Genomic DNA, 115,343 nt, shown 5'->3' on the forward strand with positions numbered 1-115,343 from the left:
GAAGTCCTGGGCGCCGAGGCGGTTGGCGAGGAGGGCTGAGGCGAGGTCCTTGTCGATGACCGCCTCCACGCCGGTGAGCCGGCCGTCGTCGCGCCGCACGGGGATGCCCCCGCCGCCGCAGGCGATGACGATGCTGCCGGCGTCGGCGAGGGCCTTGATGGTCCCCGCCTCGACGATCTCCAGCGGCTGGGGCGAGGCGACGACGCGGCGGTAGCCGCGGCCGGAGTCCTCGCGCAGCACCCATCCCTCCTCGCGCTCGTGGCGCTGGGCCTCCTGGGCGCTCATGAATGAGCCGATGGGCTTGGTGGGGTCGTCGAAGGCGGGGTCGGAGGGATCGACGACGGTCTGGGTGACGATCGCGGCCACGTCCTTGGTGATGCCGCGCTCGGCCAGGGAATTGCGCAGGCTGCGGGAGAACATGTAGCCGGTGGCGCCCTGGGTGTCGGCGCCGAGCACGTCCAGGGGGAGCGGCGGCAGCTCGCCGAGGGCCAGTTCCGCGCGCCGAAGCAGGAAGCCGACCTGCGGCCCGTTTCCGTGCGTGACCACGGGGGTGAATCCGGCCTCCACCAGGGAGGCGATGCTCGCGGCCGACTCGGCCACGGCGGCGGCCTGGTGGGCCACGGAGATCTCATCGCTGTTCTTGACCAGGGCGTTGCCGCCGACGGCGACGACGACTGCTCGAGTACTCATGGCGCGTCCTTTCAGGGATGGAGCGTCTTCGCTCGTGTGCTTGCGGGTGGTGTCAGATGACGGGGAGAGGCCAGCCGCGCACCTCCTTGGGGCGCGGCGCGGCGTAGGTGCGTGATTTGGAGGTGCTCAGTCCCAGGGTGAGCAGGCCCTCGGCGAGCTTGACGGCGGCGGCGACGCCCTCGACGACGGGGACACCCAACTCGCGTCCGAGCTCGGCGTCGAGACCGGCCATCCCGCCGCAGCCGAGCACGATGACCTCGGCGCGGTCCTCGTCCACGGCGAGGCGCGCCTGGGCGGTGATGGCGCGCCGGGCGGCGTCGGCGTCCTCGAGCTCGAGGACCCCCAGGCCGGTGGAGCGCACCGAGGCGCAGTGGGCGGACAGCCCGAAGGCCGCCAGACGCTCCTCGATGAGGGGCACGGTGCGGTCCAGGGTGGTGACGGCGCTGAAGGAGCGGCCCAGGAGCATGGCCAGGTGGGCGGCCGCCTCGGTCATGTCGACGACGGGGACGTCCAGGAGCTCCATGAGCCCCTCCTTGCCGTGCTCCCCGAACCCGGCCTGGATGACCGCGTCGAAGGGCTCGGGATAGGTGGTCACCGCGCTCATGACGGCGGCAGCGGCCAGGTGGGACTCGAAGTTCCCCTCGACAGAGTCAGCCCCGATGGCCGGGGTGAGCCCGATGATCTCGGTGCCCGGGGCGGCGACGGCGCGCGCTGCCCCGGCGATCGACCGGGTCATCGACTCGGTGGTGTTCACATTGACGACAAGGATTCTCATGGCTCTCGCTCCGCCCCGTGGTCACTGGCCGGTTCTGCATCATTGCTCACCACACTCCTCAGAGGTCTGTGCTCTAAGTTGTGTGGGTCAAGCGTAAGCCCTGTCACATGTGAGCGCAAGACCCTATCGCGATCAGATTGGCCGGGGCGCGAGTCGGCCGCCGCGAGCGCGCGAGCGCCCCGCGGCACGGGGCGGCGGGGCGCTGGTTGGGGGAAGGGGCCGGGGACTGGTGGTCCACCGGCGCCCGGGGGTGCGGCGGGGTCAGAGCCCGGCGCGGTGGAGCTGGGTGAAAGCGGTGGCCACGGACAGGACGACGGAGATGAGCGAGCCGATGACGACCACCGGCATGGAGCCGGCGATGGCGGCGAAAGCGGTGAGCATCCCCAGGATCGCCAGGATCGCCAGGGCAACGGTGCTGATCGTGATGTCGGCGGAACCCGCTTCCCCCTGCTCCTGGGCCTGCGCGGGGGCGATGACGCCGGCCGCCCCGGGGAGGGGAGACTCGCTCATGGGCGCGGATACAACGGACATTCTCTCCTGCTTTCCTTCATTGAGGGCTGCGGCGGGAGCGGTCGCGCTCCCGCACGACTCTGTGCGCCCCGACTCGGGGGCGGCATGACGAGTTTACGGCACGTCAGGAACGTTCTCAGACCTCTGGGGAATCAGTTTGCTCACACGAATGCGTCACAGTCGAGCGACCGGTCAGAGGTTCTCATCGAGCTCACTACCCTCGCGCTCCCGCGCCGAGAGGATGTCGGCGCGCGTGGTGCCCATGTGCTCGATCATGAGGGAGATAGCGCGCTGCTCGTCACGGGCCTCGATGGCCTCCAGCAGGGCCCTGTGCTGCTCACTCGTGCGCCGCCTGGCCTCGGGGGACTCGAAAGCCCGGAAGCGGACGCCGAGCAGGGCGTCACGCAGGGGGTGCAGGGTGGAGGCGACGAACTGGTTGCCGGTGGTGGCCACGATGGCGTCGTGGAAGGCGTAGTCGAGGCCGACGAGGGCCTGCACGTTCTCGGTCTTCTGCGCCAGGTCGAACTCCTCCAGGCAGCGGCGCATCTCCGCGAGGTGCTCCTCGGTGCGCTGCTGGACGGCGAGGCGGACGGCGCCGATCTCAAGCATCTCCTCCACGCCGAGCACGTCCACCTCGACCTCGGAGACCCGGCCCTCGTGGGCGGCCACGTACATGAGGTAGGGGAGCTCGCGCCAGCGGAAGCGAGGAAGGAGGAAGGTGCCCCGCCCGTGAACGACGTTGAGGACGCCCCCCATGGAGAGGTTGCGCACGGCCTCGCGCATCGTGGGCCGTGAGACATGGAGGAATCGGGCGAGCTCGGACTCGCCGGGGAGGGGGACGTCCTCCACGAAGGTCTTGTCGACGACCGCATCGAGGATCTTCTCGACGGCGTTGGCAACCATGTCGTGAGCCATCTTGCGCCTTCTCATCGCGGGCGCGAAGGCGCCCGGCCCTTGGCCGGCCCGATGCGGGCCGCGCCATGAATATGCAGATCACGCTCGGGCATCAGGTGTCCGGGCGGTGCCACGATAGGCAGTATCGCGCACGCGCGCCCTGATCCCCTAATACGGGCGGGGGCGGCCTCCCAGGCGGCTCATGCCCGCTCGGTACCCGGCGACGACCACGAGCACCATGATCACGAGGCCGATCTGCGCGGGGCGCGACCATCCGCCGGCGGGGAGGATGAGCACGGCTGCGCCGGCCGCGAGGCACTCGGCGGTGTTGAACAGGACGTCGTAGAGGGAGAAGGCACGGCCGCGGAAGGCATCGGCCGTGTCCGACTGGACGATGGTGTCCACGGCGATCTTGGCCCCCTGCACGCCGATGCCGAACAGGAGGAGCCCCGTCATGAAGGGGATCCGCGCGTGGGAGGCGGCGATAAGCGCCTGCCCGGCCGCCCCGCCGAGCAGGCAGATGACCACCCAGGTGGCGGGCGGGACGCTCTCGTGGGCGATGGGGGTGAGGATGACGGCGAGGAAGTGGCCGGCGAGCATCGCCCCCATGAGGGCGCCGAAGTTGGCGATGCCCGCGTCGGCGTCGCCGCCCGCGGCCAGGAGGTTGCGGCTGGCCAGGATGATCGTGATGAGCTCCAGGCCGTAGACGAAGCGGTGGAGGGCCATCGCGGCCAGGGCGAGCGCGGGGGTCCCTCGGCGCGCGAGGTAGCGGATCGCGGCGATGAGATCGGATGCCGTCGAGGCGATCGCTGCGCCGAGCCCGTCGTCGCCCCGCGGGCCGACGACGGGCGCGCCGGGGCGGGCGGAACCAGCGGGGCCGGCGGGACCAGCGGGGCCGGGCCCCCGCGCGGGGCCGAGCTCGCCCGGGGCCAGGCGGGTGACCAGGAGCGCGGCGAGGACGTACAGCGCGACGGCGCTCAGCAGGCTGGCGATGTCCTGGGCGGCCCCGGCGGGGAGCACGAGGCGCAGGGCGATACCGAGGGCGGCGCCGAGGGCGCTGGCGGCCCCGCCGAGGGTCGGCACGATGGAGTTGGCGGTGAGCAGCCGCGCGGGGCTGATGATCTGGGGCAGCCCGGCGGCCAGCACGGCGAGCAGGAAGCGATTGACGCCCATGGTCACGAGCACGAGGGCGTAGATGGGCGGGCTGATCCCGACCAGCCAGAGCACGATGGACGCGCCCCCGATGAGGCCGGCGCGCGCCAGGTTGCCGTGCAGGATGATCTGCCGGCGTCGCCAGCGGTCGATGAACGGCCCGGTGAAGGGGCCGACGATGCTGAAGGGCAGGAGCATGACCACCAGGGCGAGGGCGACGCCGGAGGCGGTGGTCATGTTCTGCGGCGCGAAGAAGAACAGCGTGGCCAGGCCTGCCTGGACCAGGCCGTCTCCGGTCTGGGAGATGAGCCGCACGCCCAGCAGGATGCGGAAGGCTCGGGTGGCCCCCAGGTCCTTCAGATCGCCGATGAGCCGCATGTCGCCCATCCTGCCATCCGCGGGGGCGGCCGCCCGGGGGTCAGACGCAGCGGGCTGAGAGCACGCCGTCGATCGCGAGGAGCTCGGCCAGGACCCCGGGGGCGGGGTCGCCCTCGACGTCGACGAGGGTGACGGCGAGGTCACCCCGGGACTTGTTGAGCAGGTTGGCGATGTTCTGGCCGTGCCCGGCGACGAGGGTGGAGACCTGGCCGACCATGTTGGGCACGTTCCGGTTGACGATGACGAGGCGGTGGGTCCCCTCGGCGCGGGCCATGACGGCCTCGGGGAGGTTGACGGAGTTGTGGATCTGGCCGTCCTCCAGGTAGCCGCGCAGGGAGTCGGCGGCCATGATGGCGCAGTTGCGCTCGGCTTCCTTCGTGGAGGCACCCAGGTGCGGCAGCGAGATGCAGCGGGGGTGCTTGTGGACGGCCGGGGAGGGGAAGTCGCAGACGTAGCCGCCCAGGGTCTCCTCGTCGAGGGCGGCGACGACGGCGGCCTCGTCGACGATCTCGGCGCGGGAGAAGTTGAGGATGACGGCGGTCTCCTTCATGAGGCCGACGCGCTGGGTGGACACCAGGCCGCGCGTGGAGTCGAGGAGGGGCACGTGGACGGTGAGGATGTCGGCGCGCTTGAAGACGTCCTCGATGCTCTCGGCGCGCTCGACTTCGGCGCTCAGGTGCCAGGCGGACTCCACGCTGATGGCGGGGTCGTAGCCGATGACGCGCAGGCCGAGGCCCAGCGCCGCGTTGGCGACCTGCACGCCGATCGCGCCCAGCCCGATGACGCCGAGGGTGCGGCCGGGCAGTTCGAAGCCGACGAACTGCTTCTTGCCGGCCTCGACGGCCTTGGCCATCTCAGCGGCGTCGCCGGTGAGGGTGTGGGCGAAGCGGGCAGCGGGGATGAGGTTGCGCGAGGCGATGAACAGGCCGGCCAGGACGAGCTCCTTGACGGCGTTGGCGTTGGCGCCGGGGGTGTTGAACACGGGGACGCCGCGCTCGGTGAACTCGGCGATGGGGATGTTGTTGGTGCCGGCGCCGGCGCGGGCCACGGCCAGGACGGAGTCGGGGATGGGGGTGCCGTGCAGCTTGGCCGAGCGCAGGAGGAGCGCGTGGGGCTCGGCGATGCCGCCGCCGACCTCGTAGCGCTCGTCGGGCAGGCGGGACAGGCCCGCCCCGGAGATGGCGTTGAGGGTCTTGATGCGGAAGCGCTCGGGCTTGGGGGGCACGGGGGCGTTCATGGTTCTCCTGTGTGGGTGCTGGTGGAAGGCGTTGCTGATGAGCGCGGCGAGGAGGGGCGGGCCCGGCCGGGCTCAGGCGTGGGCGCGCTCGAACTCGGCCATGTAGTCGATGAGGGCGGCGACGCCGTCGGCCCCCATGGCGTTGTAGATGGAGGCGCGCATGCCGCCGACGGACCGGTGCCCCTTGAGGTTGGCCAGGCCCGCGCGGGCCGCGCCGGCGAGGAAGTCGGCGTCGAGGGCGGGGTCGGCCAGCGTGAAGGGGATGTTCATCCAGGAGCGCGAGCGCGGCTCAACGGGGTTGGCGTAGAAGTCGGAGGCGTCGATGGCCTCGTAGAGGGAGCGGGCCTTGGCCTCGTTGGCGGCGCCGATGGCCGCCAGGCCGCCTTGCTCCTCCATCCACTCCAGGATGAGGCCGAGGAGGTAGACGGAGAAGGTGGGCGGGGTGTTGAGCATGGAGTCCTTGTCCGCCATGGTCTTCCAGTCCCAGATGGCGGGCACGTCCGGGCGGGCGCGGTCGAGAAGGTCGTCGCGCACGAGCACGACGGCCAGGCCGGCGGGGCCGAGGTTCTTCTGGGCTCCGCCGTAGACGACGCCGAAGCGGGAGAAGTCGATCGGCCGGGAGAGGTAGGTGGAGGAGAAGTCAGCGACGAGAGGGGTGTCACCGGCGTCGGGGATGTAGGGGAACTCGACGCCGCCGATGGTCTCGTTGGGCGTGTAGTGCAGGTACGCGGCGTCGGCGGGGATGATCAGGGACGCCGGGTCAGGGGTGGTGGTGTAGCGGGAGGCGGACTCGTCGGCGATGGTGACGACGTTGAGGCCCTGGCGTCCTGCCTCCTTGGCGGCCTTGGCCGACCACTGCCCGGTGTTGATGAAGGCGGCGGTGGCGCCCCTGGCGGCGAGGTTGGCGGGGATGGCGGAGAACTGGCCTGTGGCGCCACCGGCGAGGAAGAGGACGCGGTAGTTGTCCGGCAGCCCGGCGACGCGGCGGAAGGCGGCCTCGGTCTGAGCGGCGCAGGCGACGAAGTCCTTGCCACGGTGGGAGTCCTCGAGGACGGACATGCCTATGCCGCGCCAGTCGGTGAGCTCGGCGGCGGCCCGCTCAAGCACGGGCAGGGGGAGCTGGGCGGGGCCTGCGGAGAAGTTGTGGACGCGCATGGGGCCAGTATGCCCATGGGCGCGCCATCGGAGTGTCATGAGTCCGTGTTCGGGAGCGGGCGAGGCGGCAGGGGCACGAGCAGGACGGTAGCGGGACGGCATGGCACGCTCAGGCTGGCGACGTTTGAACAGGTTTCGCATGATTCCAACGTTTCGCATTCCCCGTCACGTCGCGACGAACTCTCCCGCGTGCATCGCGGCCCGACCATGCACATGGGAGACTCAGCCGCCCACACACCCGATCCCAGAAACGTTGGAATGACAAGGATTCTGATCCATCCATCGTTGGCCGAGCGTGCCGAGCCCTCGCCCAGCGGGCCCTTCTCCATGCGCAGGTCCATGAGGAAGCGGTAGGCCTCGCCCACCACAGGCCCCGGCGTCAGTTAGGACGACGTTGGCCACGCCGGTGTGCACCATGAGTTCCAGGCCGCGCCGGGGGGCCGGGGAGAGCAGCAGGCGCTCCAACTCGGCGCGCACGCGCTCGGCGGCAACCTCGGCTACGCACCTCGCACACTGGCCGAACGGCTCACTGGTGCGAGCTACGCCGAGCTCGAGGAGTTCGCCTTGGACGTCCGACGCCGAGCGATTCTTGAGATGCCCGGCGCCGACATGCGCCGGATCGCGAAGGAGCGTCTGGAGCACTGGCAGGGCTCGGTGCGGTCGTGACCGCCCAGTCGCGGCCGCTCCTGGCCTTCAACCCACCACAGGTACCTGAGATCCTCGACCTCGCTAACTCGGTTCGTGACTTTCACAAGGTCGTCACGAAGGTTGAGAGTCTTCCCTCCGTTCAAGAGTCACCTTGCGTTTCAGAGCGTTGCCCCACGCGTAGTCGCCAGTTCGACGCTGCGCCTGCCCCAGCACAACACTTGGCGCAACTCCGATCTCGTCAGCAAGCTTTCGGATGGCACTGATGTTCCTACCCCTGGGAAGCCGGTCCTCCCACTCCGGAGGAACGAGTAGATGTGAGGCGAACTCATTGGCCTCCTGCTCCATCTCATCCTCGTCGTCGCTGAGGTAGAGACCCGTCATGTCATGGAGCAGGACGTGCCCGATCTCGTGGAAGAGCGTGAACCAGAGCTGGTCATCGCTCTTCCACAGTCCAGACAGTTGGATGAGGGGATGGCCGCCGAACCACCGAGTCGCACCATGGACCCCAAGACCGGGAACCGCCGGGATCAAGACAAGGATGACACCACACTCACGCAGGAGATCCTGCGCCCTACGAAAGCCCGCGGCCGGCTCCTCGACAGTCAGTGCTCGGAGATCCTCAAGCACCTCTTCAAGTCGGTTCCGATCGTATGGGGGAAGGTCCTGATCAATGACGCCCAGCTCAGCTGCGCGCAGCCATGCTGCCAGTGACGGTGAGTCATGACGCCCTAGGGCGGAGCGTCGGTAGGCAACCGCTCCCTCCCGCCAGGTCGCGTGAAATGCGTCGAAGGAGGACACGCCGAGGAACTTCAGCAGGTCACGCACCGTACCCACCCTGTCCCTTGCTCCGGCGGTGATGAAGCCGTTGTCACGCAGGTACTTCAGCGGGAACTCCTTGGCCTGGTCATACTGATTCGCGAGGTCTTCATCGACCTTGCGGCGGGCGATGGCCTCGCGATAGCCGACCTCGTGAAGGTTCCAGATACGCGCAGGCACGCCGGTGACGCTCTCGAGCCCGAGTGCCATGCCATGGCTCAGTGGCGCCTTACCGCGAAGGAGCTCGCTCACATGCTTACGACTGACGTCGAGCCGACGCGCAAGCTCGGCAGCTTTAATACCCTCACCCTCCATCCACTCCGCGATGAAGTCGCCGGTGGGCACCATGTAGTCGGGGTACTGAGTCATGACTGCCCTCCTTGAGGACATGCGTGGGGACATGGTTGGGCTAGTGGTAATCGACAATTTCCACGACGCAGGCGACGACAGGTGACCCACCCTCTCTCACACCTCCGCGTCGAGGACCTCCAAGGGACCCAAGTCTCCCACGATCTGCTGGGTGCGGACGGAGACCGTGGTGACGCGGGCGATGAGGTCGAGAAGGTAGAGCGGCTGGGCGGGGGCTCCCGGCTCGGCGCCGGCGCCCTCGTCCATCCAGTCGTTGGGGTCGTTGACGATGCCGGAGGCCTTGTCGACCTTGACCTGGTAGCGGTCAAGGAGCCAGTCCAGGGCGCTGCGTGAGCCGAGCAGGTAGTCCTGTGCCTGCTCCGGGATACCCGAGACGGTCACGTGCTCGTTGTAGACGATCGACGTCTTGTCGTCGACCCTCGTGCCGTCGACGCGGGTCTTGGCGTAGCGCATCTTCGTCACGCGCAGTCGCGCCGGGTCGAGGTCGGTCCGCCGCGCCCACGGCAGGGACGCCCCGTCCACGGTGAGCGTCAGCGGCCAGGGCTCGACCTCCTCGTAGTCGAGGTGCAGGTCCGCCAGGGCGCGCCCGGCCGTGGCCAGGGCGGTGAAGTCCTCACGCGTGGCCACCAGCGGGATGCGAGGCAGCGACTTCTTGAGGTCGGCACCGTAGCGGCTGCGGTACTCCGGGTGGTGGAGCAGGCCGTAGACGTAGTAGAAGACGTCGGCCTTGTCCACCTCAGGCCCGTAGGCGGCGCGGTAGGCGTTGAGGGTCGCGTCCGTCACGTTGTCGACGCGCCGGTAGTCGCCGATGACCTCGCCCTCATATCCGACGGCGGCGCCCGCCTCGCCCTGCGGCTCACTGAGCGCGTCGAGGTCAAAGCCGTCGCCCTCGGCGGCGTGACGACCCGAGACCTTCTCCCACGTCCACCGCGGGAAGAACTGGCCTCCGCTGCCCGCGCCCGTCACATGCAGATTCGGAACCACATCTGTCACGAGCGAGGAGAAAGGAACATCGGAACCGGAACCAACGACGTAGAACCCCAGGTTGTCGTGCGCCGGCGTGGGGAAGTAGCGTCGCAGGATGGCGGGCAGGTAGATGATGCCGTCGCTGGCGTTGAGCCACTGCTTGCAGAAGGGACGGTACAAGGCCAAGTGGGTGGCACCCGCGTCATAGCGAATCAGCCTGTTCTTGGCGGCAGAGCCGTAGAGGTCTCGCGTCCACTTGATCTGGGTCTCGTCAGTCGTGACGAGGTCGCGCACACTCTTGTCGGTGAGTTGGGCGCCCCTGTGCTGGCGGTGCACGCGCTCACGCTCGGCGTTGTAGGTGTCGATGAGGCGCTCGCATGAGTCTCGCAGGGTGTCCAACGAGAAGTTGTAGACCCAGACATCACGATTAGTGGTCACACCTAGGGTCGTACTAGAGAAAACCGGATCACCACCTTTCATGCTCCCCAACACCCGCCAGGACTGGTAACGCGGATCGCGCTGGTTGATCCAGTCGCCGACCTCGTTGGGGACCAGCCGGTCCCAGTCCATCTCTTCCACGCGCGAGTCCGCGACAATGGCGAGCTTGTCCTCGCGGCTGAGGTAGTCGCCGATGTCCCGGTAGTGGATGACGGCCGGGCCGGTGTGGGCGGGGTTCTTGACGAGGAAGGTGACAGCGACGGTCGCCCGCGACCCAGCACCGAAGACCTTGCCACCCTCCTGACGGGACAACTCACCGGCTGTGCGCTGGTTGCCCCTGAGGTTGAACACATAGATGTGGGCGAACTCCTCGGCCAGGCTCAGCCGCACGCCGTCGGCCGTGTTGGCGTCGATGAAGCCGCCGTTGGTGACGAAGCCGATGACCCCGGCGTCGCCCAGGCGGTCGCTCGCCCAACGGATAGCACGCAGGTAGGAGTCGTAGAGGTTTCTCATATTCTTGCCAACTGCGCGCTCGGCATACGTGGCGGCGATGCGCAGGTCCAGGCAGGGGTAGGGCTGGTTGGCGTTGTTGTCGTTCGCCGACTTCTGCCCCACCGAGTAGGGCGGGTTACCCACGATGAGACGGATGTCCAGCCCCCGCTGGGCCTCGGCGCGGTCGTTGTTCGCCACGAAGACACTGCGGTCCAGGACGTCGTCGTCCTCACCCATCTGGAAGGTATCGGTGAGGACGATCCCGTTGAAGGGTGCGTACCCGCCGCCAGAGCCGGACGCGCAGTCGCGGTAGGCCACCTCAATATTCGCCGTCGCTATGTAGTAGGCCAGCAGGAGGATCTCGTTGGCGTGCAGCTCACTGGCGTACTTGCGTGCCAGGTCCTCGGGCCGGATGAGCCCGGACTGCAGGAGGCGGACGATGAAGGTACCCGTCCCGGTGAAGGGGTCGAGCACATGCACCCCCTCATCACTCACGCCGCGCCCGAAGTGCTCACGCGAGAGCCAGTCCACGCTGCGCAGGATGAAGTCGACGATCTCCACCGGCGTGTAGACGATGCCCAGGGACTTCGCCGTCGCGGGGAAGGCCAGGGAGAAGAACTTCTCGTACAGCTCAGTGATGACCCGCTGCTTGCCCTCAGCGTTGTCAATGCCGGCGCAGCGCTCACGCACCGAGGCGTAGAAGCCCTCGAGCTGCTGCGTCTCCGCCTCCAGGCTGTCGCCGTCGAGCACGGTGAGCATCCGGCTCATCACCTGGGCCACAGGGTTCTCGGCGCCGAAGTCGTACCCGTCGAACACGGCGTCGAAGACCGGCTTGGTCACGAGGTGCTGGGAGAGCATGTCGATGGCCGAGTCCTCGGTGATCGAGTCATTGAGGTTGGCCCGCAGCGCCGCCAGGAACGTCTCGAACTCGCCGGCGACAGCAGGGTCGGCCACCCGGCGCTCAAGACGGGTGCGGTGGCGCGCCGCGATCTGGGCGACGTCCTTGGCCCACTGCTCCCAGTAGCGGCGCGAGCCCACCTTCTGCACGAGCCGCGCGTAGATCGCGTCCTTCCAGCGCCCCAAGGAGTCCAGGTCGAAGCCCGTCTGAAGGCCCTGCGCCGTCCGGGATGCGCCCGGCTCACCGTCGCCGTCGTCACCGCCCGGCGCGAAGGGGTCGATGATGGCCACCTTGTCCGGCTTGGACCGGTTGAGGTCGATCTTGTTGACCATGGCGTCGAAGCGCTCGTCATGGGCGCGCAGCGCCTGAAGCACCTCCCACACGACCCTAAAGACGTCGTTGTCCGCCAGGACTTCCTCAGGTGCCTTGCCCGCCGGAATCGCCACCGGCAGGATGATGTAGCCGTACTTCTTGCCCGGGGCCAGACGCATCACTCGCCCCACGGACTGCACGATGTCCACCTGAGACTTGCGCGGGGACAGGAACATCACCGCATCCAGTGCCGGGACGTCCACCCCTTCGCTCAGGCAGCGCGCATTGGTGAGGACCCGGCACGACGACGCGCCGTCCACCGCCGTCGCCTCCTCCGCCCCACCGGCGAGCCAGGACAGCCGCTCCGTGCGCTCGAGGATGTTCATCGACCCGTCCACGTGACGCACCTCGACCGAGGCGAGCCCGGACGCACCGCCGTCGGGCTCAGCCAGGGTGCGCCGGTAGTCCTCGGCCACCCCGTTGAAGGAGGAGGCGAAGCGCTTGGAGGTCGCGATGTCCCGCGCGAAGGCGACGGCCGTGCGCATGGGACGGTCGTCCGCCCCGAAGTCCCCCGCCTGCGCGCTGCGCTTGGCCAGGGCGTTCCAGCAGCCGACGATGCGGGCGGCGTCGTCGAGCTTGAGCTGGCCGTCCTGAGCCAAAGAGGACTGGAGCTGCGCGGCCACCTGGTCCTCGGAGACCGTTAGAACCAGCACCTTGTAGTCGGTGAGCAGACTGCGCGAGACCGCCTCGCCGAAGCCCAGGCGGAACAGCTCGGCCCCGTACGTCGTCTCGTCATCCATGGAGGCGAGCACCGCGTTCTTCTCGCCTGCGCGCGCCTTCGTGGAGTCGTCGTAGATGCGGGGCGTGGCCGTCATGTACAGGCGCTTGGCCCCGCGAAGGTAGGCGCTGTCGTGGACGCGGACGAAGGCGGAATCCTCGTCGCCCGCGGCAGTCGCGCCGGTGGTGCGGTGCGCCTCGTCGCAGATGATGAGGTCGAAGGCGGGAGCGCCCGCCTCCTGGGCGCGCGCCACCACGTCAATCGACTGGTAGGTCGCGAACACGACCGTCATGGGGGCGACGCCGTCGACGCTCACCGCCGGCCGCGCCAGGCGCTGCGCGAGGGCGTGCGCATCGGTGGTGGCCGGGATGGCCAGATCCACCACCGAGATGTCCTCGCTCAGTGAGTCCTTGCTGCGTCCCTTGCCGACCTTCGCGTCCGAGCAGACCGCGAAGGAGCGCAGCGGAACCTCAGCCTCGGCGCTCCACTCACGCAGCGTCTGCGACAGCAGCGCGATCGAGGGGACAAGGAACAGCACCCCCCCCGCCGGCTCCGACGCCTGCCATCGCCTCAGCGATGCGCAGGGAGGTGAACGTCTTTCCGGTGCCGCAGGCCATGATGAGCTTGCCACGGTCCGCCGTCCGCAACCCCTCAGTCACCGCGGCCAGGGCCCGCCGCTGGTGCTCGCGCAGGCTCTTGCGCCCGACGCGAACCATGACCTCCGGCGTCTGGAGGCTGAAGGAGTCCCAGTCGATCGTCGAGCTGAACAGATCCTGCAGACCGATGCGAGAGACCGGGACAGCCTGGTGGGCGACGGTCTGCTCCGCCGCCCGGTTCCAGTGCTCCGTCGTCGAGACGAACAGGCGCGAGGAGAACTCACCGGTGCCGGACTCCGCGAGGAAGGTGTCGACGTCCTTCTTCGACACCGAGTGCTCAGGGTCGTAGAACTTGCACTGGACGGCACACAGCTCGCCCGTCTGACGCTCACGGGCCACCAGGTCGATACCGCGGTCCGGCCGGCCATCGCGGCCCGGCCAGTCGGACCACATCCACACCTCGTCGAAGCGCTCGGCATAGCGCGGATCCGTCAGGAGGAACTGGCGCACCAGCCGCTCGAAGCTCGTGCCCTTACCGCGCTCGGTCCTGGCCTCGAAGTACAGGGCGTCCAGGATCGCCGCGATGCTCTGCGTGCTCACGGTGAGAGCATACGGGTGCGGCTACATGCGCGCGCCGCAGCCGGAGCAGAAGGTCGCGTCCTCGGTCTCCAGGTACCCGCAGGCCCGGCAGCGCACGCGGATCTGCGGTTCAGCCCCGGCGCCACGGCCGGCACCCAGCCCGCCCAGTGCGGGCACCTCCTCAAGGCGCTGCTGGTCCTGAGCGCCCTTCGCACGGTTCCAGGGCTCGGCGTCCCGCACCTCTGCCTGGGGAGACAGGATGACGCCCGAGCCGGCCAGGCCCTTGCGTCCGATCTTCCGCAACGTCTGGCCGCAGATCGCGAGGAGGAGGCCGACGAAGGCCAAGGGGAACACCGTGAACATCCGGCCCACGCGCGTGCCGATCGCGTCGGGGTTGCCGGCGATCGAGCTGAAGCTCGTGAAGAAGAAGGCGAAGACGGACAGGAAGGCGAGGAGGCCCACGGCCTGCAACGCGATACCACCGTAGTAGGCCCACTTGCGCCAGGGCTCGACGTCGTACTGACGCGGGCGACCCCCGTTGTCGCGGTAGGGGGACTGTGGGTCGTTGGTGCTCATGAGGCTCCGTTCGCCAGTGCGCACGCCAGGTTCCCCGGCCTGCGCGTAAAGGACGTCGTGATACTAGATGCAGCCCTCTCCGCGCGTCGACGCTCCCCGGTGGGCGGACGCGCCGCGCGCCCGCCGCCCCCCGACGATAGAATCTGGGTCCGGTATCGACACTGTGTCGGCGAGGAGGCGTCATGCCCGCGTGGTTGATGGAGGTGCTTGATCTCGTCAGCCTCCTGCCTGTGGCGGCCATCGCGCTCGCGTTGCGGCACCGCTCGGCTGACGGGCGCACGAGAGAGGCCCTCGTCATCAGCCAGGTCCTTGCCCTCACGTACCCGGTTCTCGGCTACCTCGGGGTCCTCGGCGGTGCCTTTAGCTGCGTCATCGCGGCCGTCGCCGTTGTCCTCGCAGTCCCTCATTGGCGGGTCGCCGCCATTGAGGTCGTCGCCCTGGCGCTCACCCTGGCACTCATCAGTCCCCCGGTTGAGAGCCTCATCGTCATGGCAACGGCGGTCCTCGCCACCGCGTGGGTCCGGGTCCTCACTGACCTCGACCACCGGGCGGCGGATCGCTCCGCCCGGGCCGTCGTCCTCGCTCAGGACCGCGAGCGCGCCCGCATCACCCGCGACCTGCACGACTCGATCGGCCAGGAGCTGTCGGCCCTGCGCCTGACGCTCGGCATGGTCGAGGACCATCCGGCCCTCGCTGGGCACGACGACGCGGCGGCACTGCTCGCCCGAGCCCAGGACCTTGTGACACAGGCGTACGCGGACCTGCGCACGGTCATCCGCGGCAACGTCTCCTCGTGCCTGGCCGTGGAGGCGGAGGTCCTGCGGTCCACCGGCGCCCTGGCCGGTATCGAGGTACGCACCCAGGTGCCCGAGCCGGGAACGCTGCCAGCCACGGTGGAGACGGCTCTCGCCCGGGCGCTGCGCGAGCTGGGCACGAACGCCGTGCGCCACTCACGCGCCACGACGGTCACCGCGACAGTCCTGAGGGACGACGGCGCCACCCGCCTCACGGTCGCCGACAACGGGCACGGCATGAGCACCTCACGCCTGCGCCCCGACCACGGCCTGGCCATGCTGCGCCGCGCGATCGAGGGGCAGGGGGGCGGCCTGCGTATCAGCTCCTCGGGCAGCGGCACCACCGTCGAGGTCACCCTGCCGTCTCTCACCGTCCGTCCCGACGTCGTCGGCGACGTTCACGACCCGCAGGAGGTCACAGCATGAGCATCCGGGTGGCGGTCGTCGACGACCAGGTCCTCTTCGCCGAGACGCTCAGGACGCTCCTGGGGACCGATCCGGCGATCGAGGTTGTCGGCGTGGCTTCCTGTGGGCCTGAGCTGCTTGAGCTCGTGCGGTCTCAGCCGGTCGACGTCGTCCTCGTCGACGTCGACATGCCCGGCATGAGCGGCCTGGAGACGGTACGCGCGCTGGCGGACATCCCGCAGGCCGCCGGAACTCGCGTCATCATGCTCACGGTCGTCACGTCCCCCGGGGTCGTGCGGGCGGCCCTTGACGCCCGGGTCTCGGGCTTCCTCAGCAAGGACGTCCACGCCCGTGACCTGCTCCAGGCGATTCGCACGGTCGCCGACGGCGGGCGGGTCGTGAGCCCCGAGCTGGCAGCCTCGGCGGCCCTGCTGGGGCCCAACCCCCTGACGGAGGCTGAGCAGCGGGTCCTGCGCTGCGTGCGCGAGGGGGCGGACACAGCGGCGGCGGCCGCGCGCCTGTTCCTGTCGACCGGCACCGTGAAGAACCACCTGTCCCACGCGATCCAGAAGCTCGGCGTGCACAACCGCGCTGAGGCGGTGCGTCTGGCTCAGGGCAACGGCTGGATCTAAGCGTTCGGCGAGGCCGCCGTTCGCCGTCGGCCGCCCGGCAAGCCCTGCGCACCCATGACCGAAGTCATGCCCAGATCATGACCAGGCCGATCGCGCCCCTGCTCTCAGCCGGCGAAAACTGGAGGCACCGGCAGGGCGCAGACCCGCCGAAACTCATCCCTTACACGACAGGAGTCACTCATGAGCACCTTCGAGATCACTTCGCTGCAGACCGAGGAGGCCGCAGTCTCCGGCTGGACCGTCGCGGGCGCCGTCGCCGGCGTCGGCCTCGTCGCCCTCGCCTGCGACTGACCCCCGGTTCGCACTGCATCTCCTACGACATCGTCTGGGCGAAGGGAGGTGCATTCCCATGTCCTATTCGATCTCGACGGTCGACGACGCTGTCGCCTGTGACGCAGGCGATGACTTAATCGTCGGCGTCACCCTCGGCATCGCGGTCGGCAGCCTGTTCTTCTGCTGACACGCGCTCCGGTTGCGGGGGTGGGTCGCCTCCACCCCCGCAACCGTCCCCCACCCACTGCCCACACCAGGAGTTGTCATGACCCCCGCACCAGTTACCGGACGTCGCACGATCCTCTCCCGCACTCCCAGACTGTGGCCTCTCATCATCTGGGTACTCGTCACCGCCGTGTGCTACAGCTTCCTCCCCGGCGCCGTCTGGGCAGCGGTCCGCTGGCTGCTCGGCGCCGCTCTTCTTATCGAGGTGATCTTCCTTGTCAGCCGCAAGTTCCGTCCTCAGGCCTGAGCGGATCGCCATCGTCCCGCATGGCACGCAGAGCGTGGTCCGGTGCCGCAGGACCCGCCAGACCCTCATCCTGGGTCCGAAGGAGTCCCGCCTGGTCGCCACGTGCTCCGCACCGCTGCACATCGACGACCTCAAGAGCGCTGTCCGCGAGGACTTCTCCGGACGTGACGTCGAGAAGATCGTCGTCATTCTGCGGGACCTGGGTGTCCTGCGCAGCGACGAGGCGCGCCCCGCCCGGCAGCGCCCCTGGTCCTTGCGCATCATCACCATCCCGTTATCGGGCGCCGTGCACCACCCTCGGGTCCTGCGGTTGCTCGCCGACGTGATCAGCATCGGGGGCATCCTGTCGACCGCGCTCAACGCCTGGCTCATCGCCCGGCACGCGCCGCAGGTGGTTACCTCGCTGCTCAACCAGAGTTACCTATCGGGGTCCTCTCTCCTGACCTACCTGCTGTCTATCCTCATCATCGGCTTCCTCCACGAATCCAGCCACGCGGTCACGATCCAGGCCCGGGGCGGGCACGTCTTCGAGACCGGTTTCTTCCTCATGTTCCTCATCCCGGCGTTCTACGTCGACGCCACCGGTATTTCCATGATCCGCACACGGATCGGCAGAATCCAGGCCTGGTGCGCCGGCCTGAGTATGCAGGCGATCCTGCTGCTCGTCTCCCTCCTCGTGCTCATCGCAGCACCCGCCGCACCACACTGGCTACACAGCTTCGTCCTGCTAGCCTCCTGCGTAAACATCGCCATGGTGCTGGCGAACCTCATCCCCATAATCAGGCTCGACGGCTACCGAGTCTTCTGCGAGATCGTCGGCGTGGACGACCTCCTCAGCCTGGGCCTGCCCGTCCTCATGAATCGCCCGGTGCCTGCCAGCACCAGCACCGTACAGCGAGTCCTGGCAGGGTACTTCACCGCGGTGACGGTCCTTCTCCTCCCGTGCCTCATCATCACGGCCGCGTCCATCGCCCTGCCCCAGTGGACGGGGTTGCCAGTGGAAATCCTCGGACAAGTCATGACCGGGCTCATGGCGACAGCAGTCGTGGTGTCCCTGCTCGTCCAACTGGTGCTCCGTATCCGACGGGCGGTGCGTCATGGCTGAGTTGTACTACTTCAACCCCTTCCGGCCGCTCGTGGAACGAGGGGGAGAGCCCGGTCTCCTTCTGGGGTCCTCGCGGGTGCTGCCCCTACCGGACAGCGCCTCGCAATGCCGTGGCGCCATTGTGCACGGCACCCCAGTGACGATGAAGGACGTCGTGAACGAGCTCGGTAACCACACAACCCGGGTGCTCCTCGACAACCACGCGCTGCTCGACTATCGTCCCAGTGACGATGGGCTCCTGTCCCGGACACGCGGGCTGCTATCCCTCACCGGAGCCGAGTCCCAACTCGTGACGCTCGCGCACTCGACGGTCCTCATCCTCGGGGCGGGGGCCATCGGCTCCCACGTCGCGTGGATCCTCGCAGCGCACGGTGTCGGACATCTCATCGTCCTCGACGACGACGTCGTCGAGGAGTCCAACCTCAACCGGCAGTTGCTGTACAGCCGTGACGACATCGGTCGACCGAAGGTCGAGGCGCTGGTCGATCAGCTCATGCGGCTACGCGACGACCTGAGGGTTACGGGCCTGCGCCAGCACCTCACTAGCATGGGCCAACTGCGCGCCCTCATCCGCGAGTACCGACCGACTGGGGTCGTCAAGGCACTCGACACGCCGCACGACGTGACCCACTGGATCAACACGGCCTGCGTCGAGGCGCGCATCCCCTACTCCACGGGAGGGTTCGTCCAGCTCGACGCCATCGTCGGGCCGACCTACGTCCCGGGGAGGACCCCCTGCCTGAGTTGCTACGAGACCCCGGTGGAGGAGACGCGACTTATCGCCGGACGGGGAGGGACCAACTCCTCTGTCACCGAGTTCACTGCCGCACTGGTGGCTGACGAGATCATCCGTTCGCTGACCGGCGCGACGCCCGTGGAGAACGGGCGCATGACCGTCCGTCACGGCGCCACCGGACACATCGAGCACCGTCAACTCAACCGCGTCACGCTCTGTCCCGTCTGCGGGTCCCGCGCAAGCACCGTCGAGGACGGGTGGTGGCGGACCCTCGTGGTGCCACTGTGGGCCACCGTCATGTGCACGCTGCCGTTCCTCATCACTCTGCCGACGTGGTCGGTAAGTCTGACGCTGGCGTACTGGAGCGTGTGTACCCTCCTGACCACGTTGCTGCCGCGCGGGAACCGCGCTGCCATCGTCGCCATCGTCGCCATCGTCTACGCCGCGATCAACTTCGCCATCACACTGCGCTTCAACCCGTCGCTGCTGGGTGTCTCCCACCTCCCTCTGATCATTGCTATAGCGCGCGTCATCGTCGACTTCATCATCATGTCGTGCCTGGCGGCGATGGTCTTCGTCGTCCTCACCGCCATCATCCAGAGCATCGAGCAAGCCGCCGGAAGACGCCTGCACTCGGTGTCGGTCCTTCAGGCGGTGCGGTCATGAACAGGCACATCACTGTGGAGGGGGTACAGGCCTGCTACGGCAGCGTCGTTGCCCTCGATGATGTCAGCCTGAGCATTGAGCGCGGCCGCCCGCTCGCGCTCCTGGGCCGCAACGGAGCAGGTAAGACAACTCTTCTATCCACGCTCGCCGGTCTTGTCACGCCCACACGTGGACACCTTCACGTCCCCCGGGGCGTAAGCGTCTCCTACCTTCCTGAAGAGCGCGGCGTGTACCCGTCCATGACAGTCACCGAGCACCTGAGGTACTTCTCCCAGATCTCTGGTGCAGGCGAGGCAGCAGCCCGCCGCTGGTGCGAAACCTTCGACCTGGTCCGGTACTCCGACTTCCGGGTGCGTGAGCTCTCCAAGGGCAACCAGCAGCGCGTCCAGCTTGCCTGCGCCCTCATCGACGACCCTGACTGCGTCCTTCTCGACGAGCCGTTCTCCGGACTCGATCCCATCGGCGAGACCCTCGTCAGCGAGATTCTCGCGGACTACGCCCGCGACCACTGGGTCGTTCTGTCGGCGCACGACGTGCACGCGATCGCGCGGATGGTCACCGACATCGCCTTCGTCCGCGACGGGCGGATCATCTGCACCGGGCCTGTGGAAGACCTGTGCTCCTCCTACGGGGGCCACCGGCTGACGGTCGAGCGTCCGGAGGCCGTCGAGGATGCCGTGGCGGGTGCGCCCGGCCTGTCCTGCTCCCGGACGGAACAGGGCTGGCTCCAGGTCCACGGCCTCAAGAACTACACAAGCGCCATCGCTCTTCTCGCACAGGGCTCGGACCCGGGGAACTTCACGTGGGCTGCTCTCAACCTGTCAGAACTCTACGTCCTCGTTCTCGGTCACCAGAAGGACCAGTCATGACTACCACCAGTCACCGCTCCTCACGTCAGTTCCTCACCGTCGCTCGTGCCGCACTCGTCGACATGCTCCGGTCCCAGACGCTCAGGATCGCCTCAGTTCTCATCCTGCTCGTGCTACCAGGCCTCACGTGCTGGCTTCGTACCAGCGATGCCGCGGCCGAGGTCCTCGCATCCACGCAGAACCAGACCGAGGGCGTTCAGCTTGAGGCGTCTCAGCGCGGGCTCGTCGTCTCCCTGCTGCTGCTGCTCACCGTCTATATCTTCATCCTCGCCTGTGGGTCGATCATCACGACCTCCGTCGCCTTGGAGCGTACATCCCATGTGTCTGTCATGGTGTTTCGCCACGTCAACCCGCTGACCGTGGTCATGGCTCGGCTGGCAGCGCTCATGGTGGCGGTCACCAGCCTGCTCCTCGGTGTCGCCGCGGAGGCCGGTGCGCTTGCGGCACTGCACCAACTGCCGCTCGTCAGCCTGGCCCGCATGCTGGGCCTTACCTCACTGTCGGCTGCACAGTGGGGCGTGGCCGTCGTGTGCGCCTGCGGCGGCGTCGTCCTCTTCGCGGTCCTCTACGCGGCTGTCGGACTGTTCGTGCGTGAGCCGAGTCAGTTGCAGTACGCGCAGTTCCCGGTCTCCTTCGTGCTCATACTCGTCTTCGTGCTGTCCTACGTCGCCGTCTTCAACCCGGGCTCGCCGACGGCTGTGGTGGCCGCCCTGCTGCCACTGTCGGCGCCGATGGTCGAGCCAGGCAGGATCATAGCCGGCCAGGCCGCCCCCCTCGAGCCCTGGGGGGCAGCACTGGGCGTACTTGTCCTACTCAGCCTCGTCACTGTGGTCATCACACGTATCGTCGTGCCCAGGACCGTGGGTCGCTACAGCACAACGACCGTCTCCCGAAGTCATCAACCTCGCCATCGTCACTAAGTCATTACTGATCCGTCAATGCTCACTGCTGAGCCAGCACCCACCCAGGAGAACAGCCATGACCCCCAGCGACACCACTCATCGCGCCACTATCGACGAGCTCAGGCACACGATCCACCACCTACAGACGCGTGCCAACGCGACCCGTGTCGTCGCGGCGGTGGTCATCGTCGTGGTCGGTCTCGCGGCGTCCCGGGACTTCCACGTGTTCCTCGTCTCGGGGGCGTGCCTCATGGTCCTGGTCGGCGTTTTCGCCGTCGGCATCCCCACGCAGGTCAGGCTCCTGCGCGCGCGCCGTCAACTCACGGCCCTCCTGCGCTGAGCTGGCGCCGCTCAGTGGCTCTCAGGTGAGCGGCGGGCACTCCACCAGGACCGCAGGGCCTCGCGGGCCAGATCCTCGCCCAGCGGGCCCTTCTCCATGCGCAGGTCCATGAGGAAGCGGTAGGCCTGGCCCACCACAGGCCCCGGCTCAAGCCCCAACTCGGCCATGATCTGCCCGCCGTCCAGATCCGGGCGGATCGCGGCGAGCTCCTCGGCCTGGGCGAGTTCGTCGATGCGCCGCTCCAGGTCGTCGTAGGCGTGGGAGAGCATGGCGGCCTTGCGGCGGTTTCCGGTGGTGACGTCGGCGCGGGTGAGGCGGTGCAGGCGCGTGAGCAAGGGCCCGGCGTCAGTGACGTAGCGGCGCACGGCGGAGTCGGACCAGGTGGCGTCGGCGTAGCCGTGGAAGCGCAGGTGCAACTCGACGAGGCGGGCGACGTCCTTGATGGTCTGCTTGTCAAAGCGCAGGGCGGTCAGCCGCTTCTTGGCGATGCGCGCGCCGATGATGTCGTGGGCGTGGAAGGTGACGGTGCCGTCGGGCAGGAAGCGACGGGTGGCGGGCTTGCCGATATCGTGCATGATCGCAGCCAGGCGCAGCACGAGGTCCGGGGCGGGCACGGGCCCGTCAGCCCCGGTCTCCAGGTCCATGGCCTGCTGGAGGACCACGAGGGTGTGCTCGTAGACGTCCTTGTGCCGCTTGTGCTCGTCAACGGTATCGCGCAGCGCGGCGAGCTCCGGCAGGACGACGTCGGCCACGCCGGTATGCACCATGAGTTCCAGGCCGCGACGGGGGGCCGGGGAAAGCAGCAGGCGCTCCAACTCGGCGCGCACGCGCTCGGCGGAGACGATCTCCAGGCGGTGGGCCATCCCCTCCATGGCGCTCATGACGTCGGGCTCGACGTCGAATCCGAGCTGGGCGGCGAAGCGCGCGGCCCGCATGATGCGCAGGGGGTCGTCGTCGAAGGACTGGGTGGCGGTGACGGGGGTGCGCAGGATCCCGGCCTCCAGGTCCGCCAGGCCCCCGTGGGGATCGACGAGCTCCAGATCGGGCAGGCGCAGGGCCATGGCGTTGACGGTGAAGTCGCGGCGCGTGAGGTCACCTTCCAGCGTGTCCCCGTAGGAGACGGCGGGCTTGCGCGAACCCACCTCGTAGGCCTCGGTGCGGTAGGTGGTGACCTCGACGACGACGTCCCCCTTGCGCGCCCCGATGGTGCCGAACTCGCGGCCGACGTCCCAGCAGTGATCCCCCCAGGCCTTGAGGAGCTCCTCGGTCTGCTCGGGGCGGGCCGAGGTGGTCAGGTCCAGGTCATGGGGGGCCACGCCCAGGAAGGCGTCGCGCACAGGGCCTCCCACCAGCGCGATCTCGTGGCCGGCTCGCGCGAAGGCATGCCCGAGCGCGGCCAACGACGGCGGCAGTCCCGCCAGGGCGTCGCGCGCGGTGGGCGTCAGGGAGGGGGTCGGGTGGGCCGTGCGGGAGGCGCTGGTTGGAAAGGTAGTCATCGGGGCAAGCCTGCCATGAGCCCGCCCCGCCGGCTCCCGCGGGCGTCCCGGGCCGGGCAGGGCCGGGCAGGGCCGGGCAGGGCCGGGCAGGGCCGGGCAGGGCCGTCCCCAGGCTGATCGCGGAAGTCCATGTGAGATCCATGTGAGGAGCACCTGGCCCGCTTCGGCACGCACTGCGCCGACCCAGGGGCCCGGACAGCCTAGAGTGTCCCCATGCCCTCTCACCGCGTTCGCAAGCCCCGCGCTGGCTCGTCGCCGCGGCACTCGAGCGCGCGCGGCCTGCCCGTTGTCGATGAGACGAGCGCCGGCGGGCTCGTCGTCGACGTCCAGGGCGGGCGCGCCTTCGCCGCCGTCATCGCGCGCCGCAACCGCGGCGGGCGCTTAGAGTGGTGCCTGCCCAAGGGGCATTTGGAGGGCGAGGAGACCGCCGAGGAGGCGGCCGTTCGCGAGATCGCCGAGGAGACGGGCATCACGGGCCGCGTGCTGCGCCACTTGGCGACGATCGACTACTGGTTCGCGGGCGACGCCCACCGGGTCCACAAGGTCGTCCACCACTTCCTGCTCGAGGCCGTCGGCGGGGAGCTGACCACGGAGAACGATCCCGATCATGAAGCCGAGGACGTCGCCTGGGTGTCGCTCGACGACGTCGGCAAGCGCCTGGCCTATCCCAATGAGCGCAGGATCGTTGCCGCCGCCCGCGACATCCTCGTGGGGGATGGATGAGCTCGCGTCGCACGCGGCGCCTGCTGGCCTCAGCGGCGGCCGTCCTGTCCAGCGCGGCCATGATGATCGCCGGGCCGGCGATCGCCGCGCCCGTAGCGCCGGCGGGGGCGCCGGTGCGGGGAGGCGCCCCGGCGGTCAAGGTCCTGCCCGCCGATAACGCGCCCAGCGCCCCCGGCCCAACCGCCCCCAGCGTCACCGCCGGCGCCGTGACTCTCACGGTGGACGCCATGGCCCCTGAGATCCTGCACTCGGGAGAGGACCTGCGCATCTCCGGGACCATCACCAACGGCACGACGACGAACCTCTCCGGCGCCTCGATCCTCGTCCAGGCGCAGCAGACCACGGAGGTCTCCACCGGAAATCTCAGCTCCTGGCTCGCCAACGAGCGCAACACGTCGCTCGTCACCGCGATGGATGAGGCCCTCGGCACCGACGTCGCCCCCGGCACCTCGCAGCGCTTCTCCCTGACCGTCAAGAGCTCCGACCTCCCCCTGGCGGACACCGATCAATGGGGCCCGCGCGGCATCCAGGTGACCCTGCTGCAGAGCGGCAACACGCTCGCCCAGGACCGGGCCATCTCACTGTGGGACAGCGGCGCGTCCGTGGATCCCAGCCGCGTCGCCGTCGTCATCCCTGTGACCGCGAGCCCCGCCGAGCTCGCGCTCCTGGCGAACCTGGGAACCACCGAGCAGCGTCAGGCGGAGCAGGCCGCTGAGGACGCCGCCAGGGAGACGAGCAACCCGACGGCCGGCCCCACCGCCACCCACAGCGCCTCACCGAGCCCTGGGGCGAGCCCCTCCGCGGCGCCGACCGCGAGCGCGACCCCCGCCCCCTCCGCGACCTCCTCGCCGAGCCCCTCCGCGGGGCCGGACTCCGTCCCCCCGGTCGCCTCACCGGGCTCAGGGGCCTCCATCCACGCCCTGCGCCAGCGCGTGAAGGGGTTGCTCGACCTCGCCGGCGACGGCGTCATCCTGGCCATCGACCCGGCCCTCATCGACGCCCTCGGCATGACTCCTGAGCGCCTCCAGGCCGCCGCCGCGGCGGGCTCCGGAGGATCGGCGCCCCAGCCCGCCCCCGCGCCCAGCGCGTCGGCCGACCCCAGCGGCTCGCCGAGCCCCACGGCCTCACCAGCTCCGGCCCCACGGGATGTGGCGGAGGAGGACCTCACCGAGCTCGCCGGCTCCCTGTACCGGGCTCTGACAGGATCGGGCGCGAAGGGCAAGGGCGATGTCGTCGCCCTTCCCTGGGGCGATGCCGATGCGTCCGCCCTGACCCATCTGGGCGCCACGGAGCTCATGACCACCGCCACGGCCCGGACGAGCGGCTCACTGCTGGTCGGCGCGAGCGCGAGCGCCTCCCTGGCCTGGCCCGCGGGGCCCCTGGATGCCCAGACGCTGTCGGCCCTGCCGGACTCGACGCGCGTCGTCGTCGCCTCCCCGGGGGATATGAGCGTCACGGAGCCGCTGACCTACACGCCCTCGGGCATCGCCTCGCGGGAGGGTCGCGCGGTTCTCCTGCCGGATACCGCGCTGAGTTCCGGGATCGCGGGGAGCCTGGAGACGCAGGCCTCCACGCAGTCGTTGAGCGAGATCGACACCCGCCAGTACCTGCGCGCCCAGACGGCGATCCTCACTCGCCAGGCCCCGAACCTGGGCCGGGACGTGGTGGTCGCCATCGATCGCCGGACCGCCTCGATGACCTCGCCCACGGTCCTGGGGGCCCGGGTCGACGCGCTGAGGCAGACCAGTTGGACGGCCCCCACCGGTCTGGCCGATCTCAGCACCAACGCCAGCCAGCAGGCCTCCCAGGACGATGAGCCCGGCCGCGCCGCGCTGCCGGACATCAAGGTCATCGACACCGAGCTGAGCGATCCCGAGCTCTCCCAGGCCCGCGCCGCCGCGCAGCGCGTGAGCGCCACGAGCTCGGTCCTCCACGACCCCGCGGCGATCATGGGCACGCGCGCCCAAGTGGTCTCCTCCGTGTCCGCCTCGGCCTGGAGGTCGGACACCGCCGGGCGCGCGGCGCTCATCGCTGGCGCCGACGCCGCCGCGAACTCCGTGGTCAACGCCCTGCAGGTCACCCCGAGCTCAACGATCAACCTCATCAGCGACAAGGCGCAACTGCCGATCCGCGTCTCCTCGTCCCTCACGCAGGACTCCACCGTGGTGGTCGAGGTCATATCCGGCTCGCCGCGACTCCAGACCAAGGAGACGGTCTCAGTTGTGGTCCCTGCCGGGGGCCAGGCCGTCGCCTCCGTGCCCGTGACCGCCGTCGGCTCGGGTAACGCGAGCCTCACGGCGAGGATCCTGTCCTCGGACGGCACCGAGGTCGGCACCCCGGCGAAACTGCGCATACGGGTGCGCGCCGACTGGGAGGGCCGGGGCACCCGGATCGTCACCGGCGTCCTCGTGGTCCTACTGGCCGCCGGCATCTACCGAACCGTCCGGCGCGGCAGGCGCGCAGTGCCCGACGCCCCGCTCGCGGGCGCCCCCGAGCTGGAGGGAGACGCATGACCCCCGCCCACGCCCAGAACGCCCCGATGGCGCCCCGGCCAGGCCAGGCAGGCCGGCCGGTCGCGCCGGATCGGCCCGACGGGTGGGCCCCCCAGGCCGCCCCTGAGCCGAGCCGGAGGCGCAAGGCGCCCAAGCCAGCGTCGATCATGCGCTCCTCGGTGGTCATGATGGTCGGGACCATGGCCTCCCGCCTCCTGGGGCTCGTGCGCAACGCCCTGCTCATCGCCGCCCTGGGGGCCACGGCCTCCGGCGCCGCCGACGCCTTCAACATCGCCAACACCCTGCCCAACCAGCTCTACAACATGCTGGTAGGCGGCATCCTCAACGCCGTCCTCGTCCCGCAGATCGTGCGGGCGCTACGGCGCGAGAACGGCGAGGAGGTCGTCAACCGGCTGCTCACCGCCGCCGGCACCCTCATCCTGGCCATCACGGCGCTGCTCACCCTCGCCGCTCCCTTCATCATCTACCTCTACGGCGGTGGTCTGGGGCGGTGGCTCCCAGTGGGCTACGCCTTCGCGTTCTGGTGTATGCCGCAGGTCTTCTTCTACGGGCTCTACGCCCTGTGGGGGCAGGTACTCAACGCCCGCCACGTCTTCGGGCCCTACATGTGGGCGCCCGTGGTCAACAACATCATCTCCATCGCCTCGCTCATCGCCTACATCGCGATCTACGGCCGCTACGCGGGAGCAGACGGCGGCCCCGCCGAGTGGGACGCCATGCGCATCACGCTCATCGCGGGAACGACGACGCTGGGCATCGTCATCCAGGCACTCGTCCTCTACTTCCCACTGCGCCACTCGGGTTTCACCCCGCGCATCATCTTCGGGGTGCGGGGCCTGGGCCTGGGCGACACCTCCAAGATCGCCGGGTGGGCGCTTATCGGGATCATCGTCGCCGCCCTGGGCGACTGGGCCGTCATGAACCTGGGCTCACGGGCCGTGTCGGCGGCGGAGAAGGTCGCCGACCAGGGCATCATCATCCCCTCGACGACGATGTACAACAACGCCCTCCTCATCTACATCCTCCCGCAGTCCCTGGTGACCACCTCCGTGGTCACGGCGCTGTTCACCCGCATGAGCGAGAAGGCCGCGGCGAACGACGGCGCTGGCGTGCGCGATGACCTCTCGCTGGGGCTGCGCTCGGTGGCCGTGTTCACGGTGCTGGCCAGCGCCGGGATCGCGGTCCTGGCCACGCCCGCGCTCCAGGCCTTCGTGCCCTCGGTGTCCCTGGCGCAGGCCCGCGCGGCCGCGCCGATCCTCGTGGCCCTGGCGATGGGCATCGTGGTCCAGGGGATCTGGTTCACCACGCAGCGGGTGCTGCTCGCCTACGGGGACACCCGCCGCCTCGTGCGGGCGGACATCACCGTAGGCGTCATCCCGGTGGTCGTCTGCCTCCTCACCTACTTCCTGGCCGAGCCCCAGCACTGGATGCTCTGGGCGGCGATCTCGTCACCGATCGCCCAGGCCGGGGCGGTGGCCGTCGTGGTGCCGCTCATGCGCCGCCACCTGCCCGACCTCGACAGCCGGCGAGTCATCTCGACGCACCTACGACTCATCGGCGCGGTCATCCCCGCGGTCGTCGCGGGCATCGGGGTGCGCGAGCTCCTGGGCGACGCCGACGGGCACCTCATGGGGGCCGCCGCCCTCGACGCCATCTTCGTCGTCCTCACCGTCGGGGCGATCATGACTCTGGTCTACCTCGCCGCGGCCCGCGCCCTGCGGATCGATGAGCTCGCGATCCTCATGAACCCGGTGTCCGGCATCGTGACCAAGGCCGGGCGCGCGCTGCCCGGTGGCGCCGGCCGCGCCCTCACCCGCCTGGGCGGGTCACTGAGGATGGCCCCGGCGCGCCCCGCGCCCGCCACGGCAGCACCGGCGCCCGCGGCCCCCGCGCCCGACCGAGCACCCGCACCGGCCGCCCCACCAGCGGAGGCGATGCCCAGCACCGCGCCTGCCCATGCGCTCCCTGAATCAGTACCTCCCGCGGCGCGCACCGCCGTCTGGCCCACGGCCGCGCAGGAGCCGTCGCATGGGCTAACCGAAGCCCAGCCCCACGCCCAACCGACCACCATCCCCGTGGCGGGCGCGCCCGCCACGGGCGAGCCCCCCACCGCCCTCCCACCGTCCATCACCCCGGCGGGGAGCACCGGCGCGTTCGCCACCGGACCGGCACTCGCCTTCCCAGGCCCGCTAGCGCCCGCGGCGATCCCGCGATCCGAGGCCCCAGCAGGGAAGGTCTCCCCATCCAGTCCCGATTCTTTCGCTGTAAGAGCCCCGGGGGCGGCTACGATAAGTCCAAACGCACAGATAGCCGACAGCACGGGAGGCAGTGTCCGCATGGACGGCATGGATCAGGCGAAGCCCATCGGGTCGGGGCGCTACGCGCTCACGGCCGCGATGCCCGCCACCCTGCCCCGTATCGTGCGGCATCTCGGCCGCGACGCGATCCTGGGGCGCGAGGTCGTAGTCCTGACCCTCAGCGGTGCCACACCGCATCGCGACGAGATCCTTGATGCCGCCTCCCGCGCGGCCCTCATCGATGATGCCCGCCTTCAGAGGATCTACGACGTCGAGCACGGCAACCCGGCCTTCATCGTCTCCGAGTCCGTGGCGGGCCGCTCCTTCGGCTCGCTCGTGCGCGAGGGCCTGAGCCCCGCCCAGGTCCGCGCCATCGTGGGGGAGGCGGCCCAGGCGCTGGAAGCGGCCTCCCGCAGGGGACTGCACCACCTCAACCTCGCCCCCGAGTCCGTGCGGGTGATGCCCGATGGCACTGTGCGGATCTCCGGCGTCGGCATCGAGGCCGCGGCACTCGACCTGGAGAAGTCCAGCGGCGATCCGCTCGACCCCGATCGCGCCGACGCCCGCTCGCTCGTCGAGCTCCTCTACTTCGGGCTGACGCGCCGCTGGCCAGGCAAGCGCGCCGGCATCGCGCCCGCGCCTACCTCCGAGGGCATGCCCGCCCGCCCCTCGTCCTTCGTGCCCGCGCTCGCCTCGGAGAAGGAGCTCGACGATCTCGCCGCCAGGTCCTTCTCAGACCAGGCGCCGATCTCCGCCTCCGAGGTCGCCCACCAGCTCGGCCGTTGGGACACGGCCGATCTCCGGGGCCTCGTGCCGCAGGCGCCCACGACTCCGGGGCGGGCTCCCGCGCGGCCCTCCTCCGCCGCTCCCGCGCCATCGCCCCGGCCCGCGGCATCTCCCGTGCCGGCCGAGGCGGCCAAGACCGTCCTCGGGCGCCTGCGCGGCCTGTCGGCCAGTCGCGCCGGGGCCCTGGGCACGAGGCCCGGGGCGAGCGCGGCCTCCACCGAGGCCGCCTCCAGCGCCTCAGAACCCGCCACATCCACGGCGGCGGCGCCGCTCCCGCCGGCCACCGCGAGCGCGGCCCCGCTCCCACTGGAGGTCCCGGCAGCGCCGGCCAGCGCGGCGGCCGCCCCGCCGCCCCCCGTGGAGGCGCCCACCCAGGCGCTCCCGCCCGCCCGGCCCGCGCCGACGCTCCTCGAGCCCCTCGACACCTCCGGCTCACTGCCCCGCATCGACGACGAATCGGAGGATGACGACGCCGAGACGAACAGCCGCGTCTCGACGGGCATCATCGTCGGCCTGCTCGCCATCGTGCTCGTCGTCGCCTACTTCGCGATCACCAACATCCTCCAGCTCCTGGGCGTGCCCCTCGTGGAGAAGGAGGTGCCCGCCGCGCGCACGGTGCCATCCACCGCCGCCGCCCCCAGCAGTGACGGCCGGGGCGGGGACGCGCCCGGCTCCCAGGCGCCGATCACCATCACCGGCGCGAAGAGCCTGAGTGGCCAGCATCCCGAGCTCGAGGGTCGCCTCGTCGATGGGGACACCTCCAAGGACTGGCACACCCAGTGGGCGAACCAGCCCACGGGACTGGGCAATGTGAGCATCGCCGTCACCCTGAAGCAGGCCGCCCCCGTCTCCGGGATCAGCCTCCAGGGGACCGGCCAGGGCGGTCACGTCCAGATCCGCGCCACCAGCGCGCAGGACCCCCAGGGGGGCACCCTGCTGGCGGAGGGCCCCTTCACCTCGGGGGCCACGTCCTTCTCCTTCGGTGCCACCACGACGGACACGATCGTGATCGTCATCACCGAGTTGCCGGTGGCCCCCGACGACGGCAAGAACAAGGCCACTATCACCGAGATCACCCTTCGATAGGCGAGAGGTCGGGAACAAGCGGTTTTCATCGTTGGTTGCAACAACTACCGCTACTCGATTTCTCGCACACAGGAGAGTCATGATCCACGACGTCGTCATCGTCGGCTCCGGACCTGCCGGTTACACGGCCGCCATCTACACCGCGCGCGCGCAGCTGAGCCCCATCGTGCTCGCAGGCTCCGTGACGGCCGGGGGCGCCCTCATGAACACCACGGAGGTAGAGAACTACCCCGGGTACGACGAGGGCATCATGGGCCCCGAACTCATGAGCCACATGCAGGAGCAGGCTGAGCGCTTCGGCGCGGACATCCGCTACGAGGACGTCACCGCGCTGGACCTGACCGGTGACATCAAGCGCATCACCACGGACGACGCCGTCTACGAGGCTCGCACCGTCATCATCTCCACGGGCTCGGAGTACCGCAAGCTCGGGATCGATGACGAGGACCGGCTCTCCGGCCACGGCGTCTCCTACTGCGCCACCTGCGACGGTTTCTTCTTCAAGGACAAGCCGATCGTCGTCGTCGGGGGAGGCGACTCCGCGATGGAGGAGGCCACGTTCCTCACCCGCTTCGGCTCCTCCGTCACCGTTGTCCACCGCCGCGACCAGCTGCGGGCGAGCGCCGCCATGGCCGCTCGCGCCGAGGCGGACCCGAAGATCTCCTTCGCCTGGAACTCCAAGGTCGTCGCGCTGGGCGGGCAGGATTCCCTCCAGTCCGTCACCCTGGAGGACACCGTCACCGGCGAGCGCCGCGAGATCCCCGCTGAGGGCCTGTTCGTCGCCATCGGCCAGATCCCGCGCTCCGAGCTCGTCAAGGACGTCCTCGAGCTCGACGACGCCGGCTACATCGTCGTTGACGCGCCCAGCCAGCGCACGGCCATCCCCGGGGTCTTCGCCTGTGGCGACGTCGCCGACGCCACCTACCAGCAGGCCATCACCGCCGCCGGCTCGGGCTGTCGTGCCGCGCTGGACGCTGAGCACTACATCGCCTCGCTCACCGCCTGACCACCTGTTTCCACTCCACTCTCATCGACCATTCATTAGGAGATCTCATGTCCAACGCACTCACCGTCACCGACGCCACCTACGAGGCCGAGGTCGCCTCCTCCGAGCTTCCCGTCCTCATTGACTTCTGGGCGCCCTGGTGCGGCCCTTGCCGCCAGATGGCCCCGGTGGTGGACAAGGTTGCCGATGAGCTCGGAGAGAAGGTCAAGGTCGTCAAGGTCGACATCGACGAGAACCCGTCAATCGCCCAGTCCTTCGGCATCACCTCCATCCCGACGTTCGTCGTCGTCAAGGGCGGTCAGACCGTCCACCAGTTCTCCGGCTCCCGTCCCAAGCCGGCGTTCCTCAAGGAGATCGAGAAGGCCCTCGGCTGACGACTGGCCGCGTAGGAGCGTTCGCCGCTCCGCCCGCGCTGCCTGAGCATCGCGTGATCCCCGTGCCCTCCGCCCCTCGTGGGGTGGGGGGCACGATTCTGCTATCTATACGGAATATCTTTCATCCGCCCAATATTAATCGGCGCCGCCTACTATTTTTAAAGCGTCCTCCTTTTATCGCGGCATGATGTTTCACGTGAAACAGCTTGTGCGCGATGGGCGCTGATACCTCGACGACCACCATCGTCCTACGATGGGAGCGACTCTCATCCCACTTCGACCAGCGAGGCGCAGCATGCAGTTCATCTCCACCCGTGGCCAGGCACCATCGGTCAGTTTCACCGAAGCGCTCCTCATGGGACTTGAACCCGATGGGGGGCTTGCTGTTCCCGCCACGATTCCCACGATCACCGTGGACGTCCTCGAGGACTGGCGCTCTCTTGACTACGCCGCACTGGCAGCGGCCGTCATCGGCCTCTTCGCGACCGACATCCCGAAAGCCGATCTGCGCGCGATCGTCTCGGCAGCCTATGGAGCCGACCGATTCCCGACTCCCGTGGTTCCACTGAAACCGCTCGACGGCGTCGTTCCTGGCCTCACGCTGGTCGGGCTGTCCGAGGGGCCCACGATGGCGTTCAAGGACCTCGCGATGCAGTTCCTGGGTCAGGCGATCCCATACGTGCTCGCGCGCGATGGGAAGGTCCTCAACATCCTCGGTGCGACCAGCGGCGACACCGGCTCGGCCGCCGAGCACGCCTTCCGCGGGCAGGAAGGGGTCTCGGTGTTCATGCTCTCGCCGATTGGGAGGATGAGCGACGTGCAACGCGCGCAGATGTACTCCCTGGCCGATTCGAATATCCACAATATCGCGGTTGACGGAGTGTTCGATGACTGTCAGGCGCTCGTCAAGGCCCTCAGCAACGATGCCGCCTTCAAGGGTGAGCACAGCCTCGGCGCTGTCAACTCCATTAACATCGGCCGCATCGTCGCCCAGGCGGTCTACTACGTTTGGGCATGGTTGCGAGCCTCCGACGGCGTTGCGGCAGAGGAGCGGGCGCTGTTCCACGTGGACGTAGTAGTTCCGTCTGGAAACTTCGGCAATATCTACGCCGGTCACCTCGCCAAGAGCATGGGCCTCCCAATCCGCCGGCTCATCCTGGCGACGAACGAGAACAACGTCCTCGATGACCTCTTCACCTCCGGCGTCTACCGCCCGCGCTCAGCGGCCGAGACCCTAGCGACCTCAAGCCCCTCGATGGACATCTCACGCGCCTCCAACCTGGAGCGCTTCGTGTGGCAACTCCTCGGACCGGAAGAGTTCGTCTCCCGCTGGGCCTCGCTGGAGGAGACCGGCTCTCTCGATCTCACCGACCGCCTCCGGGACATGCATGAGGAATTCGGCTTCGTCTCCGGAACGTCAACACACAAGGATCGTCTTGCCTCGATCGCGCGCGTCCATGCGGAGGCCGGTGCGCTCATCGATCCTCATACCGCTGACGGCATCACCGTGGCCCTGCGCCACATGGAACAGGGATACCCAACACTCGTCATGGAGACGGCCCTGGCCGCCAAGTTCGCCGAGACCGTGGAGGAGGCTCTCGGTGATGTACCCGAACCACCGATGTTTGTGCGGGAGCTCCTCGGCAAGGAGCAGCACGTCATCGAGATCCCGAACAGCGAGGATGAGCTGCGCGCGCTGATCAGGCGCTCAGCCCTGCATCGGGGCTGAGCCAGGAGACCCCAACTCCAAGGGGCCGTGTTTCACGTGAAACAGCCCGAGGGTGTTTCACGTGAAACACAGCGATTCCGCCGAGTCGATTCGCTATCGAGTACTCAATCCATTGCTCTCTCACTCCGGGGCCGTGTTTCACGTGAAACACGGCCCCGCTGCTCACCCGGAGGAGAGGGGACGAGGCCAACACCGGACGTGGCAGACTTGGAACACAGCAGGGCTGCCCGCCCGGAAAGGACGATGACGTGACTGATCCGCAGCATGTGAAAGGGAACCGGCTCGATCCCTGGCTCGATAACTACGCAGCGCGCGCCCATGGTCTGCGCGCCTCAGAGACACGCTCCTTGTTCGCCGTGGCTGCCCGCCCCGAGGTCGTCTCACTCGCCGGCGGCATGCCCAATCTCAAAGACCTGCCTCTGGAACGACTCGCTGAGGCCACCGCGACCATGCTGCGCAAAGATGGCGGGAAGGCACTGCAATACGGCAACGGGCAGGGACTGCCCCGTCTTCGGGAGCAGATCCCTGAGGTGATGGCGCTGGAGGGGATCGACGCTGATCCTGAAGACGTCATCATCACCACCGGCTCACAACAGGCCGTCGATATCATCACCGAGCTGTTCATCGATCCGGGAGATGTGGTGCTCGCGGAAGCGCCCACCTATGTCGGCTCCCTGTCCATCTTCTCCACCTACCAGGCGGACGTGCAACAGGTCCCCATCGATGCTGAGGGCGTCATCCCGGAGGCCCTGGAGGAGCGGATTGAGTCACTCAAGCGTCAGGGGCGGACCGTGAAGTTCTTCTACTGCCTCCCCAACTTCCACAACCCCGCGGGAGTCACGCTCTCAGAGGAGAGGCGTCCACAGATCATCGAGATCTGCCGCCGCCACCATGTGCTCATCGTCGAGGACAATCCTTATGGGCTTCTCGGCTTCGAGGGCCAGACCTATCCGGCCTTGAAGACGCTCGCCCCGGATGATGTCGTCTACCTTGGCTCTTTCTCGAAGATCTTCGCCCCGGGCTACCGCGTCGGATGGGCGGTGGCCCCGCCAGCGGTCCGGGACAAGATGAAACTCGCCTCAGAGGCAGCGATCCTCTGCCCCTCTTCCATGGGGCAGTACTCGATCTCCACCTATCTCGAGCAGTTCGACTGGCGCGCGCAGATCTCCGAGTTCCGCGGCATGTATCGCCGCCGCAGGGACGCGATGATCTCCGCCCTGGAGGAGTACCTTCCCGGTTGCACGTGGAACACTCCCGACGGCGGCTTCTACGTCTGGCTTGGTCTGCCCGAGGGCCTGGATGCGAAGGAGATGCTTCCCAGGGCCGTCACGAATCTCGTCGCCTATGTCTCCGGTACCGCGTTTTTCGCGGGAGGCCGAGCCGGCGAGGATCATCTCAGGCTCTCCTTCTGCTATCCCGAGCCGGAGGAGATCAGAGAGGGGGTCCGCAGGCTCTCGGAAGTCGTGGCCCGCGATCTTGAGCTTGTCCAGTTGTTCGGCCCGGCGCGCTCTGAGCCGCGCCCCGGCGTATCCGCTCCCGCCCCCGACCAGATCTGAGGTAGTTCCATGACAATCGCGACATCGCCCGAGCCCCTGCGCATCGCCGTCCTCGCTGGCGGCCTCAGCCATGAGAGGGACGTATCCCAGCGCTCAGGGAACCGCGTGGCACAAGTCCTCCGTCACCTCGGCCACAGCGTCATCGTCCTCGACGTGGATGCCCGAATGATCTCCTCACTCCGCGCCTTCAGCCCTGATGTTGTGTGGCCGCTGGTTCACGGTGGACACGGGGAGGACGGCGGCCTCCAAAACGTGCTCATCGGCCTTGAACTTCCCTATGTCGGCACCCACTCCGACGGATGCCAGCGTGCCTCATTCAAACCGACAGCAAAGGCCACTGTCCGCACCGGGGGTGTTCTCACCCCTGACTCGCTCACCCTCCCCAAGGACTACTTCGCCCAGATGGGCGCCCAGGAGGTCCTTGGCATGGTCACCGATCACCTCGGGCTGCCGGTGGTGGTGAAGCCGAATCAGGGCGGCTCGGGGCTCGGCGTCTCCCTGGCCTCGAACGCGGATGATCTCCGCTCAGCGATGGTGGGGTGCTTCGCCTACGACGAGCGGGCGCTTATCGAGAAGTACGTCGCCGGTACGGAGGTCGCGGTATCCGTCGTCGACACCGGTTCAGGTCCACGTGCGCTCCCACCGGTGGAAGTTTTCTCCGAAGGGGCTTACGACTTCGACGCCCGCTACAACCCCGGTAGGTCGGAGTACTTCGTCCCCGCCCGTCTCTCAGAGGCCGCCATTGAGCGGCTCAAGGAGACCGCCATTATCGTCCACACGACGTTGGGGCTCGGTCACGTCTCCAGGACCGACCTCATCCTCGATGAGACAGGAACTCCCTGGTTCATCGATGTCAATGTCACTCCGGGAATGACCGAGACGAGCCTTTTCCCACTCGCCGCCGAAGCGGATGGCGACCTCCCGAGCCTCTACGACGCACTCGTGCACGCACCGCTGCTCTGACGGCACCCATCTGACACCTGATCGCCCCGACGCGCTTCGACGCGCGTCGGGGCGATCATTTTGCTTCTGTCATCTCAACTCTTCCCGGACCGTTTCACGTGAAACACGTCAACGGCCGCCGCGGCGGCATGGGGCGAAGTGCTCGTGGATCGAGCGGTTTCACGTGAAACCGCCCCTTCTGCTCGTGAAATAGCGGTGTTTCACGTGAAACACCGCTGCTCGGATTCCGGGGTAATACACATTATTGCCCGCCTCGTCCGCGGTTTCACGTGAAACAGTCGCGCCGCCAATCGAGAGGATTGGCGGCGCGATGATTGGGTAGGTGAGGCGGGCGGCCCTTAGACCTCGTCCAGCGAGGTACCCGGCGCGAGGGCCTCGACCAGCCGGGCAAGATCATCCTCACCCGCGAACTCGATAGTGATCTTTCCCTTCTTGGCGCCTCGAACCACCTTCACCCGGGTGTCGAAGGCATCCGAGAGGCGGGTGGAGAGCGCGGGGAGGGGAAGTGAGCGACTACGCTCGGAACTCGGCTTCGCAGTGGTGCCGGGTTCATCGTGAAGCGCGACGAGCTCCTCCGTGGCTCGCACGGAAAGCCCTTCGGAAACGATCCGCTCGGCAAGGGTCTCCATCGCATCATGGTCCGGCAGCCCAAGGAGGGAGCGGGCATGCCCCGCGCTGAGCACTCCGGCGGCGAGTCGACGCTGCACGGTGCCGGGAAGCTTCATGAGGCGCAGGGTGTTGGAGATCTGAGAGCGTGAGCGCGCGATCCTCCGGGAGAGCTCAGCATGAGTGCAGCCAAAGTCCTCCAGGAGTGCCTGATACGCCGCGGCTTCTTCCAGGGGATTCAGTTGAACGCGGTGGAGGTTCTCCAGCAGGGCGTCACGGAGGAGGTCCTGATCGTCGGTGTAGCGGACGATCGCGGGAATCGTCTCGATGCCGGCATGCTTGGAGGCGCGCAGACGGCGCTCACCCATGATGAGTTCGTAGCGCGTGCCGTCCTCATCATCGATGCGTCGAACGACGATGGGCTGGAGGAGTCCGACCTCTTTGATGGAGGAGGCGAGTTCCTCGATATCCTCCTCATCGAAGACCTGTCGTGGCTGCCTCGGGTTGGGTGAGATGAGCTCCACGGGAAGCTCCGCGAAGGTCGCCCCTGGGACCGGGACGAGTCCGCTGGGGTCCTCTCCCTGCCCATCGCCGTTCTCACCTGGCGTCGCCACCGAGCCACCATTCTCGACGGCGACCTCCTCGGTCACCACGTCCTGTGCAGCGCCATCGACATCGCTGGGCTGGGCGGCCGCCACATCAGGGGCCTCGACGGTGGGAGCGCCGGTTTCACGTGAAACCGACTTCTTCCCAGGATCAGAGTCCTTCTGAGCGGTTTCACGTGAAACACCCTCGACGGCTTTCTCCGCCTTCTTCTCGATCTCGCTCGCCGGCCTCTTCGCCGCGACGCTCGCGATCCCCCTCGTGGTCTCCACGGGCTGCCGACTCCGATTACCAGAGCCCTTCCGCCCGTTCTTCGAAGCCCTCTTCGACGGAGCGAGAAGAGTGGCGGCGATATCCGCCGAGGTGTGTGCCGCCTGCCCGGATGCCGTGGCTTCCTCCGCCGCGCCGGGCTGCTTCTCCTCGTTGCCGATCTCCGCCTTCACGCCGTCGTCCGCCTTGGCGGCGCGAGCGGCGCGCCCCTCGGGGAAGAAGACGTCCGTGGGACGCCTGACGGGGGCCTCCGCCTGGGCCTCCGGGATGAGGGCCTGCAGCCCACGACCGAGTCCGCGCTTCTTCTGCGCCATCTGTGCTCAGGCCTCCTTGGAGTTGTTGTCCGCCGTGCCGGCGTCGTTGCTGTTGACGTTTCCCGTGATCCCCGCGTCCTCGACCTGGGGGTTGTGGGAGCCCTCGGTGGCCTCACGAACCACGCGCCGCGTCTGCCATCCCGCGATGCCGCGGTCGGCGATCTCCCAAGCGAGTCTCTTGTAGGCGATGGCGCCTGAGGCGCGTGGATCCCAGAACACCACGGGCGAGCCGAAGGAGGGGGCCTCCGCCACTCGGATCGAGCGCGGGATCTTCGTGTCGAGTGTGGCGTCGGGGAAGTATGTCCGCACCTCCGCCTCCACGTCCCTGGCAAGGGTAGTGCGCCCATCGAACATGGTCAGGACGATCATGGAGACGGCGAGTGCGGGGTTGTGGATCTTCGCGATTCGCTCGATAGAACGGCTGAGCAGCGCCAGGCCCTCCAGGGCGTAGTACTCGGCCTGCATCGGGATGAGCACCTCATTGGCGGCCACGAAGGCATTGATCGTCATGATGCCCAGGCTCGGGGGGCAGTCGATGATGATGTAGTCCATTCGGGGCTGCCCGTCCTCATACCGGGAGCGCAGGTAGTCTTCAAGGGCGAGGCGAAGCTTGGATTCACGTGACGAGGTGTTGATGAGCTCGATCTCGACGGCGGCCACGTCAATCGTGGCGGGCAGGCAGTAGAGGGTCGGGGCGAAGCGCGTCTGGACAACGACGTCGTTGAACGGCATGCCATCCACGAGCACGTCGTAGATCGAAGCGTGCTCCTCATCGTGGGGCACGCCGAGGGCGGTGGAGGCATTGCCCTGGGAATCGGCGTCAATGAGCAGCACGTGAAGCCCCGCCTCCGCGAGGGCTGCGGCCACGTTGACGGCGGTCGAGGTCTTTCCCACCCCGCCCTTCTGGTTGGCCACCGCGATCACCCGGGTCTGCTCGGGTGGCTGAAACCCGCCCTCGGCCAACTCGCTCAGTGTCGAGTGATCAGCTCGGACCTGATCGAAGATGGATCCCGGCACGCTGCCCTCCTCCAACGACGGCGCACGGCACCTCAAGGGGCACCGTCTGTCCCGTCAGTCTACGGCAGGAGTACCGCGAGCCACTGGTGGGCGCGAGGCGAACTCAGCGACGTGGGCGCTGAACCTGGACGACTTTCGTCACGTCGTCGCCAGCAGTGACGACTTCATGGACGACAGCGGGCAGGAGCTTCGCCTTCTTAATGACGTACTTGGCGTCGCGGACCTCATCGTCCGCCTTGGCGCCCTTGAGGGCGAGGAGGCTCGCCCCGGGGCGGAGCATCGGCGCCGTGAGCCGGACGAGCTTGGAGAGATTGGCGACGGCGCGCGCGGTCACAGCGTCGTACTTCTCCTTCATCTCCTCGGCCCGGGCGCGGTGAATCGTCACGTTGTCGAGGCCGAGCTCCTCGACGACATCTGATAGCCAGACTACGCGGCGCTCCATAGTTTCAATAAGCGAAACTTCTAGATCTGGTCGGATGATCGCGATGATGATCCCCGGAAAACCCGCCCCGGATCCGACGTCGGCCACGGTCCCCCGGGAGGGTAGGAAGGGGCCGACAGCGGCAGAGTTGACGAGGTGGCGGGACCAGAGCCTGGGGAGCTCGCGAGGGCCCAGAAGGCCCCGCAACTCGCCCTCGGCGACCAGCATCTGGGCGAAGCGCTCCGCCGCCGGGAAGCCGAGTCCGAAGATCTCGCGCATCTCCTCGCTCGGCCGCTCAACCTCGGCGGACTGATCCTCCAGGGCGCTCCCGGCGTCCTCCTGATCCTGCCCCATCCTCAGTCCTGGGCCTGCTCGGCGCTCTCAGCGCTGTCGGCACTGTCAGCGCTGCCGGCGTCTTCGATGCCAGGCTCGTCATCCTCCTCGGGCAGCATGATGACGACGTGGCGGTGCGGCTCGGCGCCCTCGGACTCGGAGACCAGCCCTGCCGCGGCGACGACGTCGTGGCAGACCTTCCGCTCGAAGGGGTTCATCGGCGCCAAGGACACGGTCTCGCCCGAGGCGTGGACCCGGGCGACGGCCTCGGCGGCGATCTTGGTGAGCTCCTCGCGCCGGCCCGCGCGATAGCCGTTGATGTCGAGCATGAGGCGCGAGCGGTTACCGGTGCGCGCCTGAACGGCGAGCCTGGTGAGCTCCTGAACGGCCTCAAGGACCTCGCCGTCGCGGCCAACGAGGTCGGCGAGCTCGCGCTCATCGCCCTCCTCCGAGGCGACGATGGCGATCGAGGCGCGACCGTGATCGACGTCGATGTCGATGTCCCCGCCGAGGTCGGCGATGTCGAGGAGCTCCTCGAGGTAGTCGGCGCCGATCTCACCCTCCTCCTCCAGGCGCTTGACGGTGTTGGAAACGGCCGGGGCCGCTACCGCGTTGTCAGTGTTGTCCGTCACGATCTGTCCGTTCCTTTGCTTCTGAGGGTTCAATGCTGGGTGGGCCGAGGCCTCGCTCAGCGGTTCTTGCGCTGATTCTTCGCCTGGGCCTTGCGCTTGGCGGCCGCCTGCTGGCGGGCGCGGGCCTTGCGCTCGTAACGGCGCCGGGCGATCTCCTGCTCGGTGAGCCCGCCGTGCCTGGCCGAGCCCGACGTCGTCGAAGCCCGCGAGTCATCATCCGACGCGCCTTCGTCGGAGCCCTGCGCGGCATAGGCCTCCTCGACGGTGGCCGGCAGGGACCTCTTCTGGCGGTTCTTACGCACGGGCTGGACGCGCTGCCCCCCGGTCCTGCCGGCGGCCTCGGCCTCGGCGACGCGCTTGGCAGCCTCCTCCTCTTCAAGGGAGGGCAGGCCCTTGGCGGCCCGCTTGGCGTTCTGCTTGGCCCGGTAGTTGCGCTCCGCCTCCGACCCGGGCGCCGGCATCCGGTGGATCGTGTAGAACTGCTGGCCCATGGTCCACAGGTTGGAGACCAGCCAATAAATGAGCACGCCGATCTGGAAGTTGATGCCCGTGATCGCGAACACGATGGGCATCACCGTCGTCATGATCTTCTGGGTCCGCATCATCGGGTTGTCGTCCGTCTTGGACGAGTCCGGCATGTTCTTGATGCTGATCTGCGCCATCGTGTACCACTGGCTCACGGACATGGCGACGATGAGGATCACGGAGACGATCTGGACCGTCAGGTTGCCGTTGGCCTGCATAAAGGACGAGGACAGCGGCGCCCCGAGGAGGGTAGAGTTCTGCACCTGCTCGGCCAGGTCAGCGGTCAGGGGGCCGATCGATCCGCGGGAGTAGGAGCCATCGGCCACCTTCTGCAGGGACGCGAGCACCCGTAACAGGGCAAAGAAGATCGGCATCTGCACGATGATGGGCAGGCAGGAGGCCATGGGGTTGGTCCCGTGCTTGCGGTAGAGGGCCGTCATCTCCTCCTGGAGCCGCTGACGGGAGGCCGGGTCCTTCTTGCCTTTGTACTTCTCCTGGAGGGCCTTGAGCTCGGGCTGCATGAGTTGCATGCCCCGTTGGGCGCGGATCTGCCGCACGAACAGCGGCATCATGAGCAGGCGGACCACGATCGTCAGGCCGACAATCGACAGCACCCAGGCGATGCCCGCCCCGTCGGGCAGGCCGATGGCGACCAGGGCCTTGTGGATGTAGACCATGACCCAGGCGATAGCCACCTTGATCGGCCACAGTATCGTGTCCATCTGCACTCCTTGTATGCGTCTGGCGGGAGGGAACCGCCTGCCGGATAATCCGGCGCTTCCCGCTCAGCCCTTCTCGAGCTCGAAGCGGGGGATGTCGTGTGGGTAGTGGTAGCGCCATCGACCCCGGTCAGGCACATGGTCGACGCCGCCCCTGCTCCAGGGATTGCACCTCAGGACCCGCCAGGCCGCCAGCGCGAGGCCCTTGAGAGCGCCATGCGCGCCCAGCGCCTCGACGGCGTAGGACGAGCAAGTCGGGTAGTAGCGGCACCTGGCGGGGATCGCCGGGGAGATCCAGTGCTGATAGGCGTGCACGCAGGCCGCCATGGCCCGCGCCGGGGGTGAGGGACGGGCACCGGGTGAGTCGATCATCGACGTCGTCCCCTCCCCGCCAGGTCACGGCAGCGGGCCAGCGCGCGATCGAGATCGACGCCGAGCTCAGCGCTCGTGGCGCCGTCGGCCTCGGCGAGCCCTCGGATGACGATCCGCGAGCCGGGCTCGACCCCCCCGATCCGCGCCCGCATGAGGGCCCGGATGCGACGCTTGATGCGATTGCGGTGCGTGGCCCTGGCCACCTGCTTCTTCGGCACCACGACGCCGACGAGTCCGGGAGTGGTGTCCCCGGCCCCGCCGGCGCGGTAGTGAACGACGAGCCTGCGGCTCCCGCTGCGCGCACCGGACTTCACCGCGATCGAGAAATCATCCGATCGCAGCATCCGATGCGCGGCCGGGATCACCTCAGGCGGCGAGACGCGCGCGGCCCTTGCGGCGGCGCGAGGCGAGAACGGCGCGGCCAGCGCGGGTGCTCATGCGCTTGCGGAAACCGTGCACCTTGGCGCGACGGCGGTTGTTCGGCTGGAAGGTCCGCTTGCTCACGGGGATACTCCTGGTCGGAAACTGTGGAACAGCGCGACGCGGATCGCGGCGCTGTCGCTCGCGGTGGCTGCCCCAGGATGGGGGGCGTGACTCCACGCGAACGTCCGCACCACAATACGTTTCGGCGCTCTGACGGGTCAAACCCCGGTGGCGCTCGAGGGTGAGAAACGGGCCACGTCGGCGGAAGGCGCCCCCGCGCGCTAGGCTCGTCGTCCAGATACGTTCATCATCACTCAGGAGAACCACGTGCTCGAGGACGCGGTCACCAAGTGGCACTCGGCTCTTGAGGTCCTCGCGGCCTCGGGCGAGCTCGGCCAGGGCAAGGTGTCCATCATCCGCATGACCGGGGTCATCGACGTCGATGGCACCCTGGTCCTCGTCGCAGGCTCCTCATTCGCCAAGGACATCATCGACAAGTCCCGCGGCCCCATCGGCCGCGCCCTCATGACGGCCTGGGGCAGGGAGGTCCCCTTCGAGGTCATGATCGATACCTCCGGGGACTCCGTGCCCCCGCCCCCGCCGTCGGCCCCGAGCGCCGAGCAGAGTCTTCCCGGCAGCCCCTTCATGCCCCCAGTCCCGCCAGCGCCCATCACGCCATCGGCGGTCCACCCCACCGCCGTGGCCGACCCCGGATCGGCGCCGTCGACCCTCTCCCCGCCGTCGGCGCCGTCGGGCGCCCCCCTTCCCCAGCCGGCGCCGTCGGCCCTCGTGACGGGGCGCGCCGACTTCGCGATAGGCGGGCGCGGGCCCTCGACAGGGGGCACCGGGGCCAATCCCTTCGCGGCCACGGCGCCCACGAGCCCCGACGGCTCCACCCTCAACCCGCGCTACACCTTCGACACCTACGTCACCGGCTCCTCCAACCGCTTCGCGCATGCGGCGTCCATCGCCGTCGCCGAGGCCCCGGCCCGCGCCTACAACCCCCTGTTCATCTACGGGGGCTCCGGGTTGGGCAAGACCCACCTCCTCCACGCCATCGGCCACTACGCGCGCACGCTCGACCCCACGACGCGCATCAAGTACGTCAACTCCGAGGAGTTCACGGCCGACTTCATCGCCGCCGTGCGCGACAACCGCGACAACGGCAGCCTCGACTCCTTCAAGCGCCGCTACCGCGACGTCGACATCCTGCTCGTCGACGACATCCAGTTCCTAGCGGACAAGGAGCAGACCCTCGAGGAGTTCTTCCACACCTTCAACGCCCTCCACTCCGCGGGCAAGCAGGTGGTCCTCACCTCGGACCAGCCACCCAAGGCCATGAACAACCTCGACGAGCGCCTGCGCTCGCGCTTCGAGTGGGGCCTGCTCGCCGACGTCCAACCGCCGGACCTCGAGACCCGCATGGCGATCCTGTCGCTCAAGGCCCGGGCCGAGGGGCTCGACCTTCCCATGGACGTCCTGGAATACATCGCCTCCCGGGTGACCACCAACATCCGCGAGCTCGAGGGCGCGCTCATCCGGGTGACCGCCTTCGCCTCGCTCAACCAGCAGACGATCGACCAGACCCTGGCCGAGATGGTCCTGCGGGACATCATCTCCGACCCCGCCGGCGAGGAGATCACCACCTCCCTCATCATGGCGCAGACGGCGGACTACTTCGGCATCACCGTCGACGACCTGTGCAGCGCCAACCGCTCGCGCCTCATCGTCCACGCGCGTCACATCGCCATGTACCTGTGCCGCGAGTTGACCGATCTCTCCCTGCCCAAGATCGGCCGAGAGTTCGGCGGGCGCGACCACACCACCGTCATGAGCGCGGACAAGAAGATCCGCCAGCAGATGGCCGAGCGCCGCTCCACCTTCAACCAGGTCACCGAGATGACCAGCCGCATCAAGCAGGCGGCCCTGGAACAGGCCTGACACCCCCTCGCCGAGACCGGTCGAAAATAGGAGCGAGACCGGTCCTCTATCCACAGGCCCGCATGGGGACGAGGGCGCTGAGGCCGTTACCGCGCCCTCTGAACCGGTCTCGATCGTCATTTCGACCGGTCTCGGTTGTAGGGGCAGGGCATGAGATTGCCTTGATTTAGCGGGGATTGACACGACTGTGGGGCCCGTGTGACTCATGTGATCCATGGGATGGTTGATTGTGATCCACGCCTGTGGACAAGCCTGTGGACACCGCCGTCGACGCGGTGGACGCCGTTGCCCGGTCTGTGGCGCCCGCCGGGCCAAGTTGTGATTCGGACCCGGGCGCCACTGCGCCTCTCCACCCCTGCCATGCCCCGGGGCACCGAACCACTCCCTTGTAGTTCCACATCCGCATCAAGCCGTGGCCAGCGGGTAATGCCGTTTCCCACAGGATCCACACCTCCTACTACACCTACCAACCCACTACACGAGCCCGAATCACAAGCCCGGCCAACGAGGCGCTCCGCCTCCTAGCCCGGGCGCCCGGAGGATCGACCCCATCGCCGCGCTCGGCTCACGAGGCGCATCGAGCGCAAACCGTCTACACTCGCCGATGTTGTCTGTCCGCACTCTCCTCAGGGGGCCATAGTGAAGCTCAGGGTCGACCGCGATGTCCTCGCGGAGGCTGTCACCTGGACAGCCCGCTCCGTTCCCGCCCGCCCGCCCGTGCCCGTCCTGGCCGGCGTGCGACTGGAGGCCTCCGGATCGACGTTGGTCCTGGCCTCCTTCGACTACGAGGTCTCCGCCCACTGCGAGGTGCCGGCCGACATCGAGGCCGAGGGCGTTGTCCTCGTCTCCGGGCGCCTGCTCGCCGACATCGCCAAGGCCCTCCCCGCCAAGCCGGTCGACCTCGAGCTCGAGGGGACCAAGGTGATGGTCACCTGCGGCTCCTCGCGCTTCTCCCTGTCGGCCATGGCCGCCGACGACTACCCGGCGCTGCCCCCCATGCCCCAAGTGGCCGGCACGATCGACGCCCACGACCTCGCCCAGGCGGTCGCCCAGGTCTCCATCGCCGCCTCCCGCGACGAGACCCTGCCGCTGCTCACCTCCATCCAGGTCGACGTCCAGGGCGACGCCCTGACCCTCATGGCCACCGACCGCTACCGGCTCGCCGTGCGCGAGATGACCTGGACGCCGTCGGACTCCTCCTTGGAGACCACCGCCCTGCTCAAGGCGCGCACGCTGTCCGACGTGGCCAAGTCGCTCACCTCCTCCGGAGATGTCACCCTCGCCCTGTCCGACGGCGGCGGGACCTCCTCGGGCCTCATCGGCTTCGAGGCCGGCGGGCGCCGCACGACCTCCCTGCTCACCGACGGCGACTACCCCCCGGTGCTGCGCCTCTTCCCCGAGCAGACCCTCATCCACGCCACCGTCGGACGTGAGGAGCTCATGGCCGCGGTGCGGCGCGTCAGCCTCGTCGCCGAGCGCTCCACCCCGATCCACATGTCGTTCACCCAAGGGACCCTCGCTCTCGAGGCCGGTCAGAGTGATGACGCCCAGGCCTCTGAGAGCATCGTGGCGCACCTAGAGGGCGACGACATCGCGACGGCCTTCAACCCGGGATACCTCCTCGACGGCCTCGGCGCTATCTCCGACCCCTATGTGCGCCTTGACTTCACGCACGCCTCCAAGCCCGCGGTCCTGACCGGCATGAGCGCGATCGGCGGCGAGGAGGACTCCTCCTTCCGTTACCTCATCATGCCGATTCGCTTCGGCGCCTGACCCGGCGCGAGGCCCCGACAACGTTCTCGCGCCATCCTCGCGCGCCGCTCGTGTACGTCTCCGACCTGGCACTCGACGACTTCAGGTCCTATCGGCACCTCGTGGTGGGCCTGGAGCCGGGCATCAGCGCGTTCATCGGCCCCAATGGGCAGGGCAAAACCAACCTCGTCGAGGCGATCGCCTACCTGTCCACGCTGAGCAGCCACCGTGTGGGCGCTGATCGGGCCCTCGTGCGGCGCGCCGACGACGGCGAGCAGCCCGGCGGAGCCGTCGTGCGGGCCAAGGTGGTTCACGGCGAGCGCCCCAGCGTCATCGAGATCGAGATCATCGCGGGCAGGGCTAACCGCGCCCGCCTCAATCGCGGCGCCTGCCGTCCGCGGGACCTCACCGGGATCCTGCGCACCGTCGTCTTCGCGCCAGAGGACCTCGCCCTCGTGCGCGACGAGCCTGGGGTGCGGCGCCGCTTCCTCGACGACCTCGCCGTCATGCTGCGCCCCGCTCTCGCCGGGACGCGCCTCGAGCACGACAAGATCCTCGCCCAGCGCGCGAGCCTCCTGCGCTCGGCGCGCGCCCACCGGGGCCGGGGCTCCTCCTCCATGGAATCGATGATGTCCACCCTGGAGGTCTGGGACGCCCAGCTCGCCGCCGCGGCCTCGCGGCTCATCGCCGCGCGAATCGAAGTCGTCAGGCGCCTGCGCCCCTGGGTCGAGTCCTGCTACGAGGCCGTCTCGGGCAATCAGTCCGAGGCGCGCCTCGCCTACCGCTCCAGCCTCCTGGCTCATGAGGGCGCCATTGAGCCCGAGCCCGGAACGGGGTGGGATGCGGTGGCCACCGCCGAGAGCGGACTCGCCGACGCCCAGGCGGTGGCCGCCCGCCTGGAGGCGGCGATGGGCGGGCTCCACGAGCGTGAGATCGAGCGCGGCGCCAACCTCGTGGGCGCCCACCGCGATGACCTCTCCCTCTTCCTGGGATCCCTGCCAGCCAAGGGCTTCGCCTCCCACGGCGAGCAGTGGTCGCTGGCGCTGGCACTGCGCCTGGCCTCCTACGAGATGCTCCGGCACGACGTCGATGCCTACGGGGGCGACGGCGAGCCGGTCCTCATCCTCGATGATGTGTTCGCCTCACTCGATGACAGGCGCCGTCAGGCGTTGGCTTCCATGGTGGTCGGCGCTCAGCAGGTGCTGGTCACGGCCGCTGTCGACGCCGACGTGCCGGATGGCCTGGCCGGAGCGCGCTTCCGGGTGGCCGGATCGGAGGTGACCCGTGACTGAGGACCAGCCGGGGGCTGAGGGCGCGGGCGTCGACCACCCCTGCGATCGTGAGGCGGGCGCCGCCGGGGACGGCGCGAGCCTCGCCTCGCGAGCACTGTCCCGCGTGCGGGCCTCCGCGTTCGAGCGCGGCCACATGCGAGGGCCCGCGCGTTCCAGCGGGCGCCCGGGGGCGGATGACCCCGCGCCCTGGGACGCTCCCCGGCGTCGCGTCGGCGTCAACGGCGAGGGGGGCGGCGATCCCGAGAGTGAGGACTGGACGGATCGCGCGCCCGGGCTTGCCACTGATCGCGGCCGCCCCGGCCCCAGCCGTTTCGACCCGAGGACCGCGAAGAAGGACCTCGCCCGCATGGTCGACCGCAAGGGATGGGCGGGGATGCTCGCAGTGGCCGGCGTCGCCGCCCGCTGGGAGGAGATCGTGGGCAGGTCTGTCGCCGAGCACTCGCGCGTGGAGTCCTTTGAGCCCGGGCGGATCACCATCCGGGCGTCCTCCTCCAGTTGGGCGCAGCAGTTGCGGCTCATGATGCCCACCATCTTGCGGCGCATCAGCGAGGAGGTCGGGGGCGCCGGGGTCGATGTCCATGTGCTGGGCCCGGCCGGGCCCAGCTGGCGCCATGGACGCTTCCCCGTGCGCGGCGGGCGCGGCCCCCGCGACACCTACGGCTGAGGCGCGGCGCCGTGGTCGGAGCGCGGGGAACGGAGGTGACGCCCGGCACGCTCCGCCAGGCCCTTCGAGGTCGGGCTCCCGGAAGGTTTCGCGATAGGATCGCCTCGGACAAGCCCATGGCGCGTCGAAGGCATTGAAGGCGCTGACGCGTACCCCTCCCCATGGAAGGGTCCTGCCTCCCAGGAGCGCCCTGTGAGAGTGGAACGCCGACGACCGTCCCGGGCGACGCGGCGGGGACACCGCCCCGCACCGCCCGGCCCGCCCGCACCGCGGGCGCGAGAACTGAGGAGCAGCAAGCACGTGCCCGACCAGGACGCCTCTGAGAACCCCGTGCCCGAATTCACCTCCGCCGACGTGGCATCTCCCCAGGTGGAGGCCCATCCGGTGACGCCCGCCTCGCCCGCGGCCGCGGGCTCCGCGGACTACGGTGCCTCCGACATCACTGTCCTGGAGGGGCTGGAGGCCGTGCGCAAACGCCCGGGCATGTACATCGGCTCCACCGGTGAGCGGGGCCTGCACCACCTCGTCTACGAGGTCGTCGACAACTCCGTCGACGAGGCCCTCGCCGGCTACTGCGATCACATCCAGGTCACGATCCTCGCCGACGGCGGGGTGCGCGTCGTCGACAACGGCCGCGGCATCCCCGTGGACATCCACCCCACCGAGGGCAAGCCCACCGTCGAGGTCGTCATGACGATCCTGCACGCCGGCGGCAAGTTCGGCGGCGGCGGCTACGCCGTCTCCGGCGGCCTGCACGGCGTGGGCATCTCCGTGGTCAACGCCCTGTCCACCCGCGTGGACACCGAGATCCGCCGCCAGGGACACGTGTGGCGCATGTCCTTCGCCGACGGCGGCCGGCCCATCACCGAGCTCGTCCGGGGTGAGGAGACCGAGGCCACCGGCACCACCCAGACCTTCTACCCCGACCCGCGGATCTTCGAGACGGTCGACTTCGACTACGAGACGCTGCGCCGCCGCTTCCAGCAGATGGCCTTCCTCAACAAGGGACTGCGGATCACCCTGACCGATGAGCGCCCCAGCGCCGTCGAGGAGGGCGATGAGATCGCCGGAGACGAGGGCGGGCCGGGAGCCGAGGCGCCGGTGCCGGCCAAGGGGCACCGCTCCGACACCTTCCGCTACGAGCACGGGCTGCGCGACTACGTCGCCTTCCTCAACAAGTCCAAGAAGGCCGAGCTCATCCACCCCGAGATCATCGACTTCGAGGCCGAGACCGCCCTGGAGGGCAGCCGCTCCATCAGCCTCGAGATCGCCATGCAGTGGACCAGCGCCTACTCCGAGTCCGTCCACACCTATGCCAACACCATCAACACCACCGAGGGAGGCAGCCACGAGGAGGGCTTCCGCACCGCGCTGACCACCCTGGTCAACAAGTACGCCCGCGACAAGGGCCTGCTCAAGGACAAGGACGACAACCTCACTGGTGACGATATCCGTGAGGGCCTGACCGCGGTCATCTCGGTCAAGCTCTCCGAGCCGCAGTTCGAGGGCCAGACCAAGACCAAGCTCGGAAACACCGAGGCCCGCACCTTCGTCCAGCAGACCGTCTACTCCCAACTCGGCGACTGGCTCGACTCCCACCCCGCGGACGCCAAGTCCGTCATCTCTAAGGCCTCGCAGGCCGCCGCCGCTCGCCTGGCCGCCCGCAAGGCCCGCGAGGCCACGCGCCGCAAGGGCGTCCTGGAGTCCGCCTCCATGCCCGGCAAGTTGCGCGACTGCTCCTCGCGCGACGCCTCCGTGTGCGAGATCTTCATCGTCGAGGGGGACTCCGCGGGAGGCTCCGCCGTCGGCGGGCGCGACCCCGAGCACCAGGCCATCATGCCGATCCGCGGCAAGATCCTGAACGTGGAGAAGGCCCGCCTGGACCGCGCCCTGTCATCCGACACGATCCGCAGCCTCATCACGGCCTTCGGCACCGGCATCGGCGAGGACTTCGACCTGACCAAGCTGCGCTACGGCAAGATCGTCATCATGGCCGACGCCGATGTCGACGGTCAGCACATCGCCACCCTCCTGCTCACGCTCCTGTTCCGCTACATGCGCCCCCTCATCGAGCACGGGCACACCTACATCGCGATGCCGCCCCTGTACCGCCTCAAGTGGTCCAACGCGGACCACGAGTTCGCCTACTCCGACGCCGAGCGCGACAAGCTCCTCGTCGCGGGCGCTGACGCCGGTCGCCGCCTGCCCAAGGAGGGCGGCATCCAGCGCTACAAGGGACTGGGCGAGATGAACGACCACGAGCTGTGGGAGACCACCATGGACCCCTCCTCCCGCATCCTCAAGCAGGTCACTCTCGATGAGGCCGCGAACGCCGATGAGACCTTCGCGATCCTCATGGGCGACGACGTCGAGCAGCGCCGCTCCTTCATCCAGCGCAACGCGACCGACGTCCGCTTCCTCGACATCTGACCCACCGGCCGCCGTCGGCCCCACGCCACCGCCTGGCAAGGCACTCAAGGCACTGAAGGACACTGAAGGATCCACGTGAGCGACGAGACCACCACCCCCACCGGCACCCAGGAGCACGACCGCATCCAGCCGGTTGACCTCCAGATGGAGATGCAGCGCTCCTACCTGGACTACGCGATGAGCGTCATCGTCGGGCGCGCCCTGCCGGACGTGCGCGACGGCCTCAAGCCCGTCCACCGCCGAGTCCTGTACGCCATGTACGACGGCGGGTACCGCCCCAATTCCTCCTTCTCCAAGTCCTCCCGCGTGGTGGGCGAGGTCATGGGCAACTATCACCCCCACGGTGACGCCGCCATCTACGACGCCCTCGCGCGCCTCGTGCAGTGGTGGTCCCTGCGCTACCCGCTGGTGGCCGGGCAGGGCAACTTCGGCACTCCCGGCAACCTGGGGCCGGCCGCCCCCAGGTACACCGAGTGCAAGATGGCCCCGCTGGCCATGGAGATGGTCCGGGACATCGACGAGGAGAGCGTCGACTTCCAGGACAACTACGACGGCAGGAACCAGGAGCCGACGATCCTGCCGGCCCGCTTCCCCAACCTGCTCGTCAACGGCTCCGAGGGCATCGCGGTGGGCATGGCCACCCGCATCCCCCCGCACAACCTGCGCGAGGTCGCCCGCGGCGTCCAGTGGTTCCTCGACCACCCCGACGCCACCCGCGAGGAGCTTCTTGAGGCTCTCCTCGAGATCATCCCCGGCCCCGACTTCCCCACCGGCGCCACCATCCTGGGCCGGCGCGGCATCGAGGACGCCTACCGCACCGGGCGAGGCTCCATCACCCAGCGGGCCGTCGTCAACGTCGAGGAGATCCAGGGCCGCCAGTGCCTCGTCGTCACCGAGCTGCCCTACCAGGTCAACCCGGACAACCTCGCCGACAAGATCGCCCAACTCGTGCGCGACGGGCAGGTGGGCGGCATCGCCGACATCCGCGACGAGACGTCCGGCCGCACGGGCCAACGGCTCGTCATCGTCCTCAAGCGCGACGCCGTCGCCAAGGTGGTCCTCAACAACCTCTACAAGCGCACCCCGCTGCAGGACAACTTCCCCGCCAACATGCTCGCCCTGGTGGACGGGGTGCCCCGCACGCTCAGCATCGACGGCTTCGTACGCCACTGGGTGGACCACCAGATCGACGTCATCGTGCGCCGCTCCCGCTACCGCCTGCGCAAGGCCGAGGAGCGCCTGCACATCTTGGAGGGCCTGCTCAAGGCCATCGACGCCCTCGACGCCGTCATCGCCCTCATCCGGCGCTCGCCGACCACTGAGGAGGCCCGCACCGGCCTCATGGGGCTGCTCGGTGTCGACGAGGCCCAGGCCGAGGCGATCCTGTCCCTCCAGTTGCGCCGCCTAGCCGCCCTGGAGCGCCTCAAGATCCAGACCGAGGCCGAGGAGCTCAAGGCCAAGGTCGCCGACCTTCGCGACATCATCGCCTCCCCGCAGCGTCAGCGCGACATCGTTTCCACCGAGCTCGCCGAGATCGTCGACAAGTTCGGCGATGAGCGCCGCACGAGGATCGTCCCCTTCGACGGCGAGATGAGCATGGAGGACCTCATCCCCGAGGAGGACGTCGTCGTCACCATCACCCGCTCCGGCTACGCCAAGCGCACCCGCACCGACGCCTACCGCTCCCAGCACCGCGGCGGCAAGGGCGTGCGCGGCGCCACCCTGCGCGAGGACGACATCGTCCAGCACTTCGGGGTGACCACCACGCACCGCTGGCTGCTGTTCTTCACCAACCTCGGCCGGGTCTACCGCGCCAAGGCCTACGAGCTGCCCGAGGGCGGCCGCGACTCCAAGGGCCAGCATGTGGCCAACCTGCTCGCCTTCCAGCCCGGCGAGGAGATCGCCCAGGTCATGGATCTCGGCGCCTACGACCAGGCCGACTACCTCGTGCTGGCCACGCGTCGCGGCCTGGTGAAGAAGACCCGCCTGAGCGAGTACGACTCCAACCGCTCGGGCGGCATCATCGCCATTAACCTGCGCGATGACGAGGATGGCAACCCCGATGAGCTTATCTCCGCCTCGCTCCTGTCGGCCGGCCAGGACCTGCTGCTCGTCTCCCGCCACGGCCAGTCCCTGCGCTTCCACGCCGATGACGCCACCCTGCGCCCCACAGGGCGAGCCACGAGCGGCGTGACCGGGATGCGCTTCCGGGGGGAGGACTCCCTGCTCGCCATGGGAGTCATCGACCCCTCCTGGGACAACGCCGACCTGTTCGTCGTCACCGAGGGCGGCTTCGCCAAGCGCACCAACGTGCGCGACTACCCGGTCAAGGGACGCGGCGGCCTGGGCGTCAAGGTCGCCAATCTCGTCGAGGAGCGGGGCGATCTCGTGGGCGCGCTCGTGACCGCCCCCGGTGATGAGGTGATGTGCATCATGGCGTCTGGCAAGGTGGTTCGCTCCGCCATCGCCGAGGTGTCCGTGACCGGCCGCGCCACACAGGGTGTGACCTTCGCGAAGCCCGACGACGGCGACCGCATCATCGCGGTGGCCCGGAACGCCGAGCGCGACCTCGATGCTGATGACTCTGCACAGGTCCCCGCCGACACGGTAGCGTTGAGCGAGGACGAGAGTGAGGACCAATGAGCCAGCCCGACGCCGCCCAGCCCATGAACGCATCCATCGCGACGAACCCGCCCGCGGTCGGCGCGGCCAACCCCGGTAAGGGCGGCAAGCAGTCCGCGCTGGGTAGCCCGCGCCGCGTGCGGCTCGTGGTCAACCGAATCGACCCCTGGTCCGTCCTCAAGGTGTCACTGCTGCTCAACGTGGCGATCGGCATCATGATGGTGGTCGGCGCGGCCGTCGTGTGGTTCATGCTCGACTCGCTGCACGTGTTCTCCCAGATCCAGGACCTCGTGAGCTCGGTGGTGGAGACCAACTCCAACGCCTTCACCGGCGTCGTGGAGTACATGAAGTTCTCGCGGGCCATCTCGCTGTCCACGATCATCGCGGTCGTCAATCTCATCCTGAGCACCGCCTTGTGCACGCTCGCGGCCCTCTTGTACAACATCATCGCCTCTCTCGTGGGCGGGATTCATCTCACACTGGCGGATGACTGATCGATTTGGTTGTCCCAGACCCGATGGGATAATCTCATCCGGTCTCAAGGGCCTATAGCTCAGTTGGTTAGAGCGCATCCCTGATAAGGATGAGGTCGCTGGTTCGAGTCCAGCTAGGCCCACGGCACCGCAGCGCGACGGCGAGGAGGCTCCACATGAGGAACCGGACAGCCCTGAACGCTGCGGTTTTCTCGTGCGTGGGCGCGATCGCGTACGCGGCCTGGCTCACGTATGAGGCCGCTCGCAAGGAGCGGGCCGCCTGGGCCGAGGTCACGGACCCGGTCGAGGAGATCTGACCCTCCCGCCGAGGGGCCATGGCGCAATTGGTAGCGCACCTGCTTTGCAAGCAGGGGGTTACGGGTTCGAGTCCCGTTGGCTCCACTCCTGCCTCCCGCGATGGCGCGGCGCGCGCATCCACAGTGCTCCTCGACGGCGTGAGCGGGTCCCGAGAGCCTCGGGGCGCCCCAGCGCCTCAGGATGGCCTGGGAAGGGGACGGCCGGCGATCGTCTCCACCAGCTCGAAGGCCTCCTCAAGAGTCGTCTCGATCCCCAGATAGGTGAGGCGGTACAGGACCGTGCCGATCACCATGTCGATGCTGAGAACCGCCTCAGGGCCGTCCCACTGCCCCGCCTTGATCGCGCGGGAGACGGCATCGATCGCCCCGTCCCGCAGGGGCGCGATCACCCGCTGCCGATAAGACGCGGCAGCCTCGGGGCGCCCCAGCAACTCGTGGGCGATCTGGATGACGGCCGGCCCGAGGGGCGGTGTCGCCAGGATCGTGTGCGCCCGCTGAACATGCGTGGCGAGATCCGCCAGGGGCTCCTCCGTCGCGGGTAGGCGCCGTGGCCCGAGCGCCGCGTCCACCGCGTCGACCGCGAGTTCCAGGAGGGTCCCCCACCGCCGGTAGATCGTCGACTTGGGGACGCCCGCCGCGGTCGCCAGGGCATCGGCCCGCAGCGCGCCGAGCCCGCCCGAGGCCATGAGGCGCGCGGCCGCGGTGAGAATTCGCCCGTCGATCCGCGGATCGCGCGGGCGCCCACCGCCTCGTGGCGCGCTCGACTCCATGGCGACCTCCTCCCATCCCGCGTGGAGCGCCGTGCCGGCCCCGCAGCGGATTCTTCCAAATGCGCCCGAACAGCGCTATCCTAGTTACGCAACTAATAGTCGTGAAATCGGGAGGAGCCATGGACCGCGTCGACCTAGCCACCGCCGGCCTGTTCTTCTCATGGGCTGCCCACGACCTCGAGGAGTACGTGACGATGCCCTCGGCCTCACGCGAGCTGGCGGAGCGCATCCCCTGGCTCCCCGAGGAGCTGCGCCGCGATGGCGTATCGCGTGAGCATGTCAGGGTGGCGATGGGCATCATGGCGGTGCTCTTCGCCGTCGGGTCCATCCAGGGGCAGCGCAGCCGCGGCCAATCCTGGCTCTATCAGGCGCTCCTGCACGGCTACGGGCTGCACGGCTTCAGCCATCTGGGATCCGCGGCTCTGGCCCGGGGCTACACCTGCGGCTGTGCGACGGCCCTGCCCATCGTCCTGTCGTCCTGGTTCTGGGCGCGGCGCGTGCTGCGCGAGGAGGGAATCGAGGTTCGCCCCAACTGGTGGGTCATCCCAGCCTTCCCCATCGTTACTGGCATCGCCCACGGCGCCGCCCACCTCGTGACGAGGGGGCGCCAGGGCGGATCTAGTGGCTCCTGAGCGCTGACGGAACTGGGCGCGCGACCACCCCGCCATCACAGCCGGGCGCGCTTGCCCACAGGTTGCGAAGATGCTCGGCCACTAGCCCTGTGGATGCCTGTGGACAGTTGAGGGACTGTAATTCCAGGCTTTCCCCATCTGGGGACAGCGCTGTGGAAAACCACAGCGCTGTTCTTCCACATGGTTATCCCCAACTGTGGATGAACCACACCGATGTGATTCGTTGGCGAGAAGTCCCTCAGAGGCTCGCGAGGCGCAGCGCCACGAGGCCCACCAGCGCCAGCGCCACGGCGGCGGTGCCAGCCGCTGAGAGCGCTCCCCGGCGCTCGCGAGGCGCCCAGGCGTAGACCGCGGCGACGACGCCCCCGGTGATGAGACCCCCCAGGTGCCCCTGCCAGGAAATCCCGGCAGCGGTGAAGGAGAAGACCAGGTTGAGCACGAGGATCCCCACGATGCCCGTGGTGTCCCGCCCGAAGCGCCGCTGGATGACGAACATCGCGGCGAACAGGCCGAAGACCGCGCCGGAGGCACCCACCGTCCCGGTGAACCAGTCCCGCGATCCCGGTGCGGACAGCCAGTACACGGCTGTTGACCCGCCCAGGGCGCTCAGCGCCATGAGCGCGCTGTAGCGCCAGCGGCCGAGCAGGGGTTCCAGGGCCTCGCCCAGTACCCACAGGGCCCACATGTTGAAGGCCAGGTGCATGATCGAGCCGTGCAGGAGCGCGCTGGTCAGCAGGCGCCACGGCTCAGCGCTCACAAAGACCGGCACGAGAGCGAGCTCCCTGATGACGTTCAGCCCCATCGCCGTCGAAGCGGGGAGCTTCTGGGCGATGAAGATGACGACGCACACGGCGATGAGCGCCTTGGTGATGAGCGTGGAGCCGTCGGAGAGCCGGCCGCCGAGGGCCGTCGTCGGGGCCCGGCGCCCGGCGCTGGCGCGAGCGGTGCAGTCCACGCAGTGCACGCCGACAGCGCTGGGCACCTGGCAGGCCGGGCACACCGGGTGGCCGCAGCGCTGGCAGCGCACGTAGGCCACCCGATCGGGGTGGCGCGGGCAGACCGGCGCGCCTGGGGTACCCGGGCCGCCCACCGCCGTCACTGGACGACGCTCACCGAGGTGATGGTGACCTCCTTGAGAGGACGGTCCGTGCGATCCGTCGGCGTCGCCGAGATCGCATCCACGACAGCCTTCGACTCGTCGTCGGCGACGGCTCCGAAGATCGTGTGCTTGCCGTGCAGCCAGGCCGTGGGCGCGGTGGTGATGAAGAACTGCGAGCCGTTGGTGCCCTTGCCCATGTGACGGCCGGCGTTGGCCATGGCCAGGACGTAGGGGGCGTCGAAGGTGAGGCTCGGGTCGATCTCGTCGTCGAAGGTGTAGCCGGGGCCACCGCGGCCGGTGCCCAGCGGGTCCCCGCCCTGGATCATGAAGTTCGGGATGACCCGGTGGAAGACGACGTCCTTGTACAGGGGCGCGTTGGTCTCCTCACCAGTGCGCGGATCTGTCCAGGTCCGCGACCCGGTGGCGAGCCCGACGAAGTTCTCAACGGTCACGGGCGCCTGCTCCGGGAAGAGGGTCAGGCGGATGTCTCCGAGGGTGGTGTGAAGAGTCGCTTCCATGCACCCATGGTCCCATGGGCGGGCGGGCGGGAGCCTCTTCGCCCAAGGGTGGCGGAGCGTGTTCACCCCAGGCAAAACGCCGCCATCAAGAGCCCCCGCCCGGGCGGGAACAGTGCCACCATGGGTCTCAGTTCGCCTCACGCCGCCCTGGCATCCCGCGACACGACCATTTGAACTCCCCAGGAGGAGAGCGCCATGCCTTGCAAGACCGCCGACAAGAGGATCGACTCCGACCACCTCCGTCAGGAGGCCGCCAATCTCGCCGAGGCCATCGCCGAGCGCGCCGAGCGCGCCGCCGAGTGGGCCGCCCCGCGCGTCGCGCGCGCCGGGGAGAACGTCTCGCGCGCCGCCAAGGAGGCGCAGACGCGCATCGAGCCCGCTTACAGCGAGGCCCGCGCCCGCGTCGTCGACGACTACCTGCCGCGCGCCCAGCGCGCCGCCGAGGCCGCCCGTGCCGCGATCGCCGAGGCCCCTGCGCCCGTCGTCGCCCCCAAGAAGCGCCGCTGCCGTCGCGGCCTCAAGGCTCTCGCCTGGGCCACCGTGGTCACCGCCGCCGCCGGCGCCGCCTACATCGCCTGGCGCCGCAGCCAGCCCGTCGAGGACCCGTGGGCCGAGGAGTACTGGGCCGACTCTGCCGAGGAGGGCGCCGAGCTCCTTGAGGAGGCTACCGGGGCCTGAGCCCACCGGCGGATCGCGCCCGTGACCGCATGACGACGACGGCGCCCCCGACCTGCGATGGTGGGGGCGCCGTCGTCGATTATCGCCCGTGCGCGGCGCTGGCCGCGGGGCCGCAGAGGCCGTTGCGGGGGCCTACTTCCAACGCAGCAGGCCGAGGAAGCCGACCATCATGATGATGAAGCCGATGTAGAGGTTCCCATTGGACAGCCAGTCGGCGGCGTGGTGGTGGAGGAAGTACGGCAATGGGTACTTCCCCTTGAACAGGTAGGTCACCACGACCCACAGGAGACCGATGACCATGAGCACGACCATCGACGGCGCGTACCAACTGGGGCTGCCGGTGCGCACCACCTTCTGGGGCACGCGCGACACGCGATTGGCCGCCGCGCGCGACTCCTCCTCGGCGGCCTTCGCCGCCTTGGCCGGGTTGCCGGAGCGCTTGGCTCTGCGCTTCGCGTGGTCATCAGAGTTCTTGAGCTTGTTCAGCAGGGCCACGCGGGCCTCCTCCTAGCATGACGAGCCTGGGGAAGGGCTCGTGCGCGGGCACTAAAACGCTCCTAGCCTAGGGCATGCGCGGCGTCGGGCGAGAGGTGGGACTGTGATCACGCTTGCCGTTACAAGCAGGGCCGACGCCCTAGACTGGCAGCCGAGCGATGGGCAGGCCATCAGTCCCGCCACGCCCCTGAGGAAAGTCCTGCGGAAGACGGAGTGCGGATGACCAGCATGAGGCACGGCGGAGCGGCGGAGCGCAAGAAGCGCTCGGCGCTCGACATCATGATCACCAGTGTCGGCGAGATCCTCATCACCGTGGGCCTCGTCATCGCCCTCTTCCTCACCTGGCAGCTGTGGTGGACGAGTCTGGACGCCCAGGAGAAGGCCGCCGCCACGCGCGCCGCCTTCGAGAGTCAGCAGGTCGACTCCCCCAAGACCGAGGGAGTCAAGCACTATGACGCCCCGCCCGCCGTCTCCCCCGTCGGCAGCGGGGAGACCATCGGCATGCTCATCGTCCCCAAGTGGTACGGCAAGACGAACAACAACATGCCCATCCTGGAGGGCACCGCCGCGAACATCCTCGACTCCGCCGTCGCCGGCCACTACACCGAGACCCAGCAGGTGGGCGATATCGGCAACTTCGCCCTCGCCGGCCACCGGCGCACCTCCGGAAACTCCTTCCGGCGCATCGATCTCCTCGAGTCCGGCGACGAGGTGGTGGTGGCCACCAAGGACACCTGGTACGTCTACACCGTCACCGAGCACGAGATTGTGAACCCGAACGCCGTCGAGGTCATCGCGCCGGTGCCCCACCATCCCGAGATCGCGGCCACTGATCGCATGCTCACCCTGACCACCTGCCACTCGCTGACAGTCGGCGAGTGGGGCAATGACCACCGGTGGATCACCTACGCGAAGCTCTCCTACTGGATGCCCCGCTCCGAGGGCCGCCCGGCCTCGGTCCTCAACGACCCGGAGGTCAACTGATGTACGGATGGATCTGGCGCCACCTGCCCGGACCGGTGTGGCTGCGCCTCATTGAGGCGCTCGTCCTCGCCGCGCTCGTGGTCCTCGGGCTGTTCGAGTTCGTCTTCCCGTGGGCCAACGAGACCTTCCACCTCTCCGGCGAGGCCACCGTCTGACCGGGCATCCGCCCGCGGCCTCGCGCCCGCCATCCCCCACCCCTCCCCACACGCGAGACCGGTCGAAAATACGAGCGAGACCGGTCGAAATGAGGATCGAGACCGGTTCGGTGGGGTGAATGCTGGCGCTGTGGGGGCGCGTGCTGAGCGCGGATGAGGGGGCTGCTCACTTAAGGGGCGCGCCTGAGCACGGAGGGGCGCCCGGCGGACTGAGAGTCGTGCTCCCAGCGCACCTCTCGGTGCGCGAGCCACCCGTTGGTGCGCGAGGCGCCCGTCGACGGGGACGATGCTCGGCGGGAGCGCGGCCGGCTCACTATCGTGCTGTGCTGATCGACCGGTCTCGATCGTATTTTCGACCGGTCTCGCTCGTGATATCGACCGGTCTCGGCGGTGAGAGGAGGGGAGGGTCAGTTGGAGGTGGCGCCCGTCGACGGGGACGACGATGGATTATTCGGGTCACCCGGCTTCGGGGCCTTCGGGGAGGTCGTCGTGGGCGCGGGCTGGAAATCGTACTTCTTATAGTCGATGGTCACCTGCCCCCCGGCGTCCAGGGAGGCCCCGGCGACGGGGCTCGTGCCCGTGACCTCGGTGGTGTCTTTCTTGGCCGGGTCGGAGGTCTTCTCCGTGGTCGGGCTGTTGACGTTGTAGGTCAGGCCCGCGTCCTGCAGCGCCGTCTGCGCCGCCTCCAGGGTCATGCCCTTGATGTCCGGCACGGTGACCCTCCCCGTGGACAGCACGAGCGCCACCGAGCTCCCGCGCTGCACGGTCGTGTTCGCCGTAGGCTTGGTGCGGATGACCTTGTCCTTGCCGACTTCCGCGGAGTCCTCCGAGGTGGAGGTCCCCACCTTGAGGCCCGCCTTCTCCAGGGCGTCGCGCGCCTCCTCCTGGGTCTTGCCGGACACGTCGGGAACCTCGACCATGGCGGTGCCCAGGGAGTACTGGACCGTCACCGTGGAGCCAGGAGCGGCGCCCGTGCCCACAGCCGGGTCGGTGGAGACCGCCCGGCCCGGGGGGATCGTGTTGGAGGCGACGCCGTCGCCCTTGGCGTAGACCAGGCCGACGGACTCGATCGCGGCCTTGGCCTCCTGCTCCGACTTGCCCGTGACATCCGGGACGGCGACGGTCGTCGGCGTCGGTGAGGCGGTGGGCTTGGGATCGGCCCCGCCGAACTTCCCAGAGCTGACCGCCCACGCGCCCAGCGCCACCGCGACGAGGAGCGCCGCGATGAGCAGCCACAGTCCGAGGCGGTTCTTGGACGCGCGCTCATCATCCTGCTCAGTGGGCATGATCAGGGGCTGCTGGGTCACCGGGGGCGGTGGTGCGGGCGTCTCGGGGCGGGCGGGGCTGAAGGCGTCAGCCTGCTGCGGGAGCGTCGTCGTCGGGGCGGAGGCCCAGGTGGAGGTCGCGGGCGCGGACACGGCATTGCCCTGCTGCGCGGCCAGGAGGTCGGTGCGCATGTGGGCGGCATCCCCATAGCGGTCGTCGCGGCGCTTGGCCAGCGCCTTGAGGACGACTCGGTCGATCGCCTCCGGGATATCGGCGGCGATCGACGACGGCGGCTTGGGCACCTCCCGCACATGCTGGTAGGCGATGGCCACGGCGGAGTCGCCTGTGAACGGCGGATGGCCGGTGAGGAGCTCGTAGAGGAGGCAGCCGGTGGAGTAGAGGTCCGAGCGGGTGTCCACGACTTCCCCGCGGGCCTGCTCCGGGGACAGGTACTGGGCGGTTCCGACGACGGCGTGCTGCTGGGTGACGGTCGCCGCGGAGTCCTCAATGGCGCGGGCGATGCCGAAATCCATGACCTTCACCGCGCCGGTGGAGGTGATCATGATGTTCCCGGGCTTGATGTCCCGGTGGACGATGCCGGCGCGGTGGGAGTACTCCAGGGCGTCGAGCACGCCGGTGACGATCTCGACCGCCTCGGGGATCGGCACGGCCTCGCCGTCGCCCAGGAGCTCGCGGACCGTATGACCCTCCACGTACTCCATGACGATGTACGGGACGGTGCGGCTCGTCCCGTCCGGCTGGACGAGGGTCTCCTCGCCGGAGTCGTAAACGGCAACGATCGAGGGATGGTTGAGCGCGGCGGCGGACTGGGCCTCGCGCTGGAAGCGGGTCTGGAACGTGGAGTCGCTGGCCAGGTCCGAGCGCAGGAGCTTGATGGCGATGACGCGGTTGAGGCGCCGATCGTACCCGAGGCGCACCTCCGCCATGCCGCCACGGCCGATGAGGTCACGGATCTCGTAGCGTTCGGCCAGGATCGCGGGGAACGTGTCGGTCACGGTGCCTCCTTGACTGAGGTGACGGGCACTGGGGCGGGCAATCCGGAGGCCTGCGCGATCAGCTCTGAGCCTGCTTCGCTCAGGGATCCGGTGGTGGTAGGCGATTGAGGGGCGGCGTCCGTCGTGCCCGGTTGCGCTGAGGCTAGGGTACTCATGAGCGCCACGACGGCGGCAATGAGGATGAGCACTGCTCCGGCGAGCATGAGCAGGGCCGGCGCGGATAGGCTGCTCAGGAGCGGCAGGCCGAGGCGGCCCCGCCCCGAGCTGCGGCGGGGGCGACGAGCATCACGCGCGCGATGGGATACCGGCAGGGCCCGCGCGCGCGAGCCATACGCGCCCCGGCGGGCGCTGTGGATCTTGGAGCGGCGCTCGGGCCAGCGCTCGGGCGCGGTCTCGACGATCGCGGCGGCCCACTGCGCGGCGCTCGCCGAGGCTCGTGGGCGCTCGGCAGCCCTCGATGGCTTCGAGGACGCCGGCGCGGCGCTCTCCTCGTCAGTGGCGGCATTGGCCGCCGAGGAGCTGGTCGGCGAGGAGGCCCGGCCCATCCCCGCTGCGCCGCCACCGCCGGCAGTGGAGGCGGCGCCAGGTCCCTGGGCGGCCCTGCCCGTGGAGGCCCAGGCGAGGTTGTCCTCGGGGTCCCAGTGCTCCTCCGGCAGGTGGATGACGATCCGATCGAGGCGCCGGGCGAGCTCGCGAGCCGAGGACGGCCGATCGGCGGGCTTCTTGGCCAGCAGCTCCATAACGACCTGGCGGACCTCGGGGGGCACGCTCTTGGGCATCTGAGGCACGGGCTCGTTGACATGCGCGAAGGCGATGTCCACCTGAGTGGACCCGGTGAAGGGGCGGCGGCCCACGAGAGCCTCGTAGGCGATGATCCCCAGGGCGTAGAGGTCGCCAGAGGGCTGGGCGGCGTTGCCCATCGCCTGCTCGGGCGCCAGGTACTGGGCGGTGCCCATGACCATGCCGGTGGCGGTCATGGGCCGCTGGTGGGGGCCGGTGGAGATGCCGAAGTCGGTGAGTTTGGCCAGGCCCTCCCGGTTGATGAGGATGTTGGAGGGCTTGACATCGCGGTGGACGACGCCGGAGTCGTGGACCACCTGGAGGGCGCGGGCCACCTGCGCGAGGATCGGCAGGATCTCCGCGGGCGCCATCGTTCCCTTCTCCTCCAGGATCTCGGACAGGGGGCGGCCCTGCACGAGCTCCATGATGATCCAGCCCGAGCCCTTGCGCTCCCCGAAGTCCAGGACGACGGCGAGGTTGGGGTGGCGCAGTCCCCGGGAGTTGGCGGCCTCCGCCCGCAGGCGCGACAGGAAGATCTCATCCCCGGTCAGTTCGGGGCGGAGGATCTTGGCGGCGACGATCCGACCTGAGTTGAGATCGGTGGCGCGCCAGACCTCCCCCATGCCGCCCAGGGCGATGCGCTCCAGGAGCTGGTAGCGGCCCTGGAGCTCGAACCCCACCTGTGGGATCACTGGTTCACCGCCGCGTCGATGACGGCGGCCGCGATCGGGCCCGCCTCCGAGCCACCGGTGGCGGTGGGTGAGGTCTGCTGGCCGCCGTCGAGCACCACAGCCAGGGCGATGGACGGCTTGTTGATGTCCGTGCCAGCGAAGCCGACGAACCAGGTGACAGGGCCGCCCTCGTCGGAGCCGGTCTCTGCGGTGCCGGTCTTGCCGGCCACCTGCACGCCGGCGACCTGCGCGGTGGTCCCGGTTCCGGAGGAGACGGCCTCCTGCATGAGGCCGGTGAGGGTCTTGGCGGTCTTGGCGTCGATCGGGGTGCGGGCGACCTCGGGGCTCGTCGTCGAGACGACGGACAGATCGGCGTCCAGGGTGCGGGCGACCAGGTACGGCTTCATCTGCTTGCCCTGATTGGCGACCGTGGCGGCCACCTGCGCCATTTGAAGGGGGGTGACGCGCACGGACTGCTGGCCGATCCCCGCCATGGCGGTCTCCGCGGCGGAGGAGTTGGCCGGGTAGGTGGAGGCGGTCACCGGGAGGGAGAAGTCGTCCTTCGTGCCGAAGCCCCAGGCCTCGGCCTCCTTGGCCAAGGCGTCATCGCCCACGTCCATGGCGAGACGGGCGAAGGGCGTGTTGCAGGACTGCGCGAAGGCCGCGGACAGGGTGGCGGTGCCGTTGCCGCAGGACTCGCCCCGGTAGTTGGACAGCGAGTGGTTCGTGCCGGGAAGCGTGATCGAGTCGGGGGCGTCGAGGGTGGTGGAGGCGGTGACCTTGCCGGCGCGCAGCGCGGCCGAGGTGGTGAGGATCTTGAAGGTCGAGCCCGGGGGGTAGAGGTCGCCGCCGGTCGCCCGGTTGACCAGTGGCTGGCCGGGATCGGCGGAGTACTGCTCCCAGGCGGCCGATACGGCGGCGGCGTCATGGGAGGCCAGGACGTTGGGGTCGAAGGAGGGGGAGGAGACGAGCGCCAGGACCGCCCCGGTGGACGGGTCGAGCGCGACGACCGCGCCGCGCCTGCCGCCCAGCGCGTTCGCGGCGGCCTGCTGGGCCTGGGCGTTGAGGGTCAGGTCCACTGACCCCCCCTCCTGGGAGGCGCCGGTGATAAGGGCCTTCACCCGCGAGGAGAACAAAGAGGGATCATCCCCGTTGAGCACCTTGTTCTCGGACTGCTCCATGCCGGTCAACTCGGAGCGGATCGGCGAGGAGTAGCCGGTCACCTGCGCGTAGAGCGAACCGGAGGAGTAGACGCGCTGGTAGGAGTAGACGTCGTCGGAGGGCTGCGAGGAGGCCACGGGGGAACCGGACACGAGGATCTGGCCGCGATGGGCCCCGAAGGCGGCGAAGGCCGCGCGCTGGTTGCGCCGGTCGGTGGTCAGACTGCCCTCGGAGGACTCCGACTGCCACAGCGCGGGGCGCGCGAAGCCCTGCACGCTGGTCACGGACACGGCCAGTGCGAGGAACATGATGGTCACGAGCACGGCCACCTGGTGGATCTGGCGGTTCATGGCTGGACTCCCTCCACTCTTGGCGTTCCCTGGGGGGCCGTACCGGTCGGGGCGCTGCCCTGTTGCTTGCTCACGCCGTCGGGCGGAGTGTCGATCGTGATGTCCGGATCCTCGTCGAAGGAGCGCCCCGTGCCCGACGGCGTGCCGGCCGGGCCGTCCGCGCCGTGCATCTCATCGAAGTCGAAATCGGGGTCGAGGACGAGCTTGCGCAGGCCCGCGGGCAACTCGGCGGTGTCGATGATGCGCGGCGCCGTCGATGGCGGTCGGCGGGCGGCATCGGATAAGCGCACGAGGAGCGCGAGGATCACCCAGTTCGCCACCAGGGAGGATCCGCCGTAGGCCAGGAACGGCATCGTCAGCCCTGTCAGCGGGATAAGGCGGGTCACGCCACCGACGACGACGAAGACCTGCAGCGCGATCGTGAAGGACAGACCGGTGGCCAGGAGCTTGCCGAAGCCGTCGCGCAGGCTCATGGCGGTGCGCAGACCGCGCTCGATGAGCACGATGTACAGCACGAGGATCGCCAGGATGCCGGTCAGACCCAACTCCTCGCCAATGGAGGAGACGATGAAGTCGGAGTTCGCGAAGGGCACGAGCGTGGGGTAGCCCTTGCCCCAGCCCGAGCCCGTCAGCCCGCCCGAGGCCATCCCGAACAGGGCGTCGGGCAACTGGCGCGACGAGTTCTCATAGACGTCCCGGTCCATGGCGTGCAGCCAGTTCTGGATGCGCGCCTGCACGTGGGCCAGGTGCGTGGCGGCGAACCAGGCGGCGGGCACGAACAGGCCGGCGCCGATGATCAGCCAGGAGGGCCGGTCCGTGGCCACGTACAGGGTGACGACGAACAGGCCGAACAGGAGCAGGGAGGTGCCCAGGTCGCTCTGGGCGACGAGCACCATGATGCTCACCCCCCACACGATGAGCAGCGGCACGAGGTGGCGGGCCCGGGGCAGGTTCATCCCCATGACCCGGCGCCCCGCCAGGGCGAGGTTGTCGCGGTTGGCCACCAGGAAGGAGGCGAAGAAGACCGCGAGGAGCACCTTGGTGAGCTCGGCCGGCTGGAAGGACATGGGGCCGAGCCGGATCCAGATCCTCGCGCCATTGATCTGCACGCCCAGGAATGGGATGAACGGCAGGATGAGGAAGATCAGGCCTGCGACCATCGCCGACCAGTCCCATCGGCGCAGGACGCGGTAGTCGGGGATCATGAGCACCCCGCAGAACAGGGCGATGCCCAGGCCGGTCCAGATCGCCTGGCGCGGTCCGACGTAGTACTGCCAGGCCTCGAGGATCTTGTAGGACATGTCGAGGCGGGAGATCATCGCCAGGCCGATGCCGTTGAGCGCGATGGCGGTGGGCAGGATGACGGGGTCCGCCCAGGGGGCCTTCCACCGCACCCACAGGTGCACGACGATGCCGATGAGCACGAGGGCCCCGCCGAGCAGGAGGGATTGGGCCGGTGAGGCGCCGGTGCGGTTGAGGGCGGTGAAGACGAAGCCGCTCAGGCCGATGATGACGGCGACGACGATGAGCGCGGCCTCCGCCCAGCGTCCCGTGGTGCGGTGCGCGCCTAGGGGGCTGGCAGGGGGCGCGCTCATCGGTTGGCTCTCGGGCCCGCGGGATCGGAAGCGCACGTGATCACCCTTGCGCGGTCGCCGATGGCGTGGGCTGGGTGGGGGGCGTGGCGGTGGGCGTTGCGGTGCCGGCGGGGGTGGGGGCCGGCGTCGTCGGGAGGATGGTCGCGGCGGACACCGTCTGGGAGACGTAGGCGCGGGCCTCCTCAAGCGAGCCCTTGGCAACCGTGTCGGCGAGCCGGGACCGCATCTCGGCGGTGAGGGCGTCCACCGGTGGAGCGTCATAGGTCTCGACGACGTGGCTCAGGCGGATGAGGCCCACGGACTGCGGGATCCCCTGGTAGATGGCGATCCGCTCCTGACCGTTGGCCAGGGTGGTGGTCACGTAGTACTGCCGCTGCGTCCACATGTACCCCAGGCCGAGGGCCGCGGCCAGGGCGGTCAGAAGGATGAGTGAGGCGACCAGTGAGCGGCGGCCGCGACGGCGCTGGGTCTCGGCGCGCTCGGCCTGCTTGGCGGCCTCCTCGGCGACGAGCTCGCGCTCGGAACGGCTGGCCTCCTTACCGGCCTTAGGATCAAGGCCCGCCACCAGGGCGGCGGCCTTGGCGGCCGGGGTGTCAGCGGAGCCCGGCCCGGGGCTCGCCGCGCCATCGGCGCCCTCGTCCTCCTGGCCCTCCTCCCCGGGCTCGGCGTCGGCCGGGGTTCCGGCGCTCTTGGCGCGGGCCGCGGCGGCCAGGGCGCGCCGGTTGGCGGCCGAGCCGACGACCTGGGCGTCGGACTGGGGCGACTCGTCGTCGTCGACGATGTCGACGATGACGACGGTGACATTGTCCGGGCCGCCGGCGCGTAGGGCCAGATCGATGAGCTGGTCGGCGGCCATCTCCGGCTCGGGGATCGAGGTGAGGACCTCGCCGATCGTCTCAGCGGTGACCGGGCCGCACAGGCCGTCGGAGCACAGGAGCCAGCGGTCCCCGGGGACCGCCTCGCGGATCGACTCGTCGAGCTGGACGTCGCCCTCGGCGTCGCCCAGGACGCGCAGCAGGACGGAGCGCTGGGGGTGCCGGCGCGCCTGCTCGCGGGTGAGGCGGCCGGACTCCACGAGGTACTCCACGAAGGTGTGGTCGGTGGTGACCTGGGTGAACTCGCCGTCGCGCAGGAGGTAGGCGCGTGAGTCGCCGACGTGGACCATGGCGAGCTTGTTGCCGGAGCGCATGAGGCCCACGCAGGTGGTGCCCAGTCCTGACAGTTCGGGGTCGGAGGCCGAGCGGTTGATGAGTTCGGCATGGGCGTCCTGCACCGCCGAGCGCAGGAGGCTGAGGAGCTCGCCGGCCTGGTGGGAGTCGGCGTCGAGGGGCGCCAGGTGCTCGATGGCGACCGCCGAGGCGATGTCACCGCCGGCGGGGCCGCCCATGCCGTCGCACAGGACGCACAGGTGGGGGCCCGCGTAGGCGGAGTCCTGGTTGGACTGCCTCACGAGTCCGATGTCGCTCCGGGCGGCGTAGCGCAGGGAGATCGTCATGGGCGCAGCTCCAAGGTGGTCTGACCGATCTTCACGGGCACGCCGATTGGCAGCTCGACGGCCCCGTGCACTGAGCGCCCGCCCAGCATGGTTCCGTTCGTGGAGCCCAGGTCCTCCAGCCACCAGGACCCGTCCTTGGGGAAGACGCGGGCGTGGCGGGAGGAGGCGTAGGAGTCATCGAGCACGAGGGTTGATGACGGCGATCGGCCGATGATGATCGACGATGGGGAGAGTGGGACGGTGGAGCCGGCGAGCGGCCCCTCGGTGATGATGAGACGGCGGGCGTCGTTGCGCCTGGGCGGCGCGGGCGGGGCCTGAGGGGCGGCCTGGCCCTGCCCCCGCTGCGCGCGGGGAGCGGAGGGGAGCGCGCGCCCGGGGCGCCCGATCGGGATATCGGCCATGTCGCGCTTCAGGACGCGAATGACGAGATAGACGAAGACCCACAGCAGGACGATGAACCCCAGCCGCAGAGCAGTGAAGGCCAGCTGGCTCAAGTGGCCGCTCCTACGGGTGACGGCGCCTGGTTGGCGCTCTGAGACCCGTCCCAGAACATGATCCGGGTGCGGCCGATCGTCAGCGTGTTGCCGTCCAGGAGGGTGGCGGCGTCGACCCTGTGGCCCTCGACGAAGGTGCCGTTGGTCGAACCGAGATCGGTGGCGATGGCATGGCCCTGGGTCAGGCGGATCTCCAGGTGGCGGCGGGAGACGCCGGAGTCATCGACGATGATGTCCGCCTCGCTGCCGCGACCGATGACTGTGACCTGCCCGGTGAGCAGGTAGCGCTGGCCGTCGATGTCGAGGATCGGCTGGGTCGGCGACGGCGTGGCGACCTGGGTGGAGGCGCCCCGGCGCGTGGAGGAGTCGACCTCGATGGCCGAGGCCGCGAGGGTGGAGTCGGAGGCGAACACGACCTCCACGGGCCCGACGAAGGAGTAGCCCTGCTCGGCGGCGTGGGATGTGGCGACGTCGATGAGCTGGTGGACCATCTCCGCCTCGCCCCAGGCGCGGACTCGCTCGATGGCGGTGGCTGGGAGCCGGACGCGGAAGTGGTTGGGCACCACGGAGCGGTCGCGCGCGAATGAGGCGGCCCGCTTGTCCATCGTCTCGCGGATCTTGGAGGCGATCTCGATCGGCTCGATGTCGTCCCCCAGCCGTGACATGGCACGGCTGGTGACGCTCCCAACGCCCTTCTCGAGCTTGTCCAGGAAACCCATGGACTCAACCTCCCTGTGTGGGGACTGCTCCCGGCCGCATGAGGCCGGATTCTCTCCGCGCCCATCGTAACCGCTGATCCGGTGCGAGCCGAGTGGGGCGCGTTGCAAGACGGTCGATATTCGCGGGGCGGCGCCCTCGCGCGAGATCCGGGTGACTGGTGTCACTGCCCGAGGGGAGGTGCTTAATTGGACTCCGGGGGCCTCCAACGGCTATCGTCTCTCTCGCTTCTCGCGCGAGTGGCGGAATTGGTAGACGCGCACGGTTCAGGTCCGTGTGATCTAACGATCATGGGGGTTCGAGTCCCCCCTCGCGCACCGAGTACGGTGTGGGCCCGGTCCAGATGGACCGGGCCTTCGTCGTCGTCCCGATGATCCCGGTTGCCCGGCCCGCCCCGACCGCTGGCCGCGCGGCGCGCCGGCGGGGGGCGGGCGCGGCTCAGGCGCGGCGTCGGCGCTCGACGAGGCGGGCGACCATCTGGCCGACGGCCGCCCCGCACCAGGAGCCGACGGCGTTCTGGGCGATGTTGGCCAGGCTCGGCCTGCGCTCAAGGGAGGGGATGAGCTCCTGGGCGACCTCCGCGCCCGCTCCGATGAGGCAGCCCAGCAGCGCCCACGCCCACCAGGGCACCCGCGGCCAGGCCAGCGTGAGGATCGCCGTCAGGGGCGCCAGCATGACGAGGTTGAGGGCGACATCCTTGCCCTCCTCGCTCAGGAAGGGCGGGCCGAGGAAGCTCTTCATGGAGGCGACATCGCCTCCCGAGGGCCAGAGCACCGCCATGAGCACTGCGATCCCGTAGAGGAACGCCAGGGCCCTCGCCGTTCTCCGGCGGGGGCCGGGCCGGTGGGCGTGCCGTGGCGTGGTCAGCCGATCAGGCCCGAGGTGGGGGAGCCCCTCGGTGGAGTCCGGATCGATGTTGCTGGGCGCTCCGACACGGGAGGAGCGCGAGATCATGGGAACGGGCACGCCTCTCAGCCTAGGTGTGGGAAGGGATGGGTTTCGAGACCGTGGAGGCTCGAAATGGTCACGAGACCGGTCGATCGGGGCGAGACCGGTCGATATTAGGAACGAGACCGGTCGATATCAGGAGCGAGACCGGTCCGCCATCCACAGGCCCTCCTAGCCCTTGTGGGGGCGGGAAGGGCCTGTGGAGGACCAACCGGTCTCGATCGTCATTTCGACCGGTCTCGATGCTGTTTTCGACCGGTCTCGGCGCGGAGGGGGGTGGGGATCAGCAGCAGCCGGTCTCGATGCTCTGCTCGGCGAGCTCGCGGCGGGCACGCCAGTACTCCCGCTCGCTCATCGGCTCATGATCCGGATGCTCGCGCCGGTGACGGGCGACGTAGCGCTCGTACCCGGACTCGCCGGTGAAGTCCCGCCACATGGCGCGCGCCTGGCGCAAGCCGTCACGCAGGCCGTTGGGGAGCCCCGTCAGGGCGCGAGTCATCCGAATCATCTCCTTCTCGAGCCGGCTGTCAGTGAGCGCCGTGGGGCGCCTGGCCGGGGATGAGCGCCGGGTCGCCCACGGCCTCGTACTCCTTGACGAGCTTCTTCTGCAGCGGCGAGGCGAGCATCGTGCTCGGCGCGTAGAAGTTGGACTCCTGGTAGGGGTCCTCGGAGTTCGAGGTGTCGTGCGCGCGGATCGCCTTGATGACCCGCAGGAGCGCCATGATCATGACGAAGGCCACCATGGCCACGAACACGACGGACAGGGTTCCCTGGATCATCGTGTTGCGCACGACTGCCCGAGTGTCGGCGATCGCCGTGGCGTCGGTGAGCGTGGGCAGGAGCTTCTTGGCGTCGCGCCACTGCTGGAAGTAGCCCACGCGCGGATCGGTGGAGAAGATCTTGTGCCACGACGCCGTGAAGGTGACCACCGTGTCGAACACCAGCGGGATCATCGGGATCCACACGTACTTCGTGTAGCCCTTGCGCACCACCATGACCGTGCACACCAGCAGCGCGACGGCCGCGATGAGCTGGTTGGCGATGCCGAAGAGCGGGTAGAGGGTCTGGATCCCTCCTCGGGGATCGGTCACACCCATGAGCAGCAGCGATCCCCAGGCCGTCACAACGACGGCGGTGGTCGCCCAGGCGCCCACGTGCCAGGAGGGGTCGCGGAACTTGGGCCAGATGTTGCCCAGCGCGTCGGAGAGCTGGAAGCGCGCCACGCGGGTGACGGCGTCGACGGCCGAGAGGATGAACAGGGCCTCGAACATGATGGCGAAGTGGTACCAGAATCCCATCATGGCCCGGCCGCCGCCGATCTGGTGGAGGATGTGCGACATCCCGACGCTGAGGGTCGGCGCCCCACCGGTGCGCGAGACGATGCTGGGCTCGCCGACGTCGGAGGCCACCTGCTTGAGCGCCTCGGCGCCCGTGAAGGTCTTGGGGTTGCCCGCCTCGTCCCAGGAGTCCCAGGTGGGCTCCATCCGATTGCCGTGGGCGTCAGTGACGTTGAGGTTCTCGACGGCGGCGTCGGCGATCTCGGCGCGCGCGGCGGCCTTGTCATTGCCGTTGGCGGCGTTGGCCGAGGCGACGACGCTGGGGCCGGCGAGCTTGTCCATCGAGGCCGGGGAGGTGTTCATCGAGAAGTAGATGCCGGGGCTGAGCGAGACGGCCGCCGCCAGGGCCATGATCGCCACGAAGGACTCCATGAGCATGCCGGCGTAGCCGATCATGCGGACCTGCGACTCCTTCTGGATCATCTTGGGGCTGGTGCCCGAGGAGACCATGGCGTGCATGCCGGATAGGGCGCCGCAGGCGATGGTGATGAACAGGAACGGGAAGATGGCGCCGGCGAAGACCGGACCCTCGGTGTTGCTGGCGAACTCGGAGACGGCGGCCATCTCGACGACGGGGCGCACGATGATGATCCCGATGGCCAGGATCGCGATGGTGCCGACCTTCATGAAGGTCGAGAGGTAGTCACGCGGGGTGAGCAGCACCCACACCGGCAGGACGGCGGCGAGGAAGCCGTAGATGACCATGGCCCACACGAGCGTCGTGGGGGACAGGTGCAGGAACTTGCCGAGGGAGGACTCGGCCACCCACCGGCCGCCGATGATGACGCCGATGAGGATGGCGAAGCCGACAATGGAGACCTGCGTGATGTTGCCGGGCTGGACGTAGCGCAGCCACAGGCCCATGCCGATGGCGATCGGGATGGTCATGCCGACACTGAAGACGCCCCAGGGGGACTCGGCCAGGGCGTTGACGCAGACCATCGCGAGGACCGCCAGGACGATCATGAGCATGACGAAGACGACGATCGTGGCGACCGTGCCGCCGATCTTGCCGATCTCATCGGTGGCCATCTGGCCCAGGGACCGCCCGCCGCGGCGCATGGAGAAGAACAGGACGAGCATGTCCTGCACAGCCCCGGCCACGACGACGCCCAGGATGATCCACAGCGTTCCCGGCAGATAGCCCATCTGGGCGGCGAGGACCGGCCCGACCAGGGGGCCAGCGCCGGCGATGGCGGCGAAGTGGTGGCCGTAGAGGACCACGCGGTGCGTCGGGTCGAAGTCGCGGCCGTTGTTGATGCGCTCGGCCGGGGTCGCGTTGGTGTCATCGGGGCGCATGATCCTGCGCTGGATGAACAGGCCGTAGAAGCGGTAGCCGATGGCATAGGTGCAGATGGCGGTCACCACGAACCAGATCGTGTTGACCCTCTCCCCGCGCGCCACTGCCAGCATCCACCAGCCCAGCACTCCCAGGGCGGTGATGACCACCCAGGTCGCGATGCGCTTGGGGGTCCAGGTGGTGTCCATCCTGGTGCCGACGGGCACGCCAGCTTTGTTCCTGATGATGAGGCGCTCCTCCTGGGGGGTGTAGGAGGGCAGATCCTTCTGGTCTTGGGAGTTCATAGATTCCCTTCTCGGCACTGAGAGAGAGCGTTGCGGGGTGGGACATGAGGCGCGCCTGTGATGACGGCCTCGCAGAGCCTACTCATTGTCTCAGGGATTGGCCACGTTGACTACGCCAGTGTCAGTAAAACGCGGTGCAGGGGTGTCAAGTGTGGACAGACGGCGCGGGAGCGGAGCGGGTCCGCCCTGAACCGGTCTCGTTGCTGATAACGACCGGTCTCGTTGCTGATAATGACCGGTCTCGGTGGTGATAACTACCGGTCTCGGCGAGGGGGCTGGGGGGCGTGGGGGCCGAGGGAGTCCGGGGTGATGACGGGCAGGACCGACCAGGGGAAGTTGATCCACTTGTCGGTCTCCTTCCAGCAGTAGTCCGGGGTGAAGACGGAGCGGGGCTTGCGGTAGATGACGGCGCTGCGCGCGTCGACCGGCACCGTCTCATCGCCCAACTCCAGGCCCTGACTGCGCAGGAGGTCCATGACCAACTTGAGGGTCTTGCCCGAGTCCGCGACGTCGTCGACCACGAGGACTTTCTTGCCCGGCAGCTCGGAGGCGTCCATGAGCGGGGGCAGGATAACCGGCTCCTCCAGCGTCTCGCCGATGCCGGTGTAGAACTCGACGTTCATCGCGCCCATCGCCTTGATCCCGATGGCGTAGCCGATCGCGCCGGCCGGGATGAGGCCGCCGCGGGCGATGGCGATGATGAGGTCCGGCATCCAGCCCGAGGCGACGATCTGCGCGCTCAGCTCGCGCTCGGCGACGCCGAAGAGCTCCCAGGTGAGGTTCTCACGGTCCGGGTGGTCGGCGGTGGAGGCGCCGTCGTCGAAGGCCGCGCCGGGGGCGGTGGGAGAGGTCTGGTTGGGGCTGTTCGCGTTGCTCACGTCGGCATCCTGGGATCGGGACAAAGCGGTTGCGTGTGAATCGTAGTCGGAGGCGCGCGCCGAGGCGAGGCGCCCGGATCGGCCGCGCGCCGCCGGCCGGGCGTCGCCGTCGGCGTCGTGCTCCTGGGGACGGGCCCGGGGGGGCACGGGCTTGTCCCTGAGAGCACGAGCCTGGCGCCGCGGGAGGGGATGGGCCTCAGCAGGGCGCGTCGTCGAGGTGCGCGACGAGGGAGGCCGCCAGTCCCGTGTAGGTCGCGGGTGTGAGGGCCAGGAGGCGCGCCTCCACCTCGGTGGGCATGCCCAGGCCGGCGATGAACTCCCGCATCCCCTCGGCGCTCACCGCGCGGCCGCGGGTCAGCTCCTTGAGGCGCTCATAGGGGTCGGCCATGCCCGTGGCCCCGGCCACCGACGCCGCCCGCATCGCCTGCTGCACCGGCTCTCCCAGCACCTCCCACGTCGCGTCCAGGTCCTCGGCGAGCCGCGCGGCATCGACGTCGAGTCCGGCCAGGCCCCGGCGGAGGTTGTCGATGGCCAGCAGGCAGTGGCCCAGGCCGACGCCGATGTTGCGCTGCGTCGTCGAATCGGTGAGGTCGCGCTGGAGGCGGGAGGTCACCAGCGTGGCGGCGAGCGTGTCCAGCAGCGCCCCCGAGACCTCCAGGTTCGCCTCGGCGTTCTCGAAGCGGATCGGGTTGACCTTGTGCGGCATCGTCGACGAGCCCGTGGAGCCCTGCGCGCTCAGGCGCTGGCGGAAGTAGCCCAGGGAGATGTAGGTCCAGGCGTCCGTGGCCAGGTTGTGGGCGATCCGCCCGAAGCGCGCCACGTCGGCGTAGAGCTCGGCCTGCCAGTCGTGGGACTCGATCTGCGTGGTCAGCGGGTTCCAGGTCAGGCCCAGGTGCTCCACGAAGTCGCGCGCCACCGCCTCCCAGTCGGCCCCCGGCACGGCGACGACGTGCGCCCCGTAGGTGCCGGTGGCGCCGTTGATCTTGCCCAGGTACTCGGCGGCCTCGACGCGGCGCGCCTGGCGGCCCAGCCGATGGGCGAGCACGGCGAGCTCCTTGCCCAGCGTGGTGGGCGTGGCGGGCTGGCCGTGCGTGCGCGACAGCATCGCGGCGCCGGCGTGCTCGCGCGCCATCGCGCCCAGATCGGCGACGAGCCCGCGGGCTGCCGGGAGCCACACCTCCTGGATCGCTGAGCGGATGGTCAGGGCGTAGGCGAGGTTGTTGATGTCCTCGGAGGTGCAGAGGATGTGGACGATCTCGCCCATGCCCGGCAGGACAGTGGCCCCGCCGTCGGCGCCCGTGACCCCGGGGGCCTGGGCCGCGGCGGCGAGGCGGCGCTTGAGCAGGTACTCCACGGCCTTGACGTCGTGGCGGGTCTCGGCCTCGATGGCGGCGAGCTCGGCGATCTCGTCCGGCCCGAAGGCCTCCACGAGCCCGCGTAGGTAGGCGGTCTCAGCCTCGGTCAGGACGGGCGCCCCGGGGAGCACGCGGTTGGCGGTGAGGTGGATGAGCCACTCGACCTCCACGTGCAGGCGGGCCCGATTGAGGGCGGCCTCGGAGAGGTGGTTGGTCAGCGGGGCGACGACGGCGCGGTAGCGGCCATCGAGCGGACCCAGAGCGATGGGGGGAGTCACGGTGGCGAGGTCGACCATGCGCTCATTGTGGCAGGCGCTGGGCGTCCCGCGCGCTGGGCGCCCAGCGGGATGGTGGTCAGTCCCGCTTCCGGTGGAGGGCGGCGACGACGACCGCCGAGACGACCGAGGTGATGAGCGCGGCCGGGATCGCCCCGGACCAGCCGTTCACCATCAGCCCCACGGCCAGGCGGTCACCGGCGGCGCCGCTGAGGAGCTCCTCCGTGATCCAGCCCGTCAGTCGCAGCATCGCGCCGTTGACCACGAGGGCGAACAGCCCGAAGGTGAGGAGGTACAGGGGGAAGGTCAGCACCTTCGCGACGGGCTTGACCACTGAGTTCACGGCGGCCAGCACCGCGCCGATGATGAGGAGGTTGACGATCGCCAGCAGCGTCGTCGCGTTGGCGGGCAGGGACACTGAGGCGGGGAGGAGGCGCGAGGCCAGCCACAGCCCGGCGGCGTTCCCAACGATCCTGATGGCCAGTTCCATGCCTCTATCCTGCCAGCCCCCGCGCGGGCCGCGCAGTGACGGGGCTGCGAGGAGGGCGCGGAGGCGCCCGGGAGGATGACTGGACCGTGGGCCGCTCTCGCTACGCTCATCCCATGACGTACGACGCCTCGCGCCCCACCGCCGTCGAGCGCCCCACCGCCGAGGCCGGGCGCCGCTCCGACGCCCTCACCCGCCCGCGCCGCCCGGAGGCGGGATGAGCGAGCCGCCGGGCGGCCGGGCGCCAGGGCCGCCCGAGCCCCCCGCCTGGATCGCCGAGCTCGTGCCCGTGGCCGATCGCGCCCGAGCGCCCCTGACCACCGCCCTTCCCTGGATCGGCGCCGGAGCCCTCGTCGCGGCGGCCGCTGGCGCCTGGGCGGCCCGCCTCTCCCCGCGCGACCTGCCCGTAGCGCCCTGGCATGCCGCCCTGCTCCTCCTCGCCGCCGGCGCTGTCCTCACCCTCGACCGTGACCTGCCCGCGGACCACCGTCTGCCCGCGGGCGTGGTCACCGGCACCCGGGTGCTCCTCGTCGACCTCACCGTGAGCGCCCTGTCCCTCGGGCTGTGGATCGGGCTGCGCCTGTCCGGCGCCCCGCGCGCCCTCCTGACCGCCGCGACCTGCGCGGGAGCGGCCGTGGTCATCGGCAACCTCGGGGCCTGGTTGCGCGCGGGCCTCGGCGCCCGGGCGCGCCGGGCGGCGGCAGCGCTGGCCGTGGTGAGCGCGCTGGCCGTCGTCGTGGCGGGACTCGTGGTGGGCATGGCCGAGGGGCCACGACTGCCGGGCGCCTCCTGGTGGTGGGTGGGCGCGCTGGCCGTCGTCGCCGATGTCGAGGCGGCGCTCGCCGTGCGCCGTGAGAGCGGGGCGCGACGCCGGGGCGCGGCCGCCTGAGGCTCCCCCGCCCCTGGTGGGGGACGCCTGCGGCGCTCCGGCCCCGCTCGCGGCCCCCGCCCCTTCCCCGTGAACCACAGGCGTCCTCATGCATGACCTGTGACGGCCTCTGGGGACGCCCCGCCCAGGGCGCTCCGGGGCCGACCTACCGTCGAGACATGGCACAACTCGACATCGCGTCGGCCGACACCGAGGTCGACGCCGCATCCGTTCCCTCTGCCGTCCCCGCCAGTTGGACGGGGCTGGCCGCCAACCAGTGCCAGAGCGCCCTGGACTCGGCCGTCCTGCTCATCCCGGCCCTCCACCCACTCATCGATGCCGCTGCCAGCGCCGCCAAGGACTTCGACGCGATGCGAGGAGGCTCGTCATGACGCCCGTGGCCGCCACGCTGCTCAGAGCGGACCCCGTCCTGCCGCCCAGCCCCCCGCCGACGGGCCGGGCCCACCGCGCTGAGCCCTCGGCGAATCCCCGTCCCTCGCCCTCAACCACCCAGGCGCCGAGCCCCGTGCCGACCGCCCAGGCGCGACCCGCCCCGGTGCCGCCCCCAGGGGCGCCGGTCATCTCCGGTCACAGGTGGGGGATGACCCAGGGCCGCCCGCTCGTCCTCGTGGCCGGGGGGTCATCCATCTCAGTGAATACGGCGGACCTGGATGCCCTCGCGGCCTCGCTCACCACCGCCGCCAGCCATCTCGACACCGCGGCGAAGCATGTGCGCAGCGCCAAGACCGACGCCGAGAACGCGCCCGTCCCGGCGGATATCATCGCCCAGGACCCCAGTTACAACACGGTGACCGGCGCCCAGACCGGCAGCTCCCTCCTGCCCGACGCCGATTCATCATTCGTCGCGAACCTCATCGAGCTCCCCGTCGCCGCCTTCGAGCGCAAGCGCAGCGCCCTCATCTCCGCTTGCGACGCCCTGCTCACGGGCACCGGCTCGCTCAGCGCCGCCTCGAGAGCCCTCACCTCGCTGGCGGCGGACGTGTCGGCCTGCTCGCTCATGTACACCGACGCCGAGCACGGCGCTACGGTGCGCACGGATGCCGACGTCGGCGCCCGCGTCCACGGCCCGTCCCCGGAGGCCCTCGTGGCCGGCGTGGCCATTGGGAGCGGGCTGGCGTTCACCGCCGGCGTCTGGCTGCCCACAGCCATCCTCGTCGACATCCTCACCACCTACGGATTCATGCCCGAGGACGCCCAGGTGGTCCTGGAGGACCTGCAGCTCCTGCTCAAGAGCGATGTCACCTCGGAGTGGGCCCTGAGCAACATCATCGGGCTGGCCTGCCTCGGCGCCTGGGCGAGGAAGGGGGAGACCGGCCGGGAGGGAGCCACCATCGAGGAGTTCCTGCGGGTCTCCGCGAGTCGGCTCGACGCCAAGGCGACGGCGGAGCTCCCCGCTGAGGTGCAGGTGGGCAGTCGGAAGGTGCCCACATCCTCCCTCACGCCGATGCAGCGCGTCGCCTACGCCCTGGCGCTCGAATCGGAGAGGGCCGGGGTCATCCGCCACGGTGAGCCGACCGGCCTGCTCATCGCTCCGCACAACAAGAAAGGCGCCACGGGCACGGCGGTCCGCGTCCCGCCCGGCCCTCAGGACCCCTTCGGCCTGGGCACCGGCATCGCCGTCCAGGACCTCACCGGCAGCCGGATCGACTCCCCGCCATCCACAGCCTCCGAGCTCCTCGACCACGCCCAGACCATCAAGGGCCAGGCTCGGGGCGACGGCGCCGGCGCCATCTCGATCCTGCGCACGGACCACGCCGACGGCACGCGCAGCTGGGTGGTCGTCGTGCCCGGAACCACCGAGTGGACCAGCGGGGATTCCAACCCCCAGGACCTCCAGACCAACCTCCAGGCCGTCTCCGGGCGCCCCACGGACATGGAGGCCGCCGTCGTCACGGCGATGAGGCAGTCAGGGATCCAGCCGGGCGAGGAGGTTGGGATCTACGGGCACTCCCAGGGCGCGATGACGGCGGTCAACATCGCCTCCGACCCCGCCCTCACCGAGCGCTACACGATCACGAGCATCCTGACCGCGGGCGGCCCCACCTCCGGGGTGGCCCTGCCGGACGGCGTGCGCGCCCTCCACCTGGAGTCCACCAGCGACGTCGTGCCCGGGCTGGATGCCTCCACCAACCCGGTCTCCCCCAACCGGGCCACCGCCTACGTCGACACCCGCGGGGGAAGCGCTCACACCGAGTCGGTGTACGCCGACGCCGTGCGCGGCGCCGAGAGCGGTGAGCGGGCCTTCGCCGACTACTCCAAGGACCTCTCCCGCCTCACCGGGGCGCGGGAGCAGGGGGCCACCACCACCGAGGTGGTCTTCGACGTCACCCGCGAGTCCTGACAGCTTCCGGGAGAGCCGGGGCGCGGGCAGCCGGGCGTCGGGCGGTCGGGGGCGGAAGACGGGGCGCGGAAGGGCCCCTTGGTGGGAGGATGCGGCAATGAGCAGCACGAGCACGTCCGCCACGGGCGCCGTAGCGCCTGTTTCCGCTCCCCCGGCCGTCCCGCTGCGCCGCGGCATCGCGGCCCTGCCGGCCTATGTGCCCGGCGCCCGCCCCCAGGGCGCGGGGATCGCCAAGCTCTCCTCCAACGAGTTGCCCTACCCGGTCCAGGACTCCGTCCTCGCCGCCCTCACCGACGCCGCCGCGGGTGTCAATCGCTACCCGGAGATGACCGGGCAGTCGCTGGCCGAGGCCCTGGTCGCCAGGCACGCCGAGCACGGGATCGACCCCCGGCAGATCGTGCTCGGCAATGGCTCAGTGGCCCTCATCCAGCACCTGCTTGACACGGTCTGCGAACCGGGTGACGAGGTCGTCATCCCCTGGCGGTCCTTCGAGGCTTACCCGATCTGTGTCGCGGTGGCCGGGGCGCGGGCCGTGCGCGTCCCCGTCACCGCCGAGGGCCGCCACGACGTGCCCGCCATGCTCGCCGCCTGCGGGCCAGCCACCCGGGTCATCATGGCCTGCACCCCGAACAACCCGACCGGCCCCGCCCTCACTGCCGCCGAACTGGAGGCGCTGGTGGATGGCGCCCCCGATGATGTGCTCGTGCTCGTCGATGAGGCCTATCTCGACTTCGTCACCGATCCGGCGGTCGGCAATGCCCTCGACCTGCTCGCTGACCACCCCGGCCTCGTGGTCTGCCGGACCTTCTCCAAGGCTCACGCCCTGGCCGGCATGAGGGTGGGCTACCTCGTGGCAGAGCCGGCGCTGGCCGCGGCGATCCGCTCCGTGACCACGCCTTTCGGGGTGAGCCTGCCCGCGCAGGCCGCTGCCGCTGCCGCCATCACCCCGCCGGCCCTGGCCGAGACGGCCAGGCGTGCGCGCGCCGTCGCCGTCGAGCGGGACCGGGTCCTCGCCGCGCTGCGCGATCAGGGCTGGTCGGTTCCGGACGCCCAGGGCAACTTCCTGTGGCTGCCCGTGGGCGGGGACGCCGCCGCCCTAGCCGCGCACTTCGAGGCGGCCGGCATCCTCGTGCGGCCCTTCGACGGCGACGGCGCGCGCGTCAGCATCGGGACGCCAGCGGAGAACGACCGCGTCCTGGCCGCGGCGGCCTCCTGGCCTGGCGAGCGCGCCTGACTGAGCCGCCTCGCCCTCATACCGCCCCCGCTCAGGCGATCGTGACGAGGAACAGGGCGCAGAAGACCATCTCCACGATCCCCATCGTCCCCGGCCGCAGGGGCCGGTGCTTGAGGCGCACCTGGCGCCACTGGAGGGTCGGCATGACCCAGGCGCGGATCGCCAGCACCACCCACAGGATCGCGTGCGCCCACGGGACATATCCCCCGGCCGCCGCCCAGACGGCGAGCGCGGCGACGACGGCGTGGGCCGCCGTGCACCCCACGAGCAGGCGGGTGTTGAAGCGCTCGCGGATCATCGACTTGATGTACGGGACCGTCCCCCCGAAATAGGCGGCGATGAGCGCGGTGGCCATCCAGGACCACGCCCATCCCGTGAGTTCGCCATTGGGGCTCGCCCCGGCGAGCGCCGTCGCCCCCTCGCCGGTGCCGAGGAAGCCGCCCTGACCCTGGACCGCCAGGTGGTAGGTGATGCCGGCCATGAGGCTGGCGGCGGTCGTCGTGGACAGCCCGGAGGCCAGTGAGCGCTCACGGCCGCGCCACACCTCGTGAGCGGCGATGCCCAGCAGTGGCAGCATCGGGATGGCCCATTGCAGCAGGTAGGGGGCCAGGAGGATCGTCAGCAGCCCCAGCCCCGCGGTGAGCGACGTGTAGGTGGCCATCGGGGGGATGAGGAGGGCGCGCTTGCGGGCTGAGCGCGTGCGCAGCCACTGCGACCAAGCCCAGTAGGTGAGGTAGCCGTTCCACCAGGCCGGCAGGAGCAGGAGGTTGAGCCAACTCCAGCCGCCGACCACCCAGCCGACCATCGGCGGGACGATGAGCATCGCCCACGCCCCGTGCTGGTTGGGAACCCAGGCTCGGCGGCCCGGCTGGCGGCGGATCTGCTCCTGCGTGGGACGGGGCGCGCGGCCGGGCCGACGGGGAGCCCGCTTCGACGGCGCGGGGGGACGGGTCTGCGTCATGTGAGCCAGCGTACGGGCCCGCTCATCTGCGCGTCAGCACTGTCATCTCCCGGAGTCGCGCCGGGGGGCCTGGGATCGGGCAGGGGGCGGTGGCGCCGGTGAGGGGGCCGGCCCGACGAAGCGGCGCCACCGCCCAGGTGGTCCGTCAGCTCCTAAGGGCGGAGGCGACGACCTTCTTGGCTTCCTCCTGGACGAGGGCGAGGTGCGCCTCGCCCTTGAAGGACTCGGCGTAGATCTTGTAGACGTCCTCCGTGCCGGACGGGCGGGCTGCGAACCAGGCGCTCTCGGTGGTCACCTTCAGGCCGCCGATCGGCTGGCCGTTGCCGGGGGCCTTGACGAGGCGCGCGGTGATGGGCTCACCGGCGAGCTCGGTGGCCGTGACGTCCTCGGGGGACAGGGCGGCGAGCTTGGCCTTCTCCTCCTTGGAGGCGGCGGCGTCGATGCGCGCGTAGGCGGAGGCGCCGAAGCGCTCGACCTGCTCGTCGTGGAGTTGGGAGGGCGACTTGCCGGTGACGGCGATGATCTCGCTGGCCAGGAGGGCCAGGATGATGCCGTCCTTGTCCGTGGACCACACGGTGCCGTCCTTGCGCAGGAAGGAGGCGCCGGCGCTCTCCTCGCCGCCGAAGCCCACCGAGCCGTCCAGCAGGCCGGGCACGAAGTGCTTGAAGCCGACGGGCACCTCGACGAGCTCGCGGCCCATCGCGGCCACGACCCGGTCGATGAGGGAGGAGGAGACGAGGGTCTTGCCGACCTTCGCGTCGGCTCGCCAGCCGGGGCGGTGCGTGAAGAGGTACTCGATGGCGACGGCCAGGTAGTGGTTGGGGTTCATGAGCCCGTCGGGGGTCACGATGCCGTGGCGATCGGAGTCGGCGTCGTTCCCGGTGGCGACGTCGTAGGGGGTGTTGCCCTCGGCGTCGGGGGTCATGGCGGCGCGCAGGGAGGCCATGGCGTTGGGGGAGGAGCAGTCCATGCGGATCTTGCCGTCCCAGTCCAGCGTCATGAAGGACCAGGCGGGGTCCACGTTCGGGTTGACGACCGTGAGTTCAAGGCCGTAGCGCTCCCCGATGGCGCCCCAGTAGTCCACGGAGGCCCCGCCCAGCGGGTCGGCGCCGATGCGCACGCCGGCGGCGCGGATGGCCTCCATGTCGATGACGCTCTCGAGGTCGGAGACGTAGGTCTCCAGGTAGTCGTGCTTGACGATGTGGGGCCCCTCAAGGGCCTCGGCGATGGGCACGCGCGGCACGTCCCGCCAGCCGGAGGCGAGCAGTTCGTTGGCCCGGGCGGCGATCCAGCTCGTGGCGTCGGAGTCGGCGGGGCCGCCGTGCGGTGGGTTGTACTTGAAGCCGCCGTCGCGCGGCGGGTTGTGGGAGGGGGTGACGACGATGCCGTCGGCCAGGCCGGGGCCGCCGTCGCGCGGGCCGGCCTCGGTGCCCGCACCGTTGGCCAGGAGGATGGAGTGCGAGACGGCGGGGGTGGGCGTGTAGGAGCCGCGGGCGTCGATGGCGGTGGTGACGCCGGCGCCCACGAGCACCTCGATGGCGGTGCGCCAGGCGGGCTCGGACAGGGCGTGCGTGTCGCGGCCGATGTAGAGGACGCCGTCGGTGCCCTGGGAGCGGCGGTACTCGACGATCGCCGCGGTGGTGGCGACGATATGGGCCTCGTTGAAGGCGGTGTCGAGGGAGGAGCCGCGGTGCCCGGAGGTGCCGAAGACCACCTGCTGGGCGGGGTTGGCGGGGTCGGGGACGAGCTCGTAGTAGGCGGATGTGACCTCGTCGACGTCGATGAGGTCCTCGGGATGGGCAACTGTTCCTGCGCGTGGGTGCATGGGGGCAGTGTGTCATGCGCCACCGCTGCGGCCGAGCATGTCCACCGGGCGGACGGAATCAGCATGGCTAGCGGGACGCTCTCGCCTCCGGGCTCAGATCACCGAGATGCCGGCGCCGAGCGCGGCGCCGAGCGCGTCTGCGATGCCCGGGCGGCTCTGAGGGGCCGCCGGAGCCACCGCCCCGCCCCGGCGCTCTACAGTGTGTGGCAGCGCACCATCGGCGCCCTGCACCCCGCCCCGGAAGGATCGCCCATGCCCACCCGCATCGCCACCACCCAGGCTCCCGCCGCCGTCGGCCCCTACTCCCAGGGCGTGAGCGCCTCCGACGCGCCCGGCTCCCTCGTTTTCGTCTCCGGCCAGGTGCCGCTCGACCCCGCCACCGGCGCGCTCGTCGACGGCGGCATCGCGGCCCAGGCCGAGCGGTCCCTGAGGAACGTGGGCGCGATCCTCGCCGAGGCCGGCCTGGGCTACGAGCACGTCGTCAAGACCACGGTCCTACTCGCTGACATCGCCGACTTCGCGGTCGTCAACGAGGTCTACGCCCGCTACTTCACCGGCGAGGTCCTGCCCGCCCGGGCCGCCTTTGCCGTGGCCGCCCTGCCGCTGGGGGCGCGCGTGGAGATCGAGGCCATCGCCGTTCGCCCCTGAGGGGGTTGAGCCGCGGCCGCCCCTTGGAGCCCCTGAAACGTTGGGATTCCTGGCTTGCTAGCCTGCCGCTATGACTTCCCCGCCCCCGCGATCCTCCGGCGGTCGTGTCCCTCCCGCGCTCGTCACCGACGGCGTCATCGCAGCGATCTTCTTCGCCATCCCTCTGGCCCTCATCATCATGCTGGACCTCGATCTGGAGGGCTGGTTCATCGTCGTCGCGCTGGCGGCCCTCGGCGTTCTGATCGTGGAGCACGAGATCGTCGCCCCGCCGCGGCGCGGCCGCCGGATGCTCCTCAAGGCGCAGGAGTCCTACGCGCGGGCCGAGGCTGGCGCCGGGGTCACGAGCGCCGACGCCGCCCGCATCCCCACTGGCGATGCCCATGGCGCCCAGGTCCTCAAGCGCCTGCGCTGGTACGAGGGGAGGAAGCGCGAGACCGGCGAGGTCCTCGCGGACGTCGGACGGATGCGATGGATCGACTGGCACGATCCCGCCCTGAGCGAGGCTGCCGCCAAGCTGAGCGACGACGTCTCCGGCCTGAGCGCCATCAACGACGCCGTCCGCAACGCCGCCACCCTCCTCACCCGGGCCCCGGGCTGGGAGGACGCCTGGGAGAACGAGTGCGGGCCGTTGCGCGAGGACCTGGACATCTTCCGTGAGCTCTGCCAGGAGGTGGGCGACGAGGCCCCGGCCGCCCCCATCGCCGACTCCGAGCTCGGCTGGGCCCGCGCCTGTGGCGCCCGGCTCACCGCCCTGCGCGCCCAGCTCGCCTCCGGGGCACTGGCCCCGGGCGCCGCCCTCGATGAGCTCGATGCGATGGCGGCGGAGATCCGCGCCCGCGCCGACGCCCTGGTCCGGCGCGCCCTCGCCGCCGAGGCCCTGCCCGGAGAGGAGGCGGGGCTCGCGCACTACCGCGAGTACATCGGCACCTGGAAGCTTCCCGATGATGATGACCGCTACGAGTACTCCGGAACCTGGCAGGGCGACGAGACCGGCGTCAGCCCAACCGCCGGCGAGGACGGGGAGCGGGCGGCGGTCTCCTACAACCCCGCAGCGACCATTCGCCTTCACGACTACTCCCCGGGCATTCGGGCCGCGGGCATCCGCTGGCAGGGCCTGGCGACGGCGTCGCAGTACTCCAGCCCGATCGAGCGCATCCTGGACGCGTACCTTGAATCGAGGGGCACGGGTAAGAAGTAGCTGCTGGGGAGCCGCGCCGTGAGTCGAGCCGCGCGGCCGCGCCGACCCCGACGGCGCCCGTGGGGCGGCCGCACGGGCGCCCGGTAGTCTTGCCCGCATGTCGAAGAAGAAGCGCCAGCGCCGTCAGCCCAACGCCGCCAAGGCCCCCAAGAAGCAGCAGGTCCCCTTCGTCGCCCGCCCCTTCGAGGGCCTGGCGGACGAGGAGGACCTCGTCGCCATGATGCAGCTCATCCCGGCCGCCACCCTCACCGCCCGCCTCACCGAGGAGCATGGCGGCACCGAGATCACCTTCGTGAGCCTCCTGCCCGAGCTCGCCCAGGGCCTCAAGCGCGCCGATGGCGCGGTCCTCATCGCCCTGCAGACCTCCCTCCACTCCGGGGACGCCTCCCGCGACGTCGCCGCTGCCCTCCAGACCACCCTCGGCCTCGCGCCCGGAACGGGCCTGACCGCCAACGCCCTGCCCGAGCCCGGCCCGCGCCTGCAGGACATGCTCGACCCCTCCTTCGACTCCGAGTTCACCGTTCACGAGTCCTTCGGCTTCTGGCTCACCGACGAGCAGCGCGAGGACCCGGACACGGTGCGCGTCATCGAGGAGGCTAAGGGGGACGTCGCGCCCACCGAGCCGGTTCCCGGGGTGCCGCACGCCTACTGGTGCCGCATGAACGGCAAGGAGTTCGTGCGTTGGGTGCGCGGGGAGGACGAGGATGAGTTCTTCAACGCTTTCGCCCGCGTCCACGCCGCCCGCCAGTCCGACCTCGCCGAGGGGGTGCGCTTCATCGGCGCCTTCCGCGCCTGCGGCCTGGCGATCCCCGTGTGGGAGCTCCTCCCCGGCACGACGGCGGCCGACCTCACCGAGCCCATGCGGGCCATGGCCGAGCGCCTCGACGCCGCGCTCGCGGACGACTCGCCGCTCGACGCCGCCGCCCGCCGCGCCAAGGCCGGCATCATCTCCCGCCAGGTGAACCTCTGAGCCGCTGACAGGCGCGGTCCGCCCCGACAGGTGCCGTCCGCCCCGACAGGTGCGGTGACAACGCGCCTGTCGGCGCTGAGCGCACTTGTCGGGGCGGAACGCACCGGTCGGCGCGCGGCGCGCTGAGCATGAGCTCGGCATGAGCCCGGCGTGAGTTCGTCACGCCTCGCTAGCGCGCCGCGGATCGCCCTCCTCGGTCCTCATTGGCCGCCGTCGGCGGTCGCCTCGGGGAGCACCCAGGCGCGGGAGGCCTCGATGTCGACCATGACGTCGTCGCCCTCGGAGTGGACGGAGGCGGGCTCAGGATCGGACTCCACGCACAGGATCGTGCCGGCCTCCGTCTCAACCTCGTACTCGACGTGATCGCCGTAGAACACGGAGGACAGCACCCGGCCGTGCGCGCCGATGAGCTCGCTGCCGGCCGCGCCGCCAGCGGTCCCGCACGGGCTCAGGCGCACCGACTCGGGCCGCACGATCACCGTAACGCCGCCGCCGGAGGACACGTCCTCATGGCAGGCCGCCTGGATCGTCGCGCCGAGCACCCGCACCGAGCAGCGCCCGGCGGCGACATCCCGGGCGGTGGCCGCCAGGAAGTTGGCCCGGCCGATGAAGTCGGCGACGAACGTGCTGGCCGGCCTCCGGTAGATCTCCTCGGGCGTGGCCACCTGCTCGATCCGGCCGGCGTTCATCACCACGATCCGATCCGACATCGTCATGGCCTCGGCCTGGTCGTGCGTGACGTAGATCGAGGTGATGCCCATGCGCTGCTGGAGGCGGCGGATCTCCAGGCGCATGCGCACGCGCAGCTTCGCGTCCAGGTTGGACAGCGGCTCGTCGAAGAGCAGGACCTTGGGGCGCATGACCATGGCGCGGGCCAGGGCCACGCGCTGCTGCTGCCCGCCGGAGAGCTCGTTCGGCGCGCGATCCGCCAGGGAGTTCAGGTTCATGGAGGTCAGCGCCACCTCCACCTGCTCGCGGATCTCCTCGGGCTTGGTCCGGCGCAGCTTGAGCCCGTAGGCGATGTTCTCGCGCACGCTCAGGTGGGGGAACAGGGCGTAGGACTGGAAGACCATGGACATGGGCCGCTTGTTGGGCGGCAGGGACACCATGTTCTGGCCATCGAGGACCACCTGGCCGGAGGTGGTGTCCTCGAATCCGGCGATCATGCGCAGCGTCGTCGTCTTGCCGCAGCCCGAGGGCCCTAGCAGGGTGACGAACTCTCCGGGGGCGATGTCGAGGCTGACGCCGTGGACGGCGTAGACATCCTTGCCCCGGTTGGAGAAGACCTTGACGACGTCGCGCAACTCGAGGTGGCCGGTGGCGGCGGGGCCGCCCTTGGGGCCGGGCGCGGTGGGTGTGGACTGTGTGGGCATGGGGAGCCTCCTTGGCTCGGTGTGCTCGTAGGGGATGCGGGGCGGGGCCGGTGCGGCCGCTTGGCCGGCTCTAGCCGGCGTCGCTGCGGGCCTGGCCAGCGCGGCCCCGCATGAGGAGGTTGAGGCCGCCGATGACGGTCATGACGATGACGATGAGGATCGTGCAGAAGGCGAAGGCGTTGCCGAAGCGCCCGGCGTCGACCTCCGCGAGGATCTGGGAGGTCATGATCTTCGTGTGCGGCGTCGTGATGAAGATGATCGGGGACAGCGTCGTCATCGAGCGCGCGAAGGCGTAGACCAGGCCCGTGAGGAACGCCGGCCGGATAAGCGGCAGGGTGACGCGTCGGAAGGTCTGCGCGCCCGAGGCGCCCAGCGACGTCGAGGCCTCGTCGATCGCCTTGTCGATCTGGTGGAGGGAGGCGATGCCGGAGCGCTGGCCCGCGGGCATGGAGCGCGCCGTGTACACCATGACGATCGCCAGGGCGCCGCCCATGACGGCCCCGCCCCCGGCCAGCGGCGGGATGATGTTGGCGCCGAACAACGCCACCGGCTTGTTGAAGGTGACGAGGTAGCCGATGCCGAGGACCGTGCCCGGAACGGCCAGTCCCAGCATTCCGAGGAAGTCGACGATCCCGGCGCCGCGACGCATGCGCACGACGACCAGCCAGGCCACCAGCATCCCCAGCAGTCCCGCCACCGGGGTGGCCAGGAGTGCCAGGATCGTGGTGTCGACGATGGCGTCATTGCCGATGCCCGAGAGCACATAGTTGAAGTGCCGCATGGTGAAGGCGTTGTTGACCCCCAGGATCTCCACGAAGCCGCCGACGACGACCGCGGCGTAGATGGCCACCACGAGCGCCAGGATCATCCCGCTCACCGCCAGCAGCGGTACGCGGGCCGGCCCGCCCAGGAGCTTGAAGGAGCCGGCCGGCTTGCCGGTCACTGTGACGGTGGAGGCGTGCTTGGACCAGTACCGCTGCACCAGGAAGACGAGCAGTGAGGGGACGAGCAGCGCGAGGGAGTAGGCGGCGCCGGCCGCGGTGTTGTACTCGCCGGTGATGGCGATGTAGGCCCGCGAGGCCAGCACCGTGAAGTCCCCACCGATCACCAGGGGGTTGGCCAGGTCCGCGATCGCCTCTGTGAACAGCAGAAGGAAGGACGCGCCCAGGCCCGGCACGAGCATCGGCAGGGTGACCGTGCGGAACACCGTCCAGCGTGAGGCGCCGAGGGATGCCGCCGCCTCCTCCATGGCCGGGTCGAGGCTGCGCAGCATCCCCGCCAGGTTCATGTAGGCCACCGGGAAGAAGGACAGCACGAGCACGAGCGTCAGGCCGTTCAAGCCGTAGATGTTCCAGTGCTGGCCGAGCATCTGGGTGGAGATGATGCCGTTGCGCCCGAACAGGGTGATGGCCGCCGTCGCCACCGCGAAGGGCGGGGAGACCACGGGCAGCAGGCAGATGAGGTGGAAGAGCCGCTTGCCGCGGAAGCGCACCCGAACCTGCACATAGGCCAGGAGGAAGCCCACGAGTGTCCCGACGGCGCCCACGACGACTCCCATCAGGAGCGTGTTGAGCACGGTGGTGCGATTCGCCGACGAGCTGACGATGACCCGCAGCACGGCCATGCCCTTGGCGGACACGGCCTCGCCGAGGATGCGGCTCAGCGGCAGGAGGACCAGGGCGATGAGGGCGGCCAGGACGACGACGAGGATCGCGATCGTCACGGGGTCCTGCTTGACGCGGGTGCGGGCCCGCCGCCCCGCCGATGCCTGGCCGCGGGAGGCAGGATCGGCTGGGGCCGCGGGAGCGGCGCCCCCGGGGGAGGGCAGAGTGATGGCAGTCATAGTGATGTCCTTATGCAGATGCTGACCGCGCCGTCACTCCTTGGGGGCGGCGGCGATCTCCTCGTCGAAGCGGGCGGTGAGCTTCGACTTCGCCTTGGCGGCCGCTGCGAAGTCGTAGTCGACGAGGCTGAGGGAGGCCAGATCCACACTCTTGTCGCTCACGGTGGCCTCCGGGTTGGTCAGCGCCTGGTAGGAGCCCACGGTCTGCCCGATGTTCTGAGCCTTGGCGGAAATAGCCCAGTCGATGTACTTCTGCGCCGAGGTCTTGTGCTTCGAGCCCGCCACCAGGGCGACACCGCCGACCTCATAGCCCGTGCCCTCCTTGGGGAAGGAGACGACGAGGTCGCTCATGCCCTCTTCCTGGTACTTCACGCAGTCGTGGGAGAAGACCAGCCCGACGGCGACCTCCCCGCGCCCGGCGATCTGCCCGGGGGCGGTGCCCGACTTGGAGTACTGGAGGACGTTGTTGTGCATCTTCTTCATGTAGTCCATGCCGGCGTCCTCGCCGCCCAGGCGGGTGGCCTGCGTCCACAGGGTGGTGAACGCGGTGCCGGAGGTCGAGGGGTGGGCGGTGGAGATCTGGCCCTTGAGGGCGGGGTTGAGGAGGTCGTCCCAGGACTTGGGGACCCCCACCCCGAGCTTGTCGAGCTGGGTCTTGTTGGAGCAGAAGCCGAGCGCGCCGATGTACACGCCGGTCCAGTTGCCGTCGGCGTCCTTGTACCGGGCGGGGATCTTCTCGGCCTCGGGTGACTTGTAGGCCTCGATGAGCCCCTGGTTCACGGCCTCCCCGTAGCCGTCGACGGGGCCGCCATGCCACGCGTCGAACTCGGGGCTGTCCTTGGCCGAGGCCAGGCGGGCCACCGTTTCACCGGAGGACAGGCGCACATAGGTGGCCGGGATGCCGGTGTCGGCGGTGAAGGCCTTGGTCCAGGCCTGGCACAGGTCCTCCATGGCGCCGCAGGCGATGGTGATGGGGCCATCGCCGTCGCCGCCCGAGGCTGAGTCGGTGGTGCCCGCGCATCCGGCAAGGCTGAGGCTCGCGGTCAAGAGAGCAGCGGTGGTCGCGCGGCGGAGAGGGAAGCGCATGGGGTTGCCTTTCTGTTGTCAGCGGCGCCTCATTGCGCCGATCGGATTCATCATGCTCCGTGAGCGCAATCACGATCCATGCCTTGACGATCACGGATGGTGACAGTGCTGTCATGCGCGCCGCCATGCCTCACGCGTCGTCGAGCCGGGGCATGAGGTAGCCGCGCCCGCGCGCGGAGATGACGATCTCCGGGCTGATGCCCCGGGCCTGGAGGTGACGGCGCAGGCGGTAGACGGTGGTGCGCACCATCTCCCTGCCCCCGGAGTCGTCGCTCGTGTCCCAGACCTCACCGAGCAGCTCCTGCCAGGTGACGACCGTGTCATGGTGGCGGGCCAGCGCCGCCAGCAGCCTGGCCTCGGTATCCGGCAGTGGGATGGAGCGCCCCGCCCAGGAGACCCGGCCGGTGAGCGTGGAGACCCGCAGGGGCCCGTTCTCGATCGCCTCCGGGCCCGCCCCTGTGCGCCGGGTGACCGCCCGGGCCCGGAGGGCGAGTTCCCGGGGGGAGAAGGGCTTGGTCACGTAGTCATCGGCTCCAGCCTCCAGCCCGGCGATCCGGTGGGGCTCGTCGCCCAGCGCCGTCAGGAGGATGACGGGCGCTCCGATCCCCGCTGCCCGGATGCGGCGGCACAGCTCCACGCCGCTAGCGCCGGGGAGCATGACGTCGAGGATGACGAGGTCGATGGCCTGATTGGACAGGATCGCCCAGGCTTCCTCGGCGGTGGAGGCGCTCAGGCAACTGAAGCCCTGGGTCTCCAGCGCGAAGGTGATGATGTAGACCATCTGCGGCTCGTCGTCGACGATCAGCGCGGTGAGCGATGGCGGGGTCGGGTGCGAGGTCACGACGGCTGGCCCTCCTTCGGTGGTGCGTCGCGGCGCAAGGGGAGCGAGAGGTAGACGGTGGTGCCCTTGGCCATGATCGTGTCGATGAGGACGCCGCCCTCGTGCGCCTCCATGATGCGCTGGGTGACGAGCATGCCCAGGCCCGCGCCTCGGCTCGCCGGGGCGGCCAGGGGGTTGGTTGTGGCGTACGGCTCGAAGGCCTGGCTGCGCTCGTGGGGGGTCATGCCCGGGCCGTCGTCCATGACGGTGATGAGCGCGTCCTCGGCCTCGGCGCTGACGCGCACCGTCACGGTGGTGCCTTCAGGGGAGTGGCGCAGGGCGTTGGTGACGGTGTTGGCGATGGCCTGGCGCAGGAGGCGGTGGTCGGCGTGCGCGCGGATGGGGCGGCCCCGCTCCTCCAGTCGGATCGGGTTGCTCGCCGTGCGGCGCATCTCCTGGATGAGCTCGCGCACGAGGCCGCGCAGTTCCACGTCCGCCAGGCGCAGGGAGAACAGTTCGTGGCCCAGGCGGGCCTCGGTGAGGAAGTCCTCGGCCATCTGCTGGGCCTGGCGGGCGTTGTCCTGGATCGTGTGGACGAAGCGCCGCTGCACCTCGTTGAGTTCCCCAGGGGTCTCCTCGGCGAGGAGTTCGGCGGAGGCGCCGATGAGGGCCAGTGGCGTGCGGATCTCGTGCGCCAGGACGTCGCGCGGGGTCGCTCGGTCCTGGGCGGTGGCGCGCAGGCGCGCGTTGTCCAGGCGCACCAGACGCAGGAGGTGGCGCTGCCGGGCGGTGATGCCGCAGGCCGCGGCGAGGAGGAGGCACAGGGCTGCCAGAAGCGCGGGGGTCCAGGCGCAGGGCATGGGGTCATTGTGCCGCCTCGCGCCGACAGGCGCGCCCGCGCCGAGAGGTGGCGAGGTGGCGAGGCGCGCCCGCGTGGCGGGGTGGCGGGGTGCGCGCGGGGTGTGGGGTGGTGGGGTGGTGGGGTGGTGGGGTGCCCGCGCCGAGAGGTGCTGATTGCGCCGAGTGGTGCGTTTTGCCTGCTCCTCTCGGTGTTGGTGGCACCTGTCGGGGGGAAGGGCGCCAGTCGGTGTGGGGTGTGCGGTGGTGGGGTGTGGGGCGCGCGGTGGGTGTCGCGGCGCGCAGTGCGAGGAGCGGCGCGGCGCGGATCAACCCCGCGCCGCGCCGGCCTTGAGCGCGTTCAGGCGATGGAGGCCCGGTAGACGCCGTCGATCGTGGTGGCGAGGGTCGTATCGAACTCCTCCTGGGACTGGCCGTCGCTCAGTCCCTCCAGCAGGGCGCGGGAGAAGGAGGCGATGAGGTCGGGGTTGCGCGACAGACGCTCGTTGGCCTCCTCGCGCGGGTAACCACCAGACAGGGCTACGACGCGCGCCACCCTGGGGTGGGCCATGAGCGGGCTGTAGAAGCCATCCTCGGAGGGGATCGTCAGTTTGAGCATGACGACGGCGTCCTCGGGCAGAGCGTCCAGGCCCGCCGTGAGGGCGTCGCGCAGCAGCGCCTCGGCCTCAGCCTTATCCGGGGCGCTGATGGAGACCTCGGGCTCGATGATCGGCACGAGCCCCTTGTCCAGGACTCGCCGGGCCACCTCGAACTGCTGGTCCACCACGGCGGCGACCCCTGCGGGATCGGCGCCGTGGATGACCGAGCGCTCCTTGGTGCCGAAGATGCCCTGGGCGACGGCGCGGTCGAGCAGGGAGTCGAGCTCGGGCATGGGCTTCATCACCTGGGCGCCGTGGGCGCGCTCGGCCAGGCCCTTGTCGATCTTGAGGAAGGGGACGATTCCCTTGACGTCCCACAGGTACTCGGCGGTGGGTCGGTTCTCGATGGCGCCGTCCATCGTGCGCTCGAAGAGGATGGCGCCGATGATGCGCTCCGAGGTGAATGCGGGAGAGGTGATGACACGGGTCCGCATGGCGTGGACGAGGTTGAACATCTCGGCGTCGTCGCCGTAGCGGTCGGCGCCGACGCCATAGGCGGCCAGGGCCTTGGGGGTGGAGCCGCCGGACTGGTCGAGGGCGGCGATGAAGCCGGGCGCGGTGCGGATGCGGGCGAACTGGTCGGGGTTAGGCATGATGCTTCCTCGCAAGGGATCGGATCGGATGCGTGACATCCTAGCCGAGAACCGTTATCATTAACAGGTCGGCTCCAGTGGTGCGGAGCTTCAGGTGGCCGCCGTCGGAGGGCTCTCAACCCCCGGCGGCGGCCACCACTCCCTGCTGGCGCGAGACCGGTCGAAAACAGCGACGAGACCGGTTCGGAACCGCTCGTCACGCCGCTTGGCGCGCTCCGTCACGCCGCGTCGCTGGCCTACGCTGATTCCCGCGGCGCCCGGCCGTCCTGAGCGCCCCGCCCTGAAGGAGCGATGCCCATGCCCGCTGCCGACACCTCCTCCCCGCAGCCGATGTCCCCCGCCGTCGCCCGGCTCGTCGCCGGCGAGTTCGACGAGGACCGGACCCGCTCGGCCCAGGAGCAGTGCGATCAGGCCGCCGAGCTCGTCGACCACGCCGCCCTGGGGCGCGCGGACCTGGCCGCCATCGTCGACGCCGTCTGGCTGGGGGAGTGGGCGGCCACCATCCCCACATTCACCGACACCCCTGCCCCCGCCGTCGCCGCCCGCCGCGCCTGGAAGGCGGGCCTCGACGGCGCCGGCCACCTCCTCCTCCACTCCGGCTGGCTGACCCACCTCGAGACCGACGACGAGCTCGTCGTCCGGCTGCGCGCCCAGCACCCCGCCCCGACCGGGCAGGCCTGGCAACGGCGCGCCGCGGTGTACACGCTGGTCACCGCCCTGCGCTCCGGGCTGGGGGAGTGGGGGGACGCCGGCATGGCGCTCGACGCCGCCCGGCAGGGCTGGGGGCGCCGGTCCGGCACCGCCCAGGCGATGGCGGCCATGATCGTGGAGGACCTGCCCGCCGCTCAGCAGATCCTCATCGAGGCCGGGCGCCGTGCGGACCGCGCGGCGGAATGGGAGCGCGTCATGAACGGCAGCCTCCTCTAACCTCCCCCGGTCGCTGCCCGCGGTCCGGCGGCCCCCGCCCGAAGGCGGCATCCCGCCATCCCCGCGCCACGGGCCTGGGCGCCGGTGGGCTGGACTGCCCCCGACGGCGTCGCACGAGCGCCCGGGGCGCGAAAACAGCACTTATCCGGCCAAACGCCGTGATGGTACCGTTATCTTCAGCGCCGCCTCATGGGTGGTGCTGCCTCGTCCGAGGATCGAGGACAGCGGCGTCCCCTGCCGCCGCCTTCCCTCTCAGGGACGGCGCGCTCCCGGGCGCCTCCTCCTCCCTGACGCATCCCCCAAGAAGGACACCGCCATGCAGAAGATGACCCCCGACCTCCTGGGCATGGCCTTCACCCGCCCGGTCATCCAGGCGGAGGTCGACTCCGCCGGAGTCATCACCATCAACGGTCGGGAAGTGACGCCCGTGAATGGGCAGGCGCCCGCGGTCACCTGCATCAGCGCGGCCGTGTGGCTCGTGGGCACGCAGTACGGCGACGGGGTGCTCGCCCCCATGCATGTGCGGGACGGCCAGGACTCCCTCTGGTACGTCCTCAAGGGCGACATCACCGGGGCGATCCTGCGCGGTCCCAACGACGCCAACTTCAGCCCCATCGACCCGCTCGACGCGATGGCCTTCGCCTCCGACGACCAGTGGGAGGCGCTTGGCGCGGATGCCCGCAGGACGTGGGCCAGCGCGGGAGCCCCGGCCGGGGTGGGCATCGACCCCGATGAGGCCCTCGCCGTCAGCGGGCCCCCCTCGATGGCCGGCGCCGCGGGCCCGGGTGGAGCGGACGACGTCGAGCCGGCGGGCGGTGGGGCTGCGCCCGCCGCGGATCCCGGGCCGGTCCTCCGACTCCCCCCGGAGCGGCAAGCGCCGCGATCCCCGATGCTCCCGCAGGCGCCGTCGGCCCCGCAGGAGCCCCAGGTTCCGGACACCCGCAGGTACCCGACGGCGTCCTCCGCGCCCGTCGCCAACGGTTCCTACGGGGTGATGCCGGCGCCCCTCGCGGCAGTACCCCCAGTGCCCCCCGCGCCTCCTATTCCTCCCGCGCCGCCCATGCCCCCCGCCCCTGCGGCGGCCCCCGCCGCGCCTGCGGCGGAGCCCATCGCCCCCGCCGCCCCCGCCGCGCCGCAGGACGAGGACCAGCGGATGGGCGGCCCGGGGGAGCCCGCGCCATCGCGCCGCGACGCCCCCAGGGACATGCCGTCGATCGAGGATGAGGGCACCGCCGGCGAGGCGCCGGGACGCGGCGGCAGCCGGGTGTCCCGGCGCGCCGTCCTCGGGGCGGTCGGGGCCGTCGGTGCCGTCGGGGCAGCGGGCGCCGTCGCGGTACTCGCCAAGATGCTGACGGGGCCCTCGGCATCCCCGGCCGGTTCCGCGTCGACCACTCCGCGACCGAGCGGGACGATCGCGCTGCCCTCCCACTCCGCGCCGTCGCCGCTGAGCCCCAAGGCGGTCTGGGAGGCCGAGATCAAGCCGCAGACGAGCCCTCTGGCACTGCCCGATGGCGTCGCCATCCTCACGCCGGGCTCGACCCTCGACATCCTCGACATCCTCGACGTCAACGGCGCACCGGCGAGCAGCCAGGCCGCACCGGCCGACGCCCAGGCCCTCGTGCTGGGAACGATGGATGGCGCCGCGGCCATCTGGGCGGTCACCCCGACCGGGATGTCCTGGTACCCGCTGACCGGCACCGCCCTGGGCGCGCCCACGAGCGTCACCCCGCCGTCGGGCGCCACGGTGAGTTGGGTCGGGGGCAATCCGCTCTTCACCCTGCCCGACTCCTCGGCTGCCGGCGTCGACAGCCAGGGCGTCTACACCGTCACCGTGCCCAGCGGGCACACGGCCACCGCGGCCACGGACAGCCATGTCCTCATGGTGGACGGCAATGCCCACTACTCGCGGATCTCCCGTGCGGGCGCGGTGGGTGAGGGGAGCCTGGTCGGCGACGGCGGGACCGGCGCCGCGCCGGCCTACATCTGCACAGTGAGCGCTTCGCTGGTGGCCGTGGGCTGGAGCGACGCGACCGGTGGCGCCCTGAGCCTGTTCGGCGTCGACGACGGCTCCCGCCTCGCCTCGATCACCGGCCTCGACCTTAACTCCCTGCCGACCAGCGTCGTCGGCTTCCCGGAGAGGTCGATCCACGCGGTGGGCCGGCTGGTGATGGACGCTGGCGATCAACCCTCCATCACCTTGGCGGCCCTCGCCCCCGCGACCTGCGACGGCGTCTACTACTACGGCCAGAACGAATCCGAGCAGTGGCTCTACGCCCGGATGTCCGATCCGACGACGTCCCGGGCGATCGAGGCCACCTCCCCGGCGATCCCGTGGGGCGGAGTCGGGGACTGCTCCCTCGTCGTGGACTCCGATGCCGAGACCTGGAAGGTGTACGCCCTCCTGCACTGAGTTTCCGGGAACCGTGCACAACCGGACTGAACCGCACCGAATCGCACTGAACTGCGCTGAACTGCCCTTCCGCCGATACGCGGAGCCTGCTAGCCTCGTTATCAGCCCGTGACACTCCACTTTGGGAGATCCTGTGAAGCACCCCATCGCCGGGAACGGCGCTCTCGCTCTCGCCATCGCCGCCTCCATCGCGGTCATCAGTCCCTCGGCCACTGCCGATAAGACCCCCGAGCCGGGCGTTGGCGCCCCCGTCGACGCCGCTGACCGGGTGGGCGCGCGGGCCGAGGCCCGGCAGGAGGACCGGGTCGCCGACCAGGCCCGCCCTCAGGACGGCGAGAGGCGGGACCAGCCCCGAGCCGACCTTCAGGATCAGGGGGACCAGGCGGATCAGGCCGCTGGCGCCGAGGTCCGGGATGCCGCGGTCCGGGACGCGGCCGATCCGCGGGAGCGCGGGGATCTTCAGGACGATGAGCCCGCGGACACGGAACGGGAGCGGCGCGGCGAGGCGGGCGACCCCGAGGACCAGGACGGTCTCCCGCGGGCTGCTGACGAGGACGACCCCGGGGAGCGCAGCGCCCCCCGGCGCGATCGCAATGCCCTTCGCCCTCACGCTCCTCGGGACAAGGATGATGAGGGCGAAGCGGAGCCGGGCCCCGCCCCTGGGGCCCGCCCCGGTGAGGACGGGGCCCCTAAGACCGACCCGAACGCCGAGACCAGGGAGATCGTCAAAGGCCGGGCGGAGTTCACCGTCCCGGCGGGAGGCGATCTCAGCCCCCAGCACGAAGAGGGAGTCGGCACCTGGTCCATCGATGAGGACGGGAAGGTCGTCTTCACCCCGGGCCCCGACTTCAAGGACAAGGCCTCCGCGACCTATATCGGCGCCGATGGCATCCTCCGTACGCTCACGGCGACCTCCCCCGCGTCGGCCCCGGGCGCTCCCGAGGCCCCGGCGCCTCAGCCTCAGGAGCCGGCCCCCTCGCCGAAGGACCCCGGCGGTGATCAGGATGGCGGTCACGGCGGTGGTGGCGGCCACGGCGGTGGTGGCGACCATGACGGTGGTGGCCATGACGGTGACGGCCGCGGTGACGGCGCACCCAGGAGCCCCGCGCCAGGCGCTCCGGGGGCTCCCGCCCCGGAGGCCCCAGAGGCTCCCCCCGCCCCGCGGGCTCCAGAGGCCCCCTCCGCCCCGGAGATCGCAGCGCCCGCCGCCCCGGCTCCGCAGGAGCCCGCCCCCCAGGCCGACCCTGGCGCCGCGCCCCGGGAATCGCTCCCCCTGCCCGCACTGCCGGGAACCACGAACCCCGGCAGCGTCGTCGGCCCCGCGTCGCCCAACCCGGTCCCAGCCGGTCGCGACAGCTCGGCCAGCGCCGTCGGCCAGGTCCTGCGCGACGCCACCAACCCCTCTCTGGGCGGCGCGCCCAGCCCGCTGGCCTCAAGTGAGGCCCCCAACCCCGTCCCGCAGGGCGCCACCGGCCCGAGCCCGACTCGGACGCCGCGGTCGGCCTCGACGACCAACCCCAGTGGCAAGCCGTCGTCGGACCCCGGCTCCCAGCAGGCGGCCCCCGCCACCCAGGCGGCGGCGAGCGAGAGGGGCAGTGACGGATTGGACATGCTTCCCTGGATCCTCACCCCGGCCGCCCTGGTCGGCGTGGGAGGAGCGGCCTGGTGGTTCATGGCGGGCAGGCGCTCCGCCTCCTGAGCGGCGCGCCCCCGTTGCCACGCCCGCGAACGGCGGGGCCCCGAGGCATTGACCCGGGGCCCCGCCGTCCCGTCTCGCGATCGCCTCACCCCATGCTGAGGCCCCGGGCGGTGACTGCCCGGGGCCTCAGCGGCTATGGGCGCGACCGGGTTCAGTCCCGACGCCGCTGCTGGGCGGGCGCTCATGCGGCCCATTGAGAGGGGTGGCGAGGGGAAAGACGGGGGCCCGTCGCCGTTGACGGGTCCCGGCGCCCAGGCTTCCACGCTCCGGCGACGGTTTCCACCGTCCTTAGAAGCCACCTGGGCAAATGCGTTCAATCCGCAAGCTTTCAGCAACACGGCCGCCCCCGTTGCCGAGCTGAGACCCGAGGAGGTGGTCATCCGATCCCACACGGGAGCCCCGATCATGACTAGGCTTAGCCTGTGAGTCCGTCCTCAGCGCCACGGGCCGATCAACGAGTCGCCGTGGTCATCCCCGCCAAGGACGAGGCCGACCGCATTGCGGCCACGGTTCGCGCCTGCCGCGCCATCCCGCGAGTCGACCTCGTCGTCGTCGTCGATGATGGATCCAGCGACTCCACTCAGAGCGCGGCGCGGTGCGCCGGCGCCGTCACCGTCCGCCACTCGGTGAGCCGGGGCAAGGCCTCCGCCATGGAGACCGGCGCGGGGGTTGTCGCCATGCGCGACTACGAGGACGGCCCCACCCGCCTCCTGCTCTTCCTCGACGGCGACCTCGGGGACTCCGCCGCCGCCTGCGCCGATCTGGTCCCGCCGGTGCTTGACGGCGCCGCGGACATGTCCATCGCCGTCCTGCCCAAGCAGGCGGGTGCCGGCGGGCGGGGCCGCGTCGTGCGCGCCGCTCGTCGCGCCATCGCCGCCACCACCGGCTGGGCGCCGATCGCGCCCCTGTCCGGCCAGCGCTGCCTGACCCGGGCCGCCTACGACGCCGCCCAGCCCTTCGCCGAGGGCTGGGGCGTGGAGGTCGGCATGACCATCGACGTGCTCGTCGCGGGCCTGACGGTCATCGAGGTTCCCTGCGACATCCAGCACCGCGCCTCCGGCAACGACATGGCAGGCAAGCTGCACCGCGCCGCCCAGTACCGCGCCGTCATGCACGCCATCGCCCGGCGCAAGCTCCGCGGCCAGCGCGTGCCGATTCATGCGCGGGACGAGGGCGCGATCCGCGCGCAGGCGCCCTTCATGGCGTTCCGGGCCGTCAAGCAGGCCGCCGCCCCGGGCGCGCCGCCAGCAGCGCCCGAAGCATGAGGGGCGCCGCCGTCGCGGCTGAGATCACGGCCATGGACGGCCCCGAGTCGTTGAGCAGCGTTTCGACGACGACGAGCACTCCCAGCCCCACCAGCGCTGACCCGACCCACCGAGGAGCGGCGCGACCCGTGGTGAGCCACCGGTAGGCGGACCGCCCCTCGCGCCACGCCCGGTGCTCCCGGGCCCCCCACCAGGCCGCGCCGACGACGGTGACCAGCCCGGCCATCAGCGCCGTCAGGGCGAGCGCGCTGCTGAGGAAAGGGGCGATGAGCGCCCCGGCCTTGCGCTCCAGCGTGCCCCAGGCCGAGCCGTCGGCGAGGCCCGCCGCGAAGCGCCCCAGGTGGGTGCGCCGATCTGCCGGGCGTGCGAGGTCGAGGCCCGCCAGGACCGTCCCGACCACCAGCATTCCCGCGACGGCGCCCAGGCCGGCGCGCAGTCGGCCACGTCGGCCCAACTCTGGGGCGGCGAGGGCGACGGCCAGCACCACGAGTACGGGCGCGAGCGTGAGCGCTCCTCCGAGGTCGGCGCCGAGCCAGGGTGCGCCGTCAAGCGCGAGGGCCCCACCGCCCATGAGCGCCACCAAGCCCAGGGCCCAGCCGCGGCCGGGAGGCGCGAGGGCTCGGAGCGCGGCGATCGCGATGATGAGCGCGGCGGCTGCAATCGCGAACCCCGTGTTCGACATGCCGTAGAAGCGGCCCGCGACGACGGCGTCCATGCCCAGGGCCCCATTGAAGGCCAGCGGCGCCCCGAGGGCGGCGTCGAGCAGCCAGGCCAGGGACGTGAGCCCCGCGACGAGCGCCACCTCCCCGCGAGGGCGCCCCACGGCCCGGGCAGCGAGGGCGACGAGCCCGGCCAGGGCGCCGCCGATGAACAGGATCGCGGCGAGGGCGGCGGCCGCGGCGGCCCACGAGGGCTCGCCCGCCGACGCCCCGGCGCGCCACCAGGGAATGGCCCCGGACAGGAGCGCGGCGAGCGGCAGGCATGAGGCCGCCAGCGCGGCCCCGCGCAGAGCGATGAGCGCGCGCGGTCGAGGCGCGCCCCGCAGGGCGAGGGCGGCCGTGAGCGCGAGCGCCCCGGAGGCGGCGATGAGGAGCAGGATCGATGGGATCGTGGCCAGGTGGGAGGCGCGGGCGCGCAGGGCGTCGTCGGCGAGTTCCTCCACGGCGCGGGACCCCGCGGGGTCGGTAGCGCCCGGCTCCGCGCTCGCGGCCGGGGGAGGGGAATCGGGCAGGGCGAGGGCGCTGCCGGTCATCCGCGCGGAGGCGCCGCCCGGGTGGGGGCTCCCGGTGAGCGCGGCGAGGATCGTGGGGGCCAGGTCAGTGAGTTGGATGAGTCCCGCCTGGTGGGTGGAGTCGCCGACGAGCAGGCCGCCGTCGCGGCCCCGCGGGGAGGTGGTGCCCGCGGGCAGGATGCCGATCTGCGGGCCGGGGCTCTCGGCGTCGGCCACGGAGACGATGACGACCCTCGCCCGCGGCATCGCGGCCAGGACCGCCTCGCGGGCCCGCGCCAGGGCCGTCACCCGCTGCTCGGCGGTGGTGGCCCCGGCGGCGGTGTCGACGAGGGTCAGCCCGCTGGGACCGGAGGCCAGGAGCTCCTTGAGGCTGTCGCTGGTCGTGGCGGCCCCGCCCTCGGTGGCCAGCGCGAGGGAGGCGGCATCCCCGATGGCGGTGGCGGGCGCGCCGGCCTTGGCCAGGGCGGTGGCCAGCGCCCCGGGGCGGGCCTCGTAGCCGGAGCCTCTGGAGGCGGCCAGGGCGGATGCCGCGTCGGGGGCGTCCAGGCAGGCCGGGGCGCCCGGGGTGGACGCGGCGCCGGGGGGCAGGGCGCGGGCGCGGGACCCGGCGCCGAGGGTCAGCCAGCCGTCGGCCGGGCAGGTGGCCGGGTTTGCCGAGCGTACGACGACGTTGACGGGCTCGCCGCTGCTCGCGGCGTCGAGGAGGGAGCCGGCGTCGCCAGCGGCGGAAGAGGAGGCGCCCGCGATCTCGCGAAGGCCCCCCCAGGTCAGATCGCGGGTGCCCAGCACGATGACGGGCGTGCGCCCCGCCGTGTCCTGGGTGGAGGCCGCGGAGGACGCGCTGATCATCGCGAGGATCATCCCGAGGACGGTGAGCAGGATGATGCCGTAGACCACTGCGCGCGCGAAGCGCTGCTGGGGGTTCCGCCGTCGCCTGCTCACCCGAGAAGCCTACGGCCCCCCGCGAGACCGGTCGAAATGAGGAGCGAGACCGGTTCGGAGGGGGGACGGCAGCAGTGCGGGGCCGCGCGCTGATCGCCCGGCCCCGGCGAAAGGGGCGGGGTCAGAAGGCGAGGGCGTGGGCCGCCCTGGTGACGGTCACCTCCGGGTCACCGCTGCCCGACAGATCGACTGTCCCGGAGAAGGTGTATCTCACCGTCTGGTCCTTCGGGTTCTTGTCCCACGTGGAGGGGTTCCTCCGGTAGGTGAAGACGATCGTGCCGCTCTTGAAGGTGGAGGCGTCGTCCATGGTCACCGTGCTCGCCGGAGTCGTCACCGAGAGCGACGCCAGGTCCGTGCTCCGCAGCTCGATGGGGCAGGAGCTGTCGGTATTGGTCGGCGGCGTCACGCAGCTTGTGGCCTTCTCGTTGATCTTGGCCAGGACGTACCGCTTAAGTTCCTCGGTCGGCGCGCCCTCGACGGCGAGAACGGTCCCCGAGGCCGCGCTGTCGCCGGGCAGGACCGTGACCGAGGATTTATCAGTGGTGATATAAGCGGAGGTCGCCGACGCGCTGGCGATGGGGTAGATGCCGGGGTACATGTACTGGACGGCGGTCCCGCCGGCGCGCTCCGGGGGCTTCGGCCCCTTGGAACTCTTGCTCGGGTTCTCCAGAGCGACCTCGGTGCCGCCCACGCTGAGGCCCCCCAATGACTTGGAGGACAGCTGGACGGGCATGGCCAGCGAGGTCTTCACCTTCCAGTTGTTGAGCAGGCCGAAGGACTTGTCCTTGGAGGACACGGTGAAGATCCGGGTGAACTTCTCGCCATTGACGGACAGTGTGGCCTCGACCCGCTTCTCATCGTCTCCCTTCCCTTTCTCCTTCTCCTCGACGTCGACCACCGTGATCCGCGACGTCGCCGCGGACATGGCCGAGTCCGTCAGGAGCGCGCGCTGATCGTTCGACACTCCTGGGTCCACCATGGCCGTGGCCTCGGAGGCCTTCCCGGCGGCCACGAGATCGAGGTACTTCTCGACCTCCTTCTCAGGCGTGCGCTGGGAGTTGAGCATCTCGACGGCGATGAAGAAGCCCATGAGGAGCGCGAGGCAGGCGACGACGGCGCCCGTGACCAACTTGAGGCGACGGCGTGCCCGGGGGCTCATGGGGGCCGGGATAGCCGGCGCGGGGACCGTGCCGGCCACGGCGAGGGCTGCGCCAGCGGGGAATGATCCCGTGTCCGGGGCGCCCAGCGGGAAGGCGCCGGTACCGGGTGTGCCGAGCGGGAAGGCGCCGGTGCCGGGCGTGCCGAGCGGGAAGGCGCCGGTACCGGGTGTGCCGAGCGGGAAGGCGCCGGTGCCGGGCGCACCCAGCGGGAAGGCTCCCGTACCGGGACTGGCCGCGGGCGTCCCCGGCGGCGGGGGCGCCGCCGCGGCGATGGGACTGGCTTGGGCGACGGGACCAGCGGAGGCGAGCGGGCCGGTCGAGGCCACCGGCCCTGCCGCGAACTGGCCGGACGCCATTGGGAGCGCTCCGGTGGCCGGCAGGCCCGCGACCCAGCGGTCGACGGCGGCGCCACCACCGATGAGGCGCAGCAGCGAGGCCGCATTGGCGTGGAGCAGGCCGGGGACGTACTCGGCGAGCACGGAGATCACCAGCAGGATGAGCGCGAGTGTGAGGGAGGACCACCACGACGGGACGAGGGAGAGGCCCGCGCTGTGGGAGCCCAAGCGCGCGACGGAGACGCCGATATGAACCCTCAGGGGAATCAGCAGGTGGAGTGCCACGATGGCCAGGACGAGGCCCACGGCCGGCATCTGCCAGACGCGCTCGAAGGAGGGCGCGGCCAGGCGCTGGCGACGCGTGCCGATGCGCGCCGCGGCCACCACCAGGAGCACCAGGATCGCCAGGAACAGGAGGGCCGACCAGCCGCCCAGCGCATCCCAGGCCAGGCTCGTCGTCGTCCCGGCGTCGACCGGGATGTCGGCGAAGACGCCGAAGGCGTCGCGCTGGCTCGCGGAGAGTGACGCTCCGCCGAGCGTGCCCAGGCTGAGCGCGTAGATGAGCAGGTTGCCGAGGTAGACGGGGATGACGGGGATCGCGTGGGCGGCGTCGTTGAGCGCGGCGCCGACGATGGCGCCCAGCACGACGACGGGGCCGAGGATGACGCCGACGCCCCAGGCGAGCCCGCCGAGCTCGTGGACCACCCGCTGGATGGCCCCGGGGGCGCGCGCCAGCAAGGCGCTACCAGCGCGTGCGGCTGTCAGCGCGCCGAAGATGAGGACCCAGACGCTGAGGAGGATCCACCCCGGCGAGGCGTGGATCTCGCCCTTGTCGAGGTCGGGGCTCATCCCGTCGCCGGACACGGAGACGATGCCGGTCAGAAGGCAGGCGACGACGGCGATGGCCAGTGCTTCCAGGGCCGCGCGCAGGGCGACGGCGCCGAACGGCGCCCAGGACTCGTCCTGGCGCGCGCGGCGGCGCGCGAGGAGGTGGACCGCCGTCGCCACCGCCGCGAGCGTGCCCAGGGGGAGCATGGAGGCCCCGATGGACACCGATCCAACCGAGCCCTCGTCGATGCCGCCGGTCAGGTGCCCACCCAGGCTGTAGCCCATGGCGACGAGGAGCGGTGAGATCCCCGACGGCGCCTTGTCCACGGAGGGCGCGATGGCCACGAGGATGAGGATCGCGGAGATGAGCGCCGTGCCGAGCACCGCCGCGAGGGTCAGCAGGAAGGAGATCTGCGCGGGCGCGCGCCCCAGCGGCGATAGCGCTTGGGACACGACACTCGGCGGCGCCTGAAAGGCCGGCTGATCAACTGAGACCGTGGATTCATCACTCATGAGGCGCCTTTGAAGTCGAGGGTGAGGTAGATCGCATCATCGCATGAGTCAACCCCTGACGTGCGATGAGTCCGCATTATGGGGATGCGCCCGCCTTCTCCGCGAGACCGGTCGAAAATAGGAGCGAGACCGGTCGCGCGGACGGCGGCGACGCGTCGCGACGGGCGCGGATACCCTCGGGCCCATGAACGCTCCTGTCTGGTCCTTCCTCGGTCCCGCCGGCACTTTCAGCGAGATGGCCCTGCGTGCCGTCGCGCCCGCGGCCGTCGACGTCGAGCCCTGCCCCGATGTGCCCACCGCCCTGGACCGGGTGCGCGAGCGCGAGGCCGCCTCCGCCGTCGTCCCCATCGAGAACTCGGTCGAGGGCGGGGTCAACGCCACGATCGACAACCTCATCGCCTCTTCCCCGCTGGTCATCACCGCCGAGGTGGCCATCCCCATCACCTTCGTGCTCGCCGGTCGCGCCGGCACCCGCCTGGAGGACGTGCGGGCCGTCTCCACCCACCCCCACGCCTGGGCGCAGTGCCGCGGTTGGGCCCACGCCAACCTCCCCGACGCCGTCTACGTGGCCGGCACCTCTACCTCCGCCCCCGCCAAGGCGCTCGCCGAGGGCGCCGAGGCCGGCTTCCAGGCGGTCCTGTGCAACCCGCTGGCCGCCCAGCAGTACGGCCTGGACGTCATCGCCGGCGGCGTGGCGGACAATCCCGACGCCGTGACCCGCTTCGTCGTGATCTCCCGGCCCGGGCGGGTCTGCGAGCCGACCGGCGCGGATAAGACGACGCTCATGGTCCAGCTCCCGCACGACCGCGCCGGCGCCCTGCTCGACATGCTTGAGCAGTTCAGCGCCCGCGGGGTCAACCTCTCGCGCATCGAGTCCCGCCCCGTGGGCGATTCCCTGGGCCGCTACCGCTTCAGCATCGACATCGAGGGGCACATCCGCGAGGAGCGCGTCCAGGCCGCCTTCATCGGCCTGCACCGGACCTGTCCCATGGTCCGCTTCCTCGGCTCCTACCCCCGGCTCGACGGCCGCCCCGTGGTGGTCAGCGCCGGCACGAGCGACAAGGACTTCACCGTGGCGCGCGCCTGGGTGGCCGACGTTCTCGCCGGCCGCACGCTGTAGCCGGACCCGGGCTCACCCGGGCTCACCCGCACTCACCCCGTCCGCGGCACCCGGACGGCGACGGCGCCGGGCTCGACGTGCACGCGCGCCCACCTGGCCGGGGCGAGGACCTCGCCGTCGATCTCCAGCGGGGCGGGCTCGCCCAGGTCCACCACCGCCTCGCGTCCGCGGGCCAACCGCACGTCCGCCAGTCCCCGCCCCGGCGGCGTGTAGCGGGCGGGCGCGGGCGGCAGGACCTGGCGGGCGAGCGAGGCCCAGCCGACCAGGCCGCGCCTGACGTCGAGCGCGGCCACGTCGAGCGCGCCGTCGTCCATGCGGGCGTCCGGCAGCAGTCGGATCCCGGCGGGCAGTTGGCCTGAGTTCGCGATGAGCAGGCAGCGGGCACGCGCCTCCTCCCGGGCCCCGCCGTCGACGGCGATGCGCATCGGCAGGCGCGGCGACCCCAGGCTCCGCACGGCGGCGATCGCGTAGGCCCCCCAGCCGGCGTGGCGCTTGAGCCCGGCGCGGGTGGCGGCCACGAGCCGGGCGTCGAACCCGATCCCGGTGACCACCAGGCAGGGCTCCGGGGGCGCCCCGGCGGCCTCCAGCGCGTCCGTGCTCACCCGCAGCAGGTCGATCAGCGCCACCCGGTGCGCCGCCGTGCCCGCCGCCAGGCGCAGCGCCGGCCAGCGGCGCAGCGGGATGCCGAGGCCCCGGGCCGCGAGGTTCGCCGTGCCGAGCGGGACGATGCCGAACTCCACCCCTGCGCGAGGGCCACTGGCCCGGGCGACTCCGTCGGCCACGGCGCGCGCGGTCCCATCCCCGCCGGCGGCGATAACGAGTTCCGCGCCGGCCTCCACGGCCCTGGCGGCCTGGCGCGCCCCGTGCTGATCGGGGGTCGTGGCCGCCCAGTCGACGCGCGCCCACCCCGCGGCGCGCAACTCAGCGGCGAGGGCGGCCCGCAGGCGCGGCGTCGCCCCCCGCTTGGAGGGGTTGATGATGACGCAGGCCAGCCTGCCCATTCGGCCGTGCTCAGCTCGGCGCGGCCGACTCAGGCGGCCTCGGCGCTCGCCGTCGGCTCCAGGACCGGCAGCCCGGTGGACCGCATGAGATCGGTGCAGATCTCGGCGAGCTGGGCAAAATCCTCGGTTCGCGAGGAGGAGGCGCGGTGGACCAGGGCGATGCGGCGCACCGGCGTGGGAGCGGCGAAGCGGGCCACGCCGTGGGCGTCCGCGCTGGAGAGCATGCTTAGCGCGCCCTCGGGGATGACGGTGATGCCCACCCCGTGCGCCACCATCCGCATGACCGTCGACAGCGTGGTCGCCACCGCGACCGGCGGGCGGTTGCCGTAGCGCTGGCACAGGGCGAGGGTCTGGTCGCGCAGGCAGTTGCCCTCGTCGAGGAGCAGGAGGTTCTCGTCGTCGAGATCCTCGGGGGAGACGTCCTCGCGGCCCGCCCAGGGATGGTCGGTGGCGGTGAGGATGATGAGCGGCTCATCGAACATCGGCACCGCGGTGATGCGGGGGATCTCGGACTCGACGGCGATGATGGCGGCGTCGAGGCGGCCCTGGCCCAGCATGTCCAGGATGTCCCCGGTGACCATCTCGCGCATCCCGGGCTGGAGCTGCGGGTGGCTCTCGCGCAGGCCGTCGAGCAGGACGGGCGCGACATAGGGGGCGAGGGTCGGGATGATCCCCAGCCGCAGCGCCCCGGTCAGGGCCGCTCCCTGATTCGTGACGGCGTCGGAGAAGGCCTCCGCCGCGAGGACCGCCTCACGGGCGTAGGACAGCAGGGTCTCACCGAGGGGGGTGACGAGCACGCGTCGCGTGGTGCGCTCCACGAGCTCCCCGCCCACGCGCTTCTCCAGGGCGGTGATCGCCTGCGAGAGGCTGGGCTGGGAGACGCCGAGGGCGGCAGCGGCCTCACCGAAGTGCTGGTGGTCGCACAGCGCGACGAAGGCGCGCAACTGCGAGAAGGATGGCAGTGAGGAGGAGGGCATAGCGATTCCTGGGGTGAGGATGGGGCATGTATCGGGTTGGGAGGCTAGAGGGATGCGGGACACGCTCGTCCGCGCAGGTACGGGCCGCGTGAGGGGTCGGGCGGCCCAGGGAAGCCGCATTGGTCAGGTGAGCTCGCAGGTGGAGCCGCTATTGACCTCACTATAGGCGCTTATCCAATGAATGCAGAAGTTTTCTAAGGAGCTCCGGAGTGTCCGCTCACTCAGTGGTCATTCAGTAGGTGACTGATACCGCTGCCGGCCCTCTGCCGCGCGCGGGAACGACGGCGCGCCCCGGCCCGGCCGCTGGCTACACTCGGCCTCATGATCGATCTGCGCGAGCTCCGTGAGAACCCAGAGCCGTACCGCGCCAGCCAGCGCGCCCGCGGCGCCGACGTCGGCCTTGTCGACCGCATCATCGCCGCTGACGAGTCCCGCCGCTCCCTCCTGGGCGCCTTCGAGGCCCTGCGGGCCGAGCAGAAGAGCGTGTCCAAGTCGATCGGCAAGGCCGCCCCGGGGGCCGAGCGCGATGCCGCTCTGGCCAGTGCCAAGGAGCTCGCCGAGCGGGTCAAGGCCGCCGAGGCGGCCGCCAATGGCGCCGCCGCCGAGCTCGACGATCTCGCCCGCCAGTTCCCCAACCTCATCGCCGGCGCCCCCACCGGGGGCGAGGAGGACTATGTCGTCCTGCGCCACGAGGGCGGCGAGCCGCGCGACTTCGCCGCCGAGGGCTTCACCCCCGCCGACCACCTCGCCCTGGGCGAGGGCCTGGACATCATCGACACGCGCCGCGGCGCAAAGGTCTCCGGCGCCCGCTTCTACTACCTCAAGGGCGCCGGCATGCGCCTGGAGCTCGCGCTGATGACCGCCGCCCTGGACCTGGCCGGCCGCCACGGCTTCACCCCCATGACGACGCCGACCCTCGTGTCCCCCGCCATCATGGGCGGCACCGGGTTCCTCGGCGCCCACAGCGACGAGATCTACTACCTCCCGGCGGACGACCTCTACCTCACCGGCACCTCCGAGGTGGCCCTGGCCGGCTACCACACCGATGAGATCCTCGACCTGGCCGCCGGCCCCAAGCGCTACCTCGGCTGGTCCACCTGCTACCGGCGCGAAGCCGGCGCCGCCGGCAAGGACACCCGTGGCATCATCCGCGTCCACCAGTTCAACAAGGCCGAGATGTTCTCCTACTGCCGCCCCGAGGACGCCGAGGCCGAGCACGCCCGCCTCCTGGCCATGGAGGAGGAGATGCTGGCCCTGGTCGGCCTGCCCTACCGGGTCATCGACACCGCCGCCGGGGACCTGGGCAGCTCGGCCGCCCGAAAGTTCGACTGCGAGGCCTGGCTGCCCACCCAGGAGCGCTGGATGGAGGTCACCTCCACCTCCAACTGCACCACCTTCCAGGCCCGGCGCCTTGGCACCCGCGAGCGCCGCGAGGGCGGCACCGCGCCGGTGGCCACGCTCAACGGGACCCTGGCCACCACCCGCTGGATGGTGGCGATCCTGGAGAACCAGCAGCGCGCCGACGGCGCCGTCGTCGTCCCCGAGGGTCTGCGCCCCTACATGGGCGGCCTTGAGGTCATCGAGCCCGTCGAGCGATGAGCCTGGACCGGTCGCGTCGCCCCGAGGAGGGGGCGGCAGGGGAGCCCGGCCCGGGTGAGCGGTGGGGGGCGGCCGATGAGGTGCGCCCCTCGGGTGCGCCGCTGACGGACCTCGACCCCGACTCCGCCCCGGCCCTCAGCCTCGGGGGAGCCACCCATTACCCGGGGCCCCCCGGGGCCCGCCCCCTGGACGACGACGCCTACGCCCTCCTCGTGGCCAACCGGGCTGAGGCCATCGCCCCGATCCTCGACGCCGCTGGCCCGGGTGCCCAGGCCGGGCCGGGTGCCCCGGCCGGACCGGGCTTCCGGCCCGCCCTGGGACCGGGGCTCATCGTCGCCCTCGACGTCGATGGCACCATCCTCGACCGCGACGGGCGCGTCTCCGACCGCCTCCACGCCGCGCTGTCCCGCCTGACCGCCACCGGCGCCCAGACCGTCGTGTCCACGGGGCGTAGCGTCTTCGCCTCGCTGCCGGTGGCCCACCACATCGGCGTCCGCCACGGCTGGATGGTCTGCGCCAACGGCGCCCTCACGCTGCGCCTGGACCCCGGCCTGGAGCGCGGGCACGAGGTGATCGACTCGGTGACCTTCGACCCCGCGCACGTCATCTCCACATTGCGCCAGGCCATCCCGGAGGGCATCTTCGCCGTCGAGGTCCCCGATGAGGGCTTCCTCGTCACCCGGCTCTTCCCCGACGGCGAGCTCATCGAGGACCAGCGCGTCGTCAGCCACGAGGAGATCATCTCCCGGCCGGTCAACCGCGTGGTGCTGCGCGCGCCGGCCATGGGCCTGGAGGAGTTCAGCGCCCTCGTGCGCTCCACGGGCTCCTCGACCGTCGAGGAGTACTCGATCGGCTGGACCTCCTGGCTCGACGTCGCCCCCGAGGGCGTCTCGAAGGCGACGGCGCTCGCGGGCCTGGCCGCCCGCCTGGGCACCGACGCCTCCCAGGTGGTGGCCGTGGGGGACGGCACCAATGACATCGAGATGCTCCGCTGGGCGGGCCTCGGCGTGGCCATGGGCTCGGCTCCCGAGTCCGTCAAGGCCAGTGCCGACATCATCACCGAGTCCGTCTGGCACGATGGATGCGCCGCGGTCCTCGACGCCCTCGTCGATCTCCTGAGCACTCGATCCCTGCGGGCCGCCGAGAGAGAAGAGCTTTGATGAGCCCCATCATTCGCCGTCCCAGCCCCGCCCGGCGCGCCAGAGCCGCCAGCATCGTGAGCGGAGCCCCCTGCGCCGCCGGCGCCGCAGGCCCCGGCGGTGGCCCGGTTCCTCCCCGCCCCTCGCGTCGGGCCATGGGGGCGGCGCTCGCCCTGGCCGGCGCCGCCCTGGTCGGCTGCGCGCCCAAGGGCATCAGTGGCGCTCAGGCCAGTTCCGCGCCTGGCTGCAACGTGGATCCCACGCTGCGGGGCACCTCGCTCACGCTCACCTCGCCGCTGACGGGCGTTGAGGCGCAGCGCCTGGAGGCCTCCCTGGAGGCCTTCACCACCTGCACCGGCATCAGCGTCGTCCACACCGGCTCCGACATGCTCGAGGAGGACCTGCGTGCCGGGCGTCACGGCGATCTCGCGATCGTCCCCCAGGCGAGCATCATCTCCGAGTTGGTGTCCGATGGCCGGCTGGCGGCCCTGTCCAACCAGGTCGGGGCGAACGTGGAGCTCGGATGGGAGCGCACCTGGGGCGAGGCCGGGACCTACGACGGCACGCTCTACGCCGCGCCCCTCATGGCCTCCGTGAAGTCCTTCATCTGGTACTCGCCGTCGGCCTTCGCCAAGGCCGGTTACAAGGTGCCCACCACCTGGGCCGAACTGGAGTCCCTCACGAAGAGGATGGCCTCGGCGGGCGCCGCGGGCCAGGGGGCCACGGGGGCCACGGGAGGCCCGACGGCGAGCGCGAGCGCTAGTCCGGGTGGGGCGGCCACCGCGCAGGCCTCCCCTGGCGCCAGCCCCGGGGCCAGCGCCGAGAATCCGGCGCCCTGGTGCCTGCCGGTGGCCGACGGCCCCACGAGTGGGTGGACGGTCACGGACTGGCTGGAGGACGCGATCCTGGCCACCCAGGGGCCGGGCGCCTATGACGCCTGGGAGTCGCACAGGGTCCCGCTCAACGACCCCACCGCCGTGCGCGCCCTGGACTCGGTGGCCTCCCTCGTGCTCGCCGACGGGCACGCGCTCGGCGGACGGGCGGGCTCCTCGGCCATGACCCTGGAGGCCGCCGGCGCCGCCCTGGCCGAGGGCCGCTGCTACATGGTCCACGCCTCGAGTTCCTTCGAGACCGTCCTGCCCGACGGCGGCGCCGACCTCGACGCCTTCCTGGTGCCCAGCGCCTCGGATGATGAGACTCCCGTCCTCGTGGGCGGCGACTACCTTGTCTCCTTCTCCGACGGCCCGGGCGCGCAGGCGCTGGCCGAGTACATGACCAGCGCCGAGTGGGCGCGGGCGAGGGCCGCGCTCGGCGGGGTGGCCACCGCCAACCGGCGCGTGGACGCCTCCTCCATCAACTCGCGAGTGGGGCGGCGGGCCACGGAGATGCTCCAGTCGCGCCAGACCCTCATCCGCATGGACGCCTCTGACGGCATGCCCCCCGAGGTCGGCGCGCACACGATGTGGACGGCCCTGGCCTCCTGGGTTGCGGGCTCCTTGGACTCCGAGGGCGCCCTCGCCCAGGCGGAGAGGGCCTGGCCCACCAGTTGAGCCCGCCCGGTGGGCTCACCCCGCCGGCTGGTAGCCTTGCGCTGCATCAGGCATGGGCGGCGACGGCGCTCCGCCGCGTCCGCTCCCGCCCATGCGCACCGGGTCGAGGAGGACTCATGGGACTGGGATGGTTCAGCGCGCCGGAGCACAACCGTTGGCTCGCCGAGGAGATGCACGCGCTCCTTCGTCTCGGGCGGGCCGCGCGGGTGCCCGCGGGCTTCGGTTGGATCGGGCCCGACGGCGCCGTGGACGCCTCGCGCCCCGTCGAACTGTGGATCACCGGTCGCATGACCTTCGCCTTCTCCCTGGGAACGCTCCTGGGGATCCCCGGCTGCCGCCGCTACGCCGATCACGGCGTGCGGGCTCTGAACCGCGTGCTGCGCGACCACGCCCACGGGGGCTGGTACTCCGCCGTCGGCCATGAGCTGGACGCCGAGGGGCACGGCGTCCCCACTCGGGAGGCGGCTCGAAAGGAGTGCTACCAGCACGCCTTCGTCATGCTCGCCGCCGCTGCGGCGACGGCCGCGAACCGCCCCGGCGCCCATGAGCTGCTCGCCGAGGCCTGCCGCGTCGTCGAGGCGCGCTGGTGGGACGCCTCCTACGGGATGCCGATCGAGTCCTACGCCGTCGACTGGAGCGACCCGGAGGACTACCGGGGCCTCAACGCGGCGATGCACACGGTCGAGGCCTTCCTGGCCACCGCCGATGTCACCGGGGACTCGGCATGGCTGGAGCGCGCCGTCCAGATCATCGACTTCGCCGTCAACGTCCACGCCCGCGACCATGACTGGCGCCTGCCCGAGCACTACGACACCGCCTGGCGCCCGCGCCTGGACTACAACGAGGACGCCCCCGCCCACCCCTTCCGCCCCTACGGGGCCACGCCCGGGCACGGCCTTGAGTGGGCCCGCCTGACGGTCCAGGCCCGTGCCGCGCTCGTGGGCCGCCGCCTGCCCATGCCCGACTGGATGCTCGATGCCGCGGAGTCACTCTTCGACCGCGCCCGCACGGACGCCTGGAGGAGCGACGGCCGGCCGGGTTTCGTCTACACCACGGACTTCGAGGGCCGGCCCATCGTCCGTGAGCGCATGCACTGGGTGGTGTGCGAGGGCATCTCCGCCGCCGCCGCGATCCGCCAAGCCCTGCTCGACGACGGCCGCGGCGAGATCGAGGTCGAGCTCTACGAGCACTGCTACCGCACGTGGCTCGACTACGCCGAGGAGTTCCTCATCGTCTCGCCCGGCGTGTGGCGGCACGAGCTCGACACCTCCAACGCGCCCTCCGCGCGGATCTGGGAAGGGCACCCGGACATCTACCACGCCCTCCAGGCCACGCTCATGCCCCGGCTGCCGGTGTGGCCCTCGATGGCGCAGGCCATCGCCGAGGGCCGCCTCGACCGACCCTCCTCAGCGTCGCCCGCCGAGGAGTCAGGGAGGGGCTCGCGCCGTCGGGGGCTCTTCGGCCGCGGATGAGGCGAGCCGGCCGGCGCCGTGAGCGCCGGTGGGAGCGCCGGTGGGCCGTTGGGAACACGGCGTGAGCGCGGCGTCCGCTCGGGGTGACCGGTGCCTGCCCGGGGTGACCGGCGCACGCCGTCAGCACGGCGTGAGCGCGGCGCCCGTTCGGGGTGCCCGGCGCCCGACTGGCATCCGGGCGGGCACGATGCTGTAGGGTCGGTCCTGCCTGGCGGTGGCGCCGGGCCATGGAGGAATGACAGAGTGGCCGAATGTGGCGGTCTTGAAAACCGCTGTGCGCCTCGCGCACCGGGGGTTCGAATCCCTCTTCCTCCGCGGCGGCTGCGGCTGCCCGGTGCTCGCGCCTCGCTTTGCGGGGCCGGGGCGCCCTGGGGTAGTCTCGCAGCGCGCTTCGCGTCTGGAGACGTCGCATAGTGGCCTAGTGCGCCTCCCTGCTAAGGAGGTTGGGGTGGAAGCCCCTCGGGGGTTCGAATCCCCCCGTCTCCGCCGGACAGCCCCGGGATCGCTCTCCCGGGGCTTCTCTGTGCTTGGTGGAGGGGAGGGCTTTCGTCTCGATGGAGTGACAGGGATGGAGCGTCGGGCCCGCTGCCGCGCGGGGTCGGGCCCCTGACGCTCCCGCCAAGATCACCGGCGCACGTCAGGCCCTCTGCGGCGCGGGGTCGGGCGGTTCCGCACGCTCGGCCTCGGGACGCTAGTCGTCAGGCCTGCTGCGGCGCGGGATTGGGGTTCTCGTGGGTGCGCCCCGGGCGCGGTGGGAATCGGGTGAGGACAGGCCCGGTCAAGAGAAGCCGCAACCAGCAGAAGGCGTCCTCTGTGCCGTTGGGAGCACCGGTGGGCCGTTGGGAGCACCGCCTGGCCGTTGGGAGCACCGGTGGGCCGTTGGGGGCATCGCCTGGCCGTTGGGAGCACCGCGGGGAGCGTCGCCTGGCCGTCGGGGGCATCGCCTGGCCGTTGGGAGCACCGGTGGGCCGTTGGGAGCACCGCGGGGAGCGCCGCCCTGGATGGCCCGGCGCTGCCCTGGATGGTCCAGTGCTGCTTTGGGCGGCCCGGCGCCGCTTCGGATGGCCCAGCGTCGTTCTGGATGACTGCCTTGAGCGCCCCGGCGTCGGGCCACGAGCGCCCCGGCGTCGGGTCACGAACTCCCCGCAGGATTTCCCAGGCGTTTCACAGTGAAGTCAAGGGTGTGCTCCCAGGTCCGCGGGGTTATATGGATGTCACCGCCGGGCGGAACGGATCGGGAGGGTTGGGGAACCCGCTGATCGGTTCGGGCCGAGGCTGGCGCAGGTTTTAGGGAGCCTGCTCTAGGCGATCCGGCGAAGGAGGTCAGCTCCTTCCTCGTCATGGGAACCGGGGGAGTTGAGCGGCCTCACGAACGAAGGGCCCGTGGGCCTGGGTATCACCCGGGTCCACGGGCCCTGATCGTTCTAGAAATCATGACTGACCAGCGGCGATGGTCGTGGGGTGCTGCTGAGGTAGGTGGAGGGCCGGGTCTCGGGTGTTCTCACCGAGGATGAGGAACCGAGGAGTCCCTCCTCCTCGGTGGGTGATCTGATCGCCGGATCGCGCGGTCACTGAGAGTCACGGAGAACACCGCGGGAGCGCGTGTCCCGGATGCGCTTCAGGGGCCCGGGCGCTCCTCCCGTGCCGGGCTCATCGCCGGGCCCCGCCCTGAGCGCGATCACTCCCGCTCGGCCGGGAACCGCGTGGCGGCCCCGCGAAGAGCCTCGCCCTTCTCGGCCGGCATGGGCAGGCGGCGTCCTCGCCCTGCGCGGTCCGAGGGCGAAGCGCTTCTCAACGATCGTGGTGAAGCCGACGTCGTTGCCGCCGATGATCAGCATGACCAGGTCAATGACCCCGGGTATGGCCGCCACCCGCTCGGCCAGGGGGCTGCTCGTCGGGGCGCCGTCCTCGCCTCGTGGGGGCTCCTCGGCCCACCTGGCCCTGTGCCGCGCTTCACGGTCTGGCGATTTGGCGAGCCCAGGGGCGCAGCGTAGAGTCCTGCCTGTCGGAAACGACATGCGCCAGTAGCTCAACGGATAGAGCAGCTGACTACGGATCAGCAGGTTGGGGGTTCGAATCCCTTCTGGCGCACCAACACCCCGTCATCGGCTGGATCGACAGTCGGAGCCGGGGTGTTTTCCATTACCCGGGAAGCCGGGAGTTGCTTCACCGACGGGCGCCATCCGCGCCCAGAGGTGCCATCCGCGCCCAGAGGTGCGGGCAGGACGCACTTCTCGGTGTGGACGGCACCGGTCGGTGCGGAGAGCACCGGTCGGCGCGGACGCGCTTCTCGACGCGGAGGGCGCCGGTGGGTGGCGCGTGGGCGAGACGCTAAATGCCCTCGATGAAGGTGAGCGACGCCGCGATCATGGTCGACGTCGGAAGCGCGCGGCACGCACGCGCCATGCGGGTGAGGGCGGAACGGCGCGAATGGTCCGGCGGCCATCATC

93 protein-coding genes, 6 tRNA genes and 1 pseudogene (1 of these 100 cut by a window edge) are annotated in these 115,343 nt (G+C 70.4%); 50 read left to right on the plus strand and 50 right to left on the minus strand.

Annotation, left to right across the window (positions count from 1 at the left end):
* The 12 genes and pseudogenes from arcC to GVV76_RS00915 form a co-directional block, all read right to left on the minus strand.
* A protein-coding gene (arcC, locus tag GVV76_RS00860; RefSeq protein ID WP_159624231.1) for a carbamate kinase crosses the window boundary here: on the minus strand, window positions 1-690 show its 5' portion. 252 nt of this gene lie to the left of the window's left edge; the window shows 690 of its 942 coding nt (coding positions 1-690); it begins with the start codon at window positions 688-690; the stop codon falls past the left edge of the window.
* A 52-nt stretch (window positions 691-742) separates the two neighbouring features.
* Complete coding sequence (locus GVV76_RS00865; protein WP_159624233.1) at window positions 743-1,465, minus strand: aspartate/glutamate racemase family protein; 723 nt, start codon at window positions 1,463-1,465, stop codon at window positions 743-745.
* Between the two features lie 261 nt (window positions 1,466-1,726).
* A complete protein-coding gene (locus GVV76_RS00870; RefSeq protein WP_235925171.1) occupies window positions 1,727-1,975 on the minus strand; it encodes a hypothetical protein in 249 nt (82 codons plus the stop codon).
* Window positions 1,976-2,167: 192 nt separating this feature from the next.
* Window positions 2,168-2,890: a FadR/GntR family transcriptional regulator gene (locus tag GVV76_RS00875; protein WP_159624237.1), complete on the minus strand. Its 723-nt coding sequence runs from the start codon at window positions 2,888-2,890 to the stop codon at window positions 2,168-2,170.
* 147 nt (window positions 2,891-3,037) lie between these two features.
* Window positions 3,038-4,399: an MFS transporter gene (locus GVV76_RS00880; RefSeq protein ID WP_159624239.1), complete on the minus strand. Its 1,362-nt coding sequence runs from the start codon at window positions 4,397-4,399 to the stop codon at window positions 3,038-3,040.
* Window positions 4,400-4,439: 40 nt separating this feature from the next.
* Window positions 4,440-5,636 carry a phosphoglycerate dehydrogenase gene (locus GVV76_RS00885; RefSeq protein ID WP_159624241.1) on the minus strand — a complete coding sequence of 399 codons (1,197 nt, stop codon included), beginning with the start codon at window positions 5,634-5,636 and terminating at the stop codon, window positions 4,440-4,442.
* Between the two features lie 72 nt (window positions 5,637-5,708).
* Window positions 5,709-6,791 (minus strand): 3-phosphoserine/phosphohydroxythreonine transaminase, encoded by a 1,083-nt coding sequence (serC, locus tag GVV76_RS00890; protein WP_159624243.1) that lies wholly within the window; start codon window positions 6,789-6,791, stop codon window positions 5,709-5,711.
* Between the two features lie 369 nt (window positions 6,792-7,160).
* Window positions 7,161-7,283, minus strand: a pseudogene (locus tag GVV76_RS00895) (hypothetical protein); the annotation flags it as partial.
* A gap of 267 nt (window positions 7,284-7,550) precedes the next feature.
* Window positions 7,551-8,624, minus strand: a complete 1,074-nt coding sequence (locus GVV76_RS00905; RefSeq protein WP_159624245.1) for an ImmA/IrrE family metallo-endopeptidase — start codon at window positions 8,622-8,624, stop codon at window positions 7,551-7,553.
* 96 nt (window positions 8,625-8,720) lie between these two features.
* Entirely contained in the window at window positions 8,721-13,046 is a 4,326-nt protein-coding gene (locus GVV76_RS10510) for a type ISP restriction/modification enzyme (protein ID WP_268891749.1), read from the minus strand.
* Window positions 12,997-13,704, minus strand: a complete 708-nt coding sequence (locus GVV76_RS10515) for a restriction endonuclease (RefSeq protein WP_268891750.1) — start codon at window positions 13,702-13,704, stop codon at window positions 12,997-12,999. The genes GVV76_RS10510 and GVV76_RS10515 overlap by 50 nt, the downstream gene beginning before the upstream one ends.
* A gap of 21 nt (window positions 13,705-13,725) precedes the next feature.
* On the minus strand, window positions 13,726-14,259 hold the full coding sequence (locus GVV76_RS00915) for a zinc ribbon domain-containing protein (RefSeq protein WP_159624247.1): 534 nt from the start codon (window positions 14,257-14,259) through the stop codon (window positions 13,726-13,728).
* 182 nt (window positions 14,260-14,441) lie between these two features.
* On the opposite strand from GVV76_RS00915, the gene GVV76_RS00920 reads away from it, so the two are divergent.
* The 8 genes from GVV76_RS00920 to GVV76_RS00955 all read left to right on the plus strand — a co-directional run bounded on the left by GVV76_RS00920 (window position 14,442) and on the right by GVV76_RS00955 (window position 21,453).
* A complete protein-coding gene (locus GVV76_RS00920) occupies window positions 14,442-15,479 on the plus strand; it encodes a sensor histidine kinase (RefSeq protein ID WP_159624250.1) in 1,038 nt (345 codons plus the stop codon).
* Window positions 15,476-16,090, plus strand: coding sequence for a response regulator (locus tag GVV76_RS00925; RefSeq protein ID WP_159624252.1), 615 nt, complete (start codon window positions 15,476-15,478; stop codon window positions 16,088-16,090). The genes GVV76_RS00920 and GVV76_RS00925 overlap by 4 nt, the downstream gene beginning before the upstream one ends.
* A 538-nt stretch (window positions 16,091-16,628) precedes the next feature.
* Window positions 16,629-16,835, plus strand: coding sequence for a hypothetical protein (locus GVV76_RS00930; RefSeq protein WP_159624254.1), 207 nt, complete (start codon window positions 16,629-16,631; stop codon window positions 16,833-16,835).
* Complete coding sequence (locus GVV76_RS00935) at window positions 16,804-17,940, plus strand: hypothetical protein (RefSeq protein WP_159624256.1); 1,137 nt, start codon at window positions 16,804-16,806, stop codon at window positions 17,938-17,940. Before GVV76_RS00930 ends, GVV76_RS00935 begins: the two co-directional genes overlap by 32 nt.
* A gap of 142 nt (window positions 17,941-18,082) precedes the next feature.
* Complete coding sequence (locus tag GVV76_RS00940; RefSeq protein ID WP_159624258.1) at window positions 18,083-19,342, plus strand: HesA/MoeB/ThiF family protein; 1,260 nt, start codon at window positions 18,083-18,085, stop codon at window positions 19,340-19,342.
* Window positions 19,339-20,211 carry an ABC transporter ATP-binding protein gene (locus tag GVV76_RS00945; protein WP_159624260.1) on the plus strand — a complete coding sequence of 291 codons (873 nt, stop codon included), beginning with the start codon at window positions 19,339-19,341 and terminating at the stop codon, window positions 20,209-20,211. Before GVV76_RS00940 ends, GVV76_RS00945 begins: the two co-directional genes overlap by 4 nt.
* A complete protein-coding gene (locus GVV76_RS00950) occupies window positions 20,208-21,131 on the plus strand; it encodes an ABC transporter permease (RefSeq protein ID WP_159624262.1) in 924 nt (307 codons plus the stop codon). Before GVV76_RS00945 ends, GVV76_RS00950 begins: the two co-directional genes overlap by 4 nt.
* Window positions 21,132-21,189: 58 nt before the next feature.
* Window positions 21,190-21,453, plus strand: coding sequence for a hypothetical protein (locus GVV76_RS00955; protein WP_159624264.1), 264 nt, complete (start codon window positions 21,190-21,192; stop codon window positions 21,451-21,453).
* Between the two features lie 11 nt (window positions 21,454-21,464).
* Here GVV76_RS00955 and GVV76_RS00960 read toward each other — a convergent pair whose 3' ends face one another.
* Window positions 21,465-22,949 carry a CCA tRNA nucleotidyltransferase gene (locus tag GVV76_RS00960; protein ID WP_159624266.1) on the minus strand — a complete coding sequence of 495 codons (1,485 nt, stop codon included), beginning with the start codon at window positions 22,947-22,949 and terminating at the stop codon, window positions 21,465-21,467.
* A 213-nt stretch (window positions 22,950-23,162) separates the two neighbouring features.
* On the opposite strand from GVV76_RS00960, the gene GVV76_RS00965 reads away from it, so the two are divergent.
* The 8 genes from GVV76_RS00965 (at window position 23,163) to GVV76_RS01000 (ending at window position 35,982) form a co-directional block, all read left to right on the plus strand.
* Complete coding sequence (locus GVV76_RS00965) at window positions 23,163-23,672, plus strand: NUDIX hydrolase (RefSeq protein ID WP_159624268.1); 510 nt, start codon at window positions 23,163-23,165, stop codon at window positions 23,670-23,672.
* Window positions 23,669-26,185, plus strand: coding sequence for a DUF6049 family protein (locus GVV76_RS00970; RefSeq protein WP_159624270.1), 2,517 nt, complete (start codon window positions 23,669-23,671; stop codon window positions 26,183-26,185). The genes GVV76_RS00965 and GVV76_RS00970 overlap by 4 nt, the downstream gene beginning before the upstream one ends.
* The gene (locus tag GVV76_RS00975; RefSeq protein ID WP_236263138.1) at window positions 26,182-30,354 is read left to right on the plus strand and encodes a lipid II flippase MurJ; all 4,173 of its coding nucleotides are present in this window, start codon (window positions 26,182-26,184) and stop codon (window positions 30,352-30,354) included. The genes GVV76_RS00970 and GVV76_RS00975 overlap by 4 nt, the downstream gene beginning before the upstream one ends.
* Before the next feature lie 79 nt (window positions 30,355-30,433).
* A complete protein-coding gene (trxB, locus tag GVV76_RS00980; protein ID WP_159624273.1) occupies window positions 30,434-31,360 on the plus strand; it encodes a thioredoxin-disulfide reductase in 927 nt (308 codons plus the stop codon).
* 47 nt (window positions 31,361-31,407) lie between these two features.
* Window positions 31,408-31,734, plus strand: coding sequence for a thioredoxin (trxA, locus tag GVV76_RS00985; protein ID WP_159624275.1), 327 nt, complete (start codon window positions 31,408-31,410; stop codon window positions 31,732-31,734).
* 295 nt (window positions 31,735-32,029) lie between these two features.
* Window positions 32,030-33,463, plus strand: coding sequence for a threonine synthase (gene thrC / locus GVV76_RS00990; RefSeq protein WP_159624277.1), 1,434 nt, complete (start codon window positions 32,030-32,032; stop codon window positions 33,461-33,463).
* 248 nt (window positions 33,464-33,711) lie between these two features.
* Window positions 33,712-35,019, plus strand: a complete 1,308-nt coding sequence (locus GVV76_RS00995) for an aminotransferase-like domain-containing protein (protein WP_159624279.1) — start codon at window positions 33,712-33,714, stop codon at window positions 35,017-35,019.
* 9 nt (window positions 35,020-35,028) lie between these two features.
* Window positions 35,029-35,982: a D-alanine--D-alanine ligase family protein gene (locus GVV76_RS01000; protein ID WP_159624281.1), complete on the plus strand. Its 954-nt coding sequence runs from the start codon at window positions 35,029-35,031 to the stop codon at window positions 35,980-35,982.
* Between the two features lie 338 nt (window positions 35,983-36,320).
* Here the strand turns inward: GVV76_RS01000 and GVV76_RS01005 are convergent, their stop codons facing one another.
* From GVV76_RS01005 to rpmH, 8 genes are all read right to left on the minus strand, one after another.
* Window positions 36,321-37,775: a ParB/RepB/Spo0J family partition protein gene (locus GVV76_RS01005; RefSeq protein ID WP_159624283.1), complete on the minus strand. Its 1,455-nt coding sequence runs from the start codon at window positions 37,773-37,775 to the stop codon at window positions 36,321-36,323.
* Window positions 37,776-37,781: 6 nt separating this feature from the next.
* Window positions 37,782-38,792 (minus strand): ParA family protein, encoded by a 1,011-nt coding sequence (locus GVV76_RS01010; protein ID WP_159624285.1) that lies wholly within the window; start codon window positions 38,790-38,792, stop codon window positions 37,782-37,784.
* A gap of 103 nt (window positions 38,793-38,895) precedes the next feature.
* Window positions 38,896-39,567, minus strand: a complete 672-nt coding sequence (gene rsmG / locus GVV76_RS01015) for a 16S rRNA (guanine(527)-N(7))-methyltransferase RsmG (RefSeq protein ID WP_159624287.1) — start codon at window positions 39,565-39,567, stop codon at window positions 38,896-38,898.
* 2 nt (window positions 39,568-39,569) lie between these two features.
* Window positions 39,570-40,178, minus strand: coding sequence for a Jag family protein (locus GVV76_RS01020; protein WP_159624289.1), 609 nt, complete (start codon window positions 40,176-40,178; stop codon window positions 39,570-39,572).
* Between the two features lie 56 nt (window positions 40,179-40,234).
* Window positions 40,235-41,425: a membrane protein insertase YidC gene (gene yidC, locus GVV76_RS01025; protein ID WP_159624291.1), complete on the minus strand. Its 1,191-nt coding sequence runs from the start codon at window positions 41,423-41,425 to the stop codon at window positions 40,235-40,237.
* Window positions 41,426-41,488: 63 nt separating this feature from the next.
* Window positions 41,489-41,794: a membrane protein insertion efficiency factor YidD gene (yidD, locus tag GVV76_RS01030; protein WP_159624293.1), complete on the minus strand. Its 306-nt coding sequence runs from the start codon at window positions 41,792-41,794 to the stop codon at window positions 41,489-41,491.
* Entirely contained in the window at window positions 41,791-42,156 is a 366-nt protein-coding gene (gene rnpA, locus GVV76_RS01035; protein WP_268891760.1) for a ribonuclease P protein component, read from the minus strand. The genes yidD and rnpA overlap by 4 nt, the downstream gene beginning before the upstream one ends.
* A gap of 4 nt (window positions 42,157-42,160) precedes the next feature.
* Window positions 42,161-42,298 carry a 50S ribosomal protein L34 gene (rpmH, locus tag GVV76_RS01040; protein WP_017177846.1) on the minus strand — a complete coding sequence of 46 codons (138 nt, stop codon included), beginning with the start codon at window positions 42,296-42,298 and terminating at the stop codon, window positions 42,161-42,163.
* A 246-nt stretch (window positions 42,299-42,544) separates the two neighbouring features.
* On the opposite strand from rpmH, the gene dnaA reads away from it, so the two are divergent.
* The 10 genes from dnaA (at window position 42,545) to GVV76_RS01085 (ending at window position 53,793) form a co-directional block, all read left to right on the plus strand.
* Complete coding sequence (gene dnaA / locus GVV76_RS01045; RefSeq protein WP_159624297.1) at window positions 42,545-44,158, plus strand: chromosomal replication initiator protein DnaA; 1,614 nt, start codon at window positions 42,545-42,547, stop codon at window positions 44,156-44,158.
* A 639-nt stretch (window positions 44,159-44,797) separates the two neighbouring features.
* Window positions 44,798-45,931 (plus strand): DNA polymerase III subunit beta, encoded by a 1,134-nt coding sequence (dnaN, locus tag GVV76_RS01050; RefSeq protein ID WP_159624299.1) that lies wholly within the window; start codon window positions 44,798-44,800, stop codon window positions 45,929-45,931.
* 50 nt (window positions 45,932-45,981) lie between these two features.
* Entirely contained in the window at window positions 45,982-47,202 is a 1,221-nt protein-coding gene (gene recF, locus GVV76_RS01055; protein ID WP_159624301.1) for a DNA replication/repair protein RecF, read from the plus strand.
* A complete protein-coding gene (locus tag GVV76_RS01060) occupies window positions 47,195-47,866 on the plus strand; it encodes a DUF721 domain-containing protein (protein WP_235925233.1) in 672 nt (223 codons plus the stop codon). The genes recF and GVV76_RS01060 overlap by 8 nt, the downstream gene beginning before the upstream one ends.
* Before the next feature lie 384 nt (window positions 47,867-48,250).
* Window positions 48,251-50,296 (plus strand): DNA topoisomerase (ATP-hydrolyzing) subunit B, encoded by a 2,046-nt coding sequence (gene gyrB / locus GVV76_RS01065; RefSeq protein WP_159624675.1) that lies wholly within the window; start codon window positions 48,251-48,253, stop codon window positions 50,294-50,296.
* Window positions 50,297-50,371: 75 nt separating this feature from the next.
* Window positions 50,372-52,939: a DNA gyrase subunit A gene (gene gyrA / locus GVV76_RS01070; protein WP_159624303.1), complete on the plus strand. Its 2,568-nt coding sequence runs from the start codon at window positions 50,372-50,374 to the stop codon at window positions 52,937-52,939.
* Entirely contained in the window at window positions 52,936-53,412 is a 477-nt protein-coding gene (locus GVV76_RS01075; protein WP_159624305.1) for a DUF3566 domain-containing protein, read from the plus strand. Before gyrA ends, GVV76_RS01075 begins: the two co-directional genes overlap by 4 nt.
* A 48-nt stretch (window positions 53,413-53,460) precedes the next feature.
* A tRNA-Ile gene (locus GVV76_RS01080) sits at window positions 53,461-53,534 on the plus strand.
* A 33-nt stretch (window positions 53,535-53,567) separates the two neighbouring features.
* The gene (locus tag GVV76_RS10170) at window positions 53,568-53,708 is read left to right on the plus strand and encodes a DLW-39 family protein (protein ID WP_175993947.1); all 141 of its coding nucleotides are present in this window, start codon (window positions 53,568-53,570) and stop codon (window positions 53,706-53,708) included.
* 12 nt (window positions 53,709-53,720) lie between these two features.
* A tRNA-Ala gene (locus tag GVV76_RS01085) sits at window positions 53,721-53,793 on the plus strand.
* Window positions 53,794-53,884: 91 nt separating this feature from the next.
* Here the strand turns inward: GVV76_RS01085 and GVV76_RS01090 are convergent.
* Complete coding sequence (locus GVV76_RS01090) at window positions 53,885-54,478, minus strand: TetR/AcrR family transcriptional regulator (RefSeq protein WP_159624307.1); 594 nt, start codon at window positions 54,476-54,478, stop codon at window positions 53,885-53,887.
* Between the two features lie 119 nt (window positions 54,479-54,597).
* Here GVV76_RS01090 and GVV76_RS01095 point away from each other — a divergent pair, with 119 nt between their 5' ends.
* Entirely contained in the window at window positions 54,598-55,110 is a 513-nt protein-coding gene (locus GVV76_RS01095; protein ID WP_159624309.1) for an HXXEE domain-containing protein, read from the plus strand.
* 238 nt (window positions 55,111-55,348) lie between these two features.
* Here the strand turns inward: GVV76_RS01095 and GVV76_RS01100 are convergent, their stop codons facing one another.
* Both GVV76_RS01100 and GVV76_RS01105 read right to left on the minus strand, forming a co-directional pair.
* Window positions 55,349-56,146 carry a rhomboid family intramembrane serine protease gene (locus GVV76_RS01100; RefSeq protein WP_159624311.1) on the minus strand — a complete coding sequence of 266 codons (798 nt, stop codon included), beginning with the start codon at window positions 56,144-56,146 and terminating at the stop codon, window positions 55,349-55,351.
* A 59-nt stretch (window positions 56,147-56,205) separates the two neighbouring features.
* On the minus strand, window positions 56,206-56,727 hold the full coding sequence (locus GVV76_RS01105) for a peptidylprolyl isomerase (RefSeq protein WP_159624313.1): 522 nt from the start codon (window positions 56,725-56,727) through the stop codon (window positions 56,206-56,208).
* A 195-nt stretch (window positions 56,728-56,922) separates the two neighbouring features.
* Between GVV76_RS01105 and GVV76_RS01110 the strand changes: the two genes are divergently transcribed.
* Complete coding sequence (locus GVV76_RS01110; protein WP_159624315.1) at window positions 56,923-57,405, plus strand: hypothetical protein; 483 nt, start codon at window positions 56,923-56,925, stop codon at window positions 57,403-57,405.
* 132 nt (window positions 57,406-57,537) lie between these two features.
* Here GVV76_RS01110 and GVV76_RS01115 read toward each other — a convergent pair whose 3' ends face one another.
* On the minus strand, window positions 57,538-57,900 hold the full coding sequence (locus GVV76_RS01115; protein ID WP_159624318.1) for a cell division protein CrgA: 363 nt from the start codon (window positions 57,898-57,900) through the stop codon (window positions 57,538-57,540).
* A gap of 219 nt (window positions 57,901-58,119) precedes the next feature.
* Here GVV76_RS01115 and GVV76_RS01120 point away from each other — a divergent pair, with 219 nt between their 5' ends.
* Both GVV76_RS01120 and GVV76_RS10175 read left to right on the plus strand, forming a co-directional pair.
* Window positions 58,120-58,884 carry a class E sortase gene (locus GVV76_RS01120; protein WP_175993952.1) on the plus strand — a complete coding sequence of 255 codons (765 nt, stop codon included), beginning with the start codon at window positions 58,120-58,122 and terminating at the stop codon, window positions 58,882-58,884.
* On the plus strand, window positions 58,884-59,039 hold the full coding sequence (locus GVV76_RS10175) for a hypothetical protein (RefSeq protein WP_175993953.1): 156 nt from the start codon (window positions 58,884-58,886) through the stop codon (window positions 59,037-59,039). Before GVV76_RS01120 ends, GVV76_RS10175 begins: the two co-directional genes overlap by 1 nt.
* Before the next feature lie 407 nt (window positions 59,040-59,446).
* On the opposite strand, the gene pknB is transcribed toward GVV76_RS10175, so the two are convergent.
* The 7 genes from pknB to GVV76_RS01155 are packed head-to-tail and all read right to left on the minus strand — an operon-like array spanning window position 59,447 to window position 68,586.
* Window positions 59,447-61,321, minus strand: a complete 1,875-nt coding sequence (pknB, locus tag GVV76_RS01125; protein WP_159624320.1) for a Stk1 family PASTA domain-containing Ser/Thr kinase — start codon at window positions 61,319-61,321, stop codon at window positions 59,447-59,449.
* Window positions 61,318-62,781: a serine/threonine-protein kinase gene (locus GVV76_RS01130; RefSeq protein WP_235925235.1), complete on the minus strand. Its 1,464-nt coding sequence runs from the start codon at window positions 62,779-62,781 to the stop codon at window positions 61,318-61,320. Before GVV76_RS01130 ends, pknB begins: the two co-directional genes overlap by 4 nt.
* 8 nt (window positions 62,782-62,789) lie before the next feature.
* The gene (locus GVV76_RS01135; protein WP_159624324.1) at window positions 62,790-64,283 is read right to left on the minus strand and encodes a peptidoglycan D,D-transpeptidase FtsI family protein; all 1,494 of its coding nucleotides are present in this window, start codon (window positions 64,281-64,283) and stop codon (window positions 62,790-62,792) included.
* Window positions 64,280-65,878, minus strand: a complete 1,599-nt coding sequence (locus GVV76_RS01140) for an FtsW/RodA/SpoVE family cell cycle protein (RefSeq protein WP_159624326.1) — start codon at window positions 65,876-65,878, stop codon at window positions 64,280-64,282. The genes GVV76_RS01135 and GVV76_RS01140 overlap by 4 nt, the downstream gene beginning before the upstream one ends.
* 40 nt (window positions 65,879-65,918) lie before the next feature.
* On the minus strand, window positions 65,919-67,373 hold the full coding sequence (locus GVV76_RS01145) for a PP2C family protein-serine/threonine phosphatase (protein ID WP_159624328.1): 1,455 nt from the start codon (window positions 67,371-67,373) through the stop codon (window positions 65,919-65,921).
* Window positions 67,370-67,867 carry an FHA domain-containing protein FhaB/FipA gene (locus GVV76_RS01150; RefSeq protein ID WP_159624330.1) on the minus strand — a complete coding sequence of 166 codons (498 nt, stop codon included), beginning with the start codon at window positions 67,865-67,867 and terminating at the stop codon, window positions 67,370-67,372. The genes GVV76_RS01145 and GVV76_RS01150 overlap by 4 nt, the downstream gene beginning before the upstream one ends.
* Window positions 67,864-68,586, minus strand: a complete 723-nt coding sequence (locus tag GVV76_RS01155) for an FhaA domain-containing protein (RefSeq protein ID WP_159624332.1) — start codon at window positions 68,584-68,586, stop codon at window positions 67,864-67,866. The genes GVV76_RS01150 and GVV76_RS01155 overlap by 4 nt, the downstream gene beginning before the upstream one ends.
* Before the next feature lie 231 nt (window positions 68,587-68,817).
* Between GVV76_RS01155 and GVV76_RS01160 the strand changes: the two genes are divergently transcribed.
* Window positions 68,818-68,901: transfer RNA gene (locus GVV76_RS01160), tRNA-Leu, on the plus strand.
* 121 nt (window positions 68,902-69,022) lie between these two features.
* Here GVV76_RS01160 and GVV76_RS10270 read toward each other — a convergent pair.
* The 6 genes from GVV76_RS10270 to GVV76_RS01190 all read right to left on the minus strand — a co-directional run bounded on the left by GVV76_RS10270 (window position 69,023) and on the right by GVV76_RS01190 (window position 75,451).
* Entirely contained in the window at window positions 69,023-69,550 is a 528-nt protein-coding gene (locus GVV76_RS10270) for a VanZ family protein (RefSeq protein ID WP_235925236.1), read from the minus strand.
* Window positions 69,551-69,815: 265 nt separating this feature from the next.
* Entirely contained in the window at window positions 69,816-70,031 is a 216-nt protein-coding gene (locus tag GVV76_RS01170) for a YbdD/YjiX family protein (protein WP_159624334.1), read from the minus strand.
* A 28-nt stretch (window positions 70,032-70,059) separates the two neighbouring features.
* Window positions 70,060-72,453: a carbon starvation CstA family protein gene (locus tag GVV76_RS01175; protein WP_159624336.1), complete on the minus strand. Its 2,394-nt coding sequence runs from the start codon at window positions 72,451-72,453 to the stop codon at window positions 70,060-70,062.
* A gap of 254 nt (window positions 72,454-72,707) precedes the next feature.
* On the minus strand, window positions 72,708-73,331 hold the full coding sequence (locus GVV76_RS01180) for a phosphoribosyltransferase (protein ID WP_159624338.1): 624 nt from the start codon (window positions 73,329-73,331) through the stop codon (window positions 72,708-72,710).
* A 196-nt stretch (window positions 73,332-73,527) separates the two neighbouring features.
* Window positions 73,528-74,982, minus strand: coding sequence for an adenylosuccinate lyase (gene purB, locus GVV76_RS01185; RefSeq protein ID WP_159624340.1), 1,455 nt, complete (start codon window positions 74,980-74,982; stop codon window positions 73,528-73,530).
* Window positions 74,983-75,040: 58 nt separating this feature from the next.
* A complete protein-coding gene (locus tag GVV76_RS01190) occupies window positions 75,041-75,451 on the minus strand; it encodes a phage holin family protein (RefSeq protein WP_159624342.1) in 411 nt (136 codons plus the stop codon).
* Between the two features lie 214 nt (window positions 75,452-75,665).
* On the opposite strand from GVV76_RS01190, the gene GVV76_RS01195 reads away from it, so the two are divergent.
* The 4 genes from GVV76_RS01195 (at window position 75,666) to hisC (ending at window position 79,912) form a co-directional block, all read left to right on the plus strand.
* A complete protein-coding gene (locus GVV76_RS01195) occupies window positions 75,666-76,337 on the plus strand; it encodes a hypothetical protein (protein WP_159624344.1) in 672 nt (223 codons plus the stop codon).
* Window positions 76,338-76,495: 158 nt separating this feature from the next.
* The gene (locus tag GVV76_RS01200; protein ID WP_159624346.1) at window positions 76,496-76,708 is read left to right on the plus strand and encodes a hypothetical protein; all 213 of its coding nucleotides are present in this window, start codon (window positions 76,496-76,498) and stop codon (window positions 76,706-76,708) included.
* On the plus strand, window positions 76,705-78,678 hold the full coding sequence (locus GVV76_RS01205) for a hypothetical protein (RefSeq protein WP_159624348.1): 1,974 nt from the start codon (window positions 76,705-76,707) through the stop codon (window positions 78,676-78,678). The genes GVV76_RS01200 and GVV76_RS01205 overlap by 4 nt, the downstream gene beginning before the upstream one ends.
* Window positions 78,679-78,775: 97 nt before the next feature.
* Window positions 78,776-79,912 (plus strand): histidinol-phosphate transaminase, encoded by a 1,137-nt coding sequence (hisC, locus tag GVV76_RS01210; protein ID WP_159624350.1) that lies wholly within the window; start codon window positions 78,776-78,778, stop codon window positions 79,910-79,912.
* A 31-nt stretch (window positions 79,913-79,943) separates the two neighbouring features.
* Here the strand turns inward: hisC and GVV76_RS01215 are convergent, their stop codons facing one another.
* Window positions 79,944-80,873, minus strand: a complete 930-nt coding sequence (locus GVV76_RS01215; protein WP_236263139.1) for a YwiC-like family protein — start codon at window positions 80,871-80,873, stop codon at window positions 79,944-79,946.
* Between the two features lie 145 nt (window positions 80,874-81,018).
* Window positions 81,019-82,698, minus strand: a complete 1,680-nt coding sequence (pgm, locus tag GVV76_RS01220; RefSeq protein WP_159624352.1) for a phosphoglucomutase (alpha-D-glucose-1,6-bisphosphate-dependent) — start codon at window positions 82,696-82,698, stop codon at window positions 81,019-81,021.
* A gap of 252 nt (window positions 82,699-82,950) precedes the next feature.
* Here pgm and GVV76_RS01225 point away from each other — a divergent pair, with 252 nt between their 5' ends.
* The 3 genes from GVV76_RS01225 (at window position 82,951) to GVV76_RS01235 (ending at window position 85,514) form a co-directional block, all read left to right on the plus strand.
* Window positions 82,951-83,346: a Rid family detoxifying hydrolase gene (locus tag GVV76_RS01225; protein ID WP_159624354.1), complete on the plus strand. Its 396-nt coding sequence runs from the start codon at window positions 82,951-82,953 to the stop codon at window positions 83,344-83,346.
* 70 nt (window positions 83,347-83,416) lie between these two features.
* The gene (locus GVV76_RS01230; RefSeq protein WP_159624356.1) at window positions 83,417-84,544 is read left to right on the plus strand and encodes a DUF5129 domain-containing protein; all 1,128 of its coding nucleotides are present in this window, start codon (window positions 83,417-83,419) and stop codon (window positions 84,542-84,544) included.
* 97 nt (window positions 84,545-84,641) lie between these two features.
* Entirely contained in the window at window positions 84,642-85,514 is an 873-nt protein-coding gene (locus tag GVV76_RS01235; RefSeq protein WP_159624358.1) for a DUF5926 family protein, read from the plus strand.
* A 200-nt stretch (window positions 85,515-85,714) separates the two neighbouring features.
* Here the strand turns inward: GVV76_RS01235 and GVV76_RS01240 are convergent, their stop codons facing one another.
* The 6 genes from GVV76_RS01240 to GVV76_RS01265 all read right to left on the minus strand — a co-directional run bounded on the left by GVV76_RS01240 (window position 85,715) and on the right by GVV76_RS01265 (window position 92,725).
* Window positions 85,715-86,887, minus strand: coding sequence for an ABC transporter ATP-binding protein (locus tag GVV76_RS01240; protein ID WP_159624361.1), 1,173 nt, complete (start codon window positions 86,885-86,887; stop codon window positions 85,715-85,717).
* Between the two features lie 70 nt (window positions 86,888-86,957).
* Window positions 86,958-88,730: an ABC transporter permease gene (locus GVV76_RS01245; RefSeq protein ID WP_159624363.1), complete on the minus strand. Its 1,773-nt coding sequence runs from the start codon at window positions 88,728-88,730 to the stop codon at window positions 86,958-86,960.
* A gap of 33 nt (window positions 88,731-88,763) precedes the next feature.
* A complete protein-coding gene (locus GVV76_RS01250; RefSeq protein ID WP_159624365.1) occupies window positions 88,764-89,816 on the minus strand; it encodes an ABC transporter substrate-binding protein in 1,053 nt (350 codons plus the stop codon).
* Window positions 89,817-89,946: 130 nt separating this feature from the next.
* Complete coding sequence (locus GVV76_RS01255; RefSeq protein ID WP_159624367.1) at window positions 89,947-90,657, minus strand: response regulator transcription factor; 711 nt, start codon at window positions 90,655-90,657, stop codon at window positions 89,947-89,949.
* Window positions 90,654-91,496, minus strand: a complete 843-nt coding sequence (locus tag GVV76_RS01260) for a sensor histidine kinase (protein ID WP_159624369.1) — start codon at window positions 91,494-91,496, stop codon at window positions 90,654-90,656. Before GVV76_RS01260 ends, GVV76_RS01255 begins: the two co-directional genes overlap by 4 nt.
* 338 nt (window positions 91,497-91,834) lie before the next feature.
* Window positions 91,835-92,725 (minus strand): fructose bisphosphate aldolase, encoded by an 891-nt coding sequence (locus GVV76_RS01265; protein ID WP_159624371.1) that lies wholly within the window; start codon window positions 92,723-92,725, stop codon window positions 91,835-91,837.
* 297 nt (window positions 92,726-93,022) lie between these two features.
* Here GVV76_RS01265 and GVV76_RS01270 point away from each other — a divergent pair, with 297 nt between their 5' ends.
* The 4 genes from GVV76_RS01270 (at window position 93,023) to GVV76_RS01285 (ending at window position 99,026) form a co-directional block, all read left to right on the plus strand.
* Window positions 93,023-93,652 (plus strand): hypothetical protein, encoded by a 630-nt coding sequence (locus tag GVV76_RS01270; protein WP_159624373.1) that lies wholly within the window; start codon window positions 93,023-93,025, stop codon window positions 93,650-93,652.
* Window positions 93,653-93,968: 316 nt separating this feature from the next.
* Window positions 93,969-96,062, plus strand: coding sequence for a hypothetical protein (locus GVV76_RS01275; protein ID WP_159624375.1), 2,094 nt, complete (start codon window positions 93,969-93,971; stop codon window positions 96,060-96,062).
* Window positions 96,063-96,195: 133 nt separating this feature from the next.
* Window positions 96,196-97,761 (plus strand): hypothetical protein, encoded by a 1,566-nt coding sequence (locus GVV76_RS01280; RefSeq protein WP_159624377.1) that lies wholly within the window; start codon window positions 96,196-96,198, stop codon window positions 97,759-97,761.
* Between the two features lie 422 nt (window positions 97,762-98,183).
* Window positions 98,184-99,026: a glycosyltransferase gene (locus tag GVV76_RS01285; protein ID WP_159624379.1), complete on the plus strand. Its 843-nt coding sequence runs from the start codon at window positions 98,184-98,186 to the stop codon at window positions 99,024-99,026.
* Here the strand turns inward: GVV76_RS01285 and GVV76_RS01290 are convergent.
* Together GVV76_RS01290 and GVV76_RS10520 are read right to left on the minus strand one after the other, a co-directional pair.
* Window positions 98,977-101,199, minus strand: a complete 2,223-nt coding sequence (locus GVV76_RS01290; protein WP_236263140.1) for a hypothetical protein — start codon at window positions 101,197-101,199, stop codon at window positions 98,977-98,979. The two genes, GVV76_RS01285 and GVV76_RS01290, sit on opposite strands and share 50 nt — an antisense overlap.
* Window positions 101,200-101,320: 121 nt before the next feature.
* Window positions 101,321-103,975, minus strand: a complete 2,655-nt coding sequence (locus GVV76_RS10520; RefSeq protein WP_159624381.1) for a hypothetical protein — start codon at window positions 103,973-103,975, stop codon at window positions 101,321-101,323.
* A gap of 244 nt (window positions 103,976-104,219) precedes the next feature.
* Here GVV76_RS10520 and pheA point away from each other — a divergent pair, with 244 nt between their 5' ends.
* Entirely contained in the window at window positions 104,220-105,155 is a 936-nt protein-coding gene (gene pheA, locus GVV76_RS01300) for a prephenate dehydratase (protein ID WP_159624383.1), read from the plus strand.
* A 32-nt stretch (window positions 105,156-105,187) separates the two neighbouring features.
* Here the strand turns inward: pheA and GVV76_RS01305 are convergent, their stop codons facing one another.
* Window positions 105,188-106,156, minus strand: coding sequence for a diacylglycerol/lipid kinase family protein (locus tag GVV76_RS01305; RefSeq protein ID WP_159624385.1), 969 nt, complete (start codon window positions 106,154-106,156; stop codon window positions 105,188-105,190).
* A gap of 29 nt (window positions 106,157-106,185) precedes the next feature.
* Window positions 106,186-107,133: a LysR substrate-binding domain-containing protein gene (locus GVV76_RS01310; protein ID WP_159624387.1), complete on the minus strand. Its 948-nt coding sequence runs from the start codon at window positions 107,131-107,133 to the stop codon at window positions 106,186-106,188.
* Between the two features lie 321 nt (window positions 107,134-107,454).
* Between GVV76_RS01310 and serS the strand changes: the two genes are divergently transcribed.
* From serS to GVV76_RS01345, 7 genes are all read left to right on the plus strand, one after another.
* Window positions 107,455-108,732 carry a serine--tRNA ligase gene (gene serS / locus GVV76_RS01315; protein WP_159624389.1) on the plus strand — a complete coding sequence of 426 codons (1,278 nt, stop codon included), beginning with the start codon at window positions 107,455-107,457 and terminating at the stop codon, window positions 108,730-108,732.
* Window positions 108,729-109,892 carry an HAD family hydrolase gene (locus GVV76_RS01320; RefSeq protein WP_159624391.1) on the plus strand — a complete coding sequence of 388 codons (1,164 nt, stop codon included), beginning with the start codon at window positions 108,729-108,731 and terminating at the stop codon, window positions 109,890-109,892. The genes serS and GVV76_RS01320 overlap by 4 nt, the downstream gene beginning before the upstream one ends.
* Window positions 109,892-111,421, plus strand: coding sequence for an ABC transporter substrate-binding protein (locus tag GVV76_RS01325; RefSeq protein WP_159624393.1), 1,530 nt, complete (start codon window positions 109,892-109,894; stop codon window positions 111,419-111,421). Before GVV76_RS01320 ends, GVV76_RS01325 begins: the two co-directional genes overlap by 1 nt.
* Window positions 111,422-111,537: 116 nt before the next feature.
* The gene (locus tag GVV76_RS01330) at window positions 111,538-112,893 is read left to right on the plus strand and encodes an AGE family epimerase/isomerase (RefSeq protein WP_159624395.1); all 1,356 of its coding nucleotides are present in this window, start codon (window positions 111,538-111,540) and stop codon (window positions 112,891-112,893) included.
* A 229-nt stretch (window positions 112,894-113,122) separates the two neighbouring features.
* A tRNA-Ser gene (locus tag GVV76_RS01335) sits at window positions 113,123-113,208 on the plus strand.
* An 84-nt stretch (window positions 113,209-113,292) separates the two neighbouring features.
* A tRNA-Ser gene (locus tag GVV76_RS01340) sits at window positions 113,293-113,379 on the plus strand.
* Between the two features lie 1,532 nt (window positions 113,380-114,911).
* Window positions 114,912-114,987, plus strand: a tRNA-Arg gene (locus tag GVV76_RS01345).
* Window positions 114,988-115,343 lie beyond the last annotated feature (356 nt).

The sequence above is a fragment of the Actinomyces sp. zg296 genome (assembly GCF_009829695.1).
GTDB lineage: Bacteria > Actinomycetota > Actinomycetes > Actinomycetales > Actinomycetaceae > Actinomyces > Actinomyces marmotae.

What these genes read in the sequence shown, in the direction of transcription:
- GVV76_RS00865 (WP_159624233.1), bottom strand. Translation starts at nt 1,465, where the DNA reads ATGAGAATCCTTGTCGTCAATGTGAACACCACCGAGTCGATGACCCGG.
- GVV76_RS00870 (WP_235925171.1), bottom strand. Translation starts at nt 1,975, where the DNA reads ATGAGCGAGTCTCCCCTCCCCGGGGCGGCCGGCGTCATCGCCCCCGCG.
- GVV76_RS00875 (WP_159624237.1), bottom strand. Translation starts at nt 2,890, where the DNA reads ATGGCTCACGACATGGTTGCCAACGCCGTCGAGAAGATCCTCGATGCG.
- GVV76_RS00880 (WP_159624239.1), bottom strand. Translation starts at nt 4,399, where the DNA reads ATGCGGCTCATCGGCGATCTGAAGGACCTGGGGGCCACCCGAGCCTTC.
- GVV76_RS00885 (WP_159624241.1), bottom strand. Translation starts at nt 5,636, where the DNA reads ATGAACGCCCCCGTGCCCCCCAAGCCCGAGCGCTTCCGCATCAAGACC.
- serC (WP_159624243.1), bottom strand. Translation starts at nt 6,791, where the DNA reads ATGCGCGTCCACAACTTCTCCGCAGGCCCCGCCCAGCTCCCCCTGCCC.
- GVV76_RS00905 (WP_159624245.1), bottom strand. Translation starts at nt 8,624, where the DNA reads ATGACTCAGTACCCCGACTACATGGTGCCCACCGGCGACTTCATCGCG.
- GVV76_RS00915 (WP_159624247.1), bottom strand. Translation starts at nt 14,259, where the DNA reads ATGAGCACCAACGACCCACAGTCCCCCTACCGCGACAACGGGGGTCGC.
- GVV76_RS00920 (WP_159624250.1), top strand. Translation starts at nt 14,442, where the DNA reads ATGCCCGCGTGGTTGATGGAGGTGCTTGATCTCGTCAGCCTCCTGCCT.
- GVV76_RS00925 (WP_159624252.1), top strand. Translation starts at nt 15,476, where the DNA reads ATGAGCATCCGGGTGGCGGTCGTCGACGACCAGGTCCTCTTCGCCGAG.
- GVV76_RS00930 (WP_159624254.1), top strand. Translation starts at nt 16,629, where the DNA reads ATGACCCCCGCACCAGTTACCGGACGTCGCACGATCCTCTCCCGCACT.
- GVV76_RS00940 (WP_159624258.1), top strand. Translation starts at nt 18,083, where the DNA reads ATGAAGGACGTCGTGAACGAGCTCGGTAACCACACAACCCGGGTGCTC.
- GVV76_RS00945 (WP_159624260.1), top strand. Translation starts at nt 19,339, where the DNA reads ATGAACAGGCACATCACTGTGGAGGGGGTACAGGCCTGCTACGGCAGC.
- GVV76_RS00950 (WP_159624262.1), top strand. Translation starts at nt 20,208, where the DNA reads ATGACTACCACCAGTCACCGCTCCTCACGTCAGTTCCTCACCGTCGCT.
- GVV76_RS00955 (WP_159624264.1), top strand. Translation starts at nt 21,190, where the DNA reads ATGACCCCCAGCGACACCACTCATCGCGCCACTATCGACGAGCTCAGG.
- GVV76_RS00960 (WP_159624266.1), bottom strand. Translation starts at nt 22,949, where the DNA reads ATGACTACCTTTCCAACCAGCGCCTCCCGCACGGCCCACCCGACCCCC.
- GVV76_RS00965 (WP_159624268.1), top strand. Translation starts at nt 23,163, where the DNA reads ATGCCCTCTCACCGCGTTCGCAAGCCCCGCGCTGGCTCGTCGCCGCGG.
- GVV76_RS00970 (WP_159624270.1), top strand. Translation starts at nt 23,669, where the DNA reads ATGAGCTCGCGTCGCACGCGGCGCCTGCTGGCCTCAGCGGCGGCCGTC.
- GVV76_RS00975 (WP_236263138.1), top strand. Translation starts at nt 26,182, where the DNA reads ATGACCCCCGCCCACGCCCAGAACGCCCCGATGGCGCCCCGGCCAGGC.
- trxB (WP_159624273.1), top strand. Translation starts at nt 30,434, where the DNA reads ATGATCCACGACGTCGTCATCGTCGGCTCCGGACCTGCCGGTTACACG.
- trxA (WP_159624275.1), top strand. Translation starts at nt 31,408, where the DNA reads ATGTCCAACGCACTCACCGTCACCGACGCCACCTACGAGGCCGAGGTC.
- thrC (WP_159624277.1), top strand. Translation starts at nt 32,030, where the DNA reads ATGCAGTTCATCTCCACCCGTGGCCAGGCACCATCGGTCAGTTTCACC.
- GVV76_RS01000 (WP_159624281.1), top strand. Translation starts at nt 35,029, where the DNA reads ATGACAATCGCGACATCGCCCGAGCCCCTGCGCATCGCCGTCCTCGCT.
- GVV76_RS01005 (WP_159624283.1), bottom strand. Translation starts at nt 37,775, where the DNA reads ATGGCGCAGAAGAAGCGCGGACTCGGTCGTGGGCTGCAGGCCCTCATC.
- rsmG (WP_159624287.1), bottom strand. Translation starts at nt 39,567, where the DNA reads ATGGGGCAGGATCAGGAGGACGCCGGGAGCGCCCTGGAGGATCAGTCC.
- yidC (WP_159624291.1), bottom strand. Translation starts at nt 41,425, where the DNA reads ATGGACACGATACTGTGGCCGATCAAGGTGGCTATCGCCTGGGTCATG.
- yidD (WP_159624293.1), bottom strand. Translation starts at nt 41,794, where the DNA reads ATGATCGACTCACCCGGTGCCCGTCCCTCACCCCCGGCGCGGGCCATG.
- GVV76_RS01075 (WP_159624305.1), top strand. Translation starts at nt 52,936, where the DNA reads ATGAGCCAGCCCGACGCCGCCCAGCCCATGAACGCATCCATCGCGACG.
- GVV76_RS10170 (WP_175993947.1), top strand. Translation starts at nt 53,568, where the DNA reads ATGAGGAACCGGACAGCCCTGAACGCTGCGGTTTTCTCGTGCGTGGGC.
- GVV76_RS01090 (WP_159624307.1), bottom strand. Translation starts at nt 54,478, where the DNA reads ATGGAGTCGAGCGCGCCACGAGGCGGTGGGCGCCCGCGCGATCCGCGG.
- GVV76_RS01095 (WP_159624309.1), top strand. Translation starts at nt 54,598, where the DNA reads ATGGACCGCGTCGACCTAGCCACCGCCGGCCTGTTCTTCTCATGGGCT.
- GVV76_RS01105 (WP_159624313.1), bottom strand. Translation starts at nt 56,727, where the DNA reads ATGGAAGCGACTCTTCACACCACCCTCGGAGACATCCGCCTGACCCTC.
- GVV76_RS01110 (WP_159624315.1), top strand. Translation starts at nt 56,923, where the DNA reads ATGCCTTGCAAGACCGCCGACAAGAGGATCGACTCCGACCACCTCCGT.
- GVV76_RS01120 (WP_175993952.1), top strand. Translation starts at nt 58,120, where the DNA reads ATGACCAGCATGAGGCACGGCGGAGCGGCGGAGCGCAAGAAGCGCTCG.
- GVV76_RS10175 (WP_175993953.1), top strand. Translation starts at nt 58,884, where the DNA reads ATGTACGGATGGATCTGGCGCCACCTGCCCGGACCGGTGTGGCTGCGC.
- GVV76_RS01135 (WP_159624324.1), bottom strand. Translation starts at nt 64,283, where the DNA reads ATGAACCGCCAGATCCACCAGGTGGCCGTGCTCGTGACCATCATGTTC.
- GVV76_RS01140 (WP_159624326.1), bottom strand. Translation starts at nt 65,878, where the DNA reads ATGAGCGCGCCCCCTGCCAGCCCCCTAGGCGCGCACCGCACCACGGGA.
- GVV76_RS01145 (WP_159624328.1), bottom strand. Translation starts at nt 67,373, where the DNA reads ATGACGATCTCCCTGCGCTACGCCGCCCGGAGCGACATCGGACTCGTG.
- GVV76_RS01155 (WP_159624332.1), bottom strand. Translation starts at nt 68,586, where the DNA reads ATGGGTTTCCTGGACAAGCTCGAGAAGGGCGTTGGGAGCGTCACCAGC.
- GVV76_RS01170 (WP_159624334.1), bottom strand. Translation starts at nt 70,031, where the DNA reads ATGACTCGCGCCCTGACGGGGCTCCCCAACGGCCTGCGTGACGGCTTG.
- GVV76_RS01175 (WP_159624336.1), bottom strand. Translation starts at nt 72,453, where the DNA reads ATGAACTCCCAAGACCAGAAGGATCTGCCCTCCTACACCCCCCAGGAG.
- purB (WP_159624340.1), bottom strand. Translation starts at nt 74,982, where the DNA reads ATGGTCGACCTCGCCACCGTGACTCCCCCCATCGCTCTGGGTCCGCTC.
- GVV76_RS01190 (WP_159624342.1), bottom strand. Translation starts at nt 75,451, where the DNA reads ATGGAACTGGCCATCAGGATCGTTGGGAACGCCGCCGGGCTGTGGCTG.
- GVV76_RS01195 (WP_159624344.1), top strand. Translation starts at nt 75,666, where the DNA reads ATGAGCGAGCCGCCGGGCGGCCGGGCGCCAGGGCCGCCCGAGCCCCCC.
- GVV76_RS01200 (WP_159624346.1), top strand. Translation starts at nt 76,496, where the DNA reads ATGGCACAACTCGACATCGCGTCGGCCGACACCGAGGTCGACGCCGCA.
- GVV76_RS01205 (WP_159624348.1), top strand. Translation starts at nt 76,705, where the DNA reads ATGACGCCCGTGGCCGCCACGCTGCTCAGAGCGGACCCCGTCCTGCCG.
- hisC (WP_159624350.1), top strand. Translation starts at nt 78,776, where the DNA reads ATGAGCAGCACGAGCACGTCCGCCACGGGCGCCGTAGCGCCTGTTTCC.
- GVV76_RS01215 (WP_236263139.1), bottom strand. Translation starts at nt 80,873, where the DNA reads ATGACGCAGACCCGTCCCCCCGCGCCGTCGAAGCGGGCTCCCCGTCGG.
- pgm (WP_159624352.1), bottom strand. Translation starts at nt 82,698, where the DNA reads ATGCACCCACGCGCAGGAACAGTTGCCCATCCCGAGGACCTCATCGAC.
- GVV76_RS01225 (WP_159624354.1), top strand. Translation starts at nt 82,951, where the DNA reads ATGCCCACCCGCATCGCCACCACCCAGGCTCCCGCCGCCGTCGGCCCC.
- GVV76_RS01230 (WP_159624356.1), top strand. Translation starts at nt 83,417, where the DNA reads ATGACTTCCCCGCCCCCGCGATCCTCCGGCGGTCGTGTCCCTCCCGCG.
- GVV76_RS01235 (WP_159624358.1), top strand. Translation starts at nt 84,642, where the DNA reads ATGTCGAAGAAGAAGCGCCAGCGCCGTCAGCCCAACGCCGCCAAGGCC.
- GVV76_RS01240 (WP_159624361.1), bottom strand. Translation starts at nt 86,887, where the DNA reads ATGCCCACACAGTCCACACCCACCGCGCCCGGCCCCAAGGGCGGCCCC.
- GVV76_RS01245 (WP_159624363.1), bottom strand. Translation starts at nt 88,730, where the DNA reads ATGACTGCCATCACTCTGCCCTCCCCCGGGGGCGCCGCTCCCGCGGCC.
- GVV76_RS01250 (WP_159624365.1), bottom strand. Translation starts at nt 89,816, where the DNA reads ATGCGCTTCCCTCTCCGCCGCGCGACCACCGCTGCTCTCTTGACCGCG.
- GVV76_RS01260 (WP_159624369.1), bottom strand. Translation starts at nt 91,496, where the DNA reads ATGCCCTGCGCCTGGACCCCCGCGCTTCTGGCAGCCCTGTGCCTCCTC.
- GVV76_RS01265 (WP_159624371.1), bottom strand. Translation starts at nt 92,725, where the DNA reads ATGCCTAACCCCGACCAGTTCGCCCGCATCCGCACCGCGCCCGGCTTC.
- GVV76_RS01270 (WP_159624373.1), top strand. Translation starts at nt 93,023, where the DNA reads ATGCCCGCTGCCGACACCTCCTCCCCGCAGCCGATGTCCCCCGCCGTC.
- GVV76_RS01275 (WP_159624375.1), top strand. Translation starts at nt 93,969, where the DNA reads ATGCAGAAGATGACCCCCGACCTCCTGGGCATGGCCTTCACCCGCCCG.
- pheA (WP_159624383.1), top strand. Translation starts at nt 104,220, where the DNA reads ATGAACGCTCCTGTCTGGTCCTTCCTCGGTCCCGCCGGCACTTTCAGC.
- GVV76_RS01305 (WP_159624385.1), bottom strand. Translation starts at nt 106,156, where the DNA reads ATGGGCAGGCTGGCCTGCGTCATCATCAACCCCTCCAAGCGGGGGGCG.
- GVV76_RS01310 (WP_159624387.1), bottom strand. Translation starts at nt 107,133, where the DNA reads ATGCCCTCCTCCTCACTGCCATCCTTCTCGCAGTTGCGCGCCTTCGTC.
- serS (WP_159624389.1), top strand. Translation starts at nt 107,455, where the DNA reads ATGATCGATCTGCGCGAGCTCCGTGAGAACCCAGAGCCGTACCGCGCC.
- GVV76_RS01320 (WP_159624391.1), top strand. Translation starts at nt 108,729, where the DNA reads ATGAGCCTGGACCGGTCGCGTCGCCCCGAGGAGGGGGCGGCAGGGGAG.
- GVV76_RS01325 (WP_159624393.1), top strand. Translation starts at nt 109,892, where the DNA reads ATGAGCCCCATCATTCGCCGTCCCAGCCCCGCCCGGCGCGCCAGAGCC.
- GVV76_RS01330 (WP_159624395.1), top strand. Translation starts at nt 111,538, where the DNA reads ATGGGACTGGGATGGTTCAGCGCGCCGGAGCACAACCGTTGGCTCGCC.